The sequence below is a fragment of the Kribbella antibiotica genome, from assembly GCF_004349055.1.
In the GTDB taxonomy this organism is placed as follows: Bacteria; Actinomycetota; Actinomycetes; order Propionibacteriales; family Kribbellaceae; genus Kribbella; species Kribbella antibiotica.
Genome location: NZ_SMKX01000027.1, coordinates 1 through 80,887 on the forward strand (window position 1 = coordinate 1; position 80,887 = coordinate 80,887).

Genomic DNA, 80,887 nt, shown 5'->3' on the forward strand with positions numbered 1-80,887 from the left:
GTGTATAAGAGACAGAGTGAGCCCCACCCGCGAAGCCGCCAGTCCGCAACCACCACCAGTCCTTAGCGCAGAGTCGGTAGTCACTGGGCTGCTGCCGGTGCCCTACTCCAGCCGACCCTGAAGCGGACCGCCCCCACTGTCCAACCCACCAAAACGCATTGGTGGAGCCAGCGCTGAGCGTGAACCCCACATCCGCAATGAGGTTAGTGAGTGTGGGCGGTCCGCTCGCTGGCAACACCACGCCACCCGGCCACTAGCCAACCGAGCCAACCCTGGCGTCCCCCAGCCGACTAACGCCCCAAGGTCCGCGGACGCTGGGGAGTTCTGCCTGTCGATCCAGGTTCGTTGCGCTCCCCGAACCGGTTGAGCGAAGGGACGCCCGGTCAGCACGGCCACTCCCTAAACCGCTTTGGGAACCGGAACCGACCAATTCCGGTGCAATGCGCTCGCCAAACCGGCCGCCCGCAACACCAACCCGTCCCGCGCCAACTAACCTCACAACGTCCGAAGACCTGGAGACCACGCCCTCCGACCCTTCGGACGTTACGCGGGACAGGGGCGCCCATTGGCGGCTCCTCGCTCACTCGAGCGGGCGTGTCCGCGCGAGAGCTGGAGCGGACCGCCTTTGGGCGACACCCGGCCGCATGGTCACAGATGTCGACGATGCGAGGGCTCTCAGCCGCCGGCCCGCCCACTTTCAGTACCGGGACCCGCGATCACGGCGCCTCCACCCTCGCCATCCTCCGCGACAAGCGGTGCGCGCACGCGCCTGAAAGGTGGCGTGGCTGCTTAGGCGTCGGAGGGGGTGTTGAGGGTGGTTAGGGCGGTGGCTACTCGGCCGTTGGCTGTTTCCAGGGCGGCTCGGGCGGCGGGGATGGGGGCGCCGGTCAACAGGTGGACCAGGGCGGGTTTGAGTTCGCCGTCGGCGGCGGCCAGGGCTGATTCGCAGGCGTCGTGGTCGGCGCCGGTGGCTTCGGCGAGGATGCGGAGCATGCGGTTGCGGAGCTTGGCGTTGGTGGCGACGAGGTCGACCATGAGGTTCGACCAGGTGCGGCCGAGTTTGATCATCAGCGTGGTGGAGAAGGCGTTGAGGATCATCTTCTGGGCGGTGCCGGCCTTCAGGCGGGTGGAGCCGGCGATGACCTCGGGGCCGGTGTCCGCCGCGATGACGATGTCGGCCAGGGGTGCCAGTGGGGCCTCGGGGTTCGAGGTGATCAGGACTGTCGCGGCTCCGGCGGCACGCGCGGCCTTCAACGCACCGGCGACGTACGGCGTGCTTCCTGACGCGGCGAGGCCGATGGCGATGTCGCGGGCGGTGACGAGGGCGGCGTCGTCGGCGCCGCCCTGCTCGGAGTCCTCGACGTTCTCGACGGCGCGCAGGAGCGCTTCCATCCCGCCGGCATGATGCGCGACCACGAGACCGTCGGGAACGTGGAACGTCGGGAGCAGTTCGGCGGCATCGAGCACCGCGAGACGTCCCGACGTACCGGCGCCGAAGTAGTGCACGCGACCACCGCGCCGAACTGCCTCCACCGCTCTGTCGACCGCCTCGGCCAGCGGGGGCAGGACCAGCGCGACGGCGCCCGCCACAGAGGCGTCCTCGGCGTTCACCATCCGCAGGATCTCGGTCGTGCCCACCGCATCGATGGCGAGCGTGCGGGGGTTGCGCTGCTCCGTCGGTGTCGTCACGGTATCGATGTTAGTTTTCTACTGAAGGATTTTCAATTCTGTTCATCGTTGACTGCAACGATTGACGTAACGATCCGTACATGGTCGGTCTCACTCCGAACCCTTCAGCCGGTGCCCACGGACCGAACTCGCCGTCTCCTCGAGCGCCTTCACCGCATCCGGCAGCACCTGCTGGGCCACCCCGATGAACAGGCAGTCGATAACGGTGAGCTGCGCGATCCGCGACGACATCGCACCGGACCGGTACGTCGTCTCACGCGCGGCCGTGGTCAGCATCAGATCGGCGGTCCGGGCCAGCGGCGAGCGCGGGAAGTTGGTGACGGCGACCGTGGTGGCGCCGTGCTTGGCGGCCTCCTCGAGCGCCTCGACGACCTCGACGGTGACGCCGGTGTGCGAGATACCGATCGCGACATCGCCCTCACCGAGCAGCGCGGCCGACGGCAGCGCCATGTGGACGTCGGACCAGGCGAAGGCGACGCGGCGGATCCGGTGCAGCTTCTGCTGCAGGTCGAGGGCGACGAACGCGCTCGCGCCGAAGCCGTAGATATCGACGCGCGGCGCGTTCACGACCGCGGTCACCACCTTGGCCAAGGCGTGGATGTCGACCTGCTGCGCGGTCTCGCGAACAGCGCGCTCGTCGGCGAACGCGACCTTGCGGACCACGTCGTCGAGCGAGTCACCAGGCTCGATGTCGCCACCGACCTCGGGCCGGATGTTCTCCGTGGCCGACTGGGCCGCCAGCTGCAGGCGGAGCTGCGGGTAGCCGGGGACGCCGATCTGCTTGCAGAACCGGATGACCGTGGTCTCCGAGGTGGAGGCCACCTCGGCCAGTTCGGAGATCGTCATCGCAGCCACTCCGCCCGGGTCCGCGAGGACCGCGTTCGCCACCCGCTGCTCGGCCGGCGCCAGCGCGGGCATGACCGCGCGGACTCGGACCAGCAGCGGCCCCGTGGGTTCTGGAGAGGTTGTTGAACTCATGACAGCCACCGTACGGCGACTATGCACCAGATGGGATCACCGACGCGAAAGTCTCCAACCTGTTGCCGTAAATGACTCAGGCGTTCGTTCACCGTCGAGAAGAACATCGCGCCCGCTCGTGATCTTCACACCGTCGACGTAGATTCCGCGGCCTTGGTACTGCGGATCGGTCGTGTACCGCCAGCGCAGCGACCGCTCACCACCGGCCAGCTCGGCCGTCACCTGATGCCAATGCCGGTCACCGGACCCACTGATCGTCCCGTCGGTGTCGATCACCGAACCCCGATCCCGCACCGTGAACGGCACCTTGGCCCAGGTCTGCCCGTCCGTCGACGTCTCCAGATACAGCAGATCCGAGTCCTCGGTGTCCACGAACAGATCGAACGCGAGCTTCGCCCCACCAGCCGGTACGGCGACCGCCGTGGCCAGTGTGGTCGTCGCGGCATCCGTCGTCCCGGAGAACCACGCGTCCTTGCCGTGCCGCGGGCCGACGCCGAGCGCCAGCGCGAGGCCTTGGGCGACGGCCCGCCGGGCGGGGTTGTTCGAACCCCAGCTGCGGCTCGGGTGCACCCGGTTGGTGAGCAGGATCGCGAACGAGCGCGAGTCGAAGTCGATCACGAGCGACGTACCGGTGTAGCCGGTGTGCCCGGCGGTGCGCGGCCCGGACAGACCACTCATGTACCAGCGCTGGTTCAGCTCGAACCCGAGTCCGTGGTCGTTCCCGGGGTAGGCCTGGTTGAAGTTGGTGACCATCGCGGTCACCGAGGCTTCCTTGAGAATCCGGGCACCGCGATAACTGCCGCCGTTCAGGAAGGTCTGCGCCAGCACAGCCATGTCATCGGCCGTGCTGAAGACGCCCGCATGCCCGGCGACACCATCCAGGGACCAGGCGTTCTCGTCGTGCACCGAGCCCCAGACCATCCCGCGTGCCGGCGCCGTCTGGAACTCGGTCGCAGCGATCCGCAGCTTCTTCTTAGGATCCGGGTTGTAGCCGGTGTCGCGCATCTGCAGCGGCTTCGTGATGCCGTCGGCGACCAGCCGGTCGAGCGTCTTGCCGGTCACCCGGTGCGCGACCTCGCCGAGCGAGATCAGATTCAGGTCGCTGTACAGGTACGTCGTACCGGCCGGGCTGGTCGGCTTGGCGGTCAGCGCCATCTGGAGTCGCGACGCCGCATCGGGCCGTGAGCTCCACAACGGCAACCAGGAGGGCAGGCCGGTGGTGTGCGTGAGCGCCTGCCGGATCGTGATCGCGGCCTTGCCGTTCTCGGCGAACTCCGGCACGTACTTCGCGATCGGCTCGTCGAGCCCGACCTTGCCCTTCTCGACCTGCTGCAGCACCACGATCGAGGTGAACAGCTTCGAGACCGAGGCCATGTCGAAGATGGTGTCGGTGCGCATCGGGATCTGCTGGTCGGCCGGCAGTTCCGTCCCGCTCCCATCGGCGTACTTGAGGGCGAGACCGGTCGCCTGCCGCGCGACCACGCGCCCGTCATGACCGAGCAGCGTCACCGCCCCGGCGTACAGAGGTTTCGCCGTACCGATCGGTTTCGTCCAGCCCTCGACCCGAGCCAGCGCAGCGTCGATCGGCGCCGGATCGAGCCCGGCGCGCTCGGGGGTGGAGTCCTTCAGCAAAGTCGTCTTCGGCGCGTAGCCCTCGTAGGGCTGGTCGAACCGGCCGGATTTGTTGCCATGGGCAACCGCAGGGGAAGTCATCGTCAGCATCACCGCAGAGGCTATCGTGAGGGCAACGGTCGTTTTCACCGATGCGCTCCCTTGTAGAGCAGGTATTTGGCCCGCCGCGCGGTCCACGCGTCGGTCTCGGCCTTCCAGGCTGCCACGATCTCCTCGGCAGTCGCATCCGCCAAAAGCATGGTCCGGAACCGGTCCGACCCGGTCAGCAGGTCGATCCAGCGGCCGGGCGGGTTCTCGGCCCGCCACGCGAAGCCCGGGTAGAGCTTCCGCGCCTCGACGATCATGTGGGTCGCCGCCACGATCGCCTCGGCCTTGCGCGGGTCGGTGATCTGCACCTGCACCCCGCCGCAGAGCACGTTCGCGTTCTTGCTGATCGTCGGCGTGAAGTACGCCTCCCGGAACGCGACTCCTGGGATCTTCTTCGCCTGCAATGCCTGCGCCCACCGATAGTCGACGTACGGCGCTCCGACCAGCTCGAACGGCCGGGTCGTCCCACGCCCCTCCGACATGTTGGTCGCCTCGAACAGGCACATGCCGGGGTAGACCAGGGCAGTGTCGGGAGTCGGCATGTTCGGGCTTGGCATCACCCATGGGAGCCCGGTGTCGGCATACAGCTGGTCGCGCGTCCAGCCGCGCACCTGGATCACCTGGAGCTCCTTCAGCCGAGCACCTCCTGTGTCGAGTGGCAGGTACTCGGCGTTGAAGAGACGGGCCAGCTCGCCCACCGTCATGCCGTGCTGCTGGATGATCTCCCGCTTGCCGACGCCGGAGGTGTAGCCGGGTTTCAGCATCGGCCCCCGCGCAGATCCACCGGTCGGGTTCGGTCGGTCCAGCACGACGAAGCGCGCGCCCGTACGGACAGCGGCCAGCATCGCCTCGTACATGGTCCAGATGTAGGTGTAGAACCGCGCACCGACGTCCTGGATGTCGAAGACGACAGTCTCGACACCGGACTTCGTGTAGAGGTTCACCAGCTTGTCCGCGTTCGCGCCGTACGCGTCGTAGACCATGATTCCGGTCCGCGGGTCGACATGGTCACCCTCGGAACCACCTGCCTGCGCAGAGCCGCGGAAGCCGTGCTCGGGCCCGAAGACCGCCACCACGTTCACCTTGCCGGACGCATGCATCACGTCGACGACATGGTTGAGGTCGGACAGGATGCCGGTCGGGTTACTGATCACTCCGACCTTCTGACCGGCCAGTGCCTTCCAGTTGTCCTTGGCCAGCACTTCGGCCCCAGTCATCAACTGCCGTCCAGAGCCGTGCGCTGAAGCAGTAGGTACGTCGAGCAGGGGCGCAGCGGCGATCACTCCGGCGCCCGCAAACAGAGTCCGTCGTTTCATCGTCACCAGCTCATTCCGTGGCCGAAGGAGTACAGGGGTTTCTGCGGCTCACCAGCCACCGGGATGTCGACGGGCAGCTTGCCGGTCGGCTTGATCTCGCCGTACAGGGCCTTGGCCAGCGACTCCATCGACACCGCCGCATAGCCATAGGTGGCCAGGAACGTCGGCGCGGCCGGGTAGTACGCGATGTCGTACGGATCCTGGACCGCAACGACGATCACAGGTTTGCCGGTCGCGAGCAGGTCGTTGACGAGCTTGCGTTGTTTGCCGAGCTTGTCGGTGACCTTGGAGTCCCACGCCTTGCGCGTCAGCAGGACCGTGACGTCATTGTCGGCAGCCTTTGCCACCGAGCCGGCGATGGCCGCGTCACTCGGCGCCGCGCCGGTCTGGGCCACCGTGGTGACAGCACCACGCTTGGCCAGGCTGTTCGCCAGATTCTGCGTTGTCGAGACGCCCCAGCCGGTGACCAGAATCTTCCGCGGGGTGTTGCTCAGCGGCAGTGTCTTCGTATCGTCCTTGATCAGCGTGATGCTCTTGTCGACGATCTTCTGGGCCGTAGCCAGGCTGGCCGCCGGTCCGATCTCAGCCGCCTTCGCAGTATCCACGTAGGGCTCGAAAAACACGCCGTTCTTCAGCTTGAGCAGCAGAATCCGAAGCAGGCTCTCGTCGATGCGCCGCTCACTGATGCGTCCCGAGCGGACAGCATCCAGCACGGCATTGAACTGCACGGCAGGCGCGGGCGGCAGCAGCAACTGGTCGACCCCGGCCTCGATCGCGCGGACAGCAGCCTCGGCGTCGCCGTACTCCTGCCGGACAGCGGCCATCTCCAGCCCGTCCGTGACGATCACACCCCGGAACCCGAGCTGTTTCCGTAGCACCCCGGTCAGGATCGGCTTGCTCAACGTCGCCGGATCACCCGACGGATCCAACGCCGGTACGACGATGTGCGCGGTCATGATCGAGTCGATCCCGGCCTTGATCGCCGCCTTGAACGGCGGCGCGTCAATCGCGTTCCACTGCTCCAGGGTGTGGTTGATCGTCGGCAATGCGGTGTGGCTGTCGTCAACCGTGTCACCGTGGCCCGGGAAGTGCTTCGCAGTCGCAGTGATCCCGGCGTCGCGTTGGAAGCCCTGCACCTGCGCAGCCGTCATCTCCGAGACCAGCTTCGGATCGCTGGAGTACGAGCGGGTGCCGATGACCGGGTTGAGCGCATTGATGTTCACATCGGCATCCGGCGCGTAGTCCTGCCGAATGCCCAGCGCCTTCAGCTCGCGACCGGTGATCGCGGCGGCGGTCCGAGCATCCGCCGTACTGCGGGCGGCGCCGAGCGCCATACTCCCGCCGAACTGCGTGGCCGGCGGCCCGATCCGGGTCACCACGCCTTGCTCCTGATCAGTGGCGATCAGCAGCGGCACGTGCAACCCGGTCCCGATCGCGGCCTGCTGGAGCTGGTTGGACAACGTCGCGACCTGGGTCGGGTTCTGCACATTGCCGCGGCCGTCGAAGTAGATCCAGCCGCCCGGCTTGTACTTCGCGACCACCTCGGCCGGCGAGGCAACGCCGTACAGGGTGGTGTTGCGGGCGTCGGGCTGATGCGCGTCCGGGCCGTAGGCGAACAGCACGAACAGCTGCCCGACCTTCTCCTCCAATGACATCCCCTGGATGGTCCGGTTGACCTGCGCGGCCGCGGAGAGCTCTGCCGGTTCTGGGGGTTTGGCGCTGGCCGTCATCGACACTCCCGCAACGGTGGTGGCCAGGGCGAGCCCGGCCAGACTGAGGCGGCGAACGGTGGGAAGGGCGGGCATGGCGGACCCCCAACTGTCAGTGAATTACAGACATGACCCCCGATGGCGAAAGTTAACCACAACACCACGGCGGGTCAAGGGGAAACTACTCCCCGCCACCGACAGTAATTGGCGGCCTGATCACCAGCGTCGCGACAATCGCCACCATCAGCACCGTGGTGACGATGAACGGCACCGGAATAATCGGGTCGAACAGCACCAGAACAGCGCCCACCGGTACGACGACGTTGACCACCCGATCGGCGTTCGCCCGCAGGGCGATCCACCAGATTCCCAGCACGAAGATCGCAATCGGCACGGTCATCGTGAACGATGCGACGAACTCACTGAGCTTGCTGTGATGGGTGATGACATCGATCTGCACCTCGACGCCGGCCGAGAACGCACCGGCCGCGGCGAACACGAAGTAGTGCACGTAGCCGTAGCGCAGCGAGCTGCCGAGCGAGGTGATCGCATTGTGGTGCGGCGGCCAGAAGTAGATCCACCACAGGGCCGCAGTGACGATCAGCGTGAGCGCAGAGATCCCGATGAGCGGAGCGAGCTCCTCGTGCTCGTGCACCGCTTCGATGATCGCATTGGCCGAGGCCAGCAGGCTCTCACCGAGCAGGATGAGCGTGAACAGGCCGTACCGCTCGGTGATGTGGTGCGGGTGCCGGGGTGTGGTCTGCTCGCCGCGGCGCTCGGCCACGACCGGCACGGACACCTCGGCGACGACCAGGACCAACCAGCCGATCAGAGTCACCTCGTGCGGCAGGAACATCAGCCCGATCCAGAGCACCTGGACGATGGCGATCCCACCTGCGTAGGTCAGGGTGGTCCGGCGGGTCTCCGGCGCGGACCGGGATGCGCGCAGCCACTGCGCGATCATGGCCACTCGCATCACGACGTACCCGACCACGACGACCCGGAAGTCCTCGTCGGCGAAGACGCGCTCGATGCCGGCCGCCAGCACCAGCACGCCGCCCATCTGGACGATCGTCAGCACCCGGTACAACCAGTCGTCGGTCGCGAACGACGTGGCGAACCAGGTGAAGTTCATCCAGGCCCACCAGATCGCGAAGAACACGATCAGGAACGACATCACGCCGTGCGCGATGTGGTCCTCGGTGAGCGCGTGGTGCAGTTGGGCGGCCGCGACACTCACCGCGACCACGAACACCAGGTCGAAGAACAGCTCCAGCGTAGACGCCACCCGGCCGGGCTCATGCGGGTCCCGCGGGCGCATCGACGTCAACCGCAAGCGGGGATTGCTGCTCGTCGTCATAGCTCCAGAGTCTTCAGTACATCCGGCCATGACTCCAAGCAGGCACGCACAGCCGGGTCCACGGCTGTCTCGATCGCCTCGGCATGCGCAACGGTCAGTACGTCGGCGATCCGCACTGGTGCACCCTTGGCGGCAGACTGTACGGCGGCCTCCACCATGGCCACGCTGATCACGTTGGAGTGCACCTCAGACTGCGGCACCGCGCCCGAGCGAACCGCTGCGACGAACTCCGCCAGCGAACCGGCGATCTCCTCCGGCTCGTCGGTCAGCTCCGCCACCACAGCCTCGCCCGACGCCAGCTCCACGGTCGGTGCGTTGTCGCCGTCCCAGTACGCCGTACCGCCGCCGGTACTGGCTCGCCAGCGACCGTTCCACGATGTCTCGAGACCCGGTGCACACCAGCTGCCATTGAAAACGAACCTGGTGCCGTTGGCGAAGGCGAACACGGCATTGGCGGCCGCATTGCCGTCGAACCAGCTCCACTGCGGGTTGTAGGACTCGCAGTAGACCGACACCGGTTCAGAACCGATCAGTTTCCGGGCCAGATCGAACTGGTGGATCGCCATGTCGATCAGCAGCGGCTCGGCCATCCGCTCCCGGAAGCCACCGAAGTGCGGTCCCTTGAAGAACTCGCACGACAGCGACCCGACCGCTCCCAGCTCGGCGATCTGACGGGCGAACGCGTTGCCGGCCCGGAAGTACCGCCGGGACTGCGAGACCATCAACAGCTTGCCGCTGAGCTCCGAGGCGGCCACCATCTGCAGCGATTGCCGGACGCTCTCCGCCAACGGCTTCTCCGACAGCACCGGCAGGCCATGACCCAGCGCAGTCGCACTCACGACGGGATGCGCGGCCGGAACCGTCACATCGACGACCGCATCGGCACCGCCCGCCAGCTCGTCGATCGACGCCGCTACGGGCACATCGCCGTACCCGTGCTCGTCAGCCGCCTCCCGCGCCAGCGCTACGTCGAGATCAACCAGCCCCACCAGTACGACGTCCGGGTTCTTCGCGATGTTGCCGAGCCAGGCGCGGCCCATGCCGCCCGCCCCGACCTGCAGCAGCCGCAGTGGTTCAGACATCGGCCGCCTCCTCGATCGGACCGCCGTACCCGTGACCGTTGAAGAAGTCACCACTCTCGTACCGCAGCAACGTCGGTACGGCGCGTTCCGGGCGGTCCGACTTCGCCCAGGCGACGCCGTTCGCGATCACCTTGCGGATGTCCTTGTGGTGGTAGACAGGGAAGTCCTGGTCGCCCGGTGAGAAGTAGAAGATCTTCCCGTGCCCCCGGCGGAACGTGCAGCCGGACCGGAAGGCCTCACCGCCGCTGAACGTCGAGATGAAGATCAGCTCGTCCGGAACCGGGATGTCGAAGAACTCGCCGTACATCTCCTGCTGCTCGATCTCGATCGGGTGCGGCACCCCCTGCGCGATCGGATGCGTCGGGTTCACCGTCCACACCAGTTCACGGTCGCGCTCACTGCGCCAGCGCAGCGTGCACGACGTACCCATCAGCTTGCCGAAGATCTTCGACCAGTGGCCGGAGTGCAGAACGACCAGCCCCATCCCGGCAAGCACGTGCTGGTAGACGCGCTCGACCACCTTGTCCTCGACCTCACCGTGCGCCGCGTGCCCCCACCAGACGAGGACGTCGGTGTCGGCCAGCACCTCCTCGGTCAGTCCGTGCTCGGGCTCGTCGAGGGTCGTCGTACCGACTGTTGCCTGCTCCCCGAGGTTCTCCGAGATGCCGGCCGCGATCGTGGCGTGCATGCCGTCGGGATAGAGCTCGGCGACGTGCGGCTCGGTCTGCTCGTGCCGGTTCTCGCCCCAGACGAGTACGCGAATCGTCATCTGTATGTCCTTGTCAGGCAGGTTATTTGACCGCTCCGCCGACGGCGCCGGCGGCGATGTACTTCTGGGCGGCGACCAGCAGCACGACGGCCGGGATCGCCGACAGGACCGCGGTGGCCATCACCGCGTTCCAGTTCTGCACCTGGGTCCCCAGGTACTGGTAGATGCCGAGCGTGACCGGCCGGACGCCGCCCTTGGTGGTCAGCGTCAGCGCGAACAGGAAGTCGCTCCAGGAGAACAGGAAACTGAACAGTCCCGCGGTGATCAGCGAGTTCCGGCTGATCGGCAACACGATCGCGACGAACGCCCGGAGCAGACCGGCGCCGTCGACCCGCGCGGCCTCCACCAGCGACGGCGGCAGCGAGAGCATGAACGAGCGCAGGATCAGGATCGCGAACGGCAGCGCGCTGCTGCAGTTCGCCACGATCAGCCCGGGGATCGAGTTCAGCAGGCCGATCCGTTCGTACGCCGTGTAGAGCGCGTTGGCGATCACGATCCCCGGGATCATCTGCGAGATCAGGATCGCCAGCAGACCGATCGACACCCAGCGCGACCGGAACTGCGACAACGCGTACGCACAGGGCGCCGCGATCGCCAGGCTCAGCACGACCGTCCCGGTCGCGATGATCAAGCTGGTGACCAGGTTGCCGCCCTGCTCGCTGAGCGCTCGCCGGTAGCCGGCGAAGCTCGGATCGAGCGGCAGGAACCCGGCCGTCAAGGTGTTGCCGGACGGCTGCAGCGACGCGTTCAGCATCCAGTAGACCGGGAACAGCATCACGCCAACGATCAGCAGGCCGATCACCGTGTACGCCGCTCGCCGGGTGGCCGAATCTGTCATCGTCACGCCTCCTTACTCGTCGACGGCACGACGGGTGCTGCGCAGGTAGAAGATCGCGAACAGGAACGACAGCCCGATCAGCAGGTTGCTCAACGCCGCTCCCTCACCGAACTTGAAGTCCACGAAGGAACGCTCGTACGACTGCGTTGCCAGGGTCTGGGTCGCGTTGGCCGGGCCACCGCCGGTCAGACCGAGGATGATGTCCAGCACCTTGATCGTGTAAACGACACCCAGCATCAGCAGTACGCCGGCCACCGCCCGCAGGTTCGGCCAGGTGATGTGCACGAACGCGCGCCGGCCGGTCGCACCGTCCAGCTGCCCGGCTTCGTAGAGCTCGTCCGGGATCTCGGACAGACCGGAGTACAGCAGAGTGACGTTGAACGGGATCCCGATCCAGATGTTCACGCCGATCACCGCGATCAGCGCCACCGACGGCGAGTTCAGCCACGGCACCGGCTGGTCGATCAGGTGCAGGCCGGTCAGGGTCCGATTGAGAATGCCGTTGTCCTGCTCAAGAATTGAGCGCCAGGTCGCGCTCGACACGATCAGCGGCAGCAGCCAGGGCAGCAACAGCAACGACCGCAGCAGACCACCGAGTGGAAAATTCCTTCGGAAGAACAACGCGAGCGCCAGGCCGATGCTGAACTGGAAGGCGATCGAGCCGATGGTGAACAACGCGGTGTTCACCATCGCCTGCGAGAACAGCTGATCGCTCACCATCGCCGCGTAGTTCTTCAGTCCGACGAACGGCGCCTGGCCGGTGAAGAACGTGCGCAGGCTGTAGTCCTGCAGACTCATCACCACGTTCTTCACGACCGGGTACCCGAACAACGCGGCCATCGCGAGCGCGGCCGGCAGCACGAACAGAACCTTGGTCAGGCTCTCTCCCCGCCGGCCCCGCTGCCGCCGTACGGCGACTGAGCGCGTCAGTGTCGCCTGCGCCATCTCAGCCGCCCGAGGCCTGCTTGAAGGCATCTTGCGCCGAAGCCTTACCGGTCAGGGCCAGCTGGATCGCCTGGTAGATCACCTTGGCGGCATCGGGCCACTTGTCGCCGAGCTTGCCGGTCCGCGACCGTGCCGTCTTGACCTGCTCGGCGAACGCCTTCATCGACGGCACATCCTTGGCGTACTGGTCGAGCAGCGCGGTCTTGGTCGGAAGGGTGAAGCGGGCCTTCGCCCAGGCCAGCTCGTTCTCGTCGGAGTTCAGGCACTTCACGAAATCAGCAGCCTTCTGCTGCTTGGCCTGGTCCTTGTTCAGCGGGACCGTCCACGCCTCACCGCCGAGCGGCGCGACCGGTGTCTGATCCGGCTTGTTCAGCGGGAAGGTGACGACATCCCACTTCACCTTCGGGTTCTCCTGCAGCGCCGGGATCTGCCAGGGACCGTTCACCATCATCGCGGCCTTGCCGGCCACGAACTGGTCCTTGGCGTCGCCCTGGGTCCAGTTGATCACGCTCTTCGACGCCGAGCCGGACTGGACGAGATCAACCCACAGTTGCAGGGCTTCGGCCACCTGCGGGCTCTTCAGGTCGGTCTCGTCGCCGCCATTGGTCCACATGGCCGGCAGGAACTGCCACGAACCTTCGTACGTCGCGTTGGCGTTGAACGCGATGCCGTAGCGGCCGGGCTTGGTCAGCTTCTTGGCAGCGGCCTTCAGCTCGTCCCAGGTCTTCGGCGGCTGCACGCCGGCTTCGGCCAGCATGTCCTTGTTGTAGAACAGCGCGAGCGTGTTCGTCACCGGCGCCAGTCCGTAGAGCTTGCCTTGGTACGACGTCGCGTCGACCATGCCCTGAATGACTCCGTCCGCGTTCAGACCCAGGTCGTTCAACGGCGCGAGGGCGCCGGTGGCGGCGATCTGCTGGACGTCGGGATTGTCGAGCATCAGCACATCGGGCAGGGTCTTGGACGACGCCTGCTGCAGCACCTTCTGGATCAAGGTGTCACCAGGCACCGTCTCCCGCTGGATGCTGATGCCGAGCTTGGTTCCGCAGGCGTCCAGGCCCTTCTGGACCAGCGCCTTGTCGGGGTCGTTGTTGTAGTAGTCGAGGACGGTCAGGCTGGTGACCGCTCCACCGGACGACGTGCCGCCGCCGTCTCCGTTTCCGCTGTTGCCGTTTCCGTTGGCACCGCAGGCCGCCAGGGCGAGCGCCAGGGCCAACGCACTCGCCGTGGCGGCGATGGGCCGCTTGCTCCTCATCACATCGGACTCCTTGCACAGTCGCAGGTAAAGCGCTTAACTCCGAGGTGAAAGGACTATGTTCCTTGGGTCACAGTGGTGTCAAGAGTTCACCAGGACGGAGGCTTCGATGGTCACCATGCGCGATGTCGCAGAACGCGCCGGGGTCTCGATCGCGACGGTGTCGTTCCTGCTCAACGACACCAAGCCGGTGACACCGGCGACCCGGGCCCGGATCGAGGAGGCGATGCTCGAGCTCGGTTACCGGCGGAACATGGTCGCCCGGGCCCTCGCCAGCCGGCGGACGCGGATCATCGCGATGGCCTATCCCGCGCTCGAGCACCGGTTCGGGATGTCGACCGCGGAGTTCTTCACCGCTGCCGCCGAGCGGGCCCGCGCGAAGGAGTACCACCTGGTGCTGTGGCCGGTCGGCAACGACGGTGTGGAGCTGCGCGAACTGCTCGGTCAGGGGCTGGTCGACGGGGTCGTCCTGATGGAGGTCCAGCTCGCCGATCCCCGCGTCGAGGTGCTCCGCGAGACCGGGACCCCGTTCGCCCTGATCGGCCGTACGGCGGAGCTCGGCGGCCTGGCCCATGTGGACATCGACTTCGACGCGACCGTCGAGGCCGCGGTCGAGCATTTGTATTCGCTGGGCCATCGAGAGCTGGTGTTGATCTCCGGCGACCTGGCAGACCCGCGGTTCCACGACTACGGGCCGTGGGTCCGATCAGAGGCGGCGTACCGGCGGGTGGTGGCCGAATATGGCCTGCACATCGTGGTCGAGCCATCCTCGGACAGTCCGCGCGCCGGCCGCGAAGCCGCCGAACGGGTGCTGCAGCACCATCCGGAGACGACCGCCATCCTGGTCATGAACGAGTACGCCACCCTCGGCGTCGTCTCCGCGCTGAAGCGCCAAGGACGCGACGTGCCCGGCGACGTCTCGGTGCTGTCGCTGTTCATGGTCCCGGAGGTCGCCGCCCTCAGCGACCCGGAGCTCACCTACCTGCGGACGCCTGGTCACGAGCTAGGCCAGCTCGGCATTGAGGCTCTGATCCGTCAGCTCGACGGCGCAGACCCGCTGCCACCCCAGTTGGTCCCCGCCACGCTCTCCCCCGGCGGCACTGTCGGCCCACCGCCGCGTTAGCTCAGCTCATTGGTGAGTTCCAGAGCGCGGTGACGATCGGCCGGTGCAAGTCGGTACGGCGGACGCACAGCCCGAGTGGGAGCTTGTCCAGCGGCGGAGTGGTCCTGCGCTCGACCAGGCGCCCGGAGAACGTCGAAGTGTCGAGCACTAGACGCGGGACGATGCCTATCCCGTATCCGAGGTCCACTAGCGCCAGCAACGCCTCATGTCCGTCTGGCTCGGCTGCGATCATCGGCCGCACCCCCGCCTGCCGGAACCACCGGAACGCGGCCTCACGGACGAGCCCACGCGCTGGAACGACGTACGGGCTGTCTGCTGGCACTCCTGGTGCGCTGACGAAGATCAGGTCTGTGGTGGCGATGATGCGGCTGACCAGGGTGTCCGGAACACGCTTGGGGATGCCGGCCACGGCAGCGTCCACCTCACCCTCGTCCAAACGAGCCAGTGCGGCCGCAGCGTCGCCGGTGCGGATGTCCAGGCGGATCTGCGGGTGCGCCTCGCGGAGTGGAGCCAGCAACTCGGGCAGCAGCGCCTCGCAGGCGGTGACTGTCGCGAAGATGCGCAGCTCCCCCGACAGGTCCTGCGGCACCTCCGTGCCGGCGCGGTAGTCATTCCACAGGCCGAGCACCTGTTCGGCGTACGTCGTGAAGCGGCGGCCGTCGGCGGTGAGCACCACTCCGCGCGGGCCGCGGTCGAACAACCGGCTACCGGTGCGCACTTCGAGGCGTTGGATGGTCCTCGTCAGGGTCGCAGCGCTGACGTGAGACTCCAGGCTGGTGCGCCCGTAATTGAGCGTGCGGGCGAGATGCAGGAACAGTTCGAGCTCTCGATGATCCATGTTTCACCTCCTGCAACGCCGCGGTGCACATCTTGCGCTTGCTGCAAGAGTAAGTCCCGTCTTGACTGAAAGACATGACCACGATCAACTCGTCGATCTTCCAGACCGAGACCATGACGGTGCCCGGCGGGACCGAAACGATCCTCCGCGGCGGCCGCGACCTGTTCCCGCTGCTCCCCGAGGCCTTCCACGGCATCAGCACGATCGGCGTCCTCGGCTGGGGCCCGCAGGGCAAGGCGCAGGCCCTCAACCTCCGCGACTCGCTGGCCGGCACCGGAATCACCGTTTCTGTCGGCCTCCGACCAGGCTCGACCTCGGCCGACGACGCCCGCGCCAATGGGTTCACCGAGGAGAACGGCACCCTCGGCGACCTGCTCAGCGTCGCGGCCAACTCCGACCTGGTGGTCCTGCTGATCGCCGACGCAGCCCTGGCTGCCCAGCACGAGACCATCTTCGGGGCCCTGAAGCCCGGCGCCACGATCGGCCTGTCGCACGGCTTCCTGCTCGGCCACCTCCAAGCGAGCGGCCGCGACTTCCCCGCCGGCCACCCGGTGATCGCGGTCTGCCCGAAAGGCATGGGCGACTCCGTACGGCGCCTCTACCAGCAGGGCGCGACTGTCAACGGTGCCGGGATCAACGCGAGCATCGCCGTCCACGCGGACCCGGATGGCCACGCCACCGACCGAGCACTGGCCTGGTCGGTCGCGCTCGGATCGCCGTACACGTTCGCGACCACGCTGTCCGCCGAATACCGCTCGGACATCGTCGGTGAGCGGGCGATCCTGCTTGGCGCGGTCCACGGTCTGGTCGAGGCGCTCTACCGGTACTTCCGGCTCGAAGGGGCCGACCCCATTGCGGCGTACGAGCGGTCGACCGAGGCGGTGACCGGGCCGATCGCGCGGACGATCTCGGCCGCCGGACTTCCCGCCGTACGGGCTGCTTTGGCGGGGGCGGACCAGGAGCTGTTCGACCGGGCCTACAGCGCGGCCTACCTGCCGGCCCGCGATCTGGTCGCCGAGATCTACGACGAAGTTGCCGAAGGCACCGAACTCCGCAGCGTCATTCTGGCCGATCAGCGCCTCGCCACCCGGCCGATGACCGCGATCGCCGGGAGCGAGATGTGGTCCCACGGCGCCGAAGTTCACGCCCGGCGCGGGGCACCCGTCGCCATCGATCCCGTCACCGCGGGGCTCTTCGTGGCCACGATGACGGCTCAGGTCGACGAGTTCGCGGCCCGCGGCCACGCCTGGTCGGAGATCGTCAACGAGTCGATCATCGAGGCGGTCGACTCGCTGCTGCCCTACATGCACGCCCGCGACGTCGCCTTCATGGTCGACAACTGCTCCCGCACCGCCCGGCTCGGGACTCGACGCTGGGGTCCGCGGTTCCAAGCGGCGTACGAGCAGCTCGCCCTTCCTGCTCTCGCCGAACCAGCAGACTCGAAGGCCATCGAATCCTTCCTCAAGAACCCGGTCCACGAGGCTCTCAAGGTCGCCGCCGAGCTCCGCCCGTCAGTCGACATCTCCGTCTCGTAAGACAGCAAAAGGCCCGGAACACCAAGGGTGTTCCGGGCCTTTACGACTGCTTCAGAGCTTCAATGCGCCTTCGACCACATCGGCGAGCGCGTGGGCGATCTCGTCGGCCAGGTCGGACGACTCGGCCTCCACCATCACCCGAACCAGCGGCTCCGTGCCCGAGGGGCGCAGCAGCACGCGGCCGGTGTCACCGAGCCGCTTGGTGGCCTCGGCAACCGCAGCCTGCACGGTCGCGTCGGTCCCGGCGCGGTTCTTGTCCACGTTCTTGACGTTGACCAGGACCTGCGGCAGGCGGGTCATCACGCCGGCCAGATCGGCCAGTGTCTTCCCCGTCTGAGCGATCCGGGCCAGCAGCATGACCGCGGTCAGCGTGCCGTCGCCGGTGGTGGCGTGGTCGGACAGAATCACGTGTCCGGACTGCTCACCGCCCAGCTTGTGGCCGCCGGCCTTCATCGCCTCCAGCACATACCGGTCGCCGACCTTGGTCTGCTCGACCGCGATCCGCTCCCGCACCATGGCCTGGACGAAGCCGAGGTTGCTCATCACGGTCGCGACCACAGTGTCGTTCAGCAGCCGGCCACTGTCGCGCATCGCCAGCGCCAGGATCGCGAGGATCTGGTCGCCGTCGACGAGCTCGCCGTTGGCGTCGACCGCCAGGCAGCGGTCAGCGTCGCCGTCCAGGGCGATGCCCAGGTCGGCGCGGTGACCGATCACCTCACGCTGCAGACCCTCCAGGTGGGTGGATCCGCAGTTCAGGTTGATGTTCAGACCGTCCGGAGCGGCGGCGTAGGTGATCACTTCGGCGCCGAGACGCCGCAGCGCCTCCGGAGCCGTCCCGTAGGCGGCACCGTTCGCGCAGTCGATGACGACCTTGACCCCGTCGAACCGGTTCGGCGCCGAGCGGACCAGGTGCGAGACATACGTCTCGAAGCCCTGCCCGTCGTCGACCACGCGGCCGACAGCGGCACCGGTCGGGCGCTGCCACTCCTCGCCGACCCGGACCTCGATCGCGTCCTCGATCTTGTCGTCGAGTTTGATCCCACCGCGGGCCAGGAACTTGATGCCGTTGTCGGGCATCGCGTTGTGGCTGGCGGACAGCATCACGCCGAGATCCGCACCGGTCGAGCCGGTCAGATAGGCGACGGCCGGGGTCGGCAGCACGCCGAGCTTGAAAACGTCGACGCCGGCACTGGCCAGTCCGGCCACCACGGCAGCTTCCAGAAATTCTCCACTGGCGCGTGGATCCCGCCCCACAACGGCGCGTGGCCGGTGCCCTTCAAAGGCACCGGCCTCGCCGAGTACGTGAGCTGCAGCGACCGACAGGTCGAGTGCAAGCTCTGCGGTCAGGTCCACGTTTGCCAGGCCACGGACTCCGTCCGTACCGAACAAACGACCCATCAGGAGATCAGCGCTTGCTGTACTGAGGAGCCTTGCGGGCCTTCTTGAGACCGGCCTTCTTCCGCTCCTTGATGCGCGCGTCGCGGCTCAGCAGACCGGCCTTCTTGAGGCCAGGACGGTTCGCCTCCTCGTCGGCGGCGTTCAGGCACCGGGCGATCCCGAGCTGCAGCGCACCGGCCTGGCCGGTGATGCCACCGCCGTTGATCCGGGCGATGACGTCGTACGAGCCCTCGAGGCCCGCGACGACGAACGGCTCGTTCACATGCTGCTGGTGAACCTTGTTCGGGAAGTAAGCCTCGATCGGCTTGCCGTTCACGGTGATGCTGCCGGTGCCGGGAACGAGGCGGACGCGAGCGACGGCCTCCTTGCGGCGGCCGACGGCGCCGGCCGGGTTGATGACCGCGACCCGGCCGGACTCGGCGCGCTGCTCCGGCGACGGGTTCGTCTCAGAGGTGTAGGCAACCGGTCCGTCGGTCTCGATGGGGACCTCGGGGTCGAACTCTTCGGTCTCGGTGGTGATGTCGCTCACGCTGAAAATCCTCGTTTACCTGGCTCGTCGATCGCTTTACTGGGCGATCTGGGTGATCTCGAACGGCTTCGGCTGCTGGGCGGTGTGCGGGTGCTCCGGACCGGCGTACACCTTCAGCTTGGTGAGAAGCTGACGGCTCAGACGGTTCTTCGGGAGCATGCCCCAGACAGCCTTCTCGACGGCCTTGCGGGGATCCTTGTCGAGGATCTGACCGATCGGCGTGGCCGTCAGACCACCCGGGTGACCCGAGTGGCGGTAGGCCAGCTTGTCTGTCCGCTTGTTGCCGGACAGGGCGACCTTGGAGGCGTTGATGACGACGACGAAGTCGCCGCCGTCGACGTGGGGAGCGAACGTCGGCTTGTGCTTTCCGCGCAGAAGAGTGGCGATCTGAACGGCGAGCCGACCGAGCGTGACGTCGGTTGCGTCGATCACGAGCCACTCGCGAGTGACGTCCGCAGGCTTCGGGCTGTACGTGCGCACGGTCGTTGACCTTCGTTTCTCAGAGGTTGACAAAACAAGTACGTCGGCGAGCGGTCCGCCGACAGGGCCAGGACCTAGAACGCACAACAGCAGCCCAGAATACCGGCGTCGGCCACCCGGGGTCAAAGTGAGACCTAACGGGCCGGGCACCCCGGCTTGGAAGGAGCTGCGGACCGCACTAGTTTAGCGGTGAAGATTGCAGTCCGAATCGCGTCCCGCCGGCTGATATACACCCTCACTCACCCGGGCGATGACGCCAGCTTCCGAAGAGGGCATCGTGACCGAACAGTCGCTCACCGTCCGGGACAACCGGACCGGCAAGGACTACGACCTTGCCATCACCGATGGCACCATCCGTGCCGCAGATCTCAAGCAGATCAGCGCAACCGACGGCGACGGTGGCCTGGCCACCTACGACCCCGGTTTCGTCAACACCGCCTCGACCCGGTCCTCGGTCACCTTCATCGACGGTGACAAAGGCATCCTGGAGTACCGGGGTTACCCGATCGAGCAGCTCGCCGAACAGTCGAACTATCTCGAGGTCGCGTACCTGCTGGTGAACGGCGCGCTGCCGAACAAGGCGGAGTACGAAGCCTGGGTGCACGACGTGACATATCACACCTTCGTGCACGAGAACCTGAAGACCTTCATGCAGGGCTTCCGGTACGACGCGCACCCGATGGGGATGCTGCTGGCCTCGGTCGGCGCGCTCTCGACGTTCTACCCGGAATCGCGGGAGATCTTCGACGAGGAGTCCCGCAACCTGCAGATCCGCCGGCTGATCGCGAAGATGCCGACGCTCGGCGCCTTCGCCTACCGGCACGCCCAGGGCAAGCCGTACGTCTACCCCGACAACGAGCTGAGCTACGCGGCCAACTTCCTGTCGATGCTGTTCAAGATGAGCGAGCCCAAGTACGCCGCCGACGACCGGTTGGTGCGCGCACTGGAGATCCTGTTCATCCTGCATGCCGACCACGAGCAGAACGCGTCCACCAACGCGGTCCGCGCGATCGGCTCCACCCAGGTCGACCCGTACTCCGCGGTCACCGGCGGCATCGCCGCCCTCTACGGCCCGCTGCACGGCGGCGCCAACGAGGCCGTGCTGAAGATGCTGCGCCGGATCGGCACCGTCGAGAACGTCCCGTCGTTCATCGAGGGCGTCAAGAACGGTGAAGAGCGGCTGATGGGCTTCGGCCACCGGGTCTACAAGAACTACGACCCGCGCGCCAAGATCATCAAGAAGGCCGCCGACGACGTGTTCGAGGTGACGGGTATCAACCCGCTGCTGAAGATCGCCGTCGAGCTGGAGAAGATCGCACTGGAGGACGAGTACTTCGTCTCCCGCAAGCTCTACCCGAACGTGGACTTCTACTCCGGCCTGATCTACGAGGCCCTGCAGTTCCCGCCGGAGATGTTCACCGTGCTGTTCGCCATCCCGCGCACCTCGGGCTGGCTGGCGCAGTGGTCGGAGTCGCTCGGCGACACCGACCAGAAGATCGCGCGTCCGAAGCAGATCTACACCGGCTCCCGAGGCGTCCAGTACGTCCCGATGGGCGACCGCTAGTCACTAGTTCCACATCTGCCCCGCCCCACCACCCCGGTCAGGTTGGGAACGGCCCCGGTCCGGCTTCATCGCCATGGACCGGGGCCGTTTCTGCGCTTCTGAAGCTACGACGCATCGTCTCCCGCTGCCGGTTCCCGGGTGATCTCGGCGATCCGGCGACGCGCTTTCGCCATCGCGGCGTGGTCGACGTAGTCCCGAGACTCCACGATCTGCCCGTCGCGCACCCGCAGGACGAACACACACGGCACGTGGAACGACTCGTCCGAGCCCGCGACAGTCCCGGCGTACGCGAACTCCCCCACGACCACCTCGGGGTCCTCGGTCCGGTGCACCACGATGTCCACCGCCTCGAACCGTACGAGCGGATCTGGCTCCGCATCCTGACCGCCGCCGAAGTGGGCCCGGAGTTCTGCCCGGGAGCGCAGCGGTTCCGGGCGCTCCGGATGCATCGGATGCCGTACGTCGGTCTGCTCGGCATACAGCTCGGGAAGACCGGCGTACTGGCCGGCAGCGACGCCGTGGACCAGCTTCCGGAAGACCTCTTCGGGTGTCATGCGCGGAGCCTAGAACAGGGTGGGGTTCCGGAGAGTTGGCTTCGGTTACAACCAAATGGGTGTTTCGAGACGTCTCTCTAGGCAAGGCACGGGGGTTGCCACGAGGAAGAGGGTGCTGGGGTGCGAGCTGATGCGCGGGACAATCGGGCGCGAATTCTGACGGCGGCCGACGAGGTGTTCGGGCAGTCGCCCCACGCCTCGACGGATGCGGTCGCCAAGCTGGCAGGGGTCGGTATCGCGACCGTCTTCCGGCACTTTCCGACCAAGACGGACCTGCTGGAGGCTGTGCTCACCCAGCGGCTGGAGCGGTTGCGGCGCCAAGCCCTGACGCTGGCCGCCGGAGAGCACGCCGGGCGGGCGTTCTACGGGTTCTTCAGCCAGGTGGTGGCCGAGTCCTCGGTCAAGCTCGCGATCGGCGAGGCACTGACCTCTGCCGGGGTAGCGGCCGGCGACGACGCCCGCAGGGCGGCAGCCGGCCTGCGGGAGGCCTTCGGCTCGCTGCTGGCCGAGGCACAGCGCTCCGGCTACGTACGGCGTGATGTCCAGCTCCCCGAGGTGTATGCGCTGCTGGTCGGCACGTCGCGCGGTGCAACGACCCGGAACGTCGACCCTGAGGTCCGGAACCGGATGCTGGGCCTCGTGTACGCCGGTCTGCGCCCGGCTGCGTGAGACGTCGGCGCAAGGTCGTCATGCTGGTACTGCTCGTCTTCGCACTACTCGTCCCGGTCCCGCTCGGCGCCTATGCGCTGTCGCTCCGCATCCAGTACGACGGTGAGCCGTCGGCCCGCACGCGGAACCATGACGCGTTCTGGCTCGGCCATGCCTGGGTCGACGGCCGCAAGACCGAAGCGGATGTCGCTGCACTGGCCAAACGGCTGCAGGGCACCGGCATCCGCGACCTGTACGTGCACACCGGCCCGCTCAAGCACGACGGCACGTTGGACCTGGCGAAGGTGTCGCCGCGGGCCCGCTGGTTCGCAACCGCGATGCGGGCGGCAGCTCCCGCCGTACGGGTGCAGGCTTGGCTTGGCGACGTCGTACAGCCGGGTAAGAACCCCGGCATGGATCTCGAGGACGCGGCTGTCCGCGAGCGGGTGGTCGCCTCGGCGAAAACCGTTCTGGAGCAAGGGTTTCAGGGCATCCACTACGACTTCGAGCCGGTGCGATCCGGGTCGCGCGGCTTCCTCGCCGTACTGGACGAGACGCGTGTGCTGGGCGCACCGCTGTCCGTAGCGGCTCACCAGATCGACCCGCTCTGGCAGCTGCACCGCATCCCGATCGACAAGTGGTGGTCGCAGGACTACTTCCGCCAGGTCGCAGAACGCGTCAGCCAGATCGCAGTGATGTCCTACGACACCGCCATGCCACTGCAGTCCCTGTACGGCGGTTATGTCGCCAAGCAGACCAAGTTGGCGCTGGAGGTCACTCCACCGGGCACGGACCTCCTCATGGGCCTTCCGGCGTACTGGGAAAGCAATCCGTCCCACTGGGGTCACGCAGAGACCGTCGCCGCCGCAGTCCGTGGCGCTCGCCTCGGACTGGCCGACTCACCTCGCCAGAACTTCGGTCTGGCCTTGTACGTCGACTTCACGCTGACAGACGAGCACTGGGCCGCGTACCGCGACGGCTGGAGCTAGGCGAGCAGTAGGACGGCCACGCAGACAGCCAGCACGACCGCATCGACCAGCAGGACAGGCGAAACGCGCCGCCCGACAGCCTCGGCCGGCAGGCCGGTGTTCGACCGCAACCGCAGCGCCTCGAACACCCCCGCCACCTGCTGCGGCTCATCCACTGTGAAGACGACCCAGTCGTCGTCACCTGTCTCAAGCTCTACCCGGTTCTCAGCAACATCGATCGCCTTGACCGAGCGCCACAACAGCCCGCGTTCGAACCACCCGCTGCGGATCGACACCACTGTGGCCGTCGTCGTGATCCGGTAGAACACCTGGTTGCCCACGAAATGAACCAGCTGCAGCCCAAGTACACAGGCAGCAATCCCTGCGTAGGTGTCGAACCATCTCGGCAGCAACCACGCCGCCGCCGGCGTCAGCACCAGCGCAGCGATCCACAGCGGCCGCTCCCACCACTGACTGCGCACCGGGACGACCCATGGCAGCTGTGGCAGATCCCGAGCCGGCTCGATCTCCGACTTGGCAGGCACATCCTCGTCCGGCTCGTCCGAAAGGCCCTCCACGGACTCCTTGCGCCACAGCACCAGACGCGGCGCGCGGAAGGGAGCAACTGGGCGCATCACCTGGTCACCCAGCACGATGGTCGGCCAACTGCCCTCAGCGAGATCACCGATCAGCAGCGCCTCGCCCCGGTACTTGCGGAGCGTCCCCTCCCACTCCTGTCGCAGCCGCGCCGGTGCCTCGGCCTCCTCATCGTCAAGCGCGTCAAAGGCCTCGGCCAGCGCCATGTCGCTCTCTTCATCGTCCAGCTCAAGGTCGACGAAGCCCAGCAGTACGGCACCATCGGCCGACCGCACGGCGAACGCCATGGAGGCGGCCGGCTCAATCTGGACCGGCAGCCCCTGTCCCGTCCACGACTGCGGCGGCCGAGCCCGGCGCATCTGTACATCGCGCAAAGCCAGCAGGAGAGCAAGCAACCACGCACCGCCCGCCACGGTGTACCACCAGGTGTTGTCGGCGGGCTCAGCGCGCGGCCGGAACCAGTCCGTGTCCGCAGGGTCGACCAGGAGCGGAATCTGCGCGCCGACGGCGTAGTCGTCGGTCAGCGTGGTTGTGTGCGTTCGGCCGTCAGGGAGCTTGAGGACAAGGTCCCCGTCGTTGGTCACCCGCTCCACCACAGCGGTCTGCTCGACTGCACGCTGCAGGTGCGCGTCCTCGCGTTGGTCCTGCCAGCGCATCACGAACAGCGCGGCGACACCGACCACCACGAGCGCACTGGCCAGCAGAACCCGGGCGGTCACACCGGGCCGCGCGGCCGCCGGAATGCTCAGCTGCCGCCGTGGTACCCCGGCAACCAGCAGGCGTTGCCTACGACTGCTCGCGACGAGCCACACGAGCACCGCGGCGCAGACAGCGCCGTACACAGTCCAGGCAGTCCGAGCACCCGCGACGTCGTCGTACCGAAGATCGAGTACCAGGAACAACACCCCGGCGGCCGCGGCCAGGGTCGGCTGCCACCACCACAGCGCCAGGGATGCGAAGCAGACGATCATGACGAGTGAGAACGTGCGGTCCGGACCGCACGGGTCGTCGATCGAGCAGTTGCCGGTGTCGGAGATTGCCGACACCACCAGCGCCGCGACCCAGCCCACCGGCATCAGCCAGCGGTAGATCCAGCTCGGCACCACCGCACGGACCCACCGGGCCGCAAGCTCGCCTGTCATCCCAGAACTGTAAGACTCAGCGAGCCCGCTGCACGCGACCTTCGTCCCACACCGGCTCGTCGGACTCGTAGACAGTGCCATCGGAACCGAACACGAGGTGCCGGTCGAAGCCCCGCGCGAACCATCGGTCGTGAGTGACCGCGAGCACGGTGCCGTCGAAAGAGTCCAGGCCCTCCTCCAGCGCCTCGGCTGATTCGACGTCCAGGTTGTCGGTCGGCTCGTCGAGCAGCAGCAGGGTCGCGCCGGACAGCTCCAGCAGCAGGATCTGGAAGCGCGCCTGCTGACCACCGGACAGGGTGTCGAAGGTCTGCTCAGCAGCGTGCGCCAACTCGTACCGGTCCAGCTTCCGGGAGGCCAGCTCGCGTCCCATGCCATCGCGGTGCTCGTCACCACGATGGAGAATCTCCAGCAGCGTCTTGCCGACCAGCTCCGGGTGCTCGTGGGTCTGGGCGAACCAGCCCGGCCGTACGCGCGCACCGAGCTTCACGATGCCGGTGTGCGCGACCGACGCGATCGGAACCTCACCGATCGGCTGGTGCTCGACGTCCGGATCGGTGCCACCGTTGGCGAGCAGGCGGAGGAAGTGCGACTTCCCCGACCCGTTGGACCCCAGTACGGCGACACGTTCGCCGTACCAGACCTCTAGGTCGAACGGCTTCATCAGCCCGGTCAGTTCCAGCCCGGTGGCCACCACTGCGCGCTTGCCGGTGCGGCCACCGGTCAGCCGCATGCTGACCTTCTGCTCACGGGGCAGCTCCTGCGGCGGGCCGATCTCCTCGAACTTGCGCAGCCGGGTCTGTGCGGCCTTGTAGCGCGAAGCCAGGCCGTCGTTGTACGCCGCCTTCTGCTTGTACATCAGCACCAGTGCCTTGAGCTTCGCGTGCTCCTCGTCCCAGCGCCGCCGCAGCTCCTCGAACCGCTCGAACCGGTGCTGCCGGGCCTCGTGGTACGTGCGGAAACCACCGCCGTGCGTCCAAGCGGTGTTACCGGCCGCACCGAGCTCCACGGTGATGATCCGGGTTGCCGTGTTGGCCAGCAGCTCCCGGTCGTGGCTGATGTAGAGCACGGTCTTGTCGCTGGTACGCAACTGCTCCTCGAGCCACCGCTTCGCCGGTACGTCGAGGTAGTTGTCCGGCTCATCCAGCATCAACACCTGGTCCGGTCCACGCAGTAGCGCCTCCAGCACCAGGCGCTTCTGCTCGCCACCGGACAGCGTCTTCACCTCACGCCACCGGCAGTTGTCGAAGGGGACGCCGAGAGCAGACATCGTGCAGACATCCCAGAGGACCTCTGCGTCGTACCCGCCGACCTCACCCCAGTCGGAGATCGCCTGCGCGTACTTGAGCTGGGTCTTCTCGTCCTCGGACTCCATCATCGCCAGCTCGGCGTTCTCCAGCGTCTCGGCCGCCTGCTGGATCGCCTCCGGCGCAACGCTGAGCAGCAGGTCCCGAACCGTCGACGAGTCCCGTACCGACCCGACGAACTGGCGCATGACGCCGAGACCGCCAGAGCGCGCCACACTGCCACTGTGCGCCTTCAGGTCGCCCGCGATGATCTTGGTCAGCGTGGTCTTGCCCGAACCGTTCGCTCCGACCAGTGCCACCTTCGCACCGTCCCCCACCCGGAACGTGACGTCGTCCAGCAACACCCGGCCGTCCGGCAACTCGAACCCGATGCCGGCGACTTCTACGTGACCCATTCCCCCAGTCTGACCGGCGTACCCGTCAGCAGGCGAACGGATATCCCGTTACCAGCCCTTCAGAGCATCCAGGTACGTGCTGCCGGTCGGCCGGACCGGTCCGGTCATGAACAGCTTCAGGGGTGCCGCAAAGAGGCCGTAGGTGTGCGATCCGGTGAAGAAGCCCGGGCTGTTGCAGCCCGTGTACTCCACCCAGATCTCCCGGATGCCATCGGCCGTGGTGAACCGCAGCACGATCGCCTCGCTCGGCTGAGCCGTCTGCGGTGCGCACTTGAACACCGGTAGCTGGGAGTTCATCTCCGGCAGCACCTTGATCGCATCCACCACCTGCTGCGCAATCGCCGGGCTGAACTTCTGCTGGCCGAGCAGTGCGCCGGCCTTGAGGTCGTAGCGACAAGCCTCGAGCCCGGTCACCGGCGTACCGACGTCCAGCCCGGTCCCAGCCGGTACGGCGTTCGTCGCTGGTGCCTTGAGAATCGGATGCACGGCTGGGCATCCCGCCGCTCCAAACGACGGCTGACTGGGAACAGCCTCCATGGTTCGCTGCGGACCGCTCACGCCGGTCGCGCCGGTGTCCGCTTGCCCGGCGGAAGAGTTCTCGGGGCCGGACCCAGTCAGACCGGACATCACGCTCCAGCTGCCACCGATCGCCACGACGACCAGCACGACAGCGGCACTCGACATGACCGCCTGCCTGCGCCGCCGAACCCGAAGCCGCGCAACCGTGGCCAGCCGACCGCTCTGCGACTCCGTCGTCTCTGCCTGGCCCCGGAACGCTGAGGTGAACTTGGGGCCGAGCTCCTGCTCAGGGTCATACTCAGGCATCCTCGGCTCCTCCCTTGCTCAGCGTGGTCTTCAATGCAGCCAGTGCGCGGTGCACATGCGATCTGGCCGTCGCCTCCGCGCAGTGCAGCAGTACGCCGATCTCTGCGTACGAAAGCTCTTCGTAGAAGCGCAGCACGACCGCTGCGCGCTGTTTGTCCGGCAGTGACGCGCACAACGCCCACACTGCCTCGGACTCCGCCCTGGCCGCCGCACCATCAGGTGCGGACGGCGCACTGCGAACGGGATCCTCCACCGGTGCCTCACGGCGGCGGAAACGGCGCCACCACGAGATGTGCGCGTTCACCACCATCCGCTTCACGTAGGCCTCTGGGTCGTCTGCCTTGCTGACCCGGGCCCAGCGGGCACAGGCGGTCGTCAAGGCGTCCTGGACGGCATCCTCGGCCAGCGAGCGGTCCCCGGTGAGCACATAGGCGAACCGCATCAGTGCGTCAGCCTTCTGCCCGACCCACTGCTCGAACTCGATCGACTCCGATCGCGCCTCTGCTGCCGCCAAGGCTGCCTCCATACCCCTCAGGACGGCGCCGGACCCGCGTTCGTTGCACGCAGTACCCGGAACCCCTTGGCGCTGCCGACCCGCTCGCAGGGATAGCCCTGCTCGGTCATCCAGCGCTGCAGCGAGTCGCCGCCGAGGTTCTTGCCGACCACGAACCATGCCACGCCGTCGGGCGCAAGGCGAGCAAGCCAACGCAACAACATCTTGTGCAGCTCCGGCTTGCCGATGTGGATCGCCGGGTTCGACCAGATCTGGTCGAACAGCAGATCCGCCGGTACGTCGTCCGGCTGCGCAGTGTGCACGCGGTCCGCGACACCGGCCGTCTTCGCGTTCTCGGCGGTCAGCTCCAGCGCCCGGTTGTTCACATCGACCGCCCACACCACAGCACTCGACTCAACCGCCAGTGCGCAGGCAATCGGCCCGTAGCCCGTCCCCAGGTCGAGGAACGTCCCCGACCCGGTCGGCGCAGGCACCTCGCGCAGCAGGATCGCCGTACCGATGTCCAGACGGTCCCGGGAGAACACACCGCTCGCCGTGGTGAACGAGTACTCCCGCCCCCAGATCCGGCCCGTGACAGTACGGCGTACGTCGGCGGAACTCGGCTCCGCCGCGAAGTAGTGGTCAGCCACGCTGGTGTACCTCTCCCCTGACCTGTCGGGACTCCAGTGCCCGAGCAGCCAGCTCGTTGTCCGCCGGATAGCGCACTTCTTCCAGTGTGAGCCCATGAGCAGGCACCACTACAACCGCCGGGTTCCGCACCCCCGCCGAGAGCACTGTGATCGGCCAGTCGATCTCTTGGCGTCCGTCACCGACCGGGATCACTGACCCCACCAGTGCCCGCACCATCGAGTGGCAGAAGGCATCCGCGATCACGGTCCCCTCCAGCAGCCCAGGAGCCGTGCGCTGCCACGAGAAATCCAGCAACGCTCGCACCGTGCTGGCACCTTCGCGCTTCTTGCAGAACGCAGCGAAGTCGTGCTCGCCCAACAGCCGTTTCGCCGCAGCGTTCATCCGCTCCACATCCAGCGGACGGCCGACCCGCAACACATGCCCGCGGGTCAACGGATCCCAGCTCGACTGCTCATCACACAAGCGGTACACATAGCGGCGGGCGATCGCCGCGAACCGCGCGTCAAAGCCCTCTGGCGCCACCCTGACGGCCTTGATGATCACATCCGCAGGCAGGACGCCGTTCAGCCCTCTCAAGAGCCTGCGCGGCTCCACAGCGGCTTCCAAGTCGAAGTGGATCACCTGGCCACGGGCATGCACGCCGGTATCCGTCCGCCCGGCACATGTCACCGCCAGCCGCTCCGGAAGGCGCAGTACGGTCTGCAACGCATCCTCGAGCAGCCCCTGCACGGTCCGGACATCATCCTGGCGGGCCCAGCCGTGAAAAGCCGTCCCGTCGTAACTGAGGTCTATCCGCCAACGCACACGGCAATCTAACGCAAACAGCGCCCCGCACCGGAAAGGTGCGGGGCGCTGCGCAGTGCTGAGGAGATCAGTCCTCGGCCTTGGCACCGGCCTTGGTGAAGCCAGCGGCCTCGGCGTCCTCGGCGGTCTTGAACCAGACCTCGGCGACCGTCTGGTCGTACCACGGCGAGTCGGTGCCGTGGTACTTCATCGAGTCTTCGTTGCCCTTGACGGTGAAGCCCTCGGGCGCCGAGCCGTCGGCCAGCGGTGCGGCCGAGTTGTCGAACTTGCCGGCGACGACGTCCTGGACTGATTCGTCCTGGACGTCAGCGACCGGAGCAGCCTCGACGGCCTCGGCCTTCGGCTCCGCCTTCGTGGCCGCAGCCTTCTTGGTGGCCTTCTGCGGCGCTGCGGACAGCGCCTCGACCAGCTCGATCTTCACCATCGGAGCGTTGTCACCCTTGCGGGGGCCGAGCTTGATGATGCGGGTGTAACCACCCGGACGGTCCGCGTACCGCTCGCCGATCTCGGTGAAGAGCACGTGCACGACGCTCTTGTCCCGGATCCGCTTCATCACCTGGCGACGGGAGTTCAGGTCACCACGCTTGGCCTTGGTGATCAGCGACTCAGCCAGCGGCTGCAGGCGCTTCGCCTTGGTGTAGGTGGTGGTGATGGCGCCGTGCTCGAACAGCGACGTCGCGAGGTTGCTGAGGATCAGCTTCTCGTGCGCCGGGCTGCCGCCCAGCCGGGCACCCTTGGTGGGGGTAGGCATCTCTTACTCCAGAAGGATCTCAGGCCGGATGATGGCCCGGGGTGGGTGTCAGTGATCGGGGCGGTGGGGCGGGGAAGGTATTCAGTACTGCTCGGTCTCGGCGAAGCTCTCGTCGTCGTCCTCGGACTCCGTGCCGTAGGCCTCGGCGGCCGCACGCAGATCGAAGCCGGGAGGCGAGTCCTTCAGCGACAGGCCCATCTCGGCGAGCTTCAGCTTGACCTCGTCGATCGACTTGGAGCCGAAGTTCCGGATGTCCAGCAGGTCCTGCTCGCTGCGCGAGATCAGTTCACCCACGGTGTGGATGCCCTCACGCTTGAGGCAGTTGTACGACCGGACGGTGAGCTGCAGGTCCTCGACCGGCAGCGCCAGGTCGGCGGCCATCTGCTCGTCGACCGGCGACGGGCCGATGTCGATGCCCTCGGCCTCGACGTTCAGCTCGCGGGCCAGGCCGAACAGCTCGACCAGCGTCTTACCGGCCGACGCGACGGCGTCGCGGGGCAGCATCGACGGCTTGGTCTCGACGTCGACGACGAGACGGTCGAAGTCGGTGCGCTGCTCGACACGGGTCGCCTCGACCTTGTAGGTGACCTTGAGGACCGGGGAGTAGATCGAGTCGACCGGCATCCGGCCGATCTCGGCGTCCGCGGACTTGTTCTGGATCGCGGACACGTAACCGCGCCCACGCTCCACGACCAGCTCCATCTCGAGCCGGCCCTTCTCGTTCAGGGTGGCGATCTTCAGATCCGGGTTGTGCACCTCGACACCGGCCGGCGGCGCGATGTCCGCTGCGGTGACGTCACCGGGGCCCTGCTTGCGCAGGTACATGGTGACGGGCTCGTCGTGCTCGGAGGAGACGACCAGGTCCTTCAGGTTCAGGATCAGCTGGGTGGCGTCTTCCTTCACCCCGGCAACGGTCGAGAACTCGTGCAGAACGCCGTCGACCTTGATGCTGGTGATGGCTGCACCGGGGATCGAGGACAGCAGGGTGCGGCGGATCGAGTTACCGAGCGTGTAGCCGAAACCCGGCTCCAACGGCTCGATGACGAACCGCGAACGGTGCTCGTCGACGACCTCTTCGGTCAGGGTGGGACGCTGTGCGATAAGCAACTTCGTGTTCCTTCACTGTTCGCGACGACCACTATTTGAGGCCGCGAGGACTGAAGACGACCGATCCGGCCGGCGCTGAGAGGCCACCGGCCGGAACCGGATCAGTTCTTCGAGTAGAGCTCGACGATCAGGTGCTCGGAGACCTGGGTGTCGATCTGCTGCCGGGTCGGCAGCTGGTGGACGAGGATGCGCAGACGCTCCGGCATCACCTCGAGCCAGGCCGGGACAACACGCTCGGCGTGCGTCTCCCGGGCGATGATGAACGGGGTCGTCTCGACCGACTTGCCCTTGACATCGATGATGTCGTAAGCAGCCACCCGGTACGACGGGATGTTCACCTTGATGCCGTTCACGGTGAAGTGACCGTGCGTCACGAGCTGACGGGCCTGCCGACGCGTCCGGGCCAGGCCCGAGCGGTAGACCACGTTGTCGAGACGGGACTCGAGGATGACCAGCAGGTTGTCACCGGTCTTGCCGGCGCGCCGCGAGGCCTCTTCGTAGTAACGGCGGAACTGCTTCTCCAGAACGCCGTACGAGAAGCGGGCCTTCTGCTTCTCGCGCAGCTGGAGGAGGTACTCGCTCTCCTTCGGACGGCCGCGGCCGTGCATACCCGGCGGGTACGGACGACGCTCGAACGCCTTGTCGCCACCGACGAGGTCAACCCCGAGACGGCGCGACTTCTTGGTCATGGGACCGGTGTAACGGGCCATTTTCGCTGCCTACCTTTCTCTGGGTCAGACCCGGCGCCGCTTGGGAGGGCGGCAGCCGTTGTGTGCGGTCGGGGTGACGTCCTGGATGGTGCCGACCTCGAGGCCGACGGCACCCAGCGAACGGATCGCGGTCTCACGGCCGGAGCCGGGACCCTTCACGAACACGTCGATCTTGCGCATGCCGTGCTCCATCGCGCGGCGCCCAGCGGCCTCGGCGGCCATCTGCGCGGCGAACGGGGTGGACTTGCGCGAACCCTTGAAGCCGACGGTGCCCGCGGAAGCCCACGAGATGACCGCGCCGGTCGGGTCGGTGATCGTCACGATCGTGTTGTTGAACGTGCTCTTGATGTGCGCGTGGCCGGCGGCCACGTTCTTCTTCTCCTTGCGGCGCACCTTCTTCGCGCCGGCCGCAGTGCGGCTCTTGGGAGGCATAAGTCAGATACTCCTGGAAAGATCGAGGGTCATCCGGGTCACTTCTTCTTCTTGCCGGCGATTGCCTTCTTGCGACCCTTGCGGGTGCGGGCATTCGTCTTGGTGCGCTGACCGCGCACCGGCAGACCGCTGCGGTGCCGGCGGCCCTGGTACGACCCGATCTCGATCTTGCGGCGGATGTCCGCGGTCACCTCACGGCGGAGGTCACCTTCGATCTGGTAGTTGCCTTCGATCCAGGCGCGAAGCTTGACCAGCTCCTCGTCGCCCAGCTCGTGAACGCGCTTGTCACCGGAGATCCCGGTGGCTTCGAGCGTCTTGAGGGCGCGGGTGCGGCCTACTCCGAAAATGTAGGTGAGTGCGACCTCGATGCGCTTGTCGCGCGGCAGGTCGACTCCTACGAGGCGTGCCATCTGGCGATGTTCCCTTCGTCGGCAGAGGTGTGGTGGCGCGCCGCGTCCTTGCCCGCCTCGGTGACGTTCGTGCTCACCGGCAAGGCCCCGGCCTCTGTTCCGGGGGAAACGTCCAGCGTGAAACTACTGCTGGACGAGCGTGCGCGCTGTGGTGCGAAAGTGCCGTGCCCTGCTGAGAAAGAGCTGGTCAGCCCTGCCGCTGCTTGTGCCGCGGGTTCTCGCAGATCACCATGACCCGGCCGTGACGGCGGATCACCTTGCACTTGTCGCAGATCTTCTTGACGCTCGGATTGACCTTCATCGAGCTTCTTTCTTCGACAGGTGTTGGTGGTCGTGTTACTTGTACCGATAGACGATGCGACCCCGGGTGAGGTCGTACGGCGACAGCTCCACGACGACCCGGTCCTCGGGGAGAATCCGGATGTAGTGCTGCCTCATCTTGCCGCTGATGTGCGCGAGCACTTTGTGCCCATTGGACAGCTCAACACGGAACATCGCGTTCGGCAGGGCCTCGACGATGGTGCCCTCGAGTTCGATAACTCCCTCTTTTTTGGGCATGTCCTCGCACTTCTGTAGACGTGACTGACTATGGCTCGAAAAGAGCCAACAACCGAGTGTACGTCAGTACCACACCCGAAACCCAATCGGCCCCCACCGACCCTCCTTACCGGTCGGGTAGTACCCAACTAATTAGTGGGTACTTGTCCGCTCCGAAGCACTGCCCGCAGGCTGGCAGCCATGAAGACACCAGTCACCGTCCTCGGCCTGGGAGCGATGGGAACCGCCCTCGCCCAGGCCTTTCTGGCCGCCGGCCACCCGACCACCGTCTGGAACCGCACCCCCGGCCGCTCCCCCGAACTCACCGATGCCGTCCGCGCGAGCACTGTGGCCGAGGCGGTCGCCGCCAGCCCCCTCGTGATCGTCTGTCTGCTCGTCGACACGACTGTTCACGACGCCCTCGAAGGCGTTGACCTCACTGGCAAGGTGATCGCCAACCTCACCAACAGCACTCCGGACCAGGCCCGTGCGCTCGAAGCCACGCTGGCGGGAGCCACCTACCTGGACGGCGGGATCATGGCGGTCCCGGCGATGATCGGCGGTCCGCACGCGTTCATCCTGTACAGCGGAGACTCCGCCGCGTTCGAACGCCATCAGGCCGATCTCGCCGTACTGGCTCGCCCCCTGTACGTCGGTGCTGACGCCGGCCTGGCCGCTTTGTACGACATCGCGTTGCTGAGCGCGATGTACGGGATGTTCGGTGGTGCCGAGCACGCCCTGGCCCTGATGCACAGCGCGAAGATCCCGGCCGTCGAGTTCACCGAGCAATTGCTCGTCCCCTGGCTGACCGCGATGCTCGGCTCGCTCCCTCGCATCGCAGCGGACCTCGACAATCCGTCGCAGGCTGCGGCAGCCGGATCGAACCTGGCCATGCAGGCCGCGGCCTTCCACAACCTCATCGACACAGCGGTCGCCCAGGGCGTCGACCCCAGCCTGCTCACACCGATGGGCGAGCTGCTGCAGAAGGCGGTTGCCACTGGTCATGGCGACGAGGACATGGCCGCCACGATCCGGTTGCTCAAGACGAACGTGTAGCCGCCCACTGCTCACCCTCGCGCCATAGCTGCTCGGGCATCAGGTCCAGCAGATCGCAGGCCGCATCGAGATGCGCGAGCGCCGTGGTCGTGTCCCGGTACGCCGGGAAGATCGCCACGAACCGGCGTCCCTCGCAACTGAACCCGAACGGGGCAACGCCGTTGAGCACCTCGACCGCATTGGCGTGCAGCAGCGCCTGCGCGTGGTCCTCCCGGCCGTTGAAGAGGTCGTAGCGGACAGGCAGCCCGGCAACGTCCAATCGCAGCGGCAGCAGGCTGGCGGCCGCGACCGCCCCGAGCCCGGCCGGCAGTACCTGCAGCGGCGGCAGCGGGCGGTCGATCTGGAGATCGAGGAAGTCGAAGCCAAGGTTCCGGCGCCGGACGCGGTGCCGGAACTCACCGGTGACGAACTCACGACCGCGGTGCCGCCCGGAGGTCACCTCGGCGACCTCGGCCGCCGGATCCAGGTCGAACGGCGGGAACGGCCAGCGCTCTAGCACCTCGGGACCGGCCGCCGAGATCCGCCAGCCCAGCTCGCGGGCAGCGCGCGCCCACGCCTTCTGCAGCTTGCCGTCGGCCATCCGCATCGCCAGCGTGAACGCGAGCAGCACTGCGAACCAGGCAAGCATGAACCAGCCCACCCAGCGCGGCTCCACCAGCAGCCCGACGATCACCAGCGGTACGGCGACCGCGAACCAGATCACGTAGACGAGAACGGATCCCTGCCGCAGTTGCCAGGCCAGTGCTGGCCGGAGCCGGGTCAACGGCGCTTTCCGAGACTGCCGAGGGCGATGAAGGCCCATGGGATCAGCAGCCACACCGGCCAGAAGTTCGGCCAGTTCCCGCCGTGGGCGACCCCGATCACGAACCAGATCACGACGTTGATCAGGACAACACCGGTGAACCCACCACCCAGCGCCAGCAGTCCGCCCTTGCCACGCGGCTGCACTTCCTTCGACGGGAACTCCCCCGGTGCAGGCGCCGGCTTCTGATCCTGAACAGCAGCGGGCGTCTCGTAGGTCCGCACAGCCGGCAGGTCGCGCACCAGCGGCTCCAGCTCGCCGTACGTCTGCACGGTGTAGAGCTGGTCGAGGCGCGACGAGAACTCAAGCTGATCCAGCCGACCGTCGGCGAAGGCGTCCCGCAAGCGACCGGCGATCTTTTCGCGGTCGGTTTCGGTGAATCGCTGGTGCGGCTGGTACTGGGACATGCCTCAAGTGTGCCTCAGCGCACGGGCCGCCGCGTCCCCCGATGGACGGACCCCGCCCATCGTCGTACCGGTTGACAGCTCAGTCGGCCGGGTCAGTCAGCCAGCGCGCCGCAGGTGACGCCGAGCTCGGCCAGCTTGGCCGCACCGCCGTCCAGCGACGTCAGCACCCACGGCCCTTGCGGAGTGAGCGTGAAGGTGTGCTCGGTGTGAGCGGCCGCGAGACCGTCGTCGGTCACCACGGTCCAGTCGTCGTCGAGCGTGTGGTTGTCCTGCTTGCCCAGCGTCAGCATCGGCTCGACCGCGAGGGCCAGACCTTCGACCAGCTTCGGGCCGCGCCCGGCCTTGCCGAAGTTCGGTACGTTCGGCGGCTGGTGCATCGCCGAACCGATCCCGTGCCCGACAAAGTCCTCGACAATCCCGTACGACGAGTTGGCGCGCACGTGGGCCTCGACGGCTGCCGAGATGTCGGTCAACCGGCCGCCGAGCTTGGCGGCCGCGAAGCCGCGCCACATCGACTCCTCGCAGATCCGGGCCAGCTCGAGCAGGTCGTCGCCGACCGCGCCGACCGGCACCGTGATCGCGGCATCGCCGTGCCACCCGTTCACGATCGCACCACAGTCGATCGAGATCAGGTCGCCTTCGACGAGTACCCGCTCGCCGGGGATGCCGTGCACGACCTCGTCGTTCACCGACGCACAGATCGAGCCGGTGAAGCCGTGGTACCCCTTGAACGACGGGGTGGCACCGGAGGACCGGATGTTGTCCTCGGCGATCGCATCGAGCTCACCGGTACTGATCCCGGGCTTGACCGCCTCCCGGAGCAGCTCCAGCGTGCGGCCGACCACCAGGCCGGCCGCACGCATGGCCAGGATTTGCTCGCGGGTCTTGATCTCGATCCCGCGGTCCCTAAAAATCACTGCAGATCATTTCCGCTTCTGTTGCTCGTGTTACTCGGTGATCGACTTCAGCGCGGCGATGACGCGCTCGCTGACCTCGTCGATCTCGCCGACGCCGTCCACCTCGACCAGCAACCCGCGCTGGCCGTACACGGCCAGCAGCGGCTTGGTCTCGGCGACGTACACGTCCTGACGGTGCCGGATGACCTCTTCCGAGTCATCTGTGCGGCCGTCGGTGTGGGCGCGCTTGGACATCCGGTCCACCAGTACGTCGATGTCGGCGACCAGCGCCACCACCGCGTCCAGCTTGTGGCCGTGTGCGGCCAGGATGTCGTCCAGCGTGCCCACCTGGGCGAGGGTGCGCGGGTACCCGTCGAGCAGGAACCCGTCACCGGCGTCGGCCTCCGACAACCGGTCCCGCACCATCGCGTTGGTGACCTCGTCGGGGACATAGTCCCCGGCGTCCATGAAGCGCTTGGCCTCGAGCCCGAGCGGCGTCTCGTCCTTCACGTTCGCTCGGAAGATGTCGCCGGTGGACACGGCCGGGATATTCAGGCGTTCCGCAAGCACCTTTGCCTGCGTGCCCTTGCCCGCCCCGGGCGGACCCATCAGCAACAGTCTCATCAGCGCAAGAACCCTTCGTAGTTACGTTGCTGCAGCTGAGACTCGATCTGCTTCACCGTGTCCAGGCCCACGCCGACCATGATCAGGATCGACGTACCACCGAAGGGGAAGTTCTGGTTCGCACCGGCCAGGACCAGGGCGATCAGCGGAATCAGCGACAGCACGGCCAGGTAGATGGCACCCGGCAGAGTGATGCGGTTCAGCACGTACGCCAAGTATTCCTCGGTCGGCCGGCCGGCCCGGATACCCGGGATGAAGCCGCCGTACTTCTTCATGTTGTCCGCGACTTCCTTCGGGTTGAAGGTGATCGAGACGTAGAAGTAGGTGAAGAACAGGATCAAGGCGACGTACGTAGCCATGTAAATGGGGTGGTCGCCCTTGACCAGGTTCCCTTGGATCCATTGCGCCCAGGGTTTGTCGGCCTGGAACTGGCTGACAAGAACTGGGAGATACAGCAGGCTGGAGGCGAAGATGACCGGGATGACGCCGGCCTGGTTCACCTTCAGCGGGATGTAGGTGGAGGTCCCACCGAACATCTTGCGACCGACCATCCGCTTGGCGTACTGCACCGGGATCCGGCGCTGTGCCTGCTCGATGAAGATGACCGCGGCCATGATCACCAGGCCGACGGCGATCACGATGACGAAGGTCGCGATGCCCTTCTGCTTGCGGATGCTCCACAGGTTCGTGGGGAAGGTCGCGACGATCTGGGTGAAGATCAGGATCGACATGCCGTTACCGACACCACGGTCGGTGATCAGCTCGCCGAGCCACATGATGACGCCGGTGCCTGCGGTCATGGTGAGCACCATGATCGAGACGTGGAACCAGTCGTCCTTGTACAGGAGCGGCTCGACGCAGCCCTGGAACAGCCGGCCCGGGGTCCGGGCCAGTGCCACGAACGCGGTCGACTGCAGGATCGCCAGACCGACGGTCAGGAATCGGGTGTACTGGGTGATCTTCGACTGGCCCGCCTGGCCTTCCTTCTTCAGCGACTCCAGCCGCGGGATGACCACGGTGAGCAGCTGCAGAATGATGCTGGCGGTGATGTACGGCATGATGCCGAGGGCGAAAATCGCGAGCTGAAGCAGCGCGCCGCCGGAGAACAGGTTGATCAAGTTGTAGAGATTGGCGTTCGCGCCGGTCTCAGATCCCTTGATACACGTGTGCAGCGACTGGACGTTCACGCCGGGGGCCGGCACGACGGAGCCGATCCGGAAGATCACGACGATGAAGAGCACGAACAAGATCTTCCGGCGCAGGTCCGGAGTCTTGAACGCGTTGGCAAAGGCGCCTAACACCCTGTCCTCCCACATGTTTCCTCTGCCCCGGGCAGGGCAGGGGTCTGGCATAGCAGCCGGGCAAGAGACGAACCAGGGCCCGTCCGACCGGTGCAGAGTATCAAGCACCGGGCGTTACGGGCCCTGGACCGCATGTCACACCTTGGTGGTAGTTCCTCCGGCGGCCTGGATCTTGTCCAGAGCCGACTTCGAGAACTTGTGCGCCGAGATCTGCAGAGCGACGGTCAGTTCGCCGTCACCCAGTACCTTCACCGGCTGACCACGACGGACCGCACCCTTGGCCACGAGTTCGGCAATGCCGATCTCGCCACCTTCGGGGAACAGTTGTCCGAGCTTGTCCAGGTTAACGACCTGGAACTCCACTCGGTTCCTGCTCGTGAAGCCCTTCAGCTTCGGAAGCCGCATGTGCTGCGGCATCTGGCCACCCTCGAAGTACTCGGGGATGTTGTTACGGGCCTTGCTGCCCTTGGTACCGCGACCGGCCGTCTTACCCTTGCTGCCCTCACCGCGACCCTTACGGATCTTGGTGGACTTGGCACCGGGCGCCGGACGCAGGTGATGAACCTTCAGCGCCATGTCAGTCGACCTCCTCGACGGTGATGAGGTGGCGAACCGCGCGAACCATGCCACGCACCTCGGGACGATCCTCGTGGACGGCGCTGTCGCCGATCCGCTTGACGCCCAGGGTCCGCAGCGTGTCGCGCTGGTTCTGCTTGCCACCGATGCCGGAACGGGTCTGAGTCACCTTCAAGCGTGCCATCAGGATGCGACCTCCGCCCGCGCCTTCAGCAGTGCCGCCGGAGCGACGTGCTCGACCGGCATACCACGGCGTGCGGCCACGGCCTCCGGCGTCTCCAGACCCTGCAGCGCAGCCACCGTGGCGTGAACCACGTTGATCGCGTTGGAGGATCCCAGCGACTTGCTGAGGATGTCGTGGATCCCGGCGCACTCCAGTACGGCGCGCACCGAGCCACCCGCGATCACACCGGTACCGGGAGCGGCCGGACGCAGCATGACAACGCCTGCTGCCTTCTCGCCCTGGACCGGGTGCGGGATGGTGCCCTGGATCCGCGGCACCTTGAAGAACGACTTCTTGGCCTCCTCGACACCCTTGGCGATCGCCGCGGGCACCTCCTTGGCCTTGCCGTAACCCACACCGACGGTGCCTTCGCCGTCGCCGACGACCACGAGGGCGGTGAAGCTGAAGCGACGACCACCCTTCACGACCTTGGCGACACGGTTGATGGCTACCACGCGCTCGATGTAGGCGGTCTTGTCAGCTGCCGCACCACGACCTCCGTCGCGGCCGCGGCGCTCACCACCGGCGCCGCCTCCGCGACGCTGCTGGCCTCCGCTCATTTCGAACTACCTTCTTCCATTTTCGTCGCCATCAGAAGCCAAGCCCGTTCTCACGGGCGGCGTCTGCCAGTGCCGCGATGCGGCCGTGGTACTTGTTGCCGGCCCGGTCGAAGACGACCGAGTCGATACCCGCGGCCTTGGCACGGTCGGCGATCAGGCTGCCGACAGTCTTGGCCTTGTCCGTCTTGTTGTCCGACGCACCGCGCAGGTCGGCCTCCATGGTGGAGGCGGACACCAGCGTCTTGCCGGCCACGTCGTCGATGACCTGAGCGAACAGGTGCTTCGCCGACTTGCTGACCACCAGGCGCGGCCGCTCGGCCGTACCGTTGATCTTCTTCCGCACGCGGATCTGGCGGCGCAGACGCGACGCCGTCTTCTTGGCGGAGTGCTTGTTGTGACGCAGTCCGATCGCCATGGTTACTTACCAGCCTTTCCGACCTTGCGGCGGACCTGCTCGCCGGCGTACCGCACACCCTTGCCCTTGTACGGCTCGGGCTTGCGCAGCTTGCGGATGTTGGCAGCGACCTCGCCGACCGACTGCTTGTCGATGCCGACGACCGAGAACTTGGTCGGGGCTTCGACGTTGAACGTGATCCCCTCGGGGGCATCCACGGTGATCGTGTGGCTGTACCCGAGCGAGAACTCCAGCTGGGTCGGTCCCTTGGACAGGACGCGGTACCCGACGCCGACGATCTCGAGCTTCTTCTCGTAGCCGTCCGTCACGCCGGTCACCAGGTTGGCGATCAGGGTGCGGGACAGGCCGTGCAGTTCCTTGCTCTTACGCTGCTCGTCCGGACGCGAAACGGCGATCGTGCCGTCCTCGTCGCGAGCGACCGCGATGGGCTCCGCAACAACGTGCGAGAGCTGACCCTTGGGGCCCTTCACGGTGACCGTCTGGCCGTCGATCGTGACGTCGACGCCGGACGGGACCGTGATCGGGAGCTTACCGATGCGAGACATGAGAGTGGTCCTCCTTCCGGTTCTTCGTCACCAGACGTAGGCGAGGACTTCCCCGCCAACGCCCTTGTGCTTGGCCTGACGGTCGGTCAGCAGTCCCTGGGACGTCGAGATGATCGCGACACCCAGGCCACCGAGGACCTTCGGCAGGTTGGTCGACTTCGCGTAGACCCGCAGGCCCGGCTTCGAGATCCGCCGAACGCCCGCAAGGGAGCGCTCCCGGGTCGGGCCGAACTTGAGGTCGACGATCAGGGTCTTGCCGACAGCGCCCTCTTTGGGCTCCTCGACCTTGTAGGAGGAGATGTAACCCTCCTGCTGGAGGATGTCGGCGATGCCCTGCTTGATCTTGCTGTACGGCATCGAGGTCGACTCGTGGTACGCCTGGTTGGCGTTGCGCAGACGCGTCAGCATGTCTGCGATCGGGTCGGTCATTGTCATGGCCTGGGGCCTCTTTCCCGCCGTGGTTTCGCCGTCCGGCGACCTACGGTGACTAGATGATGAAGGGAGAAACGTTCCGGGGTGGAGACGGTCACCAGCTGGACTTGGTCACACCAGGCAGCTCGCCCCGGTGCGCCATCTCCCGCAGGCAGATCCGGCAGAGGCCGAACTTGCGGAAGACCGCCTTCGGCCGGCCGCAGCGCTGGCAGCGGGTGTAACCGCGCACCGCGAACTTCGGCGTCCGGGCCTGCTTGACCTTCAGTGCTGTCTTCGCCACGTCAGTTCTCCTTGAACGGGAAGCCGAGTGCCCGCAGCAGGGCCCGGCCCTCGTCGTCGTTCTTGGCGGTGGTCACCACGGTGATGTCCATGCCGCGGACCCGGTCGATGCGGTCCTGGTTGATCTCGTGGAACATCACCTGCTCGGTCAGACCGAAGGTGTAGTTCCCGGTGCCGTCGAACTGCTTCGGCGACAGACCGCGGAAGTCGCGGATCCGGGGCAAGGCCAGCGAGAGCAGCCGGTCCAGGAACTCCCACATCCGGTCGCCACGCAGCGTGACGTGCGTGCCGATCGGCATACCCTCGCGCAGCTTGAACTGGGCGATGGACTTGCGGGCCTTGGTCACCTGCGGCTTCTGGCCGGTGATCGCGGTCAGGTCCTTGACGGCACCGTCGATCAGCTTGGAGTCACGGGCCGCCTCGCCGACGCCCATGTTCACCACGATCTTGGTGAGGCCGGGAACCTGCATCACGTTGGCGTAGCTGAACTCCTCGTTCAGCTGGCCGACGATCTCCTCGCGGTACTTGGTCTTCAACCGGGGCACAACCCGCTCGGTCACTGTCTCGGTCATCAGATCTCCTCGCCCGTACGCCGCGAGATCCGCACGCTCCGGAAACCGGCGTACGTCGAACCGTCCGGGCGACGCTTCTGCACCTCGACGCGGTTGTAACCGACGCGGGTGGTCACCTTCTGCTTCTTGCCGTCCTTCTCGATCTCGACGAGAAGCATCACGTTGGAGACGTGGATCGGGGCTTCCTGGGTGACGATGCCACCCGTGGTGCCGCCGCGCTGGGCCTGCTGCACCTTGGTGTGCTTCTTGACCCGGTTCACGCCCTCGACGATGACCTTCTCGGCATCCGGCAGGACCTGAATGATCTTGCCTTCGAGACCCTTGGACTTACCGGCGATCACGCGGACCTGATCGCCCTTCTTCACGTGCAATTTGCGCTGTGCAGCCATCTCAGAGCACCTCCGGAGCGAGCGAGATGATCTTCATGAACTTCTTCTCGCGCAGCTCCCGGCCGACCGGCCCGAAGATGCGGGTACCGCGGGGCTCACCGTCGGCCTTGAGGATCACCGCGGCGTTCTCGTCGAACCGGATGTAGGAGCCGTCCGGACGCCGGCGCTCCTTCACGGTGCGAACGATGACTGCCTTGACGACGTCGCCCTTCTTGACGCCGCCGCCCGGGATCGCGTCCTTGACGGTGGCGACGATCGTGTCACCGACACCGGCGTAGCGCCGACCGGAGCCACCGAGAACCCGGATGCAAAGAATTTCCTTTGCTCCCGTGTTGTCGGCGACCTTCAGTCGCGACTCCTGCTGGATCATCTGTTGATCTCCTGGTTGTCTCGCTGGTTCTCATTCACATGAGCCTTGCGGAACGAATAATTTCGATTGGTTGCCGGGCCCGGTACCGCGGTGCTGGGCACCGCGGGACCGGCCGGAACGCTTACTTGGCCTTCTCGAGGATCTCGACGATGCGCCAGCGCTTGGTCGCCGACAGCGGCCTGGTCTCCATCAGGAGGACCCGGTCGCCGATACCGGCGGCATTCTGCTCGTCATGCGCCTTGAGCTTCACCGTACGGCGCAGGACCTTGCCGTAGAGCTTGTGCTTGACCCGGTCCTCGACCTCAACGGTGACGGTCTTGTCCATCTTGTCGCTCAGCACCAGACCCTCACGGGTCTTACGCGCGCCACGCGCCTCGGGGGTCGTGCTCACGGTCTCGTCCTTCACGTTCTCGGTCATGCCTTCGCCTCGGCCTTCTCGCTGGTTTCCGCAGTCTCAGTCTCTTCGACCTCAGCTGCGGGAACCGGAGCGTCGACCTCTTCGGTGATACCGAGCGCACGCTCGGTCAGCACCGTGTAGATGCGGGCGATGTCCTTACGGACGGCACGCAGCCGGCCGTGCGACTCCAGCTGTCCCGTGGCAGCCTGGAACCGGAGGTTGAACAGCTCCTCCTTGGCTTCACCGAGCTTGCTCAGCAGCTCGTCCCGGCCCAGGTTCCGCAGCTCGGCGGCGGTCAGGATAGCCATCAGTTCTCACCTGCCTCTCGGGTGATGAAGCGGCACTTCATCGGCAACTTGTGAATCGCGCGGCGCATGGCCTCGCGGGCGGTGCCTTCGTCAACACCGGAGAGCTCGAACATCACTCGACCGGTCTTGACATTCGCGATCCACCACTCCGGCGAACCCTTACCGGAACCCATCCGGGTCTCGGCCGGCTTCTTGGTCAGCGGGCGGTCCGGGTAGATGTTGATCCAGACCTTTCCGCCACGCTTGATGTGCCGGGTCATCGCAATACGCGCCGACTCGATCTGCCGGTTGGTGACGTAGTGGCTTTCCAGCGCCTGGATGCCGAACTCACCGAATGCCAGCGTGGTGCCGCCCTTGGCAGCGCCGGAGCGCCCCGGGTGGTGCTGCTTGCGGTGCTTGACTTTACGGGGGATGAGCATTGTTCAGCTCTCCGTTCCGGTCGTCTCGGCGGGCTTGTCGGCAGCCGGGGCGGCAGGCGCCTCGGCGGCCGGGGCCGCGTTCCGTGCGTTGTCGCGGCCACCGCCGCTGTTGTTGCGGCCACCACGGTCGCCGCCACGGCCGCCACCGCGGTCGTCACGACCGCCACGGTCGTCACGACGAGCGGGCCGACGCTGCTGGGTGGCAGCGCGGGCCGCAGCCTGCGCCTCGCGCTCGGCCCGGGAGCCGGCGACGTCACCCTTGTAGATCCAGACCTTCACGCCGATCCGGCCGAAGGTCGTGCGGGCCTCGTAGAAGCCGTAGTCGATGTCGGCGCGCAGCGTGTGCAGCGGCACCCGACCCTCGCGGTAGAACTCCGACCGCGACATTTCGGCCCCACCAAGACGACCGGAGCACTGGATCCGGATGCCCAGGGCGCCGCCACGCATGGTGGTCTGCATCGCCTTGCGCATCGCGCGGCGGAACGCCACGCGGCCGGACAGCTGCTCGGCCACACCCTGGGCGACCAACTGCGCGTCGACCTCGGCGTTCTTCACCTCGAGGATGTTCAGCTGCACCTGCTTGCCGGTGAGCTCCTCCAGGCTGCCCCGGATCCGGTCCGCCTCGGCGCCGCGGCGACCGATGACGATGCCCGGACGGGCAGTGTGGATGTCGACCCGGACCCGGTCACGGGTGCGCTCGATCTCCACACGGGAGATACCGGCGCGCTCCATGCCCTTGCCCAGCAGCTTGCGGATCTTGACGTCCTCGCCGACGTAGTCCTTGTACAGCTTCTCGGCGTACCAACGGCTCTTGTGATCAGTGCTGATGCCGAGACGGAACCCGTGCGGGTTAACCTTCTGTCCCACGTCAGGACTCCTTCTTCTCAGCGGTGGCCTTCTTGGCTGCCGCCTTTTTGGCGGTGGCCTTCTTGGCCGGCTTGTCAGCTGCGTCCGACTTGTCGGCTGCAGCCTTCTTCGCCGTCTTCTTGGCCGGGGCCTTCTTGGCAGTCTCTGCCTTGGCCTCGTCCGCCTTCTTGGCGGTCTTCTTGGCCGGCGCCTTCGCGGCGGGCTCCTCGAAGTCACGCGGCTGCACCACAACAGTAATGTGGCTGGTCCGCTTGTGGATCGGGGTGGCCCGACCCTGGGCGCGGGGGCGGTGACGCTTCAGCGTCGGTCCCTCGTCGACCAGGATCTTCGAGACGATCAGCTCGTCCCGGCTCAGGTGCTCGGTGCCCTCGGCGTTCGCCGCGGCGCTGTCCACGACCTTGTACACGGTCGCGGCAGCGGCCTGCGGGGCGAACTTCAGAGTGGCGAGTGCGTCGTCGACGCCCACACCGCGCACCAGATCGGCCACGCGACGCGCCTTCATCGGCGTCACGCGGACGAAGCGCGCGACCGCGAAGGCCCCGGGCTGCTCGCCCAACAGGCTCTCGCGACGGGCACTTACGGCCCTACGCTCTTGAACGCTCATGATGTTCGAATCTCTCCGTAGGTTGCTTTCGCGTCGTCAACTGACCAGCGGTCAGCGACGCCGTGACTTCCGGTCGTCCTTCTCGTGACCCTTGAACGTCCGGGTCGGGGCGAACTCGCCGAGCTTGTGCCCGACCATCGCGTCCGTCACGAACACCGGCACGTGCTTGCGGCCGTCGTGCACCGCAATCGTGTGGCCGATCATGTCCGGCACGATCATCGATCGGCGGGACCAGGTCTTGATAACGTTCTTGGTGCCCTTTTCGTTCTGCACCTCCACCTTCTTTGCAAGGTGGTGGTCGACGAACGGGCCCTTCTTCAAGCTGCGTGGCATTCTGGCCGGCTCCTATCAGCGCTTCTTGCCGGCCTTGCGGCGCCGGACGATCATGCGGTCGCTTTCCTTGCGGGTACGGGTACGCCCCTCGGGCTTACCCCACGGGGACACCGGGTGGCGTCCACCCGAGGTCTTACCCTCACCACCACCATGCGGGTGGTCGACCGGGTTCATCGCGACACCGCGGACGGTCGGGCGCTTGCCCTTCCAGCGCATCCGGCCCGCCTTGCCCCAGTTGATGTTCGACTGCTCACCGTTGCCCACCTCACCGAGGGTGGCGCGGCAGCGCACGTCGACCATCCGGACCTCGCCGGACGGCATCCGCAGGGTTGCCATCCGACCCTCCTTCGCCACCAGCTGAATGCTGGTACCGGCGGAGCGGCCCATCTTGGCGCCACCGCCCGGACGCAGCTCAACCGCGTGGATCGTGGAGCCGACCGGGATGTTGCGCAGCGGCAGGTTGTTGCCGATCTTGATGTCGGCGGCCGGACCGTTCTCGACGACGGTGCCCTGCTTCAGGTTCGTCGGGGCGAGGATGTAGCGCTTCTCGCCGTCGACGTAGTGCAGCAGTGCGATCCGCGCGGTGCGGTTCGGGTCGTACTCGATCTCGGCAACCTTCGCCGGGACGCCGTCCTTGTCGTACCGCTTGAAGTCGATCAGGCGGTACGCACGCTTGTGACCGCCGCCCTGGTGCCGAGTGGTGATCTTGCCGCTGTTGTTGCGGCCACCCTTCTTCGGCAGCGGGCGGAGCAGCGACTTCTCAGGCGTCGATCGGGTGAGCTCGACGAAGTCGGCCACGCTCGAGCCACGACGGCCCGGCGTTGTCGGCTTGTATTTGCGGATACCCATTACGACTGGCCTCCGAAGATATCGATGCGGTCGTCACCCTTGAGGGTCACGATCGCCCGCTTGGTGTCCGGGCGCTTGCCCCAGCCCGACCGGGTGCGGCGACGCTTGCCCTTGCGGTTCAGCGTGTTGACGTCGTTGACCTTGACCTTGAACACCTTCTCGACCGCGAGCTTGATCTCGGTCTTGTTGGCGTCGGTGGCCACCTCGAACGTGTACTTCTGCTCGTCCAGCAGGCCGTAGCTCTTCTCGCTCACGACCGGCCGCAGCAGCACGTCCCGCGGGTCCTTGTTCACCCCGTGACTCATGCTTCAACCTCCTGCTCGGCCTCGGTCGACGTTGCGACGGCCTTCACGGACTTACCTTTCGGCGCGCCGGCGACAAAGGTGTCGAGGGCGGCCTTGGTGAAAACGACCGCGTCGCTGCAGAGAACGTCGTACGCGTTCAGCTGGTCAGCGGCGATCAGGTGCACGTGCTGCACGTTGCGCAGGCTCAGCCAGGTGCTCTCGTCGGCGCGGTCCACGACGACGAGCGCCTTACCCGGGTCGGTGACCAGGGCCAGGACGTTCAGCGCGCCCTTGGTGGACGGGGTGTCGCCGTCGAGGAAACTCTCGACCACGATCACCCGGCCGTCACGGGCCCGGTCCGACAGCGAGCCACGCAGCGCGGCAGCGATCATCTTCTTGGGGGTCCGCTGGCTGTAGTCACGCGGCGTGGGGCCGTGAACGACGCCACCACCGGTGAACTGCGGCGCGCGGGTCGAGCCCTGACGGGCGCGACCGGTGCCCTTCTGGCGGTACGGCTTGGCGCCACCACCGGACACCTCGCCCCGGCGCTTGACCTTGTGCGTGCCCTGACGAGCAGCAGCCAACTGGGCCACCACGACCTGGTGGATCAGCGGGATGTTGACCTGGACGTCGAACAGCTCGGCCGGAAGCTCGGCAGAACCCTTCTTAGTGACCTTGTCGCCCTTCACGGCGACGACGTCGACGGTGCTCACTTGGCCCCCTTCGCGGCGTTACGGATCAGCACGAGGCCGCCCTTGGGTCCGGGAACGGCACCCTTGAGCAGGATCAGACCGCGCTCCACATCGACCGCGTGCACGGTGATGTTCTGCGTGGTGACCTTCTCGTGGCCCATCCGGCCCGACATCTTCATTCCCTTGAAAACCCGGCCGGGGGTGGCGCAGCCGCCGATGGAACCCGGCGAACGGTGCTTCTTGTGCACACCGTGGCTGGCGCGGAGGCCGTGGAAGCCGTGCCGCTTCATGACACCGGCGAAGCCCTTGCCCTTGCTGGTGGCGGAAACGTCGACCAGCTCACCGGCCTCGAATGCCTCGGCCTTGATCTCCTGGCCCAGCGTGTACTCGCTGGCGTCGGCGGTCCGCAGCTCGAGCAGGTGGCGGCGAGGAGTCACGCCGGCCTTCTCGAAGTGGCCGCGCATCGGCGAGGTCACCTTGCGGGGGTCGATGTCGCCGAACGCGATCTGAACGCCGTCGTACCCGGCGTCAGCCGAGGTACGGACACCGGTGACGACACACGGGCCGGCCTGGATCACGGTGACGGGGACGACTCGGTTGTTCTCGTCCCAGGTCTGGGTCATGCCGAGCTTGGTGCCCAGCAGCCCTCGCGTGTTTTTAGTGTTGCTCATTGGCTGTTCGCGTCCCTCAGAGCTTGATCTCGATGTCGACACCGGCCGGCAGGTCGAGCCGCATCAGCGAGTCGACGGTCTTCGGCGTGGGGTCGATGATGTCGATGAGCCGCTTGTGGGTGCGCATCTCGAAGTGCTCGCGGCTGTCCTTGTACTTGTGCGGCGAGCGGATGACGCAGAACACGTTCTTTTCCGTCGGCAACGGCACCGGGCCAGCAACCTTCGCACCAGTACGCGTCACCGTGTCGACAATCTTGCGTGCCGAGCTGTCGATGACCTCGTGGTCGTAGGCCTTCAGCCGGATGCGGATCTTTTGTCCCGCCATCGCTTCGCTTCGTCCTTCTCTATCGTCTTCGTTGCGTTGCTCCGACCCCCGCGGTCGGGTGTGTCGCCGTGTGCCTAAAAATCTGCGCGGCACACGCGTGACTCACCGCTTCGTCGATCGGGATGGTGATCGGGGCTCGGTCTCGGACCGGGCCTCGGCATGGTCTCCGGTCCGGCGCACCAGCCAACTGGAACAGTTGGGGCGCGCCCCGGCAACCTCGCCTGAGCAACCTGAATATTGTGCCAGAGATCGGCGTCGAAACGCCAATCGGGTGGCTTTGAGCCCGATCCCAGCCCACCTGAGCAGGGATCGAGCGCAAAGCAGAGGTCCGCGGGGCTCAGACTGCGAGCCCTCGCGGACCTCGTGAGATCACTTGAGGATCTTGGTGACCCGGCCGGCGCCGACGGTGCGGCCACCTTCACGGATCGCGAACTTCAGGTTCTCTTCCATGGCGATCGGCTGGATCAGCTCGACGTTCATGTCGGTGTTGTCGCCCGGCATGACCATCTCGGTGCCCTCGGGGAGGGTAACGACGCCGGTCACGTCCGTGGTGCGGAAGTAGAACTGCGGGCGGTAGTTCTGGAAGAACGGCGTGTGCCGGCCGCCCTCTTCCTTCGAGAGGATGTAGACCGAAGCCTCGAAGGCGGTGTGCGGGGTCGTGGTGCCCGGCTTGATGACAACCATGCCGCGCTCGACGTCCTCGCGCTTGGTGCCACGAAGCAGCAGACCGACGTTCTCGCCGGCCTCACCGGTGTCGAGCAGCTTGCGGAACATCTCGATGCCGGTGACCGTGGTGGTCTGCTTGGCCTCGCGGATGCCGATCAGGTCGACGGTCTCGTTGACCTTGACCACACCGCGCTCGATCCGGCCGGTGATGACGGTACCGCGACCCGTGATGGTGAAGACATCCTCCACCGGCATCAGGAACGGCTTGTCGATCTCGCGGACCGGCTGCGGGATGTAAGCGTCGACGGCGTCCATCAGCTCGATGATCGACTCGGCCCACTTGGCGTCACCCTGCAGTGCGGGGTGCGCGGCGACCCGGACGATCGGCGCGTTGTCGCCGTCGAACTCCTGGTCGGAGAGCAGCTCGCGAACCTCGAGCTCGACGAGCTCCAGGATCTCCTCGTCGTCGACCATGTCGCACTTGTTCAGCGCGACGACCATCGCCGGCACGCCGACCTGACGGGCGAGCAGCACGTGCTCACGCGTCTGGGGCATCGGGCCGTCGGTGGCGGCGACGACCAGGATCGCACCGTCCATCTGGGCCGCACCGGTGATCATGTTCTTGATGTAGTCCGCGTGCCCCGGGCAGTCGACGTGGGCGTAGTGCCGGGCCTCGGTCTGGTACTCGACGTGCGCGATCGAGATCGTGATACCGCGCTGACGCTCTTCCGGCGCCTTGTCGATCTGATCGAAGGCCGACGCCTCGTTCAGGGTCGGGTACTTGTCGTGCAGCACCTTGGTGATCGCCGCGGTAAGAGTGGTCTTACCGTGGTCGATGTGACCGATGGTGCCGATGTTGACGTGCGGCTTAGTCCGCTCGAACTTCGCCTTAGCCACTGGGGCCCTCCTGGAAAGTGTTGACTTACGCCGTACGCCGACGCGCTGTGGGTTGGTTGGACCGGAGCGAGATTACTCGCCGCGGGCCTTCTTGATGATCTCTTCCGCCACGTTCTTCGGAACCTCGGCGTAGGAATCGAACTGCATCGAGTACGACGCACGGCCCTGGGTCTTCGACCGCAGGTCACCGACATACCCGAACATCTCGGACAGTGGCACAGAGGCCTTGATCGCCCGGCTGCCACCGGGGCCCTCGTCCATCGACTGGATCTGGCCACGACGGGAGTTGAGGTCGCCGATCACTTCACCCATGTAGTCCTCGGGGGTGATGACCTCGACCGAGAACATCGGCTCGAGGATGATCGGCGTCGCCCGCCGGGCGGCGTCCTTGAAGGCCATCGAACCGGCGATCTTGAACGCGAGCTCCGAGGAGTCCACGTCGTGGTAGGCACCGTCGGTCAGCGTGACCTTGATGTCGACCATCGGGTAGCCGGCAAGGACGCCGAACTCCATCGCTTCCTGAGCGCCCTCGTCCACCGACGGGATGTACTCCCGGGGGACACGGCCACCGGTGACGGCGTTGACGAACTCGTAGCCACCCTCGCCACCGGACTCGACCGAAGTCGGCTCGATGTTGATGATCACACGCGCGAACTGACCCGAACCACCGGTCTGCTTCTTGTGCGTGTAGTCGACCTTCTCGACCTTCTTCTTGATCGTCTCGCGGTAGGCGACCTGCGGCTTGCCGACGTTGGCCTCGACGCGGAACTCGCGCTTCATCCGGTCGACCAGCACCTCGAGGTGCAGCTCACCCATACCGGCGATGATCGTCTGGCCGGTGTCCTCGTCGGTCCGGACCTGGAAGGTCGGGTCCTCCTCGGCGAGCCGCTGGATCGCGACGCCCAGCTTCTCCTGGTCGCCCTTCGACTTGGGCTCGATGGCGACCGAGATGACCGGAGCCGGGAACTGCATCGACTCCAGCACGACCGGCTTGGCCGGGTCGGACAGCGTCTCACCGGTGGTGGTGTCCTTGAGACCCATCACCGCGACGATGTGACCGGCGCCGATCGACGCAATCTCTTCACGCTTGTTCGCGTGCATCCGGTAGATCTTGCCGATCCGCTCCTTGCGCCCCTTGGTGGGGTTCAGGACCTGCGTACCGGTCTCGAGCGTGCCGGAGTACACCCGGATGAAGGTGAGCTTGCCCAGGTGCGGGTCGGCGGCGATCTTGAACGCCAGCGCCGAGAACGGCTCGCTGTCGGCCGGCTTGCGCAGCACGACCAGCTCGCTGTCCTTGACGTCGCGGCCCTCGATGGCCGGGACGTCGAGCGGGCTGGGCAGGTACGCGTTGATCGCGTCGAGCAGGGGCTGGACGCCCTTGTTCTTGAACGCCGTACCGGTGAGCACAGGGGTCAGCTTGGAACCGATGGTCGCGCGGCGGATGCCGGCCACGACCTGCTCCTGGGTGGGCTCAGTGCCCTCCAGGTACAGCTCCATGATCTCGTCGTCGGCCTCGGCCAGCGTCTCGATCAGCTTGTCGCGCCACTCGGCGGCGAGCTCGGTGTGGGTGGCCGGGATCTCCTCGACCGTGTAGTCCTCGCCCATGGTGGTCTCGCCACGCCAGGTGAGGGCCCGCATGCCGACCAGGTCGACAACACCGATGAAGTCGGACTCCGCACCGATCGGCAGCTGCAGCACCAACGGTGTCGCGGCCAGCCGGTCGATGATCATGTCGACGCAGCGCATGAACTCCGCGCCGGTGCGGTCCAGCTTGTTGACAAAGCAGATCCGCGGTACGCCGTACCGGTCCGCCTGGCGCCACACGGTCTCGGACTGCGGCTCGACACCGGCGACACCGTCGAACACCGCGACAGCGCCATCGAGGACGCGCAGCGAGCGCTCGACCTCGACCGTGAAGTCGACGTGCCCGGGGGTATCGATGATGTTGATGGTGTGGTCTTTCCAGATACAGGTCGTCGCGGCGGACGTGATCGTGATGCCGCGCTCCTGCTCCTGCTCCATCCAGTCCATCGTGGCGGCGCCGTCGTGGACCTCACCGATCTTGTACGTGATACCGGTGTAGAAGAGGATCCGCTCCGTCGTCGTCGTCTTACCGGCGTCGATGTGAGCCATGATTCCGATGTTGCGGACCTTGGCCAGGTCGGTGGTGATTTGTACGGCCACCTCGGTGGTCTACCTCTCGATTCTGTGCTGCATAAAAAGTGTGAGTGCAGGGGTCCGGAGCGGACCCCGGATCACCAGCGGTAGTGAGCGAAGGCCTTGTTGGCTTCGGCCATCTTGTGCGTGTCCTCGCGGCGCTTGACCGAGGCACCCAGACCGTTGGAGGCGTCCAGGATCTCGTTCATCAGGCGCTCGGCCATCGTCTTCTCGCGACGAGCGCGGGAGTACGACGTCAGCCAGCGCAGGGCCAGCGTGTTCGAGCGGCCCGGCTTGACCTCGATCGGCACCTGGTAGGTGGCGCCACCGACACGACGGCTCTTCACCTCGATGCTCGGCTTCACGTTGTCCAGCGCGCGCTTGAGCGTGATGACCGGGTCGGTGCCCGTCTTCGTCTTCGTGCCCTCGAGGGCCGTGTAGACGATGCTCTGCGCGATCTGCTTCTTGCCGTCGACCAGGATCTTCGAGATCAACTGGGTGACGAGCGGTGAAGCGTAGACCGGGTCGATGATGACCGGCCGCTTCGGGGCGGGACCCTTGCGCGGCATTAGCTCTTCTCCTTCTTCGCGCCGTAACGGCTGCGAGCCTGCTTACGGTTCTTCACACCCTGGGTGTCGAGCGAACCGCGGATGATCTTGTACCGGACACCGGGCAGGTCCTTCACACGACCGCCACGCACGAGCACGATCGAGTGCTCCTGCAGGTTGTGGCCGACGCCGGGGATGTACGCGGTGACCTCGATGCCGCTGGTCAAGCGAACACGCGCAACCTTGCGAAGGGCCGAGTTCGGCTTCTTCGGCGTGGTGGTGTAGACGCGTGTGCACACACCGCGACGCTGAGGGGAACCCTTCAGGGCGGGCGTCTTGTTCTTGGACACCTTGTCCTGGCGGCCCTTGCGGACCAGCTGCTGAATGGTGGGCACCGCGTAGGTCTCTTTCTGTCGTCCGGCTTTCTGCTCATGCTGTGTGCCTGACCCCCGCGGTCGGGTGTGTCGCGTGCACACGGGCGTACCGGAGCCGTAATCTTTCAGACTGTCGGCAAGAGTCCCGTGCCACGCGCGCAGACCCAATTATTTCGAGGGGCACGCATGACGGCCCAGGATGACCCGGGCACGATCGTTAAGAGTAGCGGCTGCCTCCAGCACGGTCAAAATGACTAACCGGACCACATCGAGGCTGGGCCGCGTTTCTAGTCTACAGGCTCCACGGGGTACCTCTCACCGCTACGGCAGCAGGTATCGCCACCAGACCAGTGGGAGCCTGGACCGGCGCCGCCCCAGCGGCGCCGCAGCACGTCCAGCAGGCGGATCCTTGTCTCACCCCAGTGGGTCAGGAGCGGAACTCGACCTCGGCGATCAGGCCTTCGCTGACGCGGTACAACGCGATCCGCGCCACCGGCTCGCCACTGTCGTGGACCACCTGGTGCTCAACCACCCACTCGCCGAGCATCAGTTTCTGCATCACTTCGGTCTTGCAGCTGCCTGCGTCGAACAGCGGCCGATAGAGCTCACGGAGGAAGCGGCGGCCCTTCATCTCGGTGCCATCGGCAAACGAGATCCGGGCCGTCGGCGAATACATCGCCAGGAACGCCTCCAGATCGTGCGCTGCGTACGCCGAGTGCTCCCGCCCGACAACCCGTGCGGCAGCAGTGTCAGCGGCTCCGAACGAGCTGGAGATCGAGCTCAGCAGGTCGGTGGTCTCCGGCAGCTGCGCACTGGCGGGCGCGGCAGCTGCGGGGGTGGGGGCAACAGTCTTGGCAGGCGCTACGACTGCTTCGGCGATGGGGAGCTCTTCCTTGACCGGTTCGGGTTTCGGCTTCGAGGCCGCCGTCGTCCGGCGGGTGCTGGTGGTCGTGGTGGTGCTAGTAGTAGTGGCGACAGCGACTCTCGCCTTCGGTGGCGGGACAAGCAGGCCGTCGTGGGTCCCCGGCTCTTCGCCCAGGTGGGCGATCGCCCAGTCCAGAGCCTTGGTGACGGCGGCGCGTGATTCTTCGGTGTGGTCGAGCATGTCGAACCCGTGGTGCCCTTTCGGTACGTCGATGATGTCCAGCGCAGTGCCACCCGCGGAGACGAACTCCGCAACGGGGCCGGCGAGCTCAGCCCGCTCGAGCCCGACCTTGGTGAGCAGCACCGGCAGGTCCTTGTGTTTGCCGATGACCTCGGCAGCGTTGACCAGATCGTCGACACCGGGCGGTGTGGCGAGCATTGGATAGGTGAGGGCGACGCCGCGCAGCCAGTCGGGGCGGCTGTCCAGCCACTCCCCCGCCAGCAGGCCGGCACCGGAGAAGAACCACAGCACGACCCGATCCGGGTCGACGTGCGGATCAGAACGCAGTACGCCGATCGCTGCCTCCACCTCGTCGGCGGCGACGGACAGCTTGTCCAGGCCATTGATGAGGCTGTGATCGACGACCGCGGCCACCGCTCCACGGCGAGCGGCGGCGGTCGCATATCCCTGGTAGACCGGCCATTCCCGAGGTGTCGCCTCGAGATCGGGCGGCGCGGGACCACCGTGCACAAAGAGAATCGCACCGTGCCGGGCGCTGCCGGCCGGGCGGTAGAAGTCGATCTCGCCGAGCCTGTCGACACGCACCCCGGGCCCGTCCGGCACACCGAGGACGAAGGGGCGCAGATAGCCCGGAAGATCCGTCATGCACCAATCTTGGACTATGCCCCGGACACTTCGAGCCACCACCCCGAGTGTCCCTGTGATCACGATCCGAAACGACCGATTTCCCTTACCCGCAAAGCGTTTGAAGTACCCCGAAAACGCCGGTACGGCGGCACCCCCGAAGGGATACCGCCGTACCGGATGACTCTGATCAGTTCTGGTACGAACCGAGGTCGAAGTCGTCGAGCGGGACCGACTGCCCGGCGGACGGACCGAAGTCGTAGTCGTACGACTCGTAGCCGACCATCGAGTACATCGCGGCCTTCGCCTCCTCGGTGGGCTCCACCCGGATGTTGCGGTAACGGTCCATGCCGGTACCCGCCGGGATCAGCTTTCCGATGATGACGTTTTCCTTCAGACCGACCAGGGAGTCGGACTTGCCGTGGATCGCGGCCTCGGTGAGGACGCGGGTCGTCTCCTGGAAGGAGGCGGCCGACAGCCACGACTCGGTGGCCAGCGAGGCCTTGGTGATACCCATCAGGACCGGACGGCCGGAGGCCGGCGTCCCACCCTCGGAGACCACGCGGCGGTTCTCGCCCTCGAACAGAATCCGGTCGGCGAGCTCACCCGGAAGCAGGTTCGCGTCACCGGACTCGATCACCGTGACCCGGCGCAGCATCTGCCGGACGATGATCTCGATGTGCTTGTCGTGGATGGCCACACCCTGCGACCGGTACACGGCCTGGACCTCGTCGACCAGGTGCTCCTGCGCCTTGCGAACACCCAGGATCCGCAGCACTTCCTGCGGGTCCGGCGTGCCCTGCATGAGCTGCTGGCCGACCTCGACGTGCTGACCCTCTTCGATCAGCAGACGACCACGCTTCGACACCGGGTAGGCGACCTCCTCGGAACCGTCGTCCGGGGTGAGCACCAGCTTCCGGGTCTTGTCGGTGTCCTCGATCGAGATCCGGCCGGCCGCCTCGGAGATCGGCGCCTTGCCCTTCGGCTGACGCGCCTCGAACAGCTCGACGACACGCGGCAGACCGTGGGTGATGTCATCACCCGCGACACCACCGGTGTGGAAGGTACGCATCGTCAGCTGCGTGCCCGGCTCACCGATGGACTGGGCCGCGATGATACCGACGGCCTCGCCGATGTCGACCGGCTTGCCGGTCGCCAGCGAACGCCCGTAGCACTTGGCGCAGGTACCGGTCTTGGCGTCACAGGTCAGCACAGAGCGGACCTTGACCACCTTGACGCCGGCCGCGATCAGCTTCGCGATCGAGACGTCGCCCAGGTCGGCGCCCGCGGTCAGCACGATGCTGCCGTCGGCTCCGGTCGTGTCGGTGGCCAGCGTCCGTGCGTAGGCGCTGGTCTCGACGTTCTCGGCGTGGACGACGACCCCGTTCGGGCCGTCCTCACCGATCAGCTTGGGCAGACCGCGCTCGGTGCCACAGTCCTCCTCGCGGATGATGACGTCCTGCGAGACGTCCACCAGACGACGGGTCAGGTACCCCGAGTCGGCGGTCCGCAGCGCGGTGTCGGCCAGACCCTTACGAGCACCGTGCGTCGCGATGAAGTACTCGACGACGGACAGACCCTCGCGGAAGTTGGCCTTGATCGGCCGCGCGATGATCTCGCCCTTCGGGTTGGCCACCAGGCCACGCATACCGGAGATCTGCCGGATCTGCATCATGTTGCCTCGAGCACCCGAGTGGACCATCATCCAGATCGGGTTGTACTTGTCGAAGTTCTCTTCCATCGCCTTGCCGACCTCGGCGTTGGCTCCGGTCCAGATCTCGATCAGTTCCTGACGCCGCTCGGACGAGGTGATCAGACCCCGCTCGAACTGCTTCTGGACCTTCTCGGCCTGCGCCTCGTACCGCGCCATGATCTCCGGCTTGGACGGCGGCGTGGAGAAGTCGTCGATGGACACGGTGACACCGGACCGGGTGGCCCAGCGGAAACCGAGATCCTTCAACGCGTCGAGGGCGTGCGCGACCTCGACCTTCGTGTACCGCTCGGCCAGATCGTTGACGATCCCGCCGAGCTGCTTCTTGCCGACCTCGAGATTCACGAACGGGTAGTCACTCGGCAGCGTCTCGTTGAACAACGCCCGGCCGAGTGTCGTCTTCAGCGCGAACCTGCCGTCCGAGAGCGGCTCCGAACCCTCCGGAGCGCCGGCGCCGGCGAGACGCAGCGTGACCTCGGCCTGCAGCGACAGCTCGTTGCGGTCGAAGGCCATGATCGCCTCGGACACGGAGCTGAACGCCCGGCCCTGACCCAGCGCGTCGTCCTTCAGGATCGTCAGGAAGTAGATCCCGATGATCATGTCCTGGGTCGGCATCGTGACCGGACGGCCGTCAGCAGGCTTCAGGATGTTGTTCGTCGACAGCATCAGGATCCGCGCCTCGGCCTGGGCCTCGGCCGACAGCGGCAGGTGCACCGCCATCTGGTCACCGTCGAAGTCGGCGTTGAACGCCGAGCAGACGAGCGGGTGGATCTGGATCGCCTTGCCCTCGATGAGCTGCGGCTCGAACGCCTGGATACCCAACCGGTGCAGGGTAGGCGCGCGGTTCAGCAGCACGGGGTGCTCGGTGATGACCTCTTCCAGCACGTCCCAGACCTGGGCGCGCTGACGCTCGACCATCCGCTTGGCGGACTTGATGTTCTGCGCGTGGTTGAGGTCGACCAGCCGCTTCATTACGAACGGCTTGAACAGCTCCAGCGCCATCGCCTTCGGCAGACCACACTGGTGCAGCTTCAGCTGCGGGCCGACCACGATGACCGAACGGCCGGAGTAGTCGACGCGCTTGCCCAGCAGGTTCTGACGGAAACGACCCTGCTTGCCCTTGAGCATGTCGGACAGCGACTTCAGCGGCCGGTTGCCCGGGCCGGTGACCGGACGGCCACGGCGGCCGTTGTCGAACAGTGCGTCGACGGCCTCCTGCAGCATCCGCTTCTCGTTGTTGACGATGATCTCGGGCGCACCGAGGTCGAGCAGCCGCTTGAGGCGGTTGTTCCGGTTGATCACCCGGCGGTACAGGTCGTTCAGGTCGGAGGTGGCGAACCGGCCACCGTCGAGCTGGACCATCGGCCGCAGGTCCGGCGGGATGACCGGGACGCAGTCCAGGACCATACCCATCGGGCTGTTGTTGGTGGCCAGGAACGCGGTGACGACCTTGAGCCGCTTCAGGGCGCGGGTCTTGCGCTGGCCCTTACCGGTCTTGATCGTCTCGCGCAGGCTGTCGGCCTCGGCCTTCAGGTCGAAGGTCTCGAGCCGGCGCTGGATCGCCGCCGCGCCCATCGCCCCGGCGAAGTACTTGCCGAAACGCTCCTTCATGGCGCGGTAGAGGATCTCGTCACCCTCGAGGTCTTGGACCTTCAGGTTCTTGAACCGGGTCCAGACCTCGTCGAGGCGGTCGATCTCGCGCTGCGCACGGTCGCGCAGCTGCTTGACCTCACGCTCGGCACCTTCCTTCACCTTGCGGCGAACGTCGGCCTTCGCGCCCTCGGCCTCGAGCTGGGCGAGGTCCTCCTCGAGCTTCTTCATCCGGGTCTCGATGTCGTTGTCGCGCCGGTTCTCGAGCTGCTTGCGCTCGACGTCGGTCCGGCCCTCCAACGACGCGAGGTCACGGTGCCGTGCCTCGTCGTCGACGTCGGTGATCATGTACGCCGCGAAGTAGATGACCTTCTCGAGGTCCTTCGGGGCGAGGTCGAGCAGGTAACCGAGTCGCGACGGGACACCCTTGAAGTACCAGATGTGGGTGACCGGCGCGGCCAGCTCGATGTGGCCCATCCGCTCGCGGCGAACCTTCGAGCGGGTGACCTCGACGCCACACCGCTCGCAGATGATGCCCTTGAAGCGAACGCGCTTGTACTTACCGCAGTAGCACTCCCAGTCCCGGGTGGGACCGAAGATCTTCTCGCAGAACAGACCGTCACGCTCAGGCTTAAGCGTCCGGTAGTTGATCGTCTCCGGCTTCTTGACCTCGCCGTGCGACCACTGGCGGATCTCATCCGCAGTGGCCAGGCCGATCCGAAGCTCGTCGAAGAAGTTCACGTCGAGCACGATGTGTTAACTCCCGTTGTTGAAGTGGTCTGAGTGAAGTGGCAGTTGATCGAGAGCGGCAACCCGCTCAGACCTCTTCGACGCTGTTCGGCTCACGCCGGGACAGGTCGATACCCAGTTCCTCCGCAGCGCGGAAGACGTCCTCTTCGCTGTCGCGCATCTCGACCCGGCTTCCGTCGGACGAGAGGACCTCGACATTCAGACACAGAGACTGCATTTCCTTGACCAGAACCTTGAAGGACTCCGGGATACCCGGCTCCGGGATGTTCTCGCCCTTGACGATCGCTTCGTAGACCTTGACCCGGCCGACCACGTCGTCCGACTTGATCGTGAGCAGCTCCTGCAGCGCGAAGGCGGCACCGTAGGCCTCGAGGGCCCACACCTCCATCTCGCCGAACCGCTGACCACCGAACTGCGCCTTACCACCCAGCGGCTGCTGCGTGATCATCGAGTACGGACCGGTCGAGCGGGCGTGGATCTTGTCGTCCACCAGGTGGTGCAGCTTCAGCATGTACATGTAGCCGACGCCGACCGGCTCCGGGAACGGCTCACCCGAACGACCGTCGAACATCCGCGCCTTGCCGGTGCTGTTGACCATCCGGTCGCCGTCGCGGTTCGGCAGCGTCGAGCCGAGCAGGCCGAGGACCTCTTCTTCGCGCGCACCGTCGAAGACGGGGGTTGCGACGTTGGTCATCGGAGGAGCTTCGCCGGCGCCGATCTTGATCAGCCGCTGGGCCCACTCTTCCGTGCTGTCCGGGTCGACCTTCCAGCCGCGGCTGGCCACCCAGCCCAGGTGCGTCTCGAGGACCTGACCGACGTTCATCCGGCCGGGCACGCCCAGCGGGTTCAGGATGATGTCGACCTGGGTGCCGTCTTCCATGAACGGCATGTCCTCGACCGGCAGGATCTTCGAGATGACGCCCTTGTTGCCGTGGCGTCCGGCGAGCTTGTCGCCGACGGAGATCTTGCGCTTCTGGGCCACGTAGACGCGGACCAGCTGGTTGACGCCCGGCGGCAGCTCGTCGCCGTTGTCCCGGTCGAAGACCCGGACCCCGATGACGGTGCCCTGCTCGCCGTGCGGAACCTTCAGCGACGTGTCGCGGACCTCGCGCGCCTTCTCACCGAAGATCGCGCGCAGCAGCCGCTCCTCCGGGGTCAGCTCGGTCTCGCCCTTGGGCGTGACCTTCCCGACCAGGATGTCACCGGTGGTGACCTCGGCGCCGATCCGGATGATGCCGCGCTCGTCCAGGTCGGCCAGCATCTCGTCGGAGACGTTCGGGATGTCCCGGGTGATCTCCTCCGGACCCAGCTTGGTGTCACGGGCGTCGACCTCGTGCTCCTCGATGTGGATCGAGGTCAGCAGGTCCTGCTGCACGACGCGCTGCGACAGGATGATCGCGTCTTCGTAGTTGTTGCCTTCCCATGACATGAACGCCACGAGCAGGTTCCGGCCGAGGGCCATCTCGCCCTCGTCGGTGCACGGACCATCGGCCAGCGGCGACCCGATCTCGACCCGCTGCCCGGCATCGACCAGCGGACGCTGGTTGATGCAGGTGCCCTGGTTCGAGCGACGGAACTTCTGCAGCCGGTAGGTCTGGTAGGTGCCGTCGTCGGCGGCGATCTCGATCAGATCGGCCGAAACCTCCTTGATCACACCTGCCTTCTCCGACACGACCACGTCACCGGCGTCGACCGCGCCACGGAACTCCATACCGGTACCGACCAGCGGCGCGTCCGAGGTGATCAGCGGCACCGCCTGGCGCTGCATGTTCGAGCCCATCAGCGCGCGGTTGGCGTCGTCGTGCTCGAGGAACGGGATCAGGGCTGTCGCGACCGACACCATCTGGCGCGGGGAGACGTCCATGTAGTCCACGTCCGCGACGAGCGCGAGCTCGACCTCACCGTGGCGACGACGGACCAGCACGCGGTCCTCGGCGAGCCGGCTGTCGTCGGTCAGCGCGGCGTTGGCCTGCGCAATGACGAACCGGTCTTCCTCGTCGGCGGTCAGGTAGTCCACCTGGTCGGTGACGAGACCCTCGATGACCTTGCGGTACGGCGTCTCGACGAAGCCGAACGGGTTCACCCGGCCGTACGACGCGAGCGAGCCGATCAGACCGATGTTCGGGCCTTCCGGGGTCTCGATCGGGCACATCCGGCCGTAGTGCGACGGGTGCACGTCTCGAACCTCGAAGCCGGCCCGCTCACGGCTCAGACCACCCGGGCCGAGCGCGTTCAGACGACGCTTGTGGGTCAGACCCGCAACCGGGTTCGTCTGGTCCATGAACTGCGACAGCTGCGAGGTTCCGAAGAACTCCTTCAGCGCCGCAACCACCGGACGGATGTTGATCAGGGTCTGCGGCGTGATGGCCTCGACGTCCTGGGTCGTCATCCGCTCGCGAACCACGCGCTCCATCCGGGCCAGGCCCGTCCGCAGCTGGTTCTGGATCAGCTCGCCGACCGTACGCAGCCGCCGGTTGCCGAAGTGGTCGATGTCGTCTTCCTCGACAACGATCTCACCGGTCGGTGCGGGCAGCTCGGTCTTGCCCTCGTGCAGGGCGACCAGGTACTTGATCGTGGCGACGATGTCGTTGATCGTCAGCACGGCCGTGTCGTGGGTCTCGTCGCGACCCAGCTTCTTGTTGATCTTGTAGCGGCCGACCTTGGCCAGGTCGTAGCGCTTGCCGTTGAAGTAGTAGTTCTCCAGCAGCGCCTGGGCAGCCTCGCGCGTCGGCGGTTCGCCGGGACGCAGCTTGCGGTAGATGTCCAGCAGCGCGTCGTCCTGCCCGGAGGTGTGGTCCTTCTCCAGGGTGAGGCGGATCGACTCGTACTCGCCGAACTCCTCGAGGATCTGCGCGTCGGTCCAGCCCAGGGCCTTCAGCAGCACGGTGACGTTCTGCTTGCGCTTGCGGTCCAGCCGGACTCCGACCATGTCCCGCTTGTCGACCTCGAACTCCAGCCACGCACCGCGCGACGGGATCACCTTGGCGGTGAAGATGTCCTTGTCCGACGTCTTGTCCGGCGTGCGCTCGAAGTACACACCGGGCGAACGGACGAGCTGCGAGACGACGACCCGCTCGGTTCCGTTGATGACGAAGGTGCCCTTGCGCGTCATCAGCGGGAAGTCACCCATGAAGACGGTCTGGCTCTTGATCTCGCCGGTCTCGTTGTTCATGAACTCGGCGGTGACGAACAGCGGCGCCGAGTAGGTGACGTCGCGCTCCTTGCACTCGTCGACCGTGTTCTTCGGCGGCTCGAATCGGTGGTCGCGGAAAGACAGCGACATGGTGCCGCTGAAGTCCTCGATCGGGGAGATCTCCTCGAAGATCTCTTCCAGGCCGGAGGGGCCGGACAGTTCGGTCCGTCCTTCGGCTTCGGCGGCGGCCACGCGGGCCTGCCAGAGTTCGTTGCCGACCAGCCAGTCGAAACTGTCCACCTGCAGCGCGAGCAGATCGGGAACCTCGAGAGGCTGCGCGATCTTCGCGAAGGAGATACGGCGGGGAGAGCCGGAAACGTCGGAAATGCTGTCGGACTGGGGGTTGCGCGAGGCGACCAAGGGGCGTCCTTCCACGGGCTCGCAAACTTCGGTGCTGGAACTTCGGTGCTGGCACTTGCGGTAGCTTCAGAGCGCAGGCCAAACCACCCCAGTCAAGTCGAGACCCAAGCCGAGGTGGAGTAAAAGCAGCGCAAAGCGATAGGCTACCCGATACGGGCAAGCCTGTCCAATGGGGTCCGATAGTTTGCCTTCGGACCACCCTTTCCGTCAAGGACCGACCCGGTGTCTCCAGTAGGTAGATCACCTACGAGCCTGCCGGCGTCCTCTTGGTGCGGAGTTACACAGAGACTACAGTCCGGCGATCTCCTGGACCAGCCATTGACCGTCTTTTCGGACCATCGTGAAGCGGGTCCGGTTCAGATCGACCCGGGGTTTACCCTGCGTGATCGTGCTGGTGGTGGTCTGGTTCACGAAGATGATCAGCGTCACCCGGTCGGCATCGCCGTCGCGGACCCCGACCTCGCGGACCTCGGCCTTCACCGTCGCCTTGGACTTGGCCGCCAGCTCGCCGGCCACCTTGGCGGTCTCGTCGAACTTGCCGGCGAACTCCGGGGTCATCGTCGCCCGCGCCGCCGCGAAACTCTTGCCCAGGTCGCGGTAGTCGTAGCTGAGCGCGGTCTCGGCCGCCTTCCGGCCCGCCGCGGCCGCCTGGCTCCGGGCGTCGTCAGCCTGCTTGCCCTGCCAGGCCTTGATCCCGAGCACCGCCGCCACGGTCAGCACCAGGACGATCAGGACGCCGAGAAGAGCGAACAAGACGCCGCCAACCGGACCCTTTTCACTACGTTCAGTAACTACAGGCGGTGCCGGAGGCGCCTCGGAGGGCACCTCTTCGGCCTCAACTGTGTCCTGAGTCACAGACTCAAACGCTTCATCGAGTACGTCGTCGCGTGGCTCCCCGGTCACCGGAACCACACCCGTACGGCGCTGCCCTGCGATCCGCGGGCGGTTGCGCGGACGATCCGTCATCAGCCCACCACCTGCAGGTCAGCCGTCAGCCAGCGGTCCTTCTCGCGGACCATGTCCAGCTTGATCCGGTACCGGCGCTCCACACCCTCGGTCGACGCGGTGTTCGTGACGAGTGCGTTGACGATCACCAGGACCTCGGCCGAGTCCTTGTCCCCGGACACCACCGCGGCCTCCTTCACATCGCCCTTGGACGTCGCCTTGTTGGCCGCCACGTCCGTCTTCACCGCCTGGATCCCGGCCTCGAACTCCTGCCGGAACTGCCCGGTGGAGTCGTCGAGGACACGCTTCGAGTCCGCGTCCCAGGTCTGGTAGTCGTACGTCGTGAAGTCCAGCGCGAGCTGCCGCGCGGACTTCATCGCGCCCTCGCGCAACGCCTTGTCCTGGCGCTGCTTCTGCAGCGCGATCACCGACAGAGTTGCGGCGGCGAGGGCGATCACCAGCAGGACGCTCAGCGCCCACGCCACGATCAGCTTGCCCCGCCTTCCGTTGCCCGAAGTCACTTGCCGGTCACCGGTCCGAGAATGAGAGCCTTCCAGGAATCACTGCCGAGCAGGTCCTGCTGTCCACCGGTCGAGCCGAGGATCATGTCCGGCGACCCGACGGTACCGCCCACTTCGCCGGTCGCCGGGTCGTAGCCGACTCCGGTCCCGACCCGGTTGCTCCCCGCGCGCGATGACGGGGTGGGCTTGTTCTGCGCGCCACGGACATTCGTTCCGGTCGACGGCGACGCCGTACAGCCCGCTTTTGTCGCTGCCTTGGTGTCCGTGGTGTCCTGCGGGACGCGCCAGTCCTTGACGTAGCCGGCCCGGCAGGCCGGCGGGGAGAACCCGAGGACCAGCCCGAAGTGGGCGTCGTAGTGCCCGCTCCCGGGGTCCTTGGCCGCGACGACGTAGCCACCCATCGACACCGCCGGATACACCACGAGCAGTTGCTCGACGGCATCCAGCCGGACAGCGGTCAGTTGGCTCACCGTCAGCAGGTTACCCAGCAGCACCGCGATGTCCGCGCGGTTGTCCTGGATCAGGCCGGTGATCTGGGTCGAGGCCGCCGAGCCCTGATCGATCACCTTGCGCAGGTTCGTGTCCGAGCTGACCAGGGTGTCGGACAGCAGCGCGAGGTTCTTCGCCCAGGTCTTGATGGCGTCGCCGCTGGCCACCTGGGTCGCCAGCACGGTGTCGCCGTCGTTGATCAGCTTGATGGTCTGCAGGATGTTCGCATCCGCATCGTCGATCAGCTGACCGGAGCTGTCGATGATCTTCTGCAGGTCGGTCCCCCGGCCCTTCAGCGCGGCGCCGAGCTCCTTGACCGTGGTCCGCAGGCTTTCCTTGTCGACCGAGTTCACCAGCTCGTCGAGGTTCAGCAGCAGCTCGGTGGTGTCGATCGGGATCGCGGTGTTCTCCCGGTCGATCCGCGAGTGATCCTTCAGGTACGGCGCTCCGTCGCGGCGCGGCTGAAGATCGACGTACTGCTCGCCGATCGCGGACCGGTTCGCCACAACGGCGAGCAGGTCGTTCGGGACCTTGTTCTTCTTGTCGATGTTCAGGTCGACCAGAACGCCGTCGGGCAGCAGCTTCAGCTCACCGACCCGGCCGATCGGCTGGCCGCGATACGTCACCTCGGCGCCTTCGAAGATGCCGCCGGACTCGGCGAAGCTGGCGCTGACCGTGAAGTCCTGGTCCCACAGCAGCTTGTCGACCTGCGCGTACCGCGCGCCGACGAACGCGATCCCGACGACAGTGATCAGCAAGAACACCATCAGCTGGATCCGGACTCCCCTGGTGATCACTTGACCACCCCCGGCATGAGCGCCCGGGCCAGATCGGGATCGAACGCGGCCCGGTTGAGCTTCGGGCCACAGATCGGCAGCAGGAGCACCGTCACACAGGTGGTCGCCCCAGCGGTCGGCTTGGTCGTCGGCTTACTGCCGGGCTTCGTCGGAAGGTGCACCGGAAGACTCACTCCGAGCGTCGGAATCGCAGTCGGCCCGACCGTCGGCAGATCCAGCCCGAGCAGGCCCTTGAGGAGCTTCTGGGTGTTCAGATCCAAGGTGATGCCCAGGTTGGTGTAGTCACCTTGCACGCCGCGCGCCGCGTTGTCCGGGAACGGGTAGGTGAACAGCAACTCGAGGGACTTCGGCAGGTTCTCCCCTGCCTCGACCAGCTTGGTCAGGATCGGGTAGAGCGACTGCAGGTTGGCGACCAGGTCCTTCTGCGCCGAGGTGATCACCCGAGTCGCAGTGCTGCCGAGGGTCGACAGCGCCTGCAGCGTCTTGACCAGCGCGGCCCGCTGCTTGTCCAGGGTCGCGATCGACTTCGGCAGCGAGTCGATCGCCGTCGCCAGCGTTTCCTTCTGGGCGTTCAGCTTCTTGGCCAGCGCGTCGACCGCGGTGATCGCGGTGACGATCTTCTGCTTGTTCTGGTCCAGGGTGCCGACGAAGGTGTCCAACTGGGTGAGCACGCTCTTGATGGCCGGCTCGTTGCCCGTCAGGGCCTTGTTCAGCTCCTGGGTGATGATCTGCAGCTGCGCGACGCCACCGCCGTTCAGCAGCAGCGACAACGCGCCCAGGACCTCTTCAACCTCGACGTTGCTGGCCGTCCGGGACAGCGGGATGACCTCGCCGTTCTCGAGCCGGCCGCGCGGGGCCTCCGCGCCGGTCGGCTGCGCCAGCGACACGAACTTCTCGCCGAGCAGGCTGGTCTGGCGGATCGTCGCGCGCTCGTTGTCCGGCAACTCAAGGCTCTTGGGCAGCTTGATCCGCACCTTGGCGACGTACCCCTCGAGCCAGACCTTCTCGACTGTCCCGACCGTCACGTCGTCGACCTTCACCGTCGACTTCGGCACCAGGTCCAGTACGTCGGTGAACTCGACAGTGACCGTGTACGACGGCCCTTTGATCTTCGCGCCACCGGGCAACGGCAGCGAATACACGCTGAAGTCACACCCGGTCAGCGTCATGGCCAAGGCCACAGCTCCGGCGACAAACGCAGTACGGCGTCTCATTTGACCAGTCCCCCGAGTGTCGGGTCGACGGGGTCTGGGCTGACCCGCTTGAGCGGCTCGCCCGTTGCCCCGGCCCACGGCGTACCGGCTGGGCCACCGCTGGCGGGTGCGCCGCCGGTCAGGCCGCTGAGCAGCGGCAGCTTGGGCAGTGCGTCCAGGACTGGCTTGAGCAGGGAGCAGGTCGAGAGCTTCTGGCCGACCTGCAGCAGCAGCGAGCAGATGAACGACGACGGGTTGTCGAGCTGCGCCAGGTTGATCCGCTGGTCCAGCGTGCCGAACTGCGGGTTGTACACCCGGGCCAGGTTGCCCAGGGCCAGCGGCGCGGTGTCGAGGATCTCGGCCAGCGCGGCCTTCTCCTTGACCAGGATCTGGGAGAGCTCGGTGGCTCCGGAGACTGTGCTCTTCACCAGCGTCCGGTTGTCCTTCACGAATGTCGCGACCTCGCCGAGCGCGGTCGCGAGCAGCGACAGCGCAGCAGTCAGGTCCTTGCGCTCACCGGCCAGCGTCGTCGACGTTGCGGCGAAGTTGGTGTTGAACTGCTTCACCAAAGCGTCGTTCGCGGCGAGCGCGGAGACGAAGGTCTGCAGCTGCCGGATCGTCGAGAACAGGCTCTGCGAGTTCCCGGCGAGCGTCCCGGTCAGCTTGGACACGTCGGTGATGGTCTGGTTGAGCTTCGCGCCCTGGCCGTTCAGGTTCTTCGCCGAGACGTCCAGCAGCCGCGAGAGAGCGCCCTGGTCGTTGGCACCCTTGGGACCGAGCGCGACAGACAGGTCGTTGAGGCTCTGGTAGATCTGATCGAGCTCCAGCGGTACGGCGGTCCGCTCGATCGGGATCTGCGCTCCGTTGGCCATCGTGTCGCCCTTGGAGTACACCGGCGTGAGCTGCACATACCGGTCGGCGACGATCGACGGCGCTGCGATGACGGCCTTCGCGGTGGCCGGCACCTTGTGCTTGGCCTCCCACCAGAACTTCACCCGGACCGTCCGCCCGGCCGGGGTGACACTCTCTACCTCGCCGACCTTGATGCCGAGGATCCGGACATCGGAGCCGGGGTAGACCGAGATCGCCCGCGGGAAGTACGCCGTCGCCGACACCCGCTCGGGGTTCGGCCAGAGCGAGACCACGCTGATCGCGAGGATCACCACGACCACGCCGATCGCGATCCAGCGGGAGAACGACGAGATCTTCGTCATCGTTTGCCTCCCAGGATCGGCGGCAGGCCGAGGTCGATCGCCGGCAGCGGCACCTCGGGCACCGGCACCAGGTTCTGCAGGTAGACGTCGAACCACGGCCCGGTACCGAGCGTGTTGGTGAAGACCCGGACGAACGGCGCCAGGCCCTTGATACTCGCGTCCAGGTCGTTCTGGTTCTTCAGCAGTACGGCGAGGACAGCGTTCACCTTCTGCAGCGTCGGGCCGAGGTCCTTGCGGTTCTCCCGGACCAGCGCGGTGATCTGCGCGGACAGCTTCTGCGTCGAGACCAGCAGTTGGTGGATCAGCGCCCGCCGGGCCTGCACGGCCTGGAAGACGGTGTTGCCGTCCTTCATCAGCTTGATCAGCTGCGCGTTGCGGTCGGCAAGGACCTTGGTGACCGTGTTCGAGTGCTGCAGCAGGAGCTTCAGCTGCTCATCGCGCTTGGCCACGTTCCGGGAGAGGCGCGACAGGCCGGTCAGTGAGGCCTGCACCTCCTCCGGAGTGTTCTTGAACGTCGTCGAGAGCGTGTCCAGGGCCTTGGCCAACTGGGCGGTGTCGATCCGCTCGGTCGTGTTCGCGAGATCCGAGAAGGCATCCACCACGTCGTACGCCGCTACTGTCCGCGCCAGCGGGATCTCGGAGCCGGCCTTCAGCTCGCCGCCGCCGGACGGGTTCAGCTTCAGATACTTCTGGCCGAGCAGCGTCTTGATCTTCATCTCGGCGCCGGTCTGGTCGCCCAGCTTCACGCCCTTGTCGACGACGAAGTCGACCCGGACGTGCGTCCCGTCGAGCTCGACCTTGCGCACCTGCCCGACCCGAACCCCGGCCACCCGGATCTCGTCGTTCGGCTTCAGGCCGCCGGCCTCGGAGAACTGCGCGGAGTACTTGGTCCCGCCACCGATCAGCGGCAGGTCCTGCGCCTTGAACGCGGCCAGCATGATCAGCCCGATCACCGTCAGGCCGATGACGCCGATCGTCACCTGGTTCTGTTCGCGGAACGGCTTCACGGCTTCTTACACCTCGCCGAGTTGTTCTCGTAGTTCACCGGGATGCGAGTGCCCAGCGGGAGCGTGACGTTGCCGTCGAAGTTGCACAGGTAGAAGTTGAACCAGGACCCGTACGACGCGGTGCGGGTCATCGTGTTCAGCTTCTCGGGCATGTAGTTCAGCGTCTTCACCCAGATGCCCTGCGTGTCGTCCAGCGTGGTCGAGAGCGTCCGCAACCGATCCAGGTCTGCCTTGATCGGCACCCGGGTCTGCTGCAACAGGCCGGCCGTCTTGGTGTTCAGCTGGTTGATCGAGCCGAGCGAGTTCAGGATCGGGTTGATGTCCTGGCTGAGTCCGGTGATGAACTGCTGCAGGTTGACCAGCAGCTGGGAGAAGTTCTGCTGGCGCTGCGACACGATCTGCAATGTCGAGGTCAGGTTGGTGATCAGGCTGCCGATCACCTCGTCGGCATCGGCCAGCGTGGTCGTCAGCGATGCGGTCTTCGCCAGCAGCGACTCGATCGTGCCGCCCTCACCCTGCAGCACCTTGATCACCTCGAACGCGAACTGGTTCACGTCCGCCGGAGTGAGCGCGGTGAACAGCGGCTTGAAGCCGTTGAACAGCACCGACAGATCGAGGGCCGGCGCCGTCCGCTCCTTGGGGATCAGCCCGTTCGCCTTCAGTCGCTCGCCACCACCGACGCCATCGGTCAGAGCGACGTACCGGTTGCCGACGAGGTTGCGGTAGCGCAGCGTCGCCTTGGTCGAGGTGTCGACGACCTGATCGGAGTCGACGCTGAAGGTCACCAGCGCGAGAGTGTTTTGGTAGAGCGCGATCTTGTCGACCTGCCCCACCTTCACCCCCGCGATCCGGATGTCGTCACCCTGGTTCAGCCCGACCGCGTCGGTGAAGACGGCCCGGTACTTCGTCGTCGCGTTGAAGGTGATGTTCCCGATCGTCACCGCGAGCAGCGCGGTCGCGACCGTGGTCACCACGACGAAGATCGACAGCCGGATGATGTCCAGCGAGGTCTTCTTGTCCAGCAGCTTGGTCATTTGAGATTCACCTGCCCGCCCCTCAGCAGCGGTCCTACCAGCAGCGTGGTCAGATCCGGTACGTCGCTCGCCGGGATCCCCATCGCCGGAGCGACGACCGAATCCACGACTGCCTGCTCGGCCGGCGTACCGACGCCCTGGGTGTCCATCGCGAACCCGGGCATCGCGCGGTTCAGCGTCAGCGGGATCGGGAAGCGTGTCTTCTTGTTGTGGTCACCGACCACGCCGTCCTCGCCGGTGATGTACGGCGCTGGGTTGTCCTGCGTGTACGGACCAGGCTTCTCACCCGGGTGCGAGTAGTTCTTGCCGACACAGGTCGGCCCGCGCTTGTCCTTGTACGCCGGCAGCTCGTTCGGCTCGTACGGCGTCGGCTGGTTGGTGATCAGCTCGAGGTTGATGTTCAGCCGTCCGTTGCGGAACGTGTCGTTGAGGATCGGGGTGGTGTCCGTCATCACCTTGAGGAAGCACGGTACCTCGGGCGAGTAGCGCTCCAGCAGATCCAGCACCGGCCGGCTCACTTCGCCGAGCTGAATGACGCGGTCCTCGTTCTGCTTCAGGAACGTGTCCGTCGTCGACGACAACGTCTGAACGTCGACGAAGAACTTCTGCAGCTGTTGTTCCTTCTCCACGACCGTGTTCCCGGTGATGGTCAGGTTCCGCAGCGCGCGCACGAGATCCGGCGTCGCATCGCCGTACAGGTTGGAGACCTGGGTGAGCTTGGTCAGCGCGTCCATCAGCTTCGGGACGTTCGGGTTCAGCTTCTTCAGGTAGGCGTCGAGCTGGGTCAGCGTCCCGGCGATCTCGGCGCCGCGGCCTTCCAGCGCGGTGGCCAGCGTGTTCAGCGTCGCGTTCAGGTCGGCCGGGTCGACCGCCTGCAGCAACGGCAGAGCGTCGTTCAGCACCTTCTCGATCTCGATGCCGACCGCGGTCTTGTCCCGGGCGATCACGTCACCGGCCCGGATGTGCCGGCCCTCGGCGCCGGTCGGCGGAACCAGCGCGACGTACTTCTCGCCGAACAGCGTCTTGGGCAGGATCCGCGCACTGACCGCGCTGGAGATCTCGCTGATCTGCTCCGGCTTCAGCGACAACTTGATCGTCGCGTCGGATCCATCGGTGGAGACGCCGCTGACCTCGCCGACGATGATGCCGCGCAGCTTCACATCCGCGTGCTGGTTGAGCTGCAGGCCGATGTGGCTGGTCTTCAGCTCGACATCGACGGTCTCGGTGAAGACCTTGGCGTAGAAGGCGTAGGTCAGCCAGAGCAGGAAGCACAGCATCCCGATGAACGCGATGCCGAGCGCCTTGTGCGAGAGCCTATTGATCATTGGTCATCACCCCGCCAGCCGCACGGTGGTCGTCGTACCCCAGATGGCCATCGACAGCAGCAGGTCGACCACGTTGATCACGACGATCGACGTCCGGACCGCGCGGCCGACCGAGACGCCGACGCCCGCCGGGCCGCCGGTCGCGTGATAGCCGTGGTAGCAGTGCACCAGGATCACCAGCACCGCGAAGACGAGCACCTTGGCGAACGACCACAACACATCGCCTGGTGGTAAGAACAGATGGAAGTAATGGTCGTACGTGCCGGTGCTCTGGCCGTAGAACTGCGTCACGGTCAGCCGGGTCGCGAAGTACGACGAGAGCAGGCCGACGACGTACAGCGGGACCACCGCGATCAGACCGGCGATGATCCGGGTCGTGACCAGGTACGGCAGCGACGGGATCGCCATCACCTCGAGGGCGTCGATCTCCTCGCTGATCCGCATCGCGCCGAGCTGGGCGGTGAAACCACACCCGACCGTTGCCGCGAGCGCGATACCGGCGATCAGCGGGCCGATCTCGCGGGTGTTGATGTAGGCGCTGACGAAGCCGGCGAAGGCCGACGTACCGATCTGGTTCAGCGCCGAGTAGCCCTGCAGGCCGACCTCGGTGCCGGTGAAGAAGGCCAGGAAGGTGATCACGCCGACCGTGCCACCGATCACCGCGAGAGCGCCGCTGCCCAGCGTCACCTCGGCCAGCAGCCGCAGGATCTCCTTGCGGTAGCGCGTGATCGACTTGCCGGACCAGGCCAGCGCCTTGATGTAGAAGGCGAGCTGCTCCCCGAGTCTGTCCAGCGAGTTCAGCGGCTTCTTGACCAGGGTGTCCACCAGAGCCGACATGTTGATCAGGCTCCCTTCGGCGGAACGAGCTGGAAGTAGATCGCGGTCATCGAGAAGTTCGCGACGAACAGCAGCATGAACGTGATGACGACCGACTGGTTCACCGCGTCGCCGACACCCTTCGGGCCACCACCGGCGTTCACACCCTTGTACGACGCCACGATGGCAGCGATGAATCCGAACACGAGCGCCTTGGCCTGGCCCTGCCAGAGGTCGGGCAGGTGCGCGAGCGCGGTGAAGCTTGCGATGTAGGAGCCTGGGGTCCCGTCCTGCAGGACGACGTTGAAGACATAACCGCCCATCACGCCGACCACACTGACGAAACCGTTCAGGAAGAACGCGACCAGCATCGTCGCCAGCACCCGCGGCACGACGAGCCGCTGGATCGGGTCGATGCCGAGCACCATCATCGCGTCGAGCTCTTCGCGGATCTTCCGGGCGCCGAGGTCCGCACAGATCGCCGAGCCGCCGGCTCCGGCGATCAGCAACGCAGTCGCGATCGGCGACGCCTCACGCACCACAGCCAGTACGGCGGCCGATCCGGTGAAGGCCTGCGCGCCGAACTGCTTGATCAGCCCGCCGACCTGCAACGCGATCACGGCACCGAACGGGATCGCGACGAGCGCGGTCGGGATGATCGTCACGCTCGCCACGAACCAGGCCTGCTGGAGGAACTCCTTCAGCTGGAAGGGACGGCGTACCGACGCTCTCATCGTGTCGAGAGTGAACGCGAACAGGGAGCCTGCGTGCTTCAGCGGGGCGGTGGCACTCAGTGTCACGAAGCCCCCACCGTCGAGGACTCGAACGAGCCAGGGGGCGGAGTCACGCCATGCTCGCGGCACCACTCGCCCGGTGGGCGCTGGGTCGGCCGGAGCATGCCACTGCTGGGCAGCTGCTGGATCGGGATCGGCGGCAGCGCGGGAAGCTCTTGCCCGGCCTCGGCGGCCAGCTCGTCGGCGTCCTTCTCCTCGGACATCCCGATCGGGCCGACCATCTGGGCGTTCAGGAACTGCCGGATCACCGGCTCCTCGCTGGACAGCAGCATCTCGCGCGGGCCGAACATGGCCAGGTGCCGGTGGTAGAGCATGCCGATGTTGTCCGGCACCTTGCGGGCGGTGTTGACGTCGTGGGTGACGATCAGGAACGTCGGACTGAACGCCTCGTTGAGGTCGATCATCACCTGGTTCAGGAACGAGGTCCGGACCGGGTCCAGCCCGGAGTCGGGCTCGTCGACCAGCAGGATCTGGGGATCCAGCACCAGCGCGCGGGCCAGCCCGGCCCGCTTGCGCATGCCACCGGAGATCTCGGCCGGAAGCTTGCGCTCGGCACCGACCAGACCGACCATCTCCATCTTCTCCATCACGATGGAGCGGATGTCGGACTCGGACTTCTTGGTGTGCTCGCGCAGCGGGAAGGCGACGTTGTCGTAGAGATCCATCGAGCCGAACATCGCGCCGTCCTGGAACAGCACCCCGAACATCCGGCGGACCTCGTACAGCTCACGCTCGCTGCAGGTCGCGATATCCGTGCCCTCGATGAAGACATGGCCGCGGTCCGGCTTGAGCAGACCGATCAGCGTCTTCAGGAAAACGGACTTACCGGTACCGGAAGGGCCGAGCATCACGCAGATCTCACCGGCCGGCAGAGTCAGGGACACATCGCCCCAGATCAGCTGGCTACCAAAGGATTTGGTGAGACCTTCGACGCGGACTTCTACGCCCACCGGTCCTCCTCACGGGATCATCACTGCGGTGCCCCGAACCGACGCGTACTTCGGTCTCAACGAGGGAGCAGTGGCCTAGGTTACGCACGAGTACGGTTTTGCGTAACCCCTCAAAGTCAAGCGATTGCGATCCTAGTCAGACCGGAATGCAAGAAGGGCAGTCCCCCGGAGGAGACTGCCCTTCTCTACACATTCGTTACGTCCCGTAGCGGAACGTAACTGAGGTCACTTGAGGGTGACGGTGGCGCCGGCGCCTTCGAGGGCTTCCTTGGCCTTGTCGGCCGCAGCCTTGTCGACCTTCTCCAGGATCGCCTTGGGGGCGGACTCAACCAGGTCCTTGGCCTCCTTCAGACCAAGGCTCGTGAGACCGCGCACCTCCTTGATGACCTGAATCTTCTTCTCGCCGGCGCTCTCGAGGACGACGTCGAACTCGTCCTGAACCTCGACCTCGGCGGCCGGGGCGCCCGGGGCACCCGCAGCGGCAACGGCAACCGGGGCGGCGGCGGTGACGCCGAACTCCTCCTCGAATGCCTTAACGAACTCCGACAGCTCCAGCAGGGTCAGTTCCTTGAACTGGCCGAGGAGCTCTTCGGTGCTGAGCTTCGCCATGGTGGCGGTCCTTCCTAAACGGTGAATCACTGAATGGGGTACTGCGGGTGAGAACGGCCTCAGCTGTCAGCTGCGGCAGTCTCCTCGGTGCTCGCCTCGGCAGGTGCGTCGACCGTGTCCTGCACGGCCGTCTCCTCTGCCGCGGCCTCGGGAGCAGCAGCCCCGTCCGCCGGCAACTTGTCCTGCAGCGCTGCGAACAGGCGCGCGGCCTGCGACAGCGGAGCAGCGAACAACGACACCGCTTGCTGCGGAGCCGCCTTCATCGCACCTGCGAGCTTCGCGAGCAGAACCTCACGCGACTCCAGGTCAGCGAGCTTGGTGATCTCGTCGGTGCTGAGTGCCTTACCGTCCAGCACTCCGCCCTTGATGACGAGAAGGGGATTCGCCTTGGCGAAGTCACGCAGTCCCTTGGCCGCAACCACTGCATCGCCCTTGATGAAGGCGATGGCCGACGGACCCTCGAGCAGCGAGTCGAACGACTCAACACCCGCGTCCTTGGCCGCAATCTTGGTCAGCGTGTTCTTCACCACGGCGTAGTTCACGTCGTCACCGAGCGCAGTCCGCAAGTTCTTCAGCTGCGCCACGGTAAGTCCGCGGTACTCGGTCAGCACGGCGCCGTTCGAGCTACGGAACTCGTCCGTGAGCTCTGCGACAGCGGCTGCCTTGTCCGGCCTCGCCATGGGGTCTCCTTCGATTGGCTTTCTCGCCGAGAACCCCTGAAGACAAAAAAAGAACGCCCCTGCGCAAGTGGCAAGGGCGTGAACATACAGTCACACTTCTCATCACCTGCGCGGGCCGCCCACCTGAGTGGGACTTTCAGTTGCTCGAGAGCAACAACCAGCGGTCTTCGGCAAGGTTTATTGTGCCTGACGCTGGCGCTGTGGCCAAATCGGCGGTATCCACCGGTGCATCGCCGCTGCCGCCGCCCACCCGACACCGGCCATCACGACCACCGCAGGCCCCAACCCCAGTACGGCGGTTGCTCCGGCCAGCAGGAGTGGCCCACTACCGTTCCCGGTGTCCGCGAACAGACGGAACGCCCCGAGGAACTGAGCCCGCCCGACCGCTGGAGACGCATCGGCACCGAGCGTCATGATGACACCGGCGCCGAGCCCATTGCCCACACCCATCAGCAGTGCGACCGCAGTCAGCGTGGCAGTGGAGTGGGTGAGCGGGAGCAACAGATGCGCCAACCCCAGCACGAGCATCGACGGCACAGCGACCCATCTGCGGCCCATCCGGTCCATCACCGAGCCGGCTGGATAGAAGAGCAGCATGTCGACCGCACCGGAGAGCCCGAAGATGATGCTGGTGGTCTGCGCGTCCAGCCCGAGGTGCAAGGCCCACAGCGGTATGACGACCTGGCGTGAGGCGCGGACTGCTCCGACGAGCAGCGCACCGACGCCGAGAGTTCGCAGTACTGGCAGGTGTTCTCGGATCACGGTGAAGGTCGACTGGGCGACGACGGGCTGGCTGTTGCGGCGACGCCGTACGTGCTCGATGTCGGGAAGGCTGACCAGGACTATGCAGGCCAGTACGGCGCCGACGAAGTGAACCCAGTAGGCGCCGTCGGTTCCGAGGAAGCGCATCGCCAGTGCGCCGAGGAACGGGCCGATGAAGGAGCCGATGCGTTGGACGCCACCCAGCGTGGACAGGGCTCTCGCGCGCAGCTCGATCGGCACCGCCTCACTGAGGTATGCCTGCCGGGCCAGTCCCCACACCGAACCGGCCAGTCCGGTCACACCGATCGCCAGGGCGAGCATCCAGACAGTCAGAGCCAGCAGACAGCCAACCAGCGCTAGGGAAACCAGGACGGTCGCCCCCAGCATCGCCCGGCGCTCACCAATCTTCGTAGTGAGCGCACCGGCCGGGATGTCTCCGATGACCTGGCCCAGACCGGCCGCTGCGACGACTACACCAGCTATGGCCGGTGATGCGCCGAGATGTGTAGCCGATACCGCGATCACCGGGGCGATGGCGCCTTGGCCAATGCCATAGAGCAGTGCGGGCAGATAGACCGACGGTGCGATCTTGAGCAGCGCGGCCGGACCAGCCATCAGTTCGCTCCTGCTTGCGCCTTGGCCTGCTCTCGTCCGGCCGCGGTCGCCCCCAGCAACTCGGACACTTCCCAGGCAGCCGGGACAAGCCTGGCTCCGAACTCCAGCAGGACCTCCGGGGGCATCCGCAGCTCCGGACCCGAGATGGACAGGCATCCGACGGCCTGACCGGAGTAGTCGAAGACAGCTGCCGCCACCGAGCAGATCCCCGGTGTTCGCTCAGTCATGGAAGTGGCGAACCCGCGCTCGCGGATCTCGGCCAACTGTGCGGCGACTACGTCGGGGTCGGTGATGGTGTTCGGCAGCACCTGCTCGAGCGGAGCGGACAGCACGTCCACCTGTCGCTGCCAGGGCGCGAACGCGAGCAGCACCTTGCCCGGGGCACCCTGCGGTAGCGGCAGTGGTACGCCGAACTCGGTGTATGTACGTCTTAGCTGGTGCCGACTCTCCACCTGGTCGAGCACCATGCGGTGCCCACTGGGCAGTAGCTCATGTACAGCCGCCGTCTCCCCAGTCGCATCCCGGAGCACCCGCAGTACTGGCTGGGCCGCATCACGCAGGGTCGCCGGTATCCCACTGCTGTGAGCGAGCTGCACCACCAACGGTCCGATCGCATAGCGCCGCTGAACGGTCTGCCGAATCAGCCCGTTCTCCAACATCGCCAACAGCAGCCGATGCACCGTGCTGGTGGGCAGGCCGGTCGCGCGCGACAGATCACTGATGCCCAAGTCCGGCGTACGGGCATCGAAGCAGCGCAGGATCGCCACCGCTCGGTCTATCGACTGCACCGACCCCCGAGGTATCGTTTCCTGCATTACAGGATCATATCCCGCAATGCGGGATACCTGCCGCACAGGGGTGTGCCCGGCGTCCTGACGGACGCCGGGCGCAGCAGGCTGATCCGCCGGTCAGCTCAGGACGGCGAGGGCGTCGATCTCGACGAGCATGTCGGGGAGCGGGAGGCCCGTGAAGACGGTGGTGCGGGACGGCAGGACGCCGCTCGGGGTGCGGGTCGAGACGAAGTCGGCGTAGGCCTCGTTCATGGCGCCGAAGTCGTCGCGGGTGGTGAGGTAGACGCGCAGCATCACGACGTCGTCCAGGCTGCCACCGCCGGCCTTGAGGATCGCCTCGATGTTCTGCAGGACCCGGGTGGTCTGGGCCTTCACATCGCCGACGAACACGAACTCACCGGTCGCCGGGTCGACCGAACCCTGGCCGGAGACCTGCAGGACGTTGCCCTTGCGGACACCCTGCGAGAACACCGGCATCGGGGCAGGCGCGTCGGTGGTGGAGACGGCGGTCTTGTCGGACATCAGATCGGACCTCTCAGTTGTAGTCGGCGCTGATCGCCTGGGTGGTGGCAAGCAGCTCAGGTAGAAGCTCGAGCACCTGCTCATAGTTCAGCAGCACGTCCGGCACAGACACCGAGACGGCTCCGACAATGCGGCCCGCCTGGTCCATGACCGGCGCACCGATGCAGTTCATGAACGACTCGTGTTCAGCGCGGTCCTGCGCCCAGCCGCGAGTTCTGACACCATCCAGCTCGTCGCGCAGGGCGTCAGCGCTGGTGATGGTCTGCGGCGTGTACCCGTGGTAGTCCAGCGAGGCCAGCACCGCTTCGCGCTGCCGCTTGGGCTGGGCCGCCAGCAGGATCTTCCCCACTGCCGTGCAGTGCAGCGCAGCCGGTACGCCGACCTGCGAGTACATGCGGATCGTTCGCACGCTCTCGAGCTTGTCGATGTAGATGACCTCACCGTTCTCCCATGCTGCAAGGTGAACGGTCTGACCGGTCTTCTGATTCAGCTGCCGCAGATGCGGTGCAGCAACCTCCCGTACGACGTGCTGCTCGCGCGCGGCATCGGCCAACGCGAACAAGCGAGAACCCAGCCGATAGCGGTGGGCCTCATCGCGTCGTACGAAGCGGTCTGCCTCCATAGTGCGCAGGAGCCGCAGCACCGTGGTCTTGTGGACGCCCAGCTCGGTGGCGAGCTGATCCAGCGACCGCTCCCCCTCGCCCAAGCTGGCAAGGATCTGCAGTGCTCTCGCGAGACTCTGACTCATACCCGCGTCGCCGCCCACTCGTCGTCGGCCGCGTCGAGCAGTCTGTCCCGTAGCGCCTGGCTAGGCGGTGCCGCGTGATCCTCTGGAACCGCCAGCACTGCTGCGGCGTTCAGATGCCCTAACCGCAAACGCTGCTTCATCGGCAGACCCTCTAGCGTGCCTGCGAGGAATCCGGCTGCGAACGCATCCCCCGCACCGACCGGCTCGACCACCTGAACGGTGAGCGCCGGAACCGCAGTGCGGCGACCATCCGGCTCTAACGCCACCGCAGTATGCGAGTCGTTCTTCACTACCAACGTGCACTTCTTGTCGAGCCGCTCATGCAGCTCAGCGGGATCATCCGTCCCCGCGAACACCAGAGCCTCATCAGCCCCGATCAGTACGACGTCAGCCGCGCGCAGCAACCGCCATAGCGGCTCCGGGTCCTTGTCGCGCCACAGCACCGGCCGCCAGTTCAGATCGACACTCAGCACGAAGTCACCGCGCAGCTCGTCCAGCATCCGCGCAGTGTCGTCGGACAGTGCGGCGGTGATGCCGGTGGTGTGCACGATCTTGGCGCCGTGGAGCCGCTCGGACACCTCGGGCCGTTGCAGGAACGCGGGGCTCATCGCCGATGCTGCCGAACCGGCTCGGTAGTAGTGCATCCGGGAGCGACCGTCGATCGACTCCTTGACATACAGCGCGGTCGGTCGCTGCGGATCAATCTCCACACCGCCGACCTCGACACCCCGTCCGCGCAGATCGCGCAGCACCTGGCGACCGAAGCCGTCGTCGCCCAGCCGAGACACCCAGCTGGTCGGCACGCCCAGACCAGCCAGACCGCCGGCCACGTTGCACTCGGCGCCACCCACGGACCGGCGGAACGTCGCCACGTCCTCGAGTGGCCCAGCGGCGCCCGCGAGCATGATCATCGCCTCGCCGATGCAGACCACCTGACCGGTCTCCGTCGCAGCGCGCGGGTCGGGCATCTGCGCTCCTGAGGTCCGGGGTGATGGGATAGGTGTGAAACAGCGTCCGTTGACGCAACTTCGAGCGTGATGCTACAACCGTCAGGTCAGGATATGCAATGAACGTTGCGTATTCTGCAACTACTCCCAGGGGACTCGATGCCTGCTTACGATGCCGCCGCCGTCGCCGCACTTGCCGACGAGCGGGTCAGCCGCCGCGACCGGGTACTGCCGCCTGCCTTCTGGGGCCGGACCATCGCCGAGGTGCTGGCCGAGAAACCGCGGCTGTCGCAGCTGCCGACCCCGCTGATGACGCTGTCCGCGCCCGGGATCCAGCACAACATCGACACCCTGGCCGGCTGGTGCACCCAGCACGGCGTCGAGCACGCGCCACACGGCAAGACCACGATGGCCCCTGCGCTGTGGGCCAAGCAGTTGGATGCCGGTGCCTGCGCGCTCACGCTGGCGAACGTCTACCACCTGGCGGTAGCCCGGCAGTTCGGCGTCCAGCGGGTGCTGATCGCGAACTCGGTCGTCTCGCCGCTTCAGCTGCGCTGGATCGCCGACGAGCTGGCGCGCGATCCGGAGTTCGAGGTGTCGGTCTGGGCCGACTCGGTGCGGACGGTCGAGATCATGGAGGCGGCTCGGTCGGCGTACGTCGATCCGGATGCGCGACTGCTCGACGTCATGGTGGAGTTCGGCGCACCGGGCGGCCGAACGGGCGCTCGGGACTTCGAGACCGCCGAGGCCGTGGCTTCTGCGGTGGCGGAGTCATCGACGTTGCGACTCGTCGGAGTGGCCGCTTATGAGGGTGCTGTCAGCGGTGACGTCGACGAGGCCGGACTAAGCGCCGTACGGGCGTTCTTGGAGGACATGGCTGAGCTGCATTCGCGGCTGGGCGAGTTCTACGCCGAGGGCGTCGTACCGATCGTCACTGCGGGTGGCAGCGAGTTCTTCGAGCTGGTGGCGGAGGTGCTCGCGCCGTTGCAGGATGCTCGCGTGATTGTGCGCTCCGGCGCGTACATCTCGCACGATGACGGCCTGTACCGGCGGGTGTCGCCGCTGGGCAACGCGCCGCGCACCGACGGCGAGCAGCTCGTCGCGGCGATGCACGGCTGGATGCGGATCACGTCGCAGCCTGAGCCTGGGCTCGCGATCTTCGACGCCGGTCGCCGCGACTTCCCGGTCGATCAGGACATGCCGGAGCCGCAGCTGATCCGGCCGCGTTCTTCCGGCGAGGCGGTGCTCCCGGCGACGGGTATGTCGGTGACCAAGCTGAACGACCAGCACGGCTACCTGCAGTTCGGCGACGAGCCGGTGGTGATCGGGGACGAACTCCGCGTCGGCCTCTCCCATCCTTGTACGGCGTTCGACAAGTGGGGGCTGATCCCCGTGGTCGACGACCCCGATGCCGCTGACCCTGTCGTTGTGGACCTGATCCGGACGTACTTCTAATGCCTGCCCTCCCAGCCCCGACCCAGCAGCTGTCTCTTATACACACTGAC

87 protein-coding genes are annotated in these 80,887 nt (G+C 66.3%); 7 read left to right on the forward strand and 80 right to left on the reverse strand.

What is annotated here, in order from left to right; translation table 11 throughout:
- Positions 1–789: 789 nt before the first annotated feature.
- The 11 genes from murQ to E1263_RS11955 all read right to left on the reverse strand — a co-directional run bounded on the left by murQ (position 790) and on the right by E1263_RS11955 (position 13,657).
- Positions 790–1,689, reverse strand: coding sequence for an N-acetylmuramic acid 6-phosphate etherase (gene murQ, locus E1263_RS11905; RefSeq protein ID WP_132167309.1), 900 nt, complete (start codon positions 1,687–1,689; stop codon positions 790–792).
- Between the two features lie 90 nt (positions 1,690–1,779).
- Positions 1,780–2,667: a MurR/RpiR family transcriptional regulator gene (locus E1263_RS11910; RefSeq protein ID WP_132167310.1), complete on the reverse strand. Its 888-nt coding sequence runs from the start codon at positions 2,665–2,667 to the stop codon at positions 1,780–1,782.
- Positions 2,668–2,703: 36 nt separating this feature from the next.
- Positions 2,704–4,389, reverse strand: coding sequence for a serine hydrolase domain-containing protein (locus E1263_RS11915; protein WP_202868840.1), 1,686 nt, complete (start codon positions 4,387–4,389; stop codon positions 2,704–2,706).
- A gap of 35 nt (positions 4,390–4,424) precedes the next feature.
- On the reverse strand, positions 4,425–5,702 hold the full coding sequence (locus tag E1263_RS11920) for an exo-beta-N-acetylmuramidase NamZ family protein (protein ID WP_132167311.1): 1,278 nt from the start codon (positions 5,700–5,702) through the stop codon (positions 4,425–4,427).
- Between the two features lie 2 nt (positions 5,703–5,704).
- Entirely contained in the window at positions 5,705–7,507 is a 1,803-nt protein-coding gene (locus tag E1263_RS11925; protein ID WP_132167312.1) for a glycoside hydrolase family 3 protein, read from the reverse strand.
- A gap of 85 nt (positions 7,508–7,592) precedes the next feature.
- Complete coding sequence (locus E1263_RS11930; protein WP_202868841.1) at positions 7,593–8,771, reverse strand: low temperature requirement protein A; 1,179 nt, start codon at positions 8,769–8,771, stop codon at positions 7,593–7,595.
- On the reverse strand, positions 8,768–9,853 hold the full coding sequence (locus E1263_RS11935) for a Gfo/Idh/MocA family protein (RefSeq protein WP_132167313.1): 1,086 nt from the start codon (positions 9,851–9,853) through the stop codon (positions 8,768–8,770). Before E1263_RS11935 ends, E1263_RS11930 begins: the two co-directional genes overlap by 4 nt.
- Complete coding sequence (locus E1263_RS11940) at positions 9,846–10,622, reverse strand: ThuA domain-containing protein (protein WP_132167314.1); 777 nt, start codon at positions 10,620–10,622, stop codon at positions 9,846–9,848. Before E1263_RS11940 ends, E1263_RS11935 begins: the two co-directional genes overlap by 8 nt.
- Before the next feature lie 22 nt (positions 10,623–10,644).
- Positions 10,645–11,460 (reverse strand): carbohydrate ABC transporter permease, encoded by an 816-nt coding sequence (locus E1263_RS11945; protein ID WP_132167315.1) that lies wholly within the window; start codon positions 11,458–11,460, stop codon positions 10,645–10,647.
- A 12-nt stretch (positions 11,461–11,472) separates the two neighbouring features.
- Positions 11,473–12,405: a carbohydrate ABC transporter permease gene (locus E1263_RS11950; protein WP_202868842.1), complete on the reverse strand. Its 933-nt coding sequence runs from the start codon at positions 12,403–12,405 to the stop codon at positions 11,473–11,475.
- A gap of 1 nt (position 12,406) precedes the next feature.
- On the reverse strand, positions 12,407–13,657 hold the full coding sequence (locus E1263_RS11955) for an ABC transporter substrate-binding protein (protein WP_132167317.1): 1,251 nt from the start codon (positions 13,655–13,657) through the stop codon (positions 12,407–12,409).
- Between the two features lie 109 nt (positions 13,658–13,766).
- Here E1263_RS11955 and E1263_RS11960 point away from each other — a divergent pair, with 109 nt between their 5' ends.
- Positions 13,767–14,780 carry a LacI family DNA-binding transcriptional regulator gene (locus E1263_RS11960; RefSeq protein WP_132167318.1) on the forward strand — a complete coding sequence of 338 codons (1,014 nt, stop codon included), beginning with the start codon at positions 13,767–13,769 and terminating at the stop codon, positions 14,778–14,780.
- 1 nt (position 14,781) lies between these two features.
- Here E1263_RS11960 and E1263_RS11965 read toward each other — a convergent pair whose 3' ends face one another.
- Positions 14,782–15,618, reverse strand: coding sequence for a LysR substrate-binding domain-containing protein (locus tag E1263_RS11965; RefSeq protein ID WP_132167319.1), 837 nt, complete (start codon positions 15,616–15,618; stop codon positions 14,782–14,784).
- 74 nt (positions 15,619–15,692) lie between these two features.
- Between E1263_RS11965 and E1263_RS11970 the strand changes: the two genes are divergently transcribed.
- Complete coding sequence (locus E1263_RS11970) at positions 15,693–17,153, forward strand: ketol-acid reductoisomerase (RefSeq protein ID WP_132167320.1); 1,461 nt, start codon at positions 15,693–15,695, stop codon at positions 17,151–17,153.
- Positions 17,154–17,204: 51 nt separating this feature from the next.
- Here E1263_RS11970 and glmM read toward each other — a convergent pair whose 3' ends face one another.
- Genes glmM through rplM form a run of 3 tightly spaced genes read right to left on the reverse strand, consistent with a single transcriptional unit; the run spans position 17,205 to position 19,560 of the window.
- Entirely contained in the window at positions 17,205–18,551 is a 1,347-nt protein-coding gene (gene glmM / locus E1263_RS11975; RefSeq protein WP_132167321.1) for a phosphoglucosamine mutase, read from the reverse strand.
- A gap of 7 nt (positions 18,552–18,558) precedes the next feature.
- Positions 18,559–19,080 carry a 30S ribosomal protein S9 gene (gene rpsI / locus E1263_RS11980; protein WP_132167322.1) on the reverse strand — a complete coding sequence of 174 codons (522 nt, stop codon included), beginning with the start codon at positions 19,078–19,080 and terminating at the stop codon, positions 18,559–18,561.
- 36 nt (positions 19,081–19,116) lie between these two features.
- On the reverse strand, positions 19,117–19,560 hold the full coding sequence (gene rplM / locus E1263_RS11985; protein ID WP_132167323.1) for a 50S ribosomal protein L13: 444 nt from the start codon (positions 19,558–19,560) through the stop codon (positions 19,117–19,119).
- 277 nt (positions 19,561–19,837) lie between these two features.
- Here rplM and E1263_RS11990 point away from each other — a divergent pair, with 277 nt between their 5' ends.
- Positions 19,838–21,124 (forward strand): citrate synthase, encoded by a 1,287-nt coding sequence (locus E1263_RS11990; protein WP_238161195.1) that lies wholly within the window; start codon positions 19,838–19,840, stop codon positions 21,122–21,124.
- Between the two features lie 104 nt (positions 21,125–21,228).
- Here the strand turns inward: E1263_RS11990 and E1263_RS11995 are convergent, their stop codons facing one another.
- Positions 21,229–21,678 (reverse strand): nuclear transport factor 2 family protein, encoded by a 450-nt coding sequence (locus tag E1263_RS11995; protein ID WP_132167325.1) that lies wholly within the window; start codon positions 21,676–21,678, stop codon positions 21,229–21,231.
- 120 nt (positions 21,679–21,798) lie between these two features.
- Between E1263_RS11995 and E1263_RS12000 the strand changes: the two genes are divergently transcribed.
- Both E1263_RS12000 and E1263_RS12005 read left to right on the forward strand, forming a co-directional pair.
- Entirely contained in the window at positions 21,799–22,347 is a 549-nt protein-coding gene (locus E1263_RS12000; protein WP_132167326.1) for a TetR/AcrR family transcriptional regulator, read from the forward strand.
- Entirely contained in the window at positions 22,344–23,315 is a 972-nt protein-coding gene (locus tag E1263_RS12005) for a glycoside hydrolase family 18 protein (protein ID WP_238161196.1), read from the forward strand. Before E1263_RS12000 ends, E1263_RS12005 begins: the two co-directional genes overlap by 4 nt.
- Here E1263_RS12005 and E1263_RS12010 read toward each other — a convergent pair.
- The 13 genes from E1263_RS12010 to infA all read right to left on the reverse strand — a co-directional run bounded on the left by E1263_RS12010 (position 23,312) and on the right by infA (position 33,473).
- Positions 23,312–25,033 (reverse strand): hypothetical protein, encoded by a 1,722-nt coding sequence (locus tag E1263_RS12010; RefSeq protein ID WP_132167327.1) that lies wholly within the window; start codon positions 25,031–25,033, stop codon positions 23,312–23,314. The genes E1263_RS12005 and E1263_RS12010 overlap by 4 nt on opposite strands.
- Positions 25,034–25,049: 16 nt before the next feature.
- Positions 25,050–26,732, reverse strand: coding sequence for an ABC-F family ATP-binding cassette domain-containing protein (locus E1263_RS12015; RefSeq protein WP_132167328.1), 1,683 nt, complete (start codon positions 26,730–26,732; stop codon positions 25,050–25,052).
- 48 nt (positions 26,733–26,780) lie between these two features.
- Positions 26,781–27,557 carry a hypothetical protein gene (locus E1263_RS12020; protein ID WP_132167329.1) on the reverse strand — a complete coding sequence of 259 codons (777 nt, stop codon included), beginning with the start codon at positions 27,555–27,557 and terminating at the stop codon, positions 26,781–26,783.
- Positions 27,550–28,071 (reverse strand): SigE family RNA polymerase sigma factor, encoded by a 522-nt coding sequence (locus tag E1263_RS12025; RefSeq protein ID WP_238161197.1) that lies wholly within the window; start codon positions 28,069–28,071, stop codon positions 27,550–27,552. The genes E1263_RS12020 and E1263_RS12025 overlap by 8 nt, the downstream gene beginning before the upstream one ends.
- A gap of 17 nt (positions 28,072–28,088) precedes the next feature.
- The gene (locus E1263_RS12030; RefSeq protein WP_202868843.1) at positions 28,089–28,700 is read right to left on the reverse strand and encodes a class I SAM-dependent methyltransferase; all 612 of its coding nucleotides are present in this window, start codon (positions 28,698–28,700) and stop codon (positions 28,089–28,091) included.
- Positions 28,693–29,505 (reverse strand): tRNA pseudouridine(38-40) synthase TruA, encoded by an 813-nt coding sequence (gene truA, locus E1263_RS12035; protein ID WP_132167332.1) that lies wholly within the window; start codon positions 29,503–29,505, stop codon positions 28,693–28,695. Before truA ends, E1263_RS12030 begins: the two co-directional genes overlap by 8 nt.
- A 67-nt stretch (positions 29,506–29,572) precedes the next feature.
- Positions 29,573–30,256, reverse strand: coding sequence for a 50S ribosomal protein L17, sunset domain variant (rplQ, locus tag E1263_RS44445; RefSeq protein WP_132167333.1), 684 nt, complete (start codon positions 30,254–30,256; stop codon positions 29,573–29,575).
- 81 nt (positions 30,257–30,337) lie between these two features.
- The gene (locus tag E1263_RS12045) at positions 30,338–31,363 is read right to left on the reverse strand and encodes a DNA-directed RNA polymerase subunit alpha (RefSeq protein ID WP_132167334.1); all 1,026 of its coding nucleotides are present in this window, start codon (positions 31,361–31,363) and stop codon (positions 30,338–30,340) included.
- 101 nt (positions 31,364–31,464) lie between these two features.
- Positions 31,465–32,073: a 30S ribosomal protein S4 gene (gene rpsD / locus E1263_RS12050; protein ID WP_132167335.1), complete on the reverse strand. Its 609-nt coding sequence runs from the start codon at positions 32,071–32,073 to the stop codon at positions 31,465–31,467.
- Positions 32,074–32,097: 24 nt separating this feature from the next.
- Positions 32,098–32,505, reverse strand: a complete 408-nt coding sequence (gene rpsK / locus E1263_RS12055) for a 30S ribosomal protein S11 (protein WP_012923659.1) — start codon at positions 32,503–32,505, stop codon at positions 32,098–32,100.
- Between the two features lie 38 nt (positions 32,506–32,543).
- Positions 32,544–32,915, reverse strand: a complete 372-nt coding sequence (gene rpsM, locus E1263_RS12060) for a 30S ribosomal protein S13 (RefSeq protein ID WP_132167336.1) — start codon at positions 32,913–32,915, stop codon at positions 32,544–32,546.
- A gap of 187 nt (positions 32,916–33,102) precedes the next feature.
- Positions 33,103–33,216: a 50S ribosomal protein L36 gene (gene rpmJ, locus E1263_RS12065; RefSeq protein WP_008361054.1), complete on the reverse strand. Its 114-nt coding sequence runs from the start codon at positions 33,214–33,216 to the stop codon at positions 33,103–33,105.
- Between the two features lie 35 nt (positions 33,217–33,251).
- On the reverse strand, positions 33,252–33,473 hold the full coding sequence (infA, locus tag E1263_RS12070; protein WP_012923661.1) for a translation initiation factor IF-1: 222 nt from the start codon (positions 33,471–33,473) through the stop codon (positions 33,252–33,254).
- Positions 33,474–33,653: 180 nt separating this feature from the next.
- Between infA and E1263_RS12075 the strand changes: the two genes are divergently transcribed.
- Complete coding sequence (locus E1263_RS12075) at positions 33,654–34,508, forward strand: NAD(P)-dependent oxidoreductase (RefSeq protein WP_132167337.1); 855 nt, start codon at positions 33,654–33,656, stop codon at positions 34,506–34,508.
- Here E1263_RS12075 and E1263_RS12080 read toward each other — a convergent pair.
- From E1263_RS12080 to E1263_RS12330, 51 genes are all read right to left on the reverse strand, one after another.
- Positions 34,492–35,271, reverse strand: coding sequence for a hypothetical protein (locus E1263_RS12080; protein ID WP_238161198.1), 780 nt, complete (start codon positions 35,269–35,271; stop codon positions 34,492–34,494). The genes E1263_RS12075 and E1263_RS12080 overlap by 17 nt on opposite strands.
- Positions 35,268–35,717, reverse strand: a complete 450-nt coding sequence (locus tag E1263_RS12085; protein WP_132167338.1) for a DUF1707 SHOCT-like domain-containing protein — start codon at positions 35,715–35,717, stop codon at positions 35,268–35,270. Before E1263_RS12085 ends, E1263_RS12080 begins: the two co-directional genes overlap by 4 nt.
- Before the next feature lie 92 nt (positions 35,718–35,809).
- Positions 35,810–36,634 carry a type I methionyl aminopeptidase gene (map, locus tag E1263_RS12090; RefSeq protein ID WP_132167339.1) on the reverse strand — a complete coding sequence of 275 codons (825 nt, stop codon included), beginning with the start codon at positions 36,632–36,634 and terminating at the stop codon, positions 35,810–35,812.
- A 30-nt stretch (positions 36,635–36,664) separates the two neighbouring features.
- Positions 36,665–37,237, reverse strand: a complete 573-nt coding sequence (locus E1263_RS12095) for an adenylate kinase (protein ID WP_202868844.1) — start codon at positions 37,235–37,237, stop codon at positions 36,665–36,667.
- The gene (gene secY / locus E1263_RS12100; RefSeq protein ID WP_132167388.1) at positions 37,237–38,538 is read right to left on the reverse strand and encodes a preprotein translocase subunit SecY; all 1,302 of its coding nucleotides are present in this window, start codon (positions 38,536–38,538) and stop codon (positions 37,237–37,239) included. The genes E1263_RS12095 and secY overlap by 1 nt, the downstream gene beginning before the upstream one ends.
- A 135-nt stretch (positions 38,539–38,673) precedes the next feature.
- Positions 38,674–39,114, reverse strand: coding sequence for a 50S ribosomal protein L15 (rplO, locus tag E1263_RS12105; RefSeq protein ID WP_132167340.1), 441 nt, complete (start codon positions 39,112–39,114; stop codon positions 38,674–38,676).
- Position 39,115: 1 nt separating this feature from the next.
- Complete coding sequence (rpmD, locus tag E1263_RS12110; protein ID WP_132167341.1) at positions 39,116–39,298, reverse strand: 50S ribosomal protein L30; 183 nt, start codon at positions 39,296–39,298, stop codon at positions 39,116–39,118.
- Positions 39,298–39,897 carry a 30S ribosomal protein S5 gene (rpsE, locus tag E1263_RS12115; RefSeq protein WP_132167342.1) on the reverse strand — a complete coding sequence of 200 codons (600 nt, stop codon included), beginning with the start codon at positions 39,895–39,897 and terminating at the stop codon, positions 39,298–39,300. The genes rpmD and rpsE overlap by 1 nt, the downstream gene beginning before the upstream one ends.
- 31 nt (positions 39,898–39,928) lie before the next feature.
- The gene (rplR, locus tag E1263_RS12120; protein WP_132167343.1) at positions 39,929–40,312 is read right to left on the reverse strand and encodes a 50S ribosomal protein L18; all 384 of its coding nucleotides are present in this window, start codon (positions 40,310–40,312) and stop codon (positions 39,929–39,931) included.
- A 2-nt stretch (positions 40,313–40,314) separates the two neighbouring features.
- Positions 40,315–40,857, reverse strand: coding sequence for a 50S ribosomal protein L6 (gene rplF / locus E1263_RS12125; protein ID WP_132167344.1), 543 nt, complete (start codon positions 40,855–40,857; stop codon positions 40,315–40,317).
- A gap of 27 nt (positions 40,858–40,884) precedes the next feature.
- A complete protein-coding gene (gene rpsH, locus E1263_RS12130) occupies positions 40,885–41,292 on the reverse strand; it encodes a 30S ribosomal protein S8 (RefSeq protein WP_132167345.1) in 408 nt (135 codons plus the stop codon).
- Between the two features lie 91 nt (positions 41,293–41,383).
- Positions 41,384–41,569: a type Z 30S ribosomal protein S14 gene (locus E1263_RS12135; protein ID WP_132167346.1), complete on the reverse strand. Its 186-nt coding sequence runs from the start codon at positions 41,567–41,569 to the stop codon at positions 41,384–41,386.
- A 1-nt stretch (position 41,570) separates the two neighbouring features.
- A complete protein-coding gene (gene rplE / locus E1263_RS12140) occupies positions 41,571–42,140 on the reverse strand; it encodes a 50S ribosomal protein L5 (RefSeq protein ID WP_132167347.1) in 570 nt (189 codons plus the stop codon).
- Positions 42,140–42,529: a 50S ribosomal protein L24 gene (gene rplX / locus E1263_RS12145; protein WP_132167348.1), complete on the reverse strand. Its 390-nt coding sequence runs from the start codon at positions 42,527–42,529 to the stop codon at positions 42,140–42,142. Before rplX ends, rplE begins: the two co-directional genes overlap by 1 nt.
- A gap of 1 nt (position 42,530) precedes the next feature.
- Complete coding sequence (rplN, locus tag E1263_RS12150; RefSeq protein ID WP_020388099.1) at positions 42,531–42,899, reverse strand: 50S ribosomal protein L14; 369 nt, start codon at positions 42,897–42,899, stop codon at positions 42,531–42,533.
- A gap of 121 nt (positions 42,900–43,020) precedes the next feature.
- Positions 43,021–43,317, reverse strand: coding sequence for a 30S ribosomal protein S17 (gene rpsQ, locus E1263_RS12155; RefSeq protein ID WP_132167349.1), 297 nt, complete (start codon positions 43,315–43,317; stop codon positions 43,021–43,023).
- Positions 43,314–43,604: a 50S ribosomal protein L29 gene (rpmC, locus tag E1263_RS12160; RefSeq protein WP_132167350.1), complete on the reverse strand. Its 291-nt coding sequence runs from the start codon at positions 43,602–43,604 to the stop codon at positions 43,314–43,316. The genes rpsQ and rpmC overlap by 4 nt, the downstream gene beginning before the upstream one ends.
- A complete protein-coding gene (rplP, locus tag E1263_RS12165) occupies positions 43,604–44,023 on the reverse strand; it encodes a 50S ribosomal protein L16 (protein ID WP_132167351.1) in 420 nt (139 codons plus the stop codon). The genes rpmC and rplP overlap by 1 nt, the downstream gene beginning before the upstream one ends.
- Positions 44,024–44,026: 3 nt before the next feature.
- Entirely contained in the window at positions 44,027–44,890 is an 864-nt protein-coding gene (gene rpsC, locus E1263_RS12170; protein WP_132167352.1) for a 30S ribosomal protein S3, read from the reverse strand.
- Position 44,891: 1 nt separating this feature from the next.
- Positions 44,892–45,494: a 50S ribosomal protein L22 gene (gene rplV / locus E1263_RS12175; protein WP_132167353.1), complete on the reverse strand. Its 603-nt coding sequence runs from the start codon at positions 45,492–45,494 to the stop codon at positions 44,892–44,894.
- 51 nt (positions 45,495–45,545) lie between these two features.
- A complete protein-coding gene (rpsS, locus tag E1263_RS12180; protein ID WP_130441496.1) occupies positions 45,546–45,827 on the reverse strand; it encodes a 30S ribosomal protein S19 in 282 nt (93 codons plus the stop codon).
- Positions 45,828–45,842: 15 nt separating this feature from the next.
- Positions 45,843–46,676, reverse strand: coding sequence for a 50S ribosomal protein L2 (gene rplB, locus E1263_RS12185; RefSeq protein ID WP_132167354.1), 834 nt, complete (start codon positions 46,674–46,676; stop codon positions 45,843–45,845).
- Positions 46,676–46,981 carry a 50S ribosomal protein L23 gene (rplW, locus tag E1263_RS12190; protein WP_132167355.1) on the reverse strand — a complete coding sequence of 102 codons (306 nt, stop codon included), beginning with the start codon at positions 46,979–46,981 and terminating at the stop codon, positions 46,676–46,678. Before rplW ends, rplB begins: the two co-directional genes overlap by 1 nt.
- Positions 46,978–47,673, reverse strand: coding sequence for a 50S ribosomal protein L4 (rplD, locus tag E1263_RS12195; protein ID WP_132167356.1), 696 nt, complete (start codon positions 47,671–47,673; stop codon positions 46,978–46,980). The genes rplW and rplD overlap by 4 nt, the downstream gene beginning before the upstream one ends.
- On the reverse strand, positions 47,670–48,323 hold the full coding sequence (rplC, locus tag E1263_RS12200; RefSeq protein ID WP_132167357.1) for a 50S ribosomal protein L3: 654 nt from the start codon (positions 48,321–48,323) through the stop codon (positions 47,670–47,672). Before rplC ends, rplD begins: the two co-directional genes overlap by 4 nt.
- A 16-nt stretch (positions 48,324–48,339) precedes the next feature.
- Positions 48,340–48,648 (reverse strand): 30S ribosomal protein S10, encoded by a 309-nt coding sequence (rpsJ, locus tag E1263_RS12205; protein WP_012923688.1) that lies wholly within the window; start codon positions 48,646–48,648, stop codon positions 48,340–48,342.
- Between the two features lie 369 nt (positions 48,649–49,017).
- Positions 49,018–50,211 carry an elongation factor Tu gene (gene tuf / locus E1263_RS12210; protein ID WP_132167358.1) on the reverse strand — a complete coding sequence of 398 codons (1,194 nt, stop codon included), beginning with the start codon at positions 50,209–50,211 and terminating at the stop codon, positions 49,018–49,020.
- A gap of 72 nt (positions 50,212–50,283) precedes the next feature.
- Complete coding sequence (gene fusA, locus E1263_RS12215; RefSeq protein WP_238161200.1) at positions 50,284–52,344, reverse strand: elongation factor G; 2,061 nt, start codon at positions 52,342–52,344, stop codon at positions 50,284–50,286.
- A gap of 122 nt (positions 52,345–52,466) precedes the next feature.
- Entirely contained in the window at positions 52,467–52,937 is a 471-nt protein-coding gene (rpsG, locus tag E1263_RS12220) for a 30S ribosomal protein S7 (RefSeq protein WP_132167360.1), read from the reverse strand.
- Positions 52,937–53,311 (reverse strand): 30S ribosomal protein S12, encoded by a 375-nt coding sequence (gene rpsL / locus E1263_RS12225; protein WP_012923692.1) that lies wholly within the window; start codon positions 53,309–53,311, stop codon positions 52,937–52,939. The genes rpsG and rpsL overlap by 1 nt, the downstream gene beginning before the upstream one ends.
- A 406-nt stretch (positions 53,312–53,717) precedes the next feature.
- Positions 53,718–55,040 carry a nuclear transport factor 2 family protein gene (locus tag E1263_RS12230; RefSeq protein WP_132167361.1) on the reverse strand — a complete coding sequence of 441 codons (1,323 nt, stop codon included), beginning with the start codon at positions 55,038–55,040 and terminating at the stop codon, positions 53,718–53,720.
- A gap of 169 nt (positions 55,041–55,209) precedes the next feature.
- Positions 55,210–59,070: a DNA-directed RNA polymerase subunit beta' gene (locus E1263_RS12235; protein WP_132167362.1), complete on the reverse strand. Its 3,861-nt coding sequence runs from the start codon at positions 59,068–59,070 to the stop codon at positions 55,210–55,212.
- Positions 59,071–59,137: 67 nt separating this feature from the next.
- Entirely contained in the window at positions 59,138–62,623 is a 3,486-nt protein-coding gene (gene rpoB, locus E1263_RS12240; protein ID WP_132167363.1) for a DNA-directed RNA polymerase subunit beta, read from the reverse strand.
- A gap of 288 nt (positions 62,624–62,911) precedes the next feature.
- The gene (locus E1263_RS12245; protein WP_132167364.1) at positions 62,912–63,589 is read right to left on the reverse strand and encodes a hypothetical protein; all 678 of its coding nucleotides are present in this window, start codon (positions 63,587–63,589) and stop codon (positions 62,912–62,914) included.
- Positions 63,589–64,089: a hypothetical protein gene (locus tag E1263_RS12250; protein ID WP_132167365.1), complete on the reverse strand. Its 501-nt coding sequence runs from the start codon at positions 64,087–64,089 to the stop codon at positions 63,589–63,591. The genes E1263_RS12245 and E1263_RS12250 overlap by 1 nt, the downstream gene beginning before the upstream one ends.
- Complete coding sequence (locus E1263_RS12255) at positions 64,086–65,375, reverse strand: MCE family protein (RefSeq protein ID WP_132167366.1); 1,290 nt, start codon at positions 65,373–65,375, stop codon at positions 64,086–64,088. Before E1263_RS12255 ends, E1263_RS12250 begins: the two co-directional genes overlap by 4 nt.
- Complete coding sequence (locus tag E1263_RS12260; RefSeq protein ID WP_132167367.1) at positions 65,372–66,589, reverse strand: MCE family protein; 1,218 nt, start codon at positions 66,587–66,589, stop codon at positions 65,372–65,374. The genes E1263_RS12255 and E1263_RS12260 overlap by 4 nt, the downstream gene beginning before the upstream one ends.
- Positions 66,586–67,782 (reverse strand): MCE family protein, encoded by a 1,197-nt coding sequence (locus E1263_RS12265; RefSeq protein ID WP_132167368.1) that lies wholly within the window; start codon positions 67,780–67,782, stop codon positions 66,586–66,588. The genes E1263_RS12260 and E1263_RS12265 overlap by 4 nt, the downstream gene beginning before the upstream one ends.
- Positions 67,779–68,789, reverse strand: a complete 1,011-nt coding sequence (locus tag E1263_RS12270; protein ID WP_132167369.1) for an MCE family protein — start codon at positions 68,787–68,789, stop codon at positions 67,779–67,781. Before E1263_RS12270 ends, E1263_RS12265 begins: the two co-directional genes overlap by 4 nt.
- Positions 68,786–69,823, reverse strand: a complete 1,038-nt coding sequence (locus tag E1263_RS12275) for an MCE family protein (protein WP_132167370.1) — start codon at positions 69,821–69,823, stop codon at positions 68,786–68,788. The genes E1263_RS12270 and E1263_RS12275 overlap by 4 nt, the downstream gene beginning before the upstream one ends.
- Positions 69,820–71,148, reverse strand: a complete 1,329-nt coding sequence (locus E1263_RS12280; protein ID WP_132167371.1) for an MCE family protein — start codon at positions 71,146–71,148, stop codon at positions 69,820–69,822. The genes E1263_RS12275 and E1263_RS12280 overlap by 4 nt, the downstream gene beginning before the upstream one ends.
- Before the next feature lie 6 nt (positions 71,149–71,154).
- The gene (locus E1263_RS12285; protein WP_132167372.1) at positions 71,155–71,985 is read right to left on the reverse strand and encodes an MlaE family ABC transporter permease; all 831 of its coding nucleotides are present in this window, start codon (positions 71,983–71,985) and stop codon (positions 71,155–71,157) included.
- A 5-nt stretch (positions 71,986–71,990) separates the two neighbouring features.
- A complete protein-coding gene (locus tag E1263_RS12290; protein WP_132167373.1) occupies positions 71,991–72,764 on the reverse strand; it encodes an MlaE family ABC transporter permease in 774 nt (257 codons plus the stop codon).
- Positions 72,761–73,708 carry an ABC transporter ATP-binding protein gene (locus E1263_RS12295; RefSeq protein WP_132167374.1) on the reverse strand — a complete coding sequence of 316 codons (948 nt, stop codon included), beginning with the start codon at positions 73,706–73,708 and terminating at the stop codon, positions 72,761–72,763. The genes E1263_RS12290 and E1263_RS12295 overlap by 4 nt, the downstream gene beginning before the upstream one ends.
- A gap of 225 nt (positions 73,709–73,933) precedes the next feature.
- Positions 73,934–74,317: a 50S ribosomal protein L7/L12 gene (rplL, locus tag E1263_RS12300; protein WP_132167375.1), complete on the reverse strand. Its 384-nt coding sequence runs from the start codon at positions 74,315–74,317 to the stop codon at positions 73,934–73,936.
- A gap of 59 nt (positions 74,318–74,376) precedes the next feature.
- Positions 74,377–74,997: a 50S ribosomal protein L10 gene (gene rplJ, locus E1263_RS12305; protein ID WP_132167376.1), complete on the reverse strand. Its 621-nt coding sequence runs from the start codon at positions 74,995–74,997 to the stop codon at positions 74,377–74,379.
- Positions 74,998–75,174: 177 nt separating this feature from the next.
- On the reverse strand, positions 75,175–76,374 hold the full coding sequence (locus tag E1263_RS12310) for an MFS transporter (RefSeq protein WP_132167377.1): 1,200 nt from the start codon (positions 76,372–76,374) through the stop codon (positions 75,175–75,177).
- Positions 76,374–77,189 carry an IclR family transcriptional regulator gene (locus E1263_RS12315; protein WP_132167378.1) on the reverse strand — a complete coding sequence of 272 codons (816 nt, stop codon included), beginning with the start codon at positions 77,187–77,189 and terminating at the stop codon, positions 76,374–76,376. The genes E1263_RS12310 and E1263_RS12315 overlap by 1 nt, the downstream gene beginning before the upstream one ends.
- A 93-nt stretch (positions 77,190–77,282) precedes the next feature.
- Entirely contained in the window at positions 77,283–77,687 is a 405-nt protein-coding gene (locus E1263_RS12320; RefSeq protein WP_132167379.1) for a RidA family protein, read from the reverse strand.
- Positions 77,688–77,700: 13 nt separating this feature from the next.
- Positions 77,701–78,435, reverse strand: a complete 735-nt coding sequence (locus tag E1263_RS12325) for an IclR family transcriptional regulator (RefSeq protein WP_132167380.1) — start codon at positions 78,433–78,435, stop codon at positions 77,701–77,703.
- Positions 78,432–79,403 (reverse strand): sugar kinase, encoded by a 972-nt coding sequence (locus E1263_RS12330; protein WP_132167381.1) that lies wholly within the window; start codon positions 79,401–79,403, stop codon positions 78,432–78,434. Before E1263_RS12330 ends, E1263_RS12325 begins: the two co-directional genes overlap by 4 nt.
- 138 nt (positions 79,404–79,541) lie before the next feature.
- Here E1263_RS12330 and E1263_RS12335 point away from each other — a divergent pair, with 138 nt between their 5' ends.
- The gene (locus E1263_RS12335) at positions 79,542–80,837 is read left to right on the forward strand and encodes a type III PLP-dependent enzyme domain-containing protein (RefSeq protein ID WP_132167382.1); all 1,296 of its coding nucleotides are present in this window, start codon (positions 79,542–79,544) and stop codon (positions 80,835–80,837) included.
- Positions 80,838–80,887 lie beyond the last annotated feature (50 nt).

Excerpts from the sequence above, each read along its gene's own strand:
- E1263_RS12020 (WP_132167329.1), bottom strand. The coding sequence starts at position 27,557 with ATGCCTGAGTATGACCCTGAGCAGGAGCTCGGCCCCAAGTTCACCTCA.
- E1263_RS11960 (WP_132167318.1), top strand. The coding sequence starts at position 13,767 with ATGGTCACCATGCGCGATGTCGCAGAACGCGCCGGGGTCTCGATCGCG.
- rplR (WP_132167343.1), bottom strand. The coding sequence starts at position 40,312 with ATGGCGATCGGACTGCGTCACAACAAGCACTCCGCCAAGAAGACGGCG.
- rplF (WP_132167344.1), bottom strand. The coding sequence starts at position 40,857 with ATGTCTCGCATCGGTAAGCTCCCGATCACGGTCCCGTCCGGCGTCGAC.
- E1263_RS12230 (WP_132167361.1), bottom strand. The coding sequence starts at position 55,040 with ATGACGGATCTTCCGGGCTATCTGCGCCCCTTCGTCCTCGGTGTGCCG.
- rplE (WP_132167347.1), bottom strand. The coding sequence starts at position 42,140 with ATGACCGAGACAGTGACCGAGCGGGTTGTGCCCCGGTTGAAGACCAAG.
- E1263_RS12075 (WP_132167337.1), top strand. The coding sequence starts at position 33,654 with ATGAAGACACCAGTCACCGTCCTCGGCCTGGGAGCGATGGGAACCGCC.
- rplV (WP_132167353.1), bottom strand. The coding sequence starts at position 45,494 with ATGAGCGTTCAAGAGCGTAGGGCCGTAAGTGCCCGTCGCGAGAGCCTG.
- infA (WP_012923661.1), bottom strand. The coding sequence starts at position 33,473 with ATGCCCAAAAAAGAGGGAGTTATCGAACTCGAGGGCACCATCGTCGAG.
- E1263_RS11945 (WP_132167315.1), bottom strand. The coding sequence starts at position 11,460 with ATGACAGATTCGGCCACCCGGCGAGCGGCGTACACGGTGATCGGCCTG.
- rplN (WP_020388099.1), bottom strand. The coding sequence starts at position 42,899 with ATGATCCAGCAGGAGTCGCGACTGAAGGTCGCCGACAACACGGGAGCA.
- rplW (WP_132167355.1), bottom strand. The coding sequence starts at position 46,981 with ATGAGTCACGGGGTGAACAAGGACCCGCGGGACGTGCTGCTGCGGCCG.
- E1263_RS12245 (WP_132167364.1), bottom strand. The coding sequence starts at position 63,589 with ATGACGGATCGTCCGCGCAACCGCCCGCGGATCGCAGGGCAGCGCCGT.
- rpsH (WP_132167345.1), bottom strand. The coding sequence starts at position 41,292 with ATGACAATGACCGACCCGATCGCAGACATGCTGACGCGTCTGCGCAAC.
- rplB (WP_132167354.1), bottom strand. The coding sequence starts at position 46,676 with ATGGGTATCCGCAAATACAAGCCGACAACGCCGGGCCGTCGTGGCTCG.
- rpsK (WP_012923659.1), bottom strand. The coding sequence starts at position 32,505 with ATGCCTCCCAAGAGCCGCACTGCGGCCGGCGCGAAGAAGGTGCGCCGC.
- E1263_RS12275 (WP_132167370.1), bottom strand. The coding sequence starts at position 69,823 with ATGACCAAGCTGCTGGACAAGAAGACCTCGCTGGACATCATCCGGCTG.
- E1263_RS11930 (WP_202868841.1), bottom strand. The coding sequence starts at position 8,771 with ATGACGACGAGCAGCAATCCCCGCTTGCGGTTGACGTCGATGCGCCCG.
- rpsS (WP_130441496.1), bottom strand. The coding sequence starts at position 45,827 with ATGCCACGCAGCTTGAAGAAGGGCCCGTTCGTCGACCACCACCTTGCA.
- E1263_RS12015 (WP_132167328.1), bottom strand. The coding sequence starts at position 26,732 with ATGGGTCACGTAGAAGTCGCCGGCATCGGGTTCGAGTTGCCGGACGGC.
- E1263_RS11995 (WP_132167325.1), bottom strand. The coding sequence starts at position 21,678 with ATGACACCCGAAGAGGTCTTCCGGAAGCTGGTCCACGGCGTCGCTGCC.
- E1263_RS12265 (WP_132167368.1), bottom strand. The coding sequence starts at position 67,782 with ATGACGAAGATCTCGTCGTTCTCCCGCTGGATCGCGATCGGCGTGGTC.
- E1263_RS12085 (WP_132167338.1), bottom strand. The coding sequence starts at position 35,717 with ATGTCCCAGTACCAGCCGCACCAGCGATTCACCGAAACCGACCGCGAA.
- E1263_RS12335 (WP_132167382.1), top strand. The coding sequence starts at position 79,542 with ATGCCTGCTTACGATGCCGCCGCCGTCGCCGCACTTGCCGACGAGCGG.
- E1263_RS11970 (WP_132167320.1), top strand. The coding sequence starts at position 15,693 with ATGACCACGATCAACTCGTCGATCTTCCAGACCGAGACCATGACGGTG.
- E1263_RS12315 (WP_132167378.1), bottom strand. The coding sequence starts at position 77,189 with ATGCAGGAAACGATACCTCGGGGGTCGGTGCAGTCGATAGACCGAGCG.
- E1263_RS11955 (WP_132167317.1), bottom strand. The coding sequence starts at position 13,657 with ATGAGGAGCAAGCGGCCCATCGCCGCCACGGCGAGTGCGTTGGCCCTG.
- E1263_RS12320 (WP_132167379.1), bottom strand. The coding sequence starts at position 77,687 with ATGTCCGACAAGACCGCCGTCTCCACCACCGACGCGCCTGCCCCGATG.
- E1263_RS11940 (WP_132167314.1), bottom strand. The coding sequence starts at position 10,622 with ATGACGATTCGCGTACTCGTCTGGGGCGAGAACCGGCACGAGCAGACC.
- rpsJ (WP_012923688.1), bottom strand. The coding sequence starts at position 48,648 with ATGGCGGGACAAAAGATCCGCATCCGGCTGAAGGCCTACGACCACGAG.
- rpsE (WP_132167342.1), bottom strand. The coding sequence starts at position 39,897 with ATGAGCGGAGGCCAGCAGCGTCGCGGAGGCGGCGCCGGTGGTGAGCGC.
- rplL (WP_132167375.1), bottom strand. The coding sequence starts at position 74,317 with ATGGCGAAGCTCAGCACCGAAGAGCTCCTCGGCCAGTTCAAGGAACTG.
- E1263_RS11910 (WP_132167310.1), bottom strand. The coding sequence starts at position 2,667 with ATGAGTTCAACAACCTCTCCAGAACCCACGGGGCCGCTGCTGGTCCGA.
- rpmD (WP_132167341.1), bottom strand. The coding sequence starts at position 39,298 with ATGGCACGCTTGAAGGTGACTCAGACCCGTTCCGGCATCGGTGGCAAG.
- rplQ (WP_132167333.1), bottom strand. The coding sequence starts at position 30,256 with ATGCCTACCCCCACCAAGGGTGCCCGGCTGGGCGGCAGCCCGGCGCAC.
- E1263_RS12260 (WP_132167367.1), bottom strand. The coding sequence starts at position 66,589 with ATGAGACGCCGTACTGCGTTTGTCGCCGGAGCTGTGGCCTTGGCCATG.
- E1263_RS12325 (WP_132167380.1), bottom strand. The coding sequence starts at position 78,435 with ATGAGTCAGAGTCTCGCGAGAGCACTGCAGATCCTTGCCAGCTTGGGC.
- E1263_RS11950 (WP_202868842.1), bottom strand. The coding sequence starts at position 12,405 with ATGGCGCAGGCGACACTGACGCGCTCAGTCGCCGTACGGCGGCAGCGG.
- rplJ (WP_132167376.1), bottom strand. The coding sequence starts at position 74,997 with ATGGCGAGGCCGGACAAGGCAGCCGCTGTCGCAGAGCTCACGGACGAG.
- E1263_RS11965 (WP_132167319.1), bottom strand. The coding sequence starts at position 15,618 with ATGGATCATCGAGAGCTCGAACTGTTCCTGCATCTCGCCCGCACGCTC.
- rplP (WP_132167351.1), bottom strand. The coding sequence starts at position 44,023 with ATGCTCATCCCCCGTAAAGTCAAGCACCGCAAGCAGCACCACCCGGGG.
- E1263_RS11925 (WP_132167312.1), bottom strand. The coding sequence starts at position 7,507 with ATGCCCGCCCTTCCCACCGTTCGCCGCCTCAGTCTGGCCGGGCTCGCC.
- E1263_RS12280 (WP_132167371.1), bottom strand. The coding sequence starts at position 71,148 with ATGATCAATAGGCTCTCGCACAAGGCGCTCGGCATCGCGTTCATCGGG.
- rpsQ (WP_132167349.1), bottom strand. The coding sequence starts at position 43,317 with ATGACCGAGAACGTGAAGGACGAGACCGTGAGCACGACCCCCGAGGCG.
- glmM (WP_132167321.1), bottom strand. The coding sequence starts at position 18,551 with ATGGGTCGTTTGTTCGGTACGGACGGAGTCCGTGGCCTGGCAAACGTG.
- rplO (WP_132167340.1), bottom strand. The coding sequence starts at position 39,114 with ATGGCGCTGAAGGTTCATCACCTGCGTCCGGCGCCCGGTGCCAAGTCC.
- E1263_RS12285 (WP_132167372.1), bottom strand. The coding sequence starts at position 71,985 with ATGTCGGCTCTGGTGGACACCCTGGTCAAGAAGCCGCTGAACTCGCTG.
- rpmC (WP_132167350.1), bottom strand. The coding sequence starts at position 43,604 with ATGGCTATCCTGACCGCCGCCGAGCTGCGGAACCTGGGCCGGGACGAG.
- rpsD (WP_132167335.1), bottom strand. The coding sequence starts at position 32,073 with ATGGCCCGTTACACCGGTCCCATGACCAAGAAGTCGCGCCGTCTCGGG.
- rpsM (WP_132167336.1), bottom strand. The coding sequence starts at position 32,915 with ATGGCACGCCTCGTAGGAGTCGACCTGCCGCGCGACAAGCGCATCGAG.
- rplX (WP_132167348.1), bottom strand. The coding sequence starts at position 42,529 with ATGGCTGCACAGCGCAAATTGCACGTGAAGAAGGGCGATCAGGTCCGC.
- rpmJ (WP_008361054.1), bottom strand. The coding sequence starts at position 33,216 with ATGAAGGTCAATCCGAGCGTCAAGAAGATCTGCGACAAGTGCAAGGTG.
- E1263_RS12310 (WP_132167377.1), bottom strand. The coding sequence starts at position 76,374 with ATGGCTGGTCCGGCCGCGCTGCTCAAGATCGCACCGTCGGTCTATCTG.
- E1263_RS12330 (WP_132167381.1), bottom strand. The coding sequence starts at position 79,403 with ATGCCCGACCCGCGCGCTGCGACGGAGACCGGTCAGGTGGTCTGCATC.
- E1263_RS12010 (WP_132167327.1), bottom strand. The coding sequence starts at position 25,033 with ATGACAGGCGAGCTTGCGGCCCGGTGGGTCCGTGCGGTGGTGCCGAGC.
- E1263_RS12095 (WP_202868844.1), bottom strand. The coding sequence starts at position 37,237 with ATGAGACTGTTGCTGATGGGTCCGCCCGGGGCGGGCAAGGGCACGCAG.
- E1263_RS11935 (WP_132167313.1), bottom strand. The coding sequence starts at position 9,853 with ATGTCTGAACCACTGCGGCTGCTGCAGGTCGGGGCGGGCGGCATGGGC.
- rplC (WP_132167357.1), bottom strand. The coding sequence starts at position 48,323 with ATGAGCAACACTAAAAACACGCGAGGGCTGCTGGGCACCAAGCTCGGC.
- rpsG (WP_132167360.1), bottom strand. The coding sequence starts at position 52,937 with ATGCCGCGCAAGGGTCCCGCCCCGAAGCGGCCGGTCATCATCGACCCG.
- fusA (WP_238161200.1), bottom strand. The coding sequence starts at position 52,344 with ATGGCTCACATCGACGCCGGTAAGACGACGACGACGGAGCGGATCCTC.
- E1263_RS11915 (WP_202868840.1), bottom strand. The coding sequence starts at position 4,389 with ATGCTGACGATGACTTCCCCTGCGGTTGCCCATGGCAACAAATCCGGC.
- E1263_RS11920 (WP_132167311.1), bottom strand. The coding sequence starts at position 5,702 with ATGAAACGACGGACTCTGTTTGCGGGCGCCGGAGTGATCGCCGCTGCG.